Annotated in this window: 86 protein-coding genes (1 of these 86 only partly in view); 58 read left to right on the top strand and 28 right to left on the bottom strand. The window is 65.3% G+C overall.

Features of this window, described 5'->3' with window-relative positions:
* Positions 1–122: 122 nt before the first annotated feature.
* From QZ609_RS00640 to QZ609_RS00630, 3 genes are all read right to left on the bottom strand, one after another.
* Entirely contained in the window at positions 123–329 is a 207-nt protein-coding gene (locus QZ609_RS00640; protein WP_295489636.1) for a DUF2783 domain-containing protein, read from the bottom strand.
* 11 nt (positions 330–340) lie between these two features.
* Positions 341–2020, bottom strand: coding sequence for an FAD-dependent oxidoreductase (locus tag QZ609_RS00635; RefSeq protein ID WP_295489634.1), 1680 nt, complete (start codon positions 2018–2020; stop codon positions 341–343).
* Between the two features lie 75 nt (positions 2021–2095).
* Complete coding sequence (locus tag QZ609_RS00630; protein WP_295489631.1) at positions 2096–3055, bottom strand: MBL fold metallo-hydrolase; 960 nt, start codon at positions 3053–3055, stop codon at positions 2096–2098.
* A gap of 284 nt (positions 3056–3339) precedes the next feature.
* On the opposite strand from QZ609_RS00630, the gene QZ609_RS00625 reads away from it, so the two are divergent.
* From QZ609_RS00625 to QZ609_RS00610, 4 genes are all read left to right on the top strand, one after another.
* On the top strand, positions 3340–4230 hold the full coding sequence (locus QZ609_RS00625; protein WP_295489629.1) for an IclR family transcriptional regulator: 891 nt from the start codon (positions 3340–3342) through the stop codon (positions 4228–4230).
* Between the two features lie 108 nt (positions 4231–4338).
* Positions 4339–5391, top strand: coding sequence for a branched-chain amino acid ABC transporter permease (locus QZ609_RS00620; RefSeq protein ID WP_295489627.1), 1053 nt, complete (start codon positions 4339–4341; stop codon positions 5389–5391).
* A gap of 4 nt (positions 5392–5395) precedes the next feature.
* Positions 5396–7222 (top strand): ATP-binding cassette domain-containing protein, encoded by a 1827-nt coding sequence (locus QZ609_RS00615; RefSeq protein ID WP_295489625.1) that lies wholly within the window; start codon positions 5396–5398, stop codon positions 7220–7222.
* 11 nt (positions 7223–7233) lie between these two features.
* Positions 7234–7977, top strand: a complete 744-nt coding sequence (locus QZ609_RS00610; protein ID WP_295489621.1) for an ABC transporter ATP-binding protein — start codon at positions 7234–7236, stop codon at positions 7975–7977.
* Between the two features lie 27 nt (positions 7978–8004).
* On the opposite strand, the gene QZ609_RS00605 is transcribed toward QZ609_RS00610, so the two are convergent.
* Positions 8005–8316, bottom strand: coding sequence for a hypothetical protein (locus QZ609_RS00605; protein WP_295489618.1), 312 nt, complete (start codon positions 8314–8316; stop codon positions 8005–8007).
* A 106-nt stretch (positions 8317–8422) separates the two neighbouring features.
* On the bottom strand, positions 8423–8932 hold the full coding sequence (locus QZ609_RS00600; protein ID WP_295489615.1) for a GNAT family N-acetyltransferase: 510 nt from the start codon (positions 8930–8932) through the stop codon (positions 8423–8425).
* 163 nt (positions 8933–9095) lie between these two features.
* Here QZ609_RS00600 and QZ609_RS00595 point away from each other — a divergent pair, with 163 nt between their 5' ends.
* Both QZ609_RS00595 and QZ609_RS00590 read left to right on the top strand, forming a co-directional pair.
* Positions 9096–9968, top strand: coding sequence for a D-amino-acid transaminase (locus QZ609_RS00595; protein ID WP_295489612.1), 873 nt, complete (start codon positions 9096–9098; stop codon positions 9966–9968).
* A gap of 65 nt (positions 9969–10033) precedes the next feature.
* Entirely contained in the window at positions 10034–10576 is a 543-nt protein-coding gene (locus QZ609_RS00590) for a surface-adhesin E family protein (RefSeq protein WP_295489609.1), read from the top strand.
* Between the two features lie 27 nt (positions 10577–10603).
* Here QZ609_RS00590 and QZ609_RS00585 read toward each other — a convergent pair whose 3' ends face one another.
* Entirely contained in the window at positions 10604–10942 is a 339-nt protein-coding gene (locus QZ609_RS00585) for a hypothetical protein (protein WP_295489606.1), read from the bottom strand.
* Positions 10943–11163: 221 nt separating this feature from the next.
* On the opposite strand from QZ609_RS00585, the gene aspT reads away from it, so the two are divergent.
* Positions 11164–12849, top strand: coding sequence for an aspartate-alanine antiporter (gene aspT, locus QZ609_RS00580; protein ID WP_295489603.1), 1686 nt, complete (start codon positions 11164–11166; stop codon positions 12847–12849).
* 61 nt (positions 12850–12910) lie between these two features.
* Positions 12911–14539, top strand: coding sequence for a bifunctional aspartate transaminase/aspartate 4-decarboxylase (locus QZ609_RS00575; protein WP_295489600.1), 1629 nt, complete (start codon positions 12911–12913; stop codon positions 14537–14539).
* Positions 14540–14546: 7 nt separating this feature from the next.
* Here the strand turns inward: QZ609_RS00575 and QZ609_RS00570 are convergent, their stop codons facing one another.
* Positions 14547–15572 carry an alpha/beta fold hydrolase gene (locus tag QZ609_RS00570; RefSeq protein WP_295489597.1) on the bottom strand — a complete coding sequence of 342 codons (1026 nt, stop codon included), beginning with the start codon at positions 15570–15572 and terminating at the stop codon, positions 14547–14549.
* A 371-nt stretch (positions 15573–15943) separates the two neighbouring features.
* Here QZ609_RS00570 and QZ609_RS00565 point away from each other — a divergent pair, with 371 nt between their 5' ends.
* The 4 genes from QZ609_RS00565 to QZ609_RS00550 are packed head-to-tail and all read left to right on the top strand — an operon-like array spanning position 15944 to position 19724.
* Positions 15944–17185 (top strand): cytochrome-c peroxidase, encoded by a 1242-nt coding sequence (locus tag QZ609_RS00565; RefSeq protein ID WP_295489594.1) that lies wholly within the window; start codon positions 15944–15946, stop codon positions 17183–17185.
* Positions 17186–17216: 31 nt separating this feature from the next.
* Entirely contained in the window at positions 17217–18593 is a 1377-nt protein-coding gene (locus tag QZ609_RS00560) for a porin (protein ID WP_295489592.1), read from the top strand.
* 31 nt (positions 18594–18624) lie between these two features.
* Complete coding sequence (locus QZ609_RS00555) at positions 18625–19185, top strand: FMN-binding protein (RefSeq protein WP_295489590.1); 561 nt, start codon at positions 18625–18627, stop codon at positions 19183–19185.
* 59 nt (positions 19186–19244) lie between these two features.
* Positions 19245–19724, top strand: a complete 480-nt coding sequence (locus QZ609_RS00550; RefSeq protein ID WP_295489587.1) for a hypothetical protein — start codon at positions 19245–19247, stop codon at positions 19722–19724.
* 3 nt (positions 19725–19727) lie between these two features.
* Here the strand turns inward: QZ609_RS00550 and QZ609_RS00545 are convergent, their stop codons facing one another.
* The gene (locus QZ609_RS00545) at positions 19728–20627 is read right to left on the bottom strand and encodes a LysR family transcriptional regulator (protein ID WP_295489584.1); all 900 of its coding nucleotides are present in this window, start codon (positions 20625–20627) and stop codon (positions 19728–19730) included.
* Between the two features lie 106 nt (positions 20628–20733).
* Between QZ609_RS00545 and QZ609_RS00540 the strand changes: the two genes are divergently transcribed.
* Complete coding sequence (locus tag QZ609_RS00540) at positions 20734–20958, top strand: DUF2798 domain-containing protein (protein WP_295489582.1); 225 nt, start codon at positions 20734–20736, stop codon at positions 20956–20958.
* Positions 20959–20987: 29 nt separating this feature from the next.
* On the opposite strand, the gene QZ609_RS00535 is transcribed toward QZ609_RS00540, so the two are convergent.
* On the bottom strand, positions 20988–21911 hold the full coding sequence (locus tag QZ609_RS00535; protein WP_295489579.1) for a LysR family transcriptional regulator: 924 nt from the start codon (positions 21909–21911) through the stop codon (positions 20988–20990).
* Positions 21912–22035: 124 nt separating this feature from the next.
* Between QZ609_RS00535 and QZ609_RS00530 the strand changes: the two genes are divergently transcribed.
* Complete coding sequence (locus QZ609_RS00530; RefSeq protein ID WP_295489576.1) at positions 22036–22890, top strand: SDR family oxidoreductase; 855 nt, start codon at positions 22036–22038, stop codon at positions 22888–22890.
* A gap of 19 nt (positions 22891–22909) precedes the next feature.
* Here QZ609_RS00530 and QZ609_RS00525 read toward each other — a convergent pair whose 3' ends face one another.
* Positions 22910–23176 (bottom strand): hypothetical protein, encoded by a 267-nt coding sequence (locus QZ609_RS00525; RefSeq protein WP_295489573.1) that lies wholly within the window; start codon positions 23174–23176, stop codon positions 22910–22912.
* A 559-nt stretch (positions 23177–23735) separates the two neighbouring features.
* Between QZ609_RS00525 and QZ609_RS00520 the strand changes: the two genes are divergently transcribed.
* Entirely contained in the window at positions 23736–24203 is a 468-nt protein-coding gene (locus QZ609_RS00520; protein WP_295489569.1) for a GNAT family N-acetyltransferase, read from the top strand.
* 43 nt (positions 24204–24246) lie between these two features.
* Here QZ609_RS00520 and QZ609_RS00515 read toward each other — a convergent pair whose 3' ends face one another.
* The gene (locus tag QZ609_RS00515) at positions 24247–25785 is read right to left on the bottom strand and encodes a methyl-accepting chemotaxis protein (protein WP_295489566.1); all 1539 of its coding nucleotides are present in this window, start codon (positions 25783–25785) and stop codon (positions 24247–24249) included.
* A gap of 256 nt (positions 25786–26041) precedes the next feature.
* Between QZ609_RS00515 and QZ609_RS00510 the strand changes: the two genes are divergently transcribed.
* On the top strand, positions 26042–26518 hold the full coding sequence (locus QZ609_RS00510) for a nuclear transport factor 2 family protein (RefSeq protein WP_295489563.1): 477 nt from the start codon (positions 26042–26044) through the stop codon (positions 26516–26518).
* Positions 26519–26551: 33 nt separating this feature from the next.
* Here the strand turns inward: QZ609_RS00510 and QZ609_RS00505 are convergent, their stop codons facing one another.
* Positions 26552–26974: an AraC family transcriptional regulator gene (locus QZ609_RS00505; RefSeq protein WP_295489561.1), complete on the bottom strand. Its 423-nt coding sequence runs from the start codon at positions 26972–26974 to the stop codon at positions 26552–26554.
* A gap of 93 nt (positions 26975–27067) precedes the next feature.
* Between QZ609_RS00505 and QZ609_RS00500 the strand changes: the two genes are divergently transcribed.
* The 15 genes from QZ609_RS00500 to QZ609_RS00430 all read left to right on the top strand — a co-directional run bounded on the left by QZ609_RS00500 (position 27068) and on the right by QZ609_RS00430 (position 42084).
* Positions 27068–27634 carry a TetR/AcrR family transcriptional regulator gene (locus tag QZ609_RS00500; RefSeq protein ID WP_295489558.1) on the top strand — a complete coding sequence of 189 codons (567 nt, stop codon included), beginning with the start codon at positions 27068–27070 and terminating at the stop codon, positions 27632–27634.
* 193 nt (positions 27635–27827) lie between these two features.
* Positions 27828–28130: a recombinase-like helix-turn-helix domain-containing protein gene (locus QZ609_RS00495; protein WP_295489557.1), complete on the top strand. Its 303-nt coding sequence runs from the start codon at positions 27828–27830 to the stop codon at positions 28128–28130.
* Positions 28131–28198: 68 nt separating this feature from the next.
* The gene (locus QZ609_RS00490) at positions 28199–29266 is read left to right on the top strand and encodes an aromatic ring-hydroxylating dioxygenase subunit alpha (RefSeq protein WP_295489554.1); all 1068 of its coding nucleotides are present in this window, start codon (positions 28199–28201) and stop codon (positions 29264–29266) included.
* Positions 29259–30032 (top strand): SDR family oxidoreductase, encoded by a 774-nt coding sequence (locus tag QZ609_RS00485; protein ID WP_295489551.1) that lies wholly within the window; start codon positions 29259–29261, stop codon positions 30030–30032. Before QZ609_RS00490 ends, QZ609_RS00485 begins: the two co-directional genes overlap by 8 nt.
* A gap of 34 nt (positions 30033–30066) precedes the next feature.
* Entirely contained in the window at positions 30067–30603 is a 537-nt protein-coding gene (locus tag QZ609_RS00480) for a cupin domain-containing protein (protein WP_295489548.1), read from the top strand.
* Positions 30604–30607: 4 nt separating this feature from the next.
* A complete protein-coding gene (locus QZ609_RS00475; protein ID WP_295489545.1) occupies positions 30608–31543 on the top strand; it encodes an alpha/beta hydrolase in 936 nt (311 codons plus the stop codon).
* Between the two features lie 12 nt (positions 31544–31555).
* A complete protein-coding gene (locus tag QZ609_RS00470; RefSeq protein ID WP_295489542.1) occupies positions 31556–32383 on the top strand; it encodes an IclR family transcriptional regulator in 828 nt (275 codons plus the stop codon).
* A gap of 2 nt (positions 32384–32385) precedes the next feature.
* On the top strand, positions 32386–33189 hold the full coding sequence (locus QZ609_RS00465) for an SDR family oxidoreductase (RefSeq protein ID WP_295489539.1): 804 nt from the start codon (positions 32386–32388) through the stop codon (positions 33187–33189).
* Complete coding sequence (locus QZ609_RS00460; protein ID WP_295489535.1) at positions 33182–34909, top strand: thiamine pyrophosphate-binding protein; 1728 nt, start codon at positions 33182–33184, stop codon at positions 34907–34909. Before QZ609_RS00465 ends, QZ609_RS00460 begins: the two co-directional genes overlap by 8 nt.
* Positions 34910–34941: 32 nt before the next feature.
* Positions 34942–35745, top strand: coding sequence for an aspartate dehydrogenase (locus tag QZ609_RS00455; protein WP_295489533.1), 804 nt, complete (start codon positions 34942–34944; stop codon positions 35743–35745).
* A 19-nt stretch (positions 35746–35764) separates the two neighbouring features.
* On the top strand, positions 35765–37267 hold the full coding sequence (locus QZ609_RS00450; RefSeq protein ID WP_295489531.1) for an aldehyde dehydrogenase: 1503 nt from the start codon (positions 35765–35767) through the stop codon (positions 37265–37267).
* Between the two features lie 35 nt (positions 37268–37302).
* On the top strand, positions 37303–38265 hold the full coding sequence (locus QZ609_RS00445) for a VOC family protein (protein ID WP_295489528.1): 963 nt from the start codon (positions 37303–37305) through the stop codon (positions 38263–38265).
* A gap of 144 nt (positions 38266–38409) precedes the next feature.
* Complete coding sequence (locus tag QZ609_RS00440) at positions 38410–39366, top strand: PDR/VanB family oxidoreductase (protein WP_295489525.1); 957 nt, start codon at positions 38410–38412, stop codon at positions 39364–39366.
* Positions 39367–39515: 149 nt separating this feature from the next.
* On the top strand, positions 39516–40619 hold the full coding sequence (locus QZ609_RS00435; protein WP_295489524.1) for a porin: 1104 nt from the start codon (positions 39516–39518) through the stop codon (positions 40617–40619).
* A 73-nt stretch (positions 40620–40692) separates the two neighbouring features.
* Positions 40693–42084, top strand: a complete 1392-nt coding sequence (locus tag QZ609_RS00430) for an MFS transporter (RefSeq protein ID WP_295489521.1) — start codon at positions 40693–40695, stop codon at positions 42082–42084.
* Positions 42085–42086: 2 nt separating this feature from the next.
* On the opposite strand, the gene QZ609_RS00425 is transcribed toward QZ609_RS00430, so the two are convergent.
* From QZ609_RS00425 to QZ609_RS00415, 3 genes are all read right to left on the bottom strand, one after another.
* Positions 42087–43121, bottom strand: coding sequence for a LacI family DNA-binding transcriptional regulator (locus tag QZ609_RS00425; RefSeq protein ID WP_295489518.1), 1035 nt, complete (start codon positions 43119–43121; stop codon positions 42087–42089).
* A gap of 110 nt (positions 43122–43231) precedes the next feature.
* Complete coding sequence (locus QZ609_RS00420; protein ID WP_295489515.1) at positions 43232–44110, bottom strand: 2-hydroxy-3-oxopropionate reductase; 879 nt, start codon at positions 44108–44110, stop codon at positions 43232–43234.
* A gap of 49 nt (positions 44111–44159) precedes the next feature.
* Entirely contained in the window at positions 44160–45422 is a 1263-nt protein-coding gene (locus tag QZ609_RS00415; RefSeq protein WP_295489513.1) for a glucarate dehydratase family protein, read from the bottom strand.
* A 404-nt stretch (positions 45423–45826) separates the two neighbouring features.
* Between QZ609_RS00415 and QZ609_RS00410 the strand changes: the two genes are divergently transcribed.
* The 10 genes from QZ609_RS00410 (at position 45827) to QZ609_RS00365 (ending at position 56510) form a co-directional block, all read left to right on the top strand.
* Positions 45827–46582: an SDR family oxidoreductase gene (locus QZ609_RS00410; RefSeq protein ID WP_295489510.1), complete on the top strand. Its 756-nt coding sequence runs from the start codon at positions 45827–45829 to the stop codon at positions 46580–46582.
* Positions 46583–46681: 99 nt separating this feature from the next.
* Positions 46682–47998, top strand: a complete 1317-nt coding sequence (locus QZ609_RS00405; RefSeq protein WP_295489507.1) for a sugar ABC transporter substrate-binding protein — start codon at positions 46682–46684, stop codon at positions 47996–47998.
* Positions 47999–48008: 10 nt separating this feature from the next.
* Positions 48009–48917 (top strand): carbohydrate ABC transporter permease, encoded by a 909-nt coding sequence (locus tag QZ609_RS00400; RefSeq protein WP_295489505.1) that lies wholly within the window; start codon positions 48009–48011, stop codon positions 48915–48917.
* Positions 48907–49806, top strand: a complete 900-nt coding sequence (locus QZ609_RS00395; protein WP_295489502.1) for a carbohydrate ABC transporter permease — start codon at positions 48907–48909, stop codon at positions 49804–49806. Before QZ609_RS00400 ends, QZ609_RS00395 begins: the two co-directional genes overlap by 11 nt.
* A 28-nt stretch (positions 49807–49834) precedes the next feature.
* On the top strand, positions 49835–50929 hold the full coding sequence (ugpC, locus tag QZ609_RS00390) for a sn-glycerol-3-phosphate ABC transporter ATP-binding protein UgpC (RefSeq protein ID WP_295489498.1): 1095 nt from the start codon (positions 49835–49837) through the stop codon (positions 50927–50929).
* A gap of 93 nt (positions 50930–51022) precedes the next feature.
* On the top strand, positions 51023–52258 hold the full coding sequence (locus QZ609_RS00385; RefSeq protein WP_295489496.1) for a porin: 1236 nt from the start codon (positions 51023–51025) through the stop codon (positions 52256–52258).
* Positions 52259–52342: 84 nt separating this feature from the next.
* On the top strand, positions 52343–53113 hold the full coding sequence (locus QZ609_RS00380; RefSeq protein ID WP_295489494.1) for an HpcH/HpaI aldolase/citrate lyase family protein: 771 nt from the start codon (positions 52343–52345) through the stop codon (positions 53111–53113).
* 14 nt (positions 53114–53127) lie between these two features.
* A complete protein-coding gene (locus QZ609_RS00375; RefSeq protein WP_295489492.1) occupies positions 53128–53970 on the top strand; it encodes an NAD(P)-dependent oxidoreductase in 843 nt (280 codons plus the stop codon).
* Positions 53971–54067: 97 nt separating this feature from the next.
* Positions 54068–55180: an alginate lyase family protein gene (locus QZ609_RS00370; protein ID WP_295489489.1), complete on the top strand. Its 1113-nt coding sequence runs from the start codon at positions 54068–54070 to the stop codon at positions 55178–55180.
* 10 nt (positions 55181–55190) lie between these two features.
* Positions 55191–56510: an MFS transporter gene (locus QZ609_RS00365; RefSeq protein ID WP_295489486.1), complete on the top strand. Its 1320-nt coding sequence runs from the start codon at positions 55191–55193 to the stop codon at positions 56508–56510.
* Positions 56511–56556: 46 nt separating this feature from the next.
* Here QZ609_RS00365 and QZ609_RS00360 read toward each other — a convergent pair whose 3' ends face one another.
* Genes QZ609_RS00360 through QZ609_RS00350 form a run of 3 tightly spaced genes read right to left on the bottom strand, consistent with a single transcriptional unit; the run spans position 56557 to position 60201 of the window.
* Positions 56557–57606 carry a hypothetical protein gene (locus QZ609_RS00360; protein WP_295489483.1) on the bottom strand — a complete coding sequence of 350 codons (1050 nt, stop codon included), beginning with the start codon at positions 57604–57606 and terminating at the stop codon, positions 56557–56559.
* Positions 57603–59819 carry an FAD-binding protein gene (locus tag QZ609_RS00355; RefSeq protein ID WP_295489481.1) on the bottom strand — a complete coding sequence of 739 codons (2217 nt, stop codon included), beginning with the start codon at positions 59817–59819 and terminating at the stop codon, positions 57603–57605. The genes QZ609_RS00360 and QZ609_RS00355 overlap by 4 nt, the downstream gene beginning before the upstream one ends.
* 4 nt (positions 59820–59823) lie before the next feature.
* Positions 59824–60201 carry a DUF805 domain-containing protein gene (locus QZ609_RS00350; protein ID WP_295489479.1) on the bottom strand — a complete coding sequence of 126 codons (378 nt, stop codon included), beginning with the start codon at positions 60199–60201 and terminating at the stop codon, positions 59824–59826.
* A gap of 143 nt (positions 60202–60344) precedes the next feature.
* Between QZ609_RS00350 and QZ609_RS00345 the strand changes: the two genes are divergently transcribed.
* A complete protein-coding gene (locus tag QZ609_RS00345; RefSeq protein ID WP_295489477.1) occupies positions 60345–61082 on the top strand; it encodes a helix-turn-helix transcriptional regulator in 738 nt (245 codons plus the stop codon).
* 288 nt (positions 61083–61370) lie between these two features.
* Here QZ609_RS00345 and QZ609_RS00340 read toward each other — a convergent pair whose 3' ends face one another.
* Both QZ609_RS00340 and QZ609_RS00335 read right to left on the bottom strand, forming a co-directional pair.
* Positions 61371–61898 carry a cupin domain-containing protein gene (locus tag QZ609_RS00340; RefSeq protein ID WP_295489475.1) on the bottom strand — a complete coding sequence of 176 codons (528 nt, stop codon included), beginning with the start codon at positions 61896–61898 and terminating at the stop codon, positions 61371–61373.
* Between the two features lie 8 nt (positions 61899–61906).
* Entirely contained in the window at positions 61907–63112 is a 1206-nt protein-coding gene (locus QZ609_RS00335; protein WP_295489472.1) for a sterol desaturase family protein, read from the bottom strand.
* 311 nt (positions 63113–63423) lie between these two features.
* Between QZ609_RS00335 and QZ609_RS00330 the strand changes: the two genes are divergently transcribed.
* Positions 63424–64953, top strand: coding sequence for a DASS family sodium-coupled anion symporter (locus tag QZ609_RS00330; RefSeq protein ID WP_295489469.1), 1530 nt, complete (start codon positions 63424–63426; stop codon positions 64951–64953).
* A gap of 13 nt (positions 64954–64966) precedes the next feature.
* Positions 64967–67381: a hypothetical protein gene (locus QZ609_RS00325; RefSeq protein WP_295489467.1), complete on the top strand. Its 2415-nt coding sequence runs from the start codon at positions 64967–64969 to the stop codon at positions 67379–67381.
* Between the two features lie 82 nt (positions 67382–67463).
* Here the strand turns inward: QZ609_RS00325 and QZ609_RS00320 are convergent, their stop codons facing one another.
* The 8 genes from QZ609_RS00320 to tssJ all read right to left on the bottom strand — a co-directional run bounded on the left by QZ609_RS00320 (position 67464) and on the right by tssJ (position 77123).
* Positions 67464–68177: a hypothetical protein gene (locus QZ609_RS00320; protein ID WP_295489464.1), complete on the bottom strand. Its 714-nt coding sequence runs from the start codon at positions 68175–68177 to the stop codon at positions 67464–67466.
* Between the two features lie 77 nt (positions 68178–68254).
* On the bottom strand, positions 68255–68578 hold the full coding sequence (locus tag QZ609_RS00315) for a hypothetical protein (RefSeq protein WP_295489461.1): 324 nt from the start codon (positions 68576–68578) through the stop codon (positions 68255–68257).
* A 200-nt stretch (positions 68579–68778) separates the two neighbouring features.
* Positions 68779–69837, bottom strand: coding sequence for a hypothetical protein (locus QZ609_RS00310; protein WP_295489458.1), 1059 nt, complete (start codon positions 69835–69837; stop codon positions 68779–68781).
* A complete protein-coding gene (locus QZ609_RS00305; protein WP_295489456.1) occupies positions 69834–71408 on the bottom strand; it encodes a hypothetical protein in 1575 nt (524 codons plus the stop codon). Before QZ609_RS00305 ends, QZ609_RS00310 begins: the two co-directional genes overlap by 4 nt.
* Complete coding sequence (locus QZ609_RS00300) at positions 71405–74197, bottom strand: type VI secretion system Vgr family protein (protein ID WP_295489453.1); 2793 nt, start codon at positions 74195–74197, stop codon at positions 71405–71407. The genes QZ609_RS00305 and QZ609_RS00300 overlap by 4 nt, the downstream gene beginning before the upstream one ends.
* Before the next feature lie 81 nt (positions 74198–74278).
* Entirely contained in the window at positions 74279–75070 is a 792-nt protein-coding gene (gene icmH, locus QZ609_RS00295) for a type IVB secretion system protein IcmH/DotU (RefSeq protein ID WP_295489450.1), read from the bottom strand.
* On the bottom strand, positions 75067–76413 hold the full coding sequence (gene tssK, locus QZ609_RS00290; protein WP_295489447.1) for a type VI secretion system baseplate subunit TssK: 1347 nt from the start codon (positions 76411–76413) through the stop codon (positions 75067–75069). Before tssK ends, icmH begins: the two co-directional genes overlap by 4 nt.
* Positions 76414–76442: 29 nt before the next feature.
* Positions 76443–77123: a type VI secretion system lipoprotein TssJ gene (tssJ, locus tag QZ609_RS00285; RefSeq protein WP_295489445.1), complete on the bottom strand. Its 681-nt coding sequence runs from the start codon at positions 77121–77123 to the stop codon at positions 76443–76445.
* A gap of 295 nt (positions 77124–77418) precedes the next feature.
* Here tssJ and QZ609_RS00280 point away from each other — a divergent pair, with 295 nt between their 5' ends.
* The 14 genes from QZ609_RS00280 to QZ609_RS00215 form a co-directional block, all read left to right on the top strand.
* Complete coding sequence (locus QZ609_RS00280) at positions 77419–78069, top strand: hypothetical protein (protein ID WP_295489647.1); 651 nt, start codon at positions 77419–77421, stop codon at positions 78067–78069.
* Positions 78070–78105: 36 nt separating this feature from the next.
* Entirely contained in the window at positions 78106–78627 is a 522-nt protein-coding gene (gene tssB, locus QZ609_RS00275) for a type VI secretion system contractile sheath small subunit (RefSeq protein ID WP_295489442.1), read from the top strand.
* Positions 78620–80110, top strand: coding sequence for a type VI secretion system contractile sheath large subunit (tssC, locus tag QZ609_RS00270; protein WP_295489438.1), 1491 nt, complete (start codon positions 78620–78622; stop codon positions 80108–80110). Before tssB ends, tssC begins: the two co-directional genes overlap by 8 nt.
* A 95-nt stretch (positions 80111–80205) precedes the next feature.
* Entirely contained in the window at positions 80206–80709 is a 504-nt protein-coding gene (locus tag QZ609_RS00265) for an Hcp family type VI secretion system effector (protein WP_295489436.1), read from the top strand.
* An 86-nt stretch (positions 80710–80795) separates the two neighbouring features.
* Complete coding sequence (gene tssE / locus QZ609_RS00260; protein ID WP_295489433.1) at positions 80796–81269, top strand: type VI secretion system baseplate subunit TssE; 474 nt, start codon at positions 80796–80798, stop codon at positions 81267–81269.
* A gap of 61 nt (positions 81270–81330) precedes the next feature.
* Complete coding sequence (gene tssF, locus QZ609_RS00255) at positions 81331–83181, top strand: type VI secretion system baseplate subunit TssF (protein ID WP_295489431.1); 1851 nt, start codon at positions 81331–81333, stop codon at positions 83179–83181.
* Positions 83145–84248 (top strand): type VI secretion system baseplate subunit TssG, encoded by a 1104-nt coding sequence (gene tssG / locus QZ609_RS00250; protein ID WP_295489429.1) that lies wholly within the window; start codon positions 83145–83147, stop codon positions 84246–84248. Before tssF ends, tssG begins: the two co-directional genes overlap by 37 nt.
* Before the next feature lie 38 nt (positions 84249–84286).
* Positions 84287–86998, top strand: a complete 2712-nt coding sequence (gene tssH / locus QZ609_RS00245) for a type VI secretion system ATPase TssH (RefSeq protein ID WP_295489426.1) — start codon at positions 84287–84289, stop codon at positions 86996–86998.
* An 11-nt stretch (positions 86999–87009) separates the two neighbouring features.
* Entirely contained in the window at positions 87010–89769 is a 2760-nt protein-coding gene (locus tag QZ609_RS00240; protein WP_295489424.1) for a type VI secretion system Vgr family protein, read from the top strand.
* Between the two features lie 8 nt (positions 89770–89777).
* The gene (locus tag QZ609_RS00235; protein ID WP_295489421.1) at positions 89778–90725 is read left to right on the top strand and encodes a DUF4123 domain-containing protein; all 948 of its coding nucleotides are present in this window, start codon (positions 89778–89780) and stop codon (positions 90723–90725) included.
* Between the two features lie 4 nt (positions 90726–90729).
* Complete coding sequence (locus QZ609_RS00230; RefSeq protein ID WP_295489416.1) at positions 90730–93864, top strand: T6SS effector BTH_I2691 family protein; 3135 nt, start codon at positions 90730–90732, stop codon at positions 93862–93864.
* On the top strand, positions 93861–94805 hold the full coding sequence (locus QZ609_RS00225; RefSeq protein WP_295489414.1) for a DUF6708 domain-containing protein: 945 nt from the start codon (positions 93861–93863) through the stop codon (positions 94803–94805). The genes QZ609_RS00230 and QZ609_RS00225 overlap by 4 nt, the downstream gene beginning before the upstream one ends.
* 129 nt (positions 94806–94934) lie before the next feature.
* Positions 94935–95105, top strand: coding sequence for a hypothetical protein (locus QZ609_RS00220; RefSeq protein ID WP_295489412.1), 171 nt, complete (start codon positions 94935–94937; stop codon positions 95103–95105).
* 122 nt (positions 95106–95227) lie between these two features.
* On the top strand, positions 95228–96041 hold the 5' portion of the coding sequence (locus QZ609_RS00215; protein WP_295489409.1) for a rhomboid family intramembrane serine protease. It continues 710 nt past the right edge of the window; the window shows 814 of its 1524 coding nt (coding positions 1–814); it begins with the start codon at positions 95228–95230; the stop codon falls past the right edge of the window.

The following is a 96041-nucleotide window of genomic DNA, read 5'->3' as shown; positions in this document are numbered from 1 at the left end:
CGCACCCTCCAGTGGGTACGATATTACTTCCTAATTAAACGTTACGGTTCACTAGCACCGCACTTTGCGCGGTCGCAAGTGCGGCGAGGGTGGGGTGTTGGATTGTGGAAACGCGGAAGCGCTCAGGTGGCCGCCGCCGGCAATGCCAGTCGTGCTGCCGCCAGCGCTTCGCGCAGCACCGCCATGTCGCCGATATGGTTGGCGAGCAGCAAGATGAGCTGCGCGTTGAGCATCGCGCTTTGCTCGTCGCTCAGGTTGCGGTGCGCGTCGATCAGTGCCTCGTAAAAATCGTCGGGGCGCGGTAGGTTCGGTTGGGTGTTGAGCGGCATGGCGGTCTGAATCAGGCAGTGGCGGCGGCGCGCGGCGTGGTGGCCGGCACCGAGTGGCCGGTGGCGCGACGCACGGCGGCGGCGAGCTTGGCGGTGTCGACGCTGCGCCAGCGCGCGCACACGTGCTGGTCCGGGCGGATCAGGTAGAGCGTGCCCGGGCGCGCGTCGTAGCGTTGGGCGACAAGACCGTGGATATCTTCCAGCACGGCAACGTTGGCAGAGACCGTGCCTCTGCCGCCCGCGGGAAAAATGGCCAGCGTGGGCAACGGCAGCGCGTCGACATGCTCGCCGGCGCCGCAGAAGCACAGCACAACAAAGCCTTCGCCCAGGCGGGAAAGCAGCCAGCCGGCACCGCCATCGGCGCTGCGCACCGGCGCATCGAGCGCCACGGCACCCGGCACCAGCGGTCCGGCAAACGGCGTCTCGTCCGGCGTCAGCAGCGGCGAGTTGTCCAGCACCGTCGGCATCGACAGGCGCCCGCTGTTGACCAGCGTGCGTGCAAACGGATAGTGCTTGGCCAAGCGCAGCGTTGCATCGCGGAAGACGCGGCTGACGGCGCTCTTGGGCGTGATGAAATCGGTCGAGCGGGTCGAGTGGCGGATGTTGTCGTCGGCGGCGAATTCGCGTTCGCTGGCGTAGGTGTCGAGCAGGGTGTCGGGCGCATCGCCGTTCAGGACCGCGCGCAGCTTCCACGCGAGGTTTTCCGCGTCCTGCAGGCCGCTGTTGGCGCCGCGCGCCCCGAACGGCGACACGCGGTGAGCCGCATCGCCAATGAACAGCACGCGGCCGTGGCGGAAGCGGTCCATGCGTTCGCACGAGAAGGTGTAGACGCTGACCCACTCCAGCTCGAAGTCGACGCCTTCGCCGAGCAGCGCACGCACGCGCGGGATGACGCGCTCGGGCTGGCGCTCGGCCACCGGATCGGCATCCCAGCCGAGCTGGAAGTCGATGCGCCAGACGTTGTCGGGCTGGTGGTGCAGCAGCACCGATTGATTCGGGTGGAAAGGCGGGTCGAACCAGAACCACCGCTCGCTGGGGAAGGGCGCCTCCATGCGCACGTCGGCGATCAGGAAGCGGTCCTTGAAGGTCTGGCCGTGCGCTTCCAGGCCCATCATGTGGCGCACCGGGCTGCGCGAGCCGTCGGCGGCAACCACGTACTGGGCGCGCTGCGTGTAGGTGCCGTCGGGGGTCTCGATGGTGAGCGTGACACCGTCCGCGTCCTGCACGAGACCCGTCACCTTGTTCTGCCAGCGCAGTTCGATGTTCGGCAGCGCCTGCGCGCGCTCGACGAGGAAGCCCTCGACGTAGTACTGCTGCAGGTTGATGAAGGCCGGGCGGCGGTGGCCGGTCTCGGGCAGCAGGTCGAAGCTGTAGAGCAGCTCGTCCTTTAGGTAGACCTTGCCGACGTTCCAGCTCACGCCCTTGTCGACCATGCGCTGCCCGCAGCCGAGGCGATCGAAGATCTCCAGCGAGCGCTTGGAGAAGCAGATGGCGCGCGAGCCGGTGGACAGCGTGCAGTCGTCATCGACGACGACCACGGGCACGCCTTGCTGGGCCAGGTCGATGGCGGTGGCCAGGCCGACCGGCCCCGCGCCGACGATGACGACGGGGCGCAGCGCGGCCATGGCGCCGGGCTGCTGTTCAGCGCACGGCGCGTAGGAAAAGACGCGGGTCTGGAAATCGGGGTTCATGTCTCGCTCGCACCCGCGGCGGTCGTGGCCGCCGCTTTGTCGGTGGATGTCAGGTCGTGGGAGAGGTCGCGATGGTCAGTTCTGCAGCGCCTGCCACATCTCCTGGTCGCGCTGGGCTGTCCAGATGCGCGGATGCTTGATGCCGCTGGCCTCGTCAAAGGCACGGGTCACATCGAAGGGCAGGCAGTGCTCGTAGATGAAGACCTGGCCGAACTTCGGGTCCATTGCCGCGCGGGTGTGCGCCATGGCGGCCTTGAGGTCCATCTTTTGCGCCACGGCTTCCTTGCCACGTTGGAGCAGGGTGGAGACGAAATCGCGCGTGTAGGCGAGGCCCTTGTCGACTTCGGCCGGGTTCAGCAGCGCGGGGCCGCGACCGGGGACCAGCTTGTCGGCGCCGAGCGCGCGCAGCGCGTCCAGCGTGGCGGGCCATTCTTCGAGCTGGGCATCGCCGCAGTAGCAGGCGGCGTCGTACTCGACCAGATCGCCCGAGAACAGCACCTTCTGCGACGGAATCCACACCACCGTGTCGCCCTTGGTATGGCCCGGGCCCAGGTGCAGGATCTTCACTTCCAGCTTGCCGAGGAACAGCGTCAGTTCGCGCTCGAACACCAGCGTCGGCCAGGTCAGGCCGGGCACCGTTTCGACACCCGCGAACAGGCGCGGGAAGCGTTCGATTTCGGACTTCATATCGGCCTCGCCGCGCTCGACGATCATCTCGTACGTGCCGCGGCTGGCGATGACGTTCTGCGCGCCTTCGGCAAAGTAGGCCGACGCGCCCAGCACGCGCACCGCGTGATAGTGCGACAGCACCACGTGCTTGATCGGCTTGTCGGTGATGGCGCGGATGCGAGCGATCAGGTCTTGCGCCATCGCCGGTGTGGCGGTGGTGTCGACGATCAGCACCGAGTCGTCGCCGATGATGACGCCCGAGTTCGGGTCGCCCTCGGCGGTATAGGCGTAGGCGTTGGGGGAGAGCTGGGTGAAGGTGACTTGTTTGGCCTCGAGGTCGGCTTGCGAGGCGAAGGCTTTGGCCATTCTGTCACTCCTGGTGTAGTGAGTTACGGTTGGGGGAATTATTTCGGAGATGTCGGCTGACTTGAAAGCGCTGTTGGGGTCGCACAATGCCAGCCTGCACCGAACGCGATCATCATAGTTCGAGTGGCTTCCGGATACTTCTAGGGTATACGAGAATTATGATTAGAATCATTGCTTTTACAATGCATAAAAATAGCTAAACGTAGCCGACCCACCCCGGCGTGCTACGCTCGCGGCACTTGCCGGGCGCCGCCCGGCCCGCCAACCCCGCGCCCCAAGACGTGATGGAGACACCCGAAGTCGACGACCTGCAAGCCGCGGATGCGGCTGACGCTGAAGACGCGCGCGCCAGCCGCGACCGGGCGGGCATCCAGTCCATCGAGGTCGGCTCGCAACTGCTGGTTGCGCTCACCCGGGCCTCACGCGCGATGGCGCTGGGCGACCTGGCCCGCGCGGCGGGCATGCATCCGTCCAAGGCGCATCGGTATCTGGTGAGCCTGCAGCGCGTGGGCGCGGTCACGCAGGATCCGCTGACCGGCCGCTACGAGCTCGGCCCGTTTGCGCTGCGGCTGGGGCTCGCCAGCCTCAACCGTGTCGAGGCGGTCACGCGCACCCGCCCGTTGCTGGCCAGCCTGCGCGACCAGACCGGCCACACCATCGGCATCGCGGTCTGGAGTGAACGCGGCCCGACCGTCGTCCATTGGGAAAAAGCCGGCGGTGCACCCGGCGTGAACCTGCGCATCGGCGACGTGATGCCGATGCTCAATTCCGCCACCGGCCGCCTGTTTGGCGCCTATCAGCCGATCGAGCAGACCCTGCCGCTGGTCGAGCGCGAACTGCACGCGCGCGCGGGCGACGACCTGCCGGGCCTGCCGCGCTCGCTCACGGATTACTACCGGCTCTGCGAAGACATCCGCACCGAAGGTGCCTCGTGGGTATCGGGCAGCCTGCTGCCGGGCGTGAGCGCGCTGTCGCTGCCGGTGTTTGGCGCGCGTGGCGAATTGGCGCTGGTCTTGATCGCATTGAACCTGCAGCCACTGTTCCATGCGCAGCGCGGCGGCGAGCTTGAGCTGACGCTGCGCGCCTTTGTCGAGCAACTATCCATCCTGCTGCAAGGCCCGCCGCCGGAGCCTTCCACAACGACGGCCAAGCGCGGCAGCCGGACAGACCGTTAGGGTTGTCGCCAATTTCACCCTGACGTAAAAAATTTACCATCCCGTAACTCGTGGCGCCCCCTCGCGTCCCAACGCGCGACCACCACGACTCCAATAACGAGGAGACCCATGGATTTATCGATTGCCGCCATCCTGGCGCAGGACGGCGTGACCTCGGGCGCGATCTACGCGCTCCTGGCGTTGGCGCTCGTGCTGGTGTTTTCCGTCACGCGCGTGATCTTCATCCCGCAGGGCGAGTTCGTGGCGTACGGCGCGCTCACGCTGGCCGCCATCCAGGCCAACAAGGCGCCGCTCTCGGCGTCGATGCTTGTCGCCCTGGGCGTGCTGACCTTCCTCGTCGAGATGGGCCGCACGCTGCTGCAGCCCGAGTTGCGCCTGCACGCGCTGCGCACGGGTGCCATCTACGCGGGCAAGTACCTTCTGTTTCCGCTTGCTGTGTTTGCCGCCGCAAACGTTCTGGCGCCGATGACGCTGCCGCAGCCGGTGCAGGTGGCGCTGGCGCTGCTGATCGTCATCCCCATGGGGCCGATGATCTACCGCCTGGCCTATGAGCCGCTGGCCGAGGCGAGCACGCTGGTGCTGCTGATCGTTTCGGTGGGCGTGCACTTTGCGATGGTGGGGCTGGGTCTGGTCATGTTTGGCGCGGAAGGCTCGCGCACGGATGCTTTTTCCGATGCGCGCTTCGACCTGGGCGCGCTCACCGTGTCGGGCCAGAGCCTGTGGGTGGTGGCGGTGTCTGCGCTGATGATCATGGCGCTCTACTTCTACTTTGGCCGCACCGTGTCGGGCAAGGCGCTGCGTGCGACCGCCGTCAACCGCCTCGGCGCGCGGCTGGTCGGCATCGGGACCACGCAGGCGGGGCGGCTGGCCTTCACGCTGGCGGCAGCACTCGGCGCGCTGTGCGGCATCCTGATCGCGCCGCTCACCACGGTCTACTACGAGTCGGGCTTCCTGATCGGCCTGAAGGGCTTCGTTGGCGCCATCGTCGGCGGGCTGGTCAGCTATCCGGTGGCGGCGCTGGGCGCGCTGCTGGTGGGGCTGCTGGAGTCGTATGCATCGTTCTGGGCGTCGGCGTTCAAGGAGGTGATCGTGTTCACGCTCATCATCCCCGTGCTGCTGTGGCGATCGCTCACCACCAAGCACGTCGAGGAAGAGGAGTAAGCCGATGACCACGCTCACTAAACCTTCCGAGAACGCCGGCCAGCGCGGCTGGCTGTCGCGTAACCGTCTGCTGACGGCGGCGTTCGTGATCGTGCTGGCACTGTTGCCGGTGCTGCCGACGCCCGAGTTCTGGATCACGCTGCTCAACTACATCGGGCTCTACAGCCTCGTCGCGCTGGGCCTTGTGCTGCTGACCGGCGTGGGCGGGATGACCTCGTTCGGCCAGGCGGCGTTCGTCGGGCTCGGTGCATACAGCACGGCGTACCTGACCACGCAATATGGCCTGTCCCCGTGGATCGGCCTGCTGGCCGGGCTGGCGATTACGGTGGTGTGTGCCTATGTGATCGGCCTGATCACGATGCGCATGTCGGGCCATTACCTGCCGCTGGCGACGATTGCCTGGGGGCTGTCGCTGTTCTTCCTGTTCGGCAACCTGGAATTCCTGGGCAAGTACGACGGCCTGAACGGCATCCCGGTGTTGAACGTGCTCGGCAAATCGCTGCAGAGCGGGCGCGAGATGTTCTACCTGATCTGGGCCGTGGTGGTGGTGGCCGTGCTGGCGGTGCAGAACCTGCTGAACTCGCGCCCGGGCCGCGCCATCCGCGCGCTCAAGGGCGGCGGCACCATGGCCGAGGCGATGGGCGTGAACACGGCGTGGATGAAAGTGGTGATCTTCGTGTTTGCGGCGGTGCTGGCGTGCATCTCGGGCTTCCTGTACGCGCACCTGCAGCGCGCGGTGAACCCGACGCCGTTTGGCCTGAACTACGGCATCGAATACCTGTTCATGGCGGTGGTCGGCGGCGTGGGCCACGTGTGGGGGGCGGTGTTGGGCGCCGGCCTGCTGACGATCCTGAAGGACAGTCTGCAGAGCATTCTGCCGAAGCTGCTTGGCTCCAACGGTAACTTCGAGATCATCGTGTTCGGCGTGCTGCTGGTGCTGTTGCTGCAATACGCGCGCGATGGCGTGTGGCCGTTCATCCGCAAGCTGTTCCCGTCGGCGCCGACGGCCCGTGCACCGGAAGACGCGCCGGCGCTCAAGCAGCGTGAGAAGCCGCAGGCGGGCGAGCTGATCCTCGACGTGCGTGCCGTGCGCAAGGAGTTCGGCGGCCTGGTGGCGGTGAACGACGTTAGCTTCCAGGTCAAGGCCGGCGAGATCATCGGCCTGATCGGCCCGAACGGCGCAGGCAAGTCGACCACCTTCAACCTCATCACCGGCGTGCTGCCGGTCACGCGCGGCGAGGTGCTGTACCGTGCCGAGCGCATCAGCGGCCAGCCCTCGCGTCAGATCGTCAAGCGCGGGGTTGGGCGGACCTTCCAGCACGTGCAGCTGTTGTCGGGCATGACGGTGCTGGAGAACGTGGCGCTGGGCGCCCACCTGCGTGGCGACTTTGCGGCGCAGGGGGGCGTGCTGGCCAGCGTCGTGCGCATGAATCAGGCCGAAGAGCAGAAGCTGCTGTTCGAGGCGCGCCGCCAGCTGGAGCGCGTGGGTCTGGCGGATTGCATGTATCAGGAAGCCGGCAGCCTGGCACTCGGTCAGCAACGGATTCTGGAGATCGCCCGCGCGCTGTGTTGCGACCCGGCGCTGCTGCTGCTGGACGAACCCGCCGCCGGCCTGCGCTATAAGGAGAAGCAGGCGCTGGCCGCGCTGCTGACCAAGCTCAAGGCTGAAGGGATGAGCGTGCTGCTGGTCGAGCACGACATGGATTTCGTCATGAACCTGACCGACCGGCTGGTGGTGATGGAGTTCGGCACCAAGATCGCCGAGGGCGTGCCGCAGGAGGTGCAGCAGAACCCCGCGGTGCTGGAAGCCTACCTGGGCGGCGTGGAATAAGGAGAACGGGCATGTCGATCATTCTCGAAGTGAAGGACCTGCACGTCCGCTACGGCAAGGTGGAGGCGCTCCACGGCGCCAACCTGAAGGTGGGCGCGGGCCAGATCGTCACCGTCATCGGGCCGAACGGCGCGGGCAAGTCGACCATGCTGGGCGCCATCATGGGGGCGCTACCGACCACGGGTTCGGCCAATGGCGTGGTCTCGTACCTGGGTCACAACCTGACCGGGCTGCCGGTGGAGAAGCGCGTCGCGCGCGGCATGTGCCTGGTGCCGGAGAAGCGCGAGCTGTTCGCCACCATGAGCGTGGAAGACAACCTCGTGCTCGGCGCTTACCGGCGCAAGCGGGCAGGCGAGCGCAACTACCTGGACCAGATGGAGACGGTGTACGGCCTCTTCCCGCGCCTGAAGGAGCGTCGCACGCAGGAAGCCGGCACGCTCTCCGGTGGCGAGCGCCAGATGCTGGCCGTGGGTCGCGCGTTGATGGCCAAGCCGCAGCTGCTGATGCTGGACGAACCGAGCCTCGGCCTCGCCCCGCTGATCGTCAAGGAGATCTTCCACATCATCAGCGACCTGCGCAAAACCGGTGTGGCAACGCTGCTGATCGAGCAGAACGCGCGCGCCGCCCTGCAGGTGGCCGACTACGGCTACGTGCTGGAAACCGGCGACATGACGCTCGAAGGTCCGGCGCAGGAACTGGCCGGTAACCCGCGCGTGATCGAGACCTATCTGGGGCTGGCGAAGAAGGCGGCCTGAGCGGCCCGAGCGGCGTTAGCGCGGTGGTCAATCCTCATCGTCGTCGTCATGGCGGCGATGGTGCTTGCGCCATTCGCGCTCGCGCCAGCGCTGTTCGCGCCATTGCTGCTCCTGCCATTGGCGGGCCCGCCAGTCGTCGTAGTAACCGGGCGCGGGCGCAACAATGACCGGTTGCGGCTCGACATAGACGGGCTGCGGCGCATAGACCGGGGCGGGCGCGACATACACCGGCGCGGCCGGAATACCGATTCCAATGCCCACATCAACGTGGGCCTGCGCGGCCTGGGACGACAACGCCGCTGTGGCGGCCAGCGCGCACAGCGCGGCAATTCTTTGCATGGTGAGACTCCTGAGCACGGCTGCACTCTAGTCGAGTGGTGCGCCTGCGGTCTTACAGAAGATATACGGATGTTACAAGATGTAACGATGTGGCGCCGGCGCGGCGTCAGCGGAGCGTGCATTCCATCAACTGAGCATCGCTGCCGTAGACGGCGCGCAATGCCTGGAGAGGGCCCGTATCCAAGGGGGCGGGCAGATAGCCGACCCGGCGCCAGAAACCATCCGCGCCTTGCACCGCAACCAGTCGCGATTGCTGCAAGCCTTGCGCCTGGGCCGCAGCGCATGCCGTTGCGTACAGACGCTCGCCAAGACGCCGGCCACGGCCAGGCGGGGCAATGGCCATGTCATGCACGAACCAGAGCGTGTCGGGCCCATCGGCCGCGGGCAGCGGTACGTGCAGTTTGGGCGGTGCCCATGTGTGCCACGCATGCGAGAGCAGGTAGCCGACCACCTCGGCACCCTGCAGCGCGACCAGGCAGGTGGCCGGGCTGCGTGCCCAGCGGCTGGCGAGCGCGTCGCCCGGTTCGAGGAACCCATCGCCGTAGCACGCCCTCTGCACGGCCAGGATGCCGGGCAGGTCTGCGGCAGCGACGGGGCGGATGAGGCTTTCGGACATGGCAGGCGGTTGGCCGGAAAGCTGCGGAGTTTACCGGAAGCGTTGAGCTCGCCATGCCGTTTGCGCATAACCTGGGTGCAAATCGCTATTCGCGGTGCGGCCCACGTATCCTGTAGATTCGTTGGCAGGGCAGTCCCGCCCGGCTTGAATCCCTCTTCCCAGCATGTCCCGAATCGTCTTCCTGAACGGCCAATACGTGCCGGCCGCCGAGGCCACCATCTCCATCATGGATCGCGGCTTTACCTTTGCCGATGGCATCTATGAAGTGACCGCCGTCGCGCGCGGCAAACTCGTCGACAGCGATGCCCACCTCGCGCGCCTGACGCGCTCGCTGTCGGAGATCGGCATCGACAACCCGTACACCGAGGCGGAATGGGGGCGCGTGTGCGAAGAACTGGTTGCACGCAACGGCCTGGAAGAAGGCGTGGTCTACATGCAGGTCACGCGCGGCGTGGCCGAGCGCGACTTCGGCTTTCCCGCCACCATCACGCCGACAGCCGTGGCCTTCACGCAGGTCAAGACCATCGTCGACAGCCCGCTGGCGCGCAAGGGCGCAACCGTGGTGACGGTGCCCGACCTGCGCTGGAAGCGCTGCGACATCAAGAGCGTGGGCCTGCTGCCGCAGGTGATGGCCAAGCAGATGGCCGCCCGCGCCGGCGCCAACGAAGCCTGGATGACCGACGGCGACCACGTGACCGAGGGCGCGTCGTCCACCGCCTTCATCATCACCGCGGATAAGCGCCTGATCACGCGCCCGTTGTCGAACGCCGTGTTGCCGGGCATCACCCGCGTGTCGGTGCTGGCGCTGGCGCGCGAGCATGGCCTGACGCTGGAGGAGCGCACCTTCACCGTGCAGGAGGCGCAGCAGGCGGCGGAAGCGTTCTACACCAGTGCATCGACGTTCGTGATGCCGGTGATTTCCATCGATGGCGTGAGCGTGGGCAATGGCCAACCGGGGCCGCTCACGCAGGCATTGCGTGCGCTGTATCTGCGCTTCGCGGGCATCGAGGCGGTGGAGACCGCCATCGAATCTTGACAAGGCAGCCTGCGCCAGCACGGTAAAATCGCCTGCTTAAATTTGTAGCAAGGCGAGTCGATCACATGAAGACAGGAGGCTGGCGCCAACAAGGTGCCATCGCTGCCACGGTACTGGTGGCAGCGCAATGGATGGCGATGCCCGTGTTTGCGCAGGCGCCGCCGATGCAGGCAACCGCGCCCGCAATGGGCGAGGCATCTGCCAACGCCACCACGGCGCGCCCCGCCGAGCAAGGTGAGACCGATGCGCGCTGGCGCCGCTACGTTGGCGCCTCGGGCATCGTCTCGTACGTCGACCGGCAATCGGTCAAGCCGCAGCTCGAGGCGGGCGCATCCACCGTGCATTTCGCGCTGCTGCGCAACGTGCTGCCCGATTTCACCATCAAGACCCCCGACGGCGAACCGATCCGCTCGTCGGTCAAGCAGGTGGTGCTCGATTGCGCGCGCCGTTCCTACACGGTGATCACGCAGACGCTCTACCGTGCGCGCAACGCCAGCGGCAAGCCGCTGTACCAGATCCGGTATGGCGACAAAGCACAAAGCCGCGTACTGCACGAGGGCAGCGTGTTCGATTGGATTGCCGGGCGATTCTGCGTGGCGCCACGCTGATGCATTGGTGACGCCCGCACGGCGTCGCTAGACTTGCGCTTCTTCCTCTTCGCGGCCCCGTGCGTAGGGCTGTCGCTCATGCTCAAGCTCGGGGTACCGGCGCGATGCGAAGTCGATCGCGGCTTCGTACGACCCAAACTGGTTCGATTCTGCGGCCACGCCGTCATTGACCAGAATCGCATACCACTTCCCGTATAACGGTCCGTAGACCACGACCTTGCTTTTCATTGTCTTGTCCCTGAGCTTTTTTTGTTTGAAGCCGGGACAGGCGCGGTTGGCGCGAGTCCGGCTCGCAATATCAGGCCGTGCCAGATCGTGGCGCGGCCGTCGGGTGACCCGGCGGACGATGATTGCAGCGTGATGCATACACGTCAACGTTTGCGTTGGACGCAATGTTCTAAGACGAAATGTTGAAATAGTGCCTAGGCAATTAAATTTTGTGAAATTGACAGCGCGCTTGCGTGGCCCATAAGGTCCGCAGGCGCGTCGCTCACCACATCGGCGCATTCCGGCGCGTCGTCTGCTTGTCCGGTCAATCAGACATGTGCGCGTTGCTTCCAAGTTGCTTGCTTCGGAGATCGCCGCTGATGGATTTCATCCATGCCGTATTCAAGAGCGTGCCGGAGACGGCGCTCTTCCTGTCGCTCGCCATCGGCTATGCGGTCGGCAAGATCAACTTCGGCAAGTTCCAGATCGGTGGCGTGGGCGGCTCGCTCATCGCGGCGGTGCTGATCAGCCAGTTTGGCGTGCACATCGACTCGGGCGTGAAGAGCGTCATGTTCGCGCTCTTCATCTATGCGGTCGGCTACGAGAGCGGGCCGCAGTTCTTCAGCTCGCTCAACCGCAGCACGCTGCGCGAGATCGCCATGGCGGTGTTCCTGGCGGCCAGTGGCCTCGCCACCATCCTCATCTGCGGCAAGCTGTTCGGCTTCGATAAAGGGCTCACGGCGGGCATTGCGGCGGGTGGCATGACGCAGTCGGCGGTGATCGGCACGGCGGGCGATGCCCTGTCGCGCCTGGGTTTGCCGGCCGACGAGGTGGCGCGCCTGCAATCGAACGTGGCCATCGGCTATGCGGTGACGTACGTGTTCGGCAGCCTGGGCGCCATCATCATGTGCGTGAACATCCTGCCGCGCCTGATGGGCCGGGAGCTGCGCGACGACGCCAAGCGCGCCGAGCAGGAAATGGCCGGCGGCAAGCGCCCGCTGGAGCAGGGCGAGGTGGCGTCGCTGCCGGCGCTGGTCGGCCGCGTGTACGACGTGACGACCGGCGCGGGCAAGTCCGTGCAGGACGTGGAGACCGCACTGGACGACGGCATCACCATCGAGCGCATCCTGCGCAAGGGCAAGGAACTGAGCGTCGCGGAAGACCTGCAACTGCAGCGCGGCGACCGCGTGTTGCTGATCGGCCGCCGCGAGGCTGCGGCAAAGGCGTGGACCATGCTCGGCGACGAGTCGTCCGTGTCGAGCGACCTGGACCAGCCGCTGCAGGTGCGCGATGTCGTGTTCACGCGCAAGGGCGGCAACCGCAAGACGCTGGGCGAGCTGAAGGCGCAGGCCACGCGCGACATGAAGCACGGCGTTTACATCGCGCGCATCACGCGCATGGGCAAGGCCGTGCCGCTGCTGGACGGCACCATCCTGCTGCACGGTGATGTGGTGACGCTGCACGGAGCACCGTCCGATCTCAAGCGTGCCGCAAAGGAAGTCGGCTACGCGGTGCCGCCCGGCGATAAGACCGATTTCGTCTACCTCGGCCTGGGCGTGTTGATCGGTCTGCTGATCGGCATGATCGCCGTGAAGGTGGTCGGCATTCCGCTCACGCTGGGCAGTGGCGGCGGGGCGCTACTGTCGGGGCTGGTGTTCGGCTGGTTGCGCGGCAAGCATCCGACCTTCGGCCAGCTGCCGAACGCCGCCTCGCAGATCCTCAAGGACATGGGCCTGGCCGCCTTCGTCGCGTGCGTGGGCCTGGGCTCGGGCGCGCAGGCGTGGGCGACGCTGCAGAAGAGCGGCATGTCGATCTTCATTGCCGGCGTGATCGTCACCATGGTGCCGTTGATCTTGACCTACGCCTTCGGCCGTTACGTGCTCCGCTACGACAACGTTGCCGTGCTGGCCGGTGCACTGTCCGGCTCGCGTTCGGCCAACCCCGCGTTTGGCGGCGTGCTGGAGAAAGCCGAGAGCAGCGTGCCAACCATCCCCTTTGCCATCACCTACGCGCTGGCCAACGTGCTTCTGACCTTGCTCGGTCCGCTGGTGGTCGCCTTCGCCTGACGCCTTCAACGGCCTGCCGCGCGGCGGGCTGCCCTTCATGCTGTGCTCACGGGAATCCGCCATGACGACCAACCCGACGATGAAGTCCAAGGAACTCGAAGCCCTCGGCCAACTGAGCCCGTTCGAGCTGAAGGATGTGCTGATCCAGCTCGCCCAGAGCGACTCGCAGCGCATCATGCTCAATGCCGGTCGCGGCAATCCGAACTTCCTGGCGCTGGAGCCGCGCCACGGCTTCTTCCAGCTTGGCCTGTTCGCGCTGGAGGAGTCGGAGCGCTCGTTCTCGTACCTGGCCGAGAAGATCGGCGGCATCCCGAGCAAGGAAGGTTTCGAGGCGCGCTTCGAGAGTTTTGCGCGCCGCAATGCCGATGTGCCGGGCGTGAAGTTCCTGCACCACGCGGTGTCGTACGTGCGGGATCAGCTCGGCCTGTCGGCCGAAGACTTCCTGGCGGAAATGGTCAACGGCATCCTCGGCTGCAACTACCCGGTGCCGGACCGCATGCTGAAGATCACCGAGCAGATCGCCGCGCGCTATCTGAAGCAGGAGATGATCGGCAGCGCGCCCTTCGTCGGTCAGTTCGACCTGTTTGCGGTCGAGGGCGGCACGGCGGCGATGACGTATCTCTTCAACACGCTCAAGGAAAACTTCCTGCTGGGCGCCGGCGACAAGATCGCGCTGGGCATGCCGATCTTCACGCCGTACATCGAGATCCCGGAGCTGAACAGCTACCAGTTGGTCGAGGTCAAGCTCGATGCCGATCCGTTCCACGGCTGGCAATACAGCGATGCCGAGCTGGAGAAGCTGCTTGACCCGAGCGTCAAGGCGTTCTTCCTGGTCAACCCGAGCAACCCGCCGTCGGTCAAGATTTCCAGTGCAGGCCTGAAGAAGCTCAAGGCCATCGTCGATGCGCGGCACAAGGCCGGCAACGACCTGATCATCCTCACCGACGATGTGTACGGCACCTTTGCGGATGACTTCGTCTCGCTGTTTGCGGTGGCGCCGTACAACACCATCCTCGTGTATTCGTATTCCAAGTACTTTGGCGCGACGGGCTGGCGGCTGGGCACCATCGCCACGCACCAGAAGAACGTGCTGGACGACAAGCTGGCCGCGCTGCCCGAAGACAAGCGCCGGATCCTGCACCAGCGCTATGCGTCCATCACCACCAAGCCGGATCAGCTCAAGTTCATCGATCGTCTTGTCGCGGATAGCCGCACGGTAGCGCTGAATCACACGGCGGGGCTGTCCACGCCGCAGCAGGTGCAGATGGCGCTGTTCTCGCTGTACGCGCTGATGGATCAGCCGGATGCCTACAAGGCCGCCGTCAAACGCCTGGTGCGCGGGCGCAAGGCGGCGTTGTACCAGGCCATCGGCATCGAAGCCGACGCGGACGAGAACGACGTCGCCTACTACAACATCCTCGACGCCGAGGTCATCGGCAAGAAGACCTACGGCGACGCCTTCATCGACTGGTTCATGACCAAGACGAACCCGTCTGAGGTGCTGTTCCGGCTGGCGAAGGAGAGCGGGGTGGTGCTGCTGCCGGGGCGTGGCTTCGGCGCGCTGCATCCGTCGGTGCGGGTGTCGCTGGCGAACCTGAATGAGCCGGACTACGTGCGCATCGGCGCGACGCTGCAGCGCTTGCTGGAGGAATACCACCAGCGTTGGCTGCAGGAGACCGGCCAGGCTTGAGCGCGGGTCAGGCCAGGGCCGGTGCGGCCTCGGCTGGCACCGGCTGCAGCGTGCCGCTCACGCGGGCCCGCTTCAGCGCGGCGGGCTCGTCGCCGGATTCCACGTAGTCGGCAAAGCGGCGGATGCAATCCGCCACCCAGTCGGGCCGGCGCAACGGCAGCCAGTGCCCGGCATCCACCTCGTGTCGCCAGTAGTGCGGCACCCAGGCCTCCACCGCGCGCGTCACCGCGGGGCCGACATAGCGATCGCGCGTCGGCACGATCAGTTGCACCGGCGCATGGGGCGTGCGCGCCTGCGGATGCGCGAATCGCTCCCGCATGTTGGCGCGATACATCTGCAGGCCGTTGCAGGCGTCGCGCAGCAGCGTCGGGCGCGGGGCGATGCCACGGATGCCTTCCGTCTTGCGCAGCCACCACGGCCACGCGCGTGCCATCCACCGCCAGCCCAACTCCGGCACCAACGGCAGCTGGAAACCCCCCACGTACCACGATTGCAGCCGCTGTTGCCACACCCGGCGCCGCGCCGCCCAGGTGCCCTCGGCCAGTTGCGCCTGTACCCAGTGGCCGACGTGGTCCAGGCAGGGCCCCGAGATCGATGTGTAGGACGCGATGCAGCCGTGCAAGCGCTCGGTGGTCACCGCCTCCCAGCTATGGATCGAACCCCAGTCATGCCCGACCAAGTGGAAGCGCTCGCCCGGTAGCAGCGCTTGGGCAATGGCTGCCAGGTCCTCGGCGAAGTGTTCGATGCGATAGCCGGCAAGATCGGCCGGGGCATCGGACAGCCCCGCGCCGCGTACATCGAAGGTGACCACCCGACTATGGCGCACCAGCGCGTCGCGCACGCCGTCCCACACGCTGCTGTCGTCCGGATAACCGTGCACAAGCACGACCGCCGGACGCTGGCGGGCGACGGTGTGCTTGGGCTGGGCCACGCTGGCATGCAGGCGGATGCTGCCGGAGCGGACCACGTGCGTGGTCTGCAGGATGCCGGGCGGCAGGCGCTTGGGCGAAGCGGGTGAGGTGGGGGTGGGCATCGATCCATCTCCGGATGATCGAATTGTGACATCGTTCGATGGCATGGTATGGGGTGCGCGGGGCGTTTGACAATGGTCATGTTGGCCTCCTGCATCGCTTCACAATTCCCGTGATTTCTCCTGATAGTTCCCTTAGAATGCGAACGCGAATTGTTCCTATTACTATTATTTGGTGCGCTTTGGCGCACGTTTGCGACGCCGGCAACAGGGAAATGCAAGAAAAAGAACAGGGAGAACGCGGCGCGTTGATGCGTCGTGTGATGCGGGCGACATGGCTCGCCGCAGTTGCGATGGCTGTGACGGCGTGCGGTGGCGGCGGAGACAGCAGTTCTTCGAGCATCGCCACTACCGCGGGGAGCGCCCTGTCGCCGATGGCGCAGGTTGGCAAGGCGATCTTCTTCGACCAGACGCTGTCGGCCTCGGGCAAGCAGTCGTGCGCGTCGTGCCATGAGCCGTCGCGCGGGTTTACCGATCCGAACGGGCTGGCGGTGTCGATCGGCGGGCCGAACTCCGACCTGCCGGGCCTGCGCAACGCGCCGTCGCTCAACTACGCGTCGTATACGCCGACCTTCCAGACCGACAACACGGGCAAGACCTCCGGCGGCTTCTTCCGCGATGGCCGCTCGCCGTCGCTGATGGATCAGGCGCAGCAGCCGTTCACCAACCCGTTCGAGATGGCCAATGCCTCGGCGGATGATGTGCTCAAGACGCTGCTGACGCGCCCATACCTCGACCAGTTCACCGCGGTCTTCACCAAGGCCGGCATCCAGGACAGTACGACCGCGATGCAGAGCATCGGCCGGGCGCTGGCCGCCTATCAGTCCGAAGACCCGAGCTTCCACACCTTCGACAGCAAGTACGACGCTTATATCGCCGGCAAGGCGACGCTGACCGCTGCCGAGCTGCGCGGCCTGCTGCTGTTCAACAACCCGACCAAGGGCAACTGCAACGCCTGCCATCTCTCGACGGCCAAGGGCGGCACGCCGGCGCTGTTCACCGACTTCACCAACGACAACGTCGGCATCCCCCGCAACTGGAGCATCGCGGCCAACCAGGAAGGCACCACGCTGCCGTACGTGCCCAAGAACGGCATCGCGCTGGGCGATCCGAACTACAGCTACTACGACCTGGGCCTGTGCGGTCCGCTGCGGACGGATTTCCGCGTGGGTGGCTCGACCTGCGGCCGCTTCAAGGTGCCGACGCTGCGCAATATCGCGCTGACCGGCCCGTACTTCCACAACGGCGTGTTCCAGACGCTGGACCAGGTGGTGGCGTGGTACGTCACGCGCGATACCGATCCGGGCCGCTGGTACGTCAAGGCCGACGGCACGCCCGACGTGCCGTACAACGACCTGCCGGTCGCCTTCGACGGCAATGTCAACGTGGCGGAGGTGCCGTACAACCCGGCCGCCGCGCCGTCGCTGACGAACCAGGAGATGAGCGACGTCGTGCACTTCCTGTGCACGCTCACCGATGGGTTCGACCCGGCCAATCCGTCCGCCTACAACGTGCCTGCGCAGTGTCAGTCCACGGCTGCCAGCGTTGGGGCCGCACGCATCCAATCCGTCTCGGTATCTGGAGCCACAGGCGCCAAGACGAGCACCTCCAAATAAACCATTCAAGACACCAAGGGAGCGTCACAGCATGAAACGAACCGCCTTGTCGGCCGCCGCCGCCATCGCACTGATGGGGGCCGGCGCAGCGAATGCCGCCACGACCTCGCAACTGGAGCAGAAGCTCGATGCCATGGCCGCGCAGATCGACGCGCTCAAGGCCGAGCTGAAGGAAGTGAAGGCACAGAACGCCTCGCTCGCCACGCAGCAGCAGACGCAGGCCAAGGCTCAGGCGCAGCAGGGTGCCGACCTGCAGACCGTGCAGCAGACGGTGCAGACCGCGCAGCTCGCATCGTCCAAGCCGTCGCCGCTTGATAACCTCACCCTGTGGGGCTACGGCGAAGCCAACTACAGCCGCCCGACTCGCGCCTCCGAAAAAACCAAGGCCGACCTCGCGCGCGCCGTGTTTGGCATCGGCTATCGCTTTGACGACAAGACGCGCTTCAACTCGGAGTTCGAGATCGAGCACGGCGTCACCTCGTCGTCCGACGTGGGGGAATTCGAGGTCGAGCAGTTCTATATCGACCACAAGCTGACCGACAAGGTGGGCCTGAACGCGGGCCTGTTCCTGATCCCGACGGGCTTCATGAACCGCAACCACGAGCCGACCAACTACTACGGCGTGCATCGCAACTTTGTCGAGACGCTGATCATCCCGAGCACGTGGCGCGAGGGCGGCCTGTCGCTGTACGGCGATACCGATATCGGGCTGAACTGGAACGTGGGCCTGACCACCGGCCTGGACCTGGCCAAGTGGAACTTCAACCCGGAGAACCCGCTGTTCAGCTCCGCGCTGGAGATGCAGAACAACGCCATCGCTCCGATGCAGACGTCGCACCAGGAGCTGGGGCTGGCCAACGCCAAGAACCTGTCGCAGTACGTGGCGCTCAACTACACCGGCATCTCGGGCCTGACGCTGGGCGGCTCGGTCTTCACCGGCAAGAGCAGCCGTGCGAGCACCGAAGCTGCGCTGCCGGATCAGCGCGCCACGCTGTATGAGGCACACGCGCGCTGGACGCCGGGCAAGTGGGATCTGTCTGCCTTGTATGCACGCGGCACGTTCAGCAACACCGCCGCCGCCAACCAGCTGAACCCCGGCGCGGCCAACCCGATGCCGGCGGCGTTCTACGGCTGGTTCATGCAAGCGGCCTACAACGTGTGGCAGAAGGGCGATTACCGCCTGGCGCCGTTCGTGCGCTATGAGCGCTACAACATGGGGGCGAAGTACGAAGGCCTGGCGCCGGGCTTCACGTCGCCGGCCGGCTGGCCGTCGATGTCCGACACGGTCTACACCATCGGCGCGAACTTCTACCTGAACCCGAACGTGGTGTTCAAGATCGACTACCAGCGCTTCACGCAGAACCGCGATTTCTCGCGCGTGGATCTGGGCCTGGGCGTGTCGTTCTAAACTGCGTAGCGTTTGAAGGAGAGGAGGCGCCATGCGTTATCAACCGGTTCCCATCGTCCTGGTCTGTGCCGCCGCGGTTGGCGCGCCGGGGCTGGTCGTCACCAAGGCCTTTGCCGCGGACTACCTGAGCGTCGAGCAGGCCCAGAAGGCGATCTTTGCCGATGCGACCAGCTTCGAGCCGGTAGCGCTGGCGCTCTCCGCCGACCAGCTCAAGCAGCTGGCCGACCGCGCCGGCGGCCCGGCCCGCCCAGGCACGTGGCGTGTGTGGCGTGCCGTGCAAGGCGACAAGCCGCTCGGCTACGTCATCACCGACGCGGTGATCGGCAAGTTCGAGCTGATCAGCTACGCGGTTGGCCTCAACCCGGCCGGCGATATCGTCGATGTGGAGATCCTCTCCTACCGCGAGAGCCACGGCTACGAGGTGCGCAACAAGCCGTGGCGCGCGCAGTTCACGGGCAAATCGGCCAAGGCGCCGCTGCGCATCGGCGAGGACATCAACAACATCAGCGGCGCGACGCTGTCGTGCACGCACCTGACCGACGGCATCCGGCGCATCGCGGTGATGGCGCAGCTGGCGCTGGTGAAGGGCTGACGTCGCGGTGCGGGCCATCGGTATACTCGCGCGGTTAACTTGCTGACCTGTCCGCTGTCATGTCGTCTGCTCCCCGGTTTGCCCATCACGTGCGCGAAAGCGCCTTCCGCCTGACGCCGCGTCGCCGCTGGATGGTGTACGGCGGGTTTGCCGTGCTGCTGCTGACGGGGCTGGTCTGGCTGGCGGTGCATTTCATCGACGACGGCAGCGAAGGCGGCATGGCTGCGCTGGCGTGGAGCATGAAGTTGCACGCCGCCGCCGCCATGGCGAGCCTGTTCCTGTTCGGCATGCTGTGGGGCCCGCACATCCGCAATGCGTGGGTGCGGCGGCGCAATCGCGCGGCGGGGGCGGTGTTCGGCGCGTTGACGCTGACGCTGGTGGTGACGGGCTACGCGCTGTACTACGTCAACGGCGAGCTGCCGCGCCAGTGCGCGGAAGTCCTGCACTGGATTGCCGGAGTGATGGTGTGCGTGGCCCTGTGGGTGCACATCATCGTCGGCCGCAAGCGGCGCAAGGCCGCGGCGGCGTTTCAGATGTAAGGCTCAGTCGAGTTCGCCCTGCAGCAACGGCGTTGCGGCCGTGAATGCGGCGAGGTGTTCCAGCAGCGTGCGCACCTTGCGCGGCATCTGCTGCTGCGGCCACACGGCATAGATCGGCCGCTGCGGGTTGCGCCAGTCGGCCAGCACGCGCACCAGCCGGCCCGCCCTAATGGCTTCGTGGCAGAGCGTGTGCGGGCAATAGAGCAGGCCGAGTCCGGCTTCCGCCAGGGTCACGGCCAGTTCGATGTCGTTCAGGCCGCAGCGGCCGGACGGGGTGAGCTCGACCGTCTCGGCGCCATCCAGCGAAGTGAAGCGCCACGTAGACAGCGGCTTCGACACCAGCAGCGCGTGCGACTCCAGCTCGCTTGGATGCGTCGGCGCACCGTGCATAGCCACATACGCCGGCGCCGCCACCAGCGCCATCCCGATCATCCCCAGCCGGCGCTGCCGCAGCTTCGGATCGTCCTGCTGGCCGACGCGGATGGCGAGGTCTGCGCCATGTCGCCACACGTCTTCATTCTGGTTGCTCAAAGACAGTTCTAGCCGGATCTCCGGCCATGCCGTCAGGAAGCTCGCCCATGCCGGCGCCAGGATCCCGCGCGACAGGTTCAGCGGCGCCAGCACGCGCAACGTCCCTTTGACCTGGTTGAGATCGTCGTCGAGCGTGGCGGTGGTCTGCGCGAGCGCAGTCAGCAGCGGGCGGCATTGCTCGTAATAGAGCAGGCCCTCGGGCGTTGGCTTGAGGCTGCGCGCGCTGCGCAGCAGCAGCTGACAGCCGAGGGTGGTCTCCAGCTTCTGCAGCCGGCGCGTGAGCGTGGCCGGCGGCAGGCCGGCATGGCGCGCGGCCGCCTGCAGGCTGCCGTGATCCACGATCGACACGAACAAGGCCAGGTCATCCAGCATGATTCCGAGTTTGGAATTTAAGTTTGTGAAAACGTATATGGTTTCATAAATCGACGTTGACTAGCATAGCGTCATTCCCAATCGCTGTGTTGCCAGGAGCACTACCATGTCGACGCCCACTCGCCTTCGCATTACCTTCGCGCTGCTGATGTCCGGTCTGATGTCGCTGTTGATGACGGGCTGGATCGGCTGGATCAACGCCGGTTTCGCGGCGGATTTCTTTGCCCGTTGGGCGCACGCCTTCGTGCTGGCCTGGCCGGCGGCGTTCAGCATCGTGCTGGCGACCGGCCCGACCGTGCAGCGCTTCAGCCAGCGGCTGGTGACGGGTTGATTGCCCCGGCCCCTCGGTGCCGCGTGCAGTCAGCCCAGCGCTTCGATGCGCTTGAGCCACGCACTCTGCTCGAATGCGTCGGTCAGGTAGTCGATGAAGGCGCGCACCTTGGGCGGCGTGAGGCGGTAGTGCGCGTAGTAGATGTAAATGGTGCCGCCCGTGGCCGGATAGCCAGGCAGCACCTGCACGAGCCGCCCATCGTCGAGATAGGGCAGCACGTGGTGCGCACCCAGCCGCGCGAGCCCCATCCCCGCGACCGCCGCCTCGCAGATCGCATCCAGATCGGTCAGCACCAGCCGCCCGTCGACCGGCACGGTGACGGTGTCGCCGCCCACGTTGAATTCCCAATCGCGCAGCCGCCCCGTGGTGGCCGAGCGCAGGCGGATGCAATCGTGGTGGGCCAGGTCGGCCAGCGTGGCCGGGGTGCCGTGCGCGGCCAGATAGGCGGGCGAGGCCACCGTCAGCGGCCGGATCGGCGCCAGGCGGCGCGCCACCACATTGGCATCGGCCTCGATGCCGGCGCCGATGGCCGCATCGAACCCTTCTTCGACCAGATTGACCTGACGGTTCTCGAAGCTCCAGTCGAGCCGGATGGCCGGATAGCGCGCGAGAAACGCGGGCATGAGCGGCAGCACGTACTGGCGGCCGAAGCCGGGCGCGACGCTCACGCGCAGGGTGCCGGCGGGCTGGGTGTCACGCTCGGTCAGCGTGGCCATGGCCTGGGCCAGCGCGCGGGCGGCAGTGGCGGTTTCCGCGTAGAGGCGCTCGCCGGCTTCGGTTGGCGCCAGGCTGCGGGTGGTGCGCTGGAACAGGCGGGCGCCCAGCTCGCGCTCCAGCTTTGCCACGTGCTTGCTCACGGCGGCGGGTGTCAGGCCCAGGCGGCCCGCGGCGGCCGAGAAGCTGCCGGCTTCCACCGTTTTCAGAAAGCTCTCCAGGCTGCGCAGGTCGTCCACGGCAATTCGATCCAATTCGTTGAAATTGATTCGAATGATTATGGACTAATCGGCGTCAATCGAGCGGGCTACGATGGTGTGCATCGACCCCGTGTGGGTCACACCTATTGCAACGGAGCACAGCATGCCCAACCCCATCCTCGTCACCGGCGCCACCGGCAACATCGGCCGCGAACTCGTGAAGCAGCTCAAGGCGGCCGGTGCGCACGTGATCGCCGGCTCGCCCAGCGGCGAGAGCGTTGCGCGCCTCGTCGAAACCCGGCATGTCGACTTTGTCGATCCAGCCAGCCTGAAGCGCGCATTCCAGGGCATCGACACGCTGTTCCTGCTGTTCCCGCTGCAGGCCAACATGGTGGAGCTCGCGCGCAACGCCGTGGCCGCTGCCAAGGCCGCCGGCGTGAAGCACATCGTGCGCTCGTCCGGCGCCGGCGCCGATGCATCGAGCCCGGTCGCCATCGCCCGTGTGCAGGGGGAGATCGATCAACTGGTCATCGACTCGGGCATCGCCTACACGCTGCTGCGGCCGAACAGCTTCATGCAGAACTTCCTGAACTTCTATGCGGGCATGATCCGCGGCGGCGCGTTGTATCTGCCGCAGGGGCAGGGGAAGGTATCGTTTGTCGACACGCGCGACATCGCTGCCGTTGCAGCGGCGGTCCTGCAGCAGCCGGCCGACCACGCCGGCAAGGTCTACACGCTCACCGGCGGCGAAGCCCTCTCCAACGCGGATGTGGCGGCCTGCATCGGCGCGGCGCTGGGGCGCACGATCAGCTACGTGCCGGTATCGGACGAGGCGGCCATCACGTCGATGCGCCAAGCCGGCATGACTGCCTGGTCCATCGAGACGCTGATGAGCCTGAACCGCATCATCGCGGCCGGCTACACGGCCGAGGTCAGCCCCGACGTGCAGCGTGTGCTGGGGCGCGCGCCGATTCGCTTCGATCGTTTTGTAGCCGACAACCTGGCGGCCTGGCGCTGACCTGCATCAACGGGCACCGCTACATGTGGACATCGCTGTGCCCGGAGGCATCGAAGTCCGGAAACTCGTCGTCGAGGATCTCGTAGACGGCCCCGGCCTTGCCGGACAGCTCAATGGGCACGCGGCCCTGCAGGTGCTCGTCGGAACGCAGCCATTTGTAGGCGAGCTGCACGTCTTCGAGGCTGGGATCGAGGTCGAGAATCCGCGCGAGCACTTCCGCCTCGAACGGGCCGATGATCGCGCGGATCTCGCGTGCACTGGGGTGGCTTCGGGATGCGGTTTTCATGATGGTGGTCTCCCGTGGCAGAGCAAGCGGCCTGCTGGAACACGCATCGAACATGCCCAAGCGATGTCGGCAAATCGGGCAATGGGCAACGGCGCAAAAGAAAAGCCCGCCAGGCGGCGGGCTTAGAAGGTTGACAGCAGGAAAGACCGATCAACTCGGTTGAACAGGCTTGCGGGATACGGATTCCCCAATCGCAGCACCGCAAGCCTTACCGCGTATCGCAGCGGGAACACGGCAAACATCGGACCAGACGCGCGGCGCGGATTCCCCAATACACGCCAATCGCCTGTCCTTGCCGCGTCTGACTGCAGAAACGCGTCGACTACCTGACACCCGACCGATCCCATCCTGTCGCTGTTGCGGCGCACCGGCTGCAGATCGTCGCCAAGCAGTGGTTGCACTGTATTGCGCCGAGGCTTTCGTCAAACTTTCGCAGACGTGCCAAGAGCGTAGGTACTTTCCCGCCTTGGGGTTTGTCCGGCGCGGGAGATGTGCCGTGCAGGGCGCGCAAAGGCATGGGGTGCCACAATGCAGACCCGCTCAACGCACATCACGCCACATGACCGCAGCCACCGATCTGCTGATCCGTCCCGTACAACCGGACGATTTCGCGCAATGGAAGCCGCTCTGGGACGGCTACAACGCCTTCTACGGCCGGCACGGCGACACCGCGCTGCCCGATACCGTCACGCAGACCACGTGGCAGCGCTTCTTCGACGACCATGAGCCCATCTACGCCATCGTTGCCGAGCGTGATGGCCTGCTGCTCGGCATCGTGCACTTCCTGTTCCATCGGAGCACGACGCAGGTGCAGATGACCTGCTACCTGCAGGACCTCTTTACGGCCGAAGCCGCGCGCGGGCAGGGCGTGGGACGTGCGCTGATCGAAGCCGTCTATCTCCGGGCGGCCGAAGCCGGCTTGCCGCGCGTCTACTGGCACACGCACGAGACCAACGCGACCGCCATGAAGCTCTACGACACCGTGGCGGAAAAATCGGGCTTCGTGGTCTACCGCAAGTTTCTCTAGGCCAGGACGCCCGGGGCGGGTGAGGGCTGTGTGAGGGCGGCGGTTACCTCGCCACGCGGAATACGCTCACCGCGCGCGTCAGCTCCTGCGCCTGTTCTTCCAACGACTCGGCGGCAGCGGCTGCCTGCTCGACCAGCGCCGCATTCTGCTGCGTCACCTGGTCCATCTGCGTGACGGCCTGGTTGACCTGCTCGATGCCGCTGCTCTGTTCAGCCGAGGCGGCGCTGATCTCGTCCATGATCTGCGTGACGCGTGCGATGGCTCCGACGATGCGTTCCATCGTCGCGCCGGCTTCACCCACGAGCGTGGAGCCGGTCGCCACACGGTCCGCCGATTCGCTGATCAGCGACTTGATCTCCTTGGCCGCTGCGGCCGAGCGTTGCGCGAGCGTGCGCACCTCGCCCGCCACCACGGCAAAGCCGCGCCCTTGCTCACCCGCGCGCGCGGCCTCCACGGCGGCGTTGAGCGCGAGGATGTTGGTCTGGAACGCGATCCCTTCGATCACGCCGATGATGTCGACGATCTTGCGGCTGCTGTCGCTGATCGCGCCCATGGTGGAGACCACGCGCGCCACCACCTCGCCGCCCTGGCTGGCGGTGGTCGATGCGTCGCCGGCCAGGGTGCTGGCGTGGCGGGCGTTGTCGGCGTTCTGGCGCACGATGCCGGTGAGTTGCTCCATGCTCGACGCGGTTTCTTCCAATGAGGAGGCTTGCTCTTCCGTGCGCTGCGACAAATCCGCATTGCCCGCCGCAATCTGCCGCGAGGCCACGTTGATCTGCTCGATGCCGGTCTGGATGCGTGCGACGGTGCCGGTCAAGGTGCCTTGCATCGTATGCATGGCATGCAGCAGGCTCGAGCGGTCATCGGCGCGCAGTGCCACCGGCACCGACAGGTCACCCGCTGCAATCTGCGTGCAGACGGCGGCGGCATAACCGGGCTCGCCGCCCAGGCTGCGCTTGATGTTGCGGATCAGCGCCAGCATCAGCACCGTCAGCAGCAGGCCGATGACCAGCACGATGGCCGTGCCCTCGAGCGTGTGCTCGCGCAGTACCACGTCGATGTCGTCGATGTAGGCACCGGTGTAGACGTGCCAGTCCCAGTCGGGCAGGTATTGCGCGTAGGTGAGCTTGGGCACCGGGGTTTCCGAACCCGGGCGCGGGAATTCATATTGGACGAAGCCGGTGCCGACCCCGATGATGCGTTTGACCGCCAGCACGCCCTTGGGGTCGTTCAGCGTGTCGACGTGCTGGTTCTCGGACGTGGCCTTGACCGGCAGCAGGCGGATGATCAGCCCCGAATCGATCACGCCGATATAGCCGTTCTTGCCGAAGCGGATGGGGCGCAGCGCCTCCAGCGCGGCGCGCTTGGCGTCGTCCACCGGCATGGCTTGCTTGGCGGCACGGTCCTGGTACGACTTGATGACGGCAGTGGCGCTTTCGATCTGGTGCTGCAGGTCCAGGCGCTTCTCGTTCATCATGGTCGCGCGGTTGGCCAGCAGGCCGATCGCCAGCAGCACGATCAGGCTCGCCCACAGCAGCGCAAGCGTGGCGTACAGCTTGGCGTTCAAGGTCAGTCGTTTCATGTTGTCGTTGTGGTCTGGTGCGTGTCTCCGTCGCGTTCCGGCCAGCATGAACCCGGCCGCCCCCTGCGTGCGACAGCAAGACATACGGCAACCAGTTGCATATCTGAAGGGGCTTCCCCCGAAAGAGGGATGCGGTGCCCAATCGTGCGTTCTGGCAAAGCGCCGTGCGAACGCGATATCGGCATGTGGGGTGGATCGGCAGACTGTGTTTGAGCCGCCATGTCGGCGGGCCAACCCAGATGCACAGGAGTGTTCGATGTCTGCCAACGAAATCCGTCCGCCGGTTCCGCCGTTTACGCTGGAGTCCGCCACCCAGAAAGTCCGCTTGGCCGAAGATGGCTGGAACAGCCGCAACCCCGAGAAGGTCGCACTGGCCTACACGCCCGACAGCCAATGGCGCAACCGCGCGGAGTTCGTCACCGGCCGCGAGCAGATCGTCGGCTTTCTCACGCGCAAGTGGCAGAAGGAGCTGGACTACCGCCTGATCAAGGAGCTGTGGGCCTTCGGCGGCAACCGCATTGGCGTGCGCTTTGCCTACGAGTGGCACGACGATTCCGGCAACTGGTACCGCTCGTACGGCAACGAGAACTGGGAATTCGATGCGCACGGCGTGATGCAGCGTCGCTATGCGTGCATCAACGACGCGCCGATCAAGGAAGCCGAGCGCAAGTTCTTCTGGGCATTGGGCCGCCGCCCGGATGACCACCCCGGTCTGTCGGACCTGGGTTTGTGATGGCGTGATGCCCGGTCATTGGCCGGGCTTTTTTCATGCGCCGTGCAGCCGGTCGAGCGCGTGGTGCCGCCAGTTTGACGGGCTGTCGCCAACCAACCGCTTGAACACCGTTGAGAAATGCGCCTGGCTCTGGAAGCCGACCTCCAGCGCGATGTCGACCACGGTGGCCTCCACCCGCATCAGCAAGAGCTTGGCGCGCTCCACGCGCCGGTGAAGAAGGTAGTCGTGCGGACGCACGCCGGTGGCCGCACGGAACTGCGCCGCGAAATGCATGCGCGTCAGGCCGGCCGCGCGCGCCACGTCTTCCAGCCGCACCGGGCCGCCGAGGTTCGCTTCGATATAGGCCGTCGCCAGCTTCAGGCGCCACAGCGGCAATGGCGACAGCGCCGGCCGTGCGCGCGGCGGCTGCACGGCGGACCGGCAATTGACAGAGATGGCGGATACAGCGGTGGTCACGTGGATAGCATGAGACAAGTCTGTCTACATGATTGAGTAGACAGGTCTGTCTGTCAAGACCATACTGCGACCATCCCTCGCAAAGGCATCGACATGGCCAAGGCAGCCGAACCTCTCTCCGCCCGCGAACGCATCATGGAAACGGCCGAGCGCCTGTTCCTGCAGGAAGGCTTTCGTGCCACCGGCATTGACCGGATCATTGCCGAGTCGGGCGTGGCGAAGATGTCGCTGTACCGGCATTTCCCATCCAAGAGCGACTTGATAGCCGCCTTTCTGGAGGCGCGGCACGAAAGCTGGATGGCGTGGTTCCGGGATGAGACCGAAGCGCGCCTCGCCAAGCGCGCCGATCTGGACGTGCTGGCCGACGTGCTGGCGGCGTGGTTCCAGACCGAGACCTACCGCGGCTGCGCGTTCATCAACCTAGTGGCCGAATCCGGCACCGAAACCGGCGACGCACAACTGGTGGAAAAAGCCGTGGCGCACAAGGCCGACCTCGGCGCGTATCTTGCCGAGCTGGCGCGCCGTCTAGGCTACGCACGCCCAAAGGCCATCGCCGAAGAGGCGTTGCTGTGCGTGGAGGGGATGATCGTGCGCTACCAGATGACCGGCGACCGTGCTGTCATCGATGCCGGCCGGCGCCTGCTGGCCCGGTTGAAGTAAGCGCGGCGCCAAGACCGGCACCGGGCGCGCCATCCGGCCGATTGGCCGGTGTCAGGCGCCAGAATTTTCCGAGCGAATAGGGGTAATCCCGCATCTTCGTTTTCGAGGACGCGGTCTATAGTTACACCTGTGTTCCAGATATTAACAGACGTTTCATAGGTAAAACAAGCGAAACGTGATGGAGTCGACAGAAATGCAGCCGCAATTCAACCCCGAACTCGCTCCGTGGGAGCAGGCTTCCCCCAACAACGTCGCCGGCAAGGGCCGCATCGAGCGCCCCGGCCACGTCGGCAACATCGTGTGGCAGACCCGTGCCACCGAGCCGAGCGCGTACGAGAACCAACTGGCCGATGGGCTGGAAGCGGCGTTCTCGGGTGGGGCGCAGACGCCGGCGGACATCGTCGTCGTGCTCAACGCACGCGGCCTGCGCACGCAGGCGGGCGAGGCCTGGACCGAAGACGCCTTCCTGGCCGAGATGCGCCGCTTGGGCGCCTGATCCACAACCGATTCGACGCCGCGCCGCCCGCAGAGGCGGCCACGCAACCCCATCAAGTGAGGCAAGCAATGGAAGGCAACAAGGAAGCGCAGAAGGACGCGCGCATCAACACCGGTCTGCGCAACTACTGGTATCCGGTGGCCGCATCGTGGAGCGTGAAGAACGCGCCGGTGGGCATCACCCGCCTGAGCCAGAACATCGTGCTGTGGCGCGATGCCGATGGCCAGGTGCAGGCGCTGGAAGATCGCTGCCCGCACCGTGGCGCGCGCCTGTCGATGGGCTGGAACCTGGGCGACCGCGTGGCCTGCTGGTACCACGGCGTGGAGGTGGGCGGCGACGGCCAGGTCAAGAGCGTGCCGGCAGTCGACAGCTGCCCGATGGAAGGCAAGACCTGCGTGCGCAGCTACCCGGTGCAGGAACACGCCGGCGCCATCTTCCTGTGGTTCGGCGACAAGGCGCCGTCGTCGTTTGAAGACGCGGTCGGCACGCTGCGCCTGCCCGAGCAACTGACCGGCGACGAGCACAGCCACTTCCTCTGCGTCGCCCACTGGGACGTCAACTACCGCTACGCCATCGACAACGTGATGGACCCGATGCACGGCGCCTACCTGCACGCCGTGTCGCACTCCATGGCCAGCGGCGAGAAGAAGGCCGTGATGGAAGTGGTCGAGACCGAGACCGGCATCATGTTCCAGAAGACCGGCCAGCGCGGCGTGAACTTCGATTGGGTCGAGTTTGGCGAGACCGGCACGATGTGGCTGCGCCTGTCGATTCCGTACCAGCCGAAGGTCGGCCCGGGCGGCCCGTTCACCATCATCGGCATGGCCACGCCGGTGGATGAGGAGCACTGTATGGTGTTCTTCTGGCGCACGCGCCAGGTGCAGGGCTGGGAGCGCGACGTGTGGCGCTTCCTGTACCGCAACCGCCTGGAAGGCCTGCACTGGGATGTGCTGGAGCAGGACCGCGTGGTGCTCGAATCGATGGCGCCGCAGGCGCGCGAACACGAGACGCTGTACCAGCACGACATTGGCATCACGCGCATCCGCCGCGTGCTGTCGCGCCGCGCCGCCGCCGAACTGGCCGACGAGCCGGTCGCCATGCTCAAGCCGGTTGCCACGGAAGCCCACCATGCCTGAGCACAAGCAAGCCGCCGGACTGCTGGCCGGCCGCACGGTGCTCGTGACGGGCGCCGCGCGCGGGCTGGGGCTGGCCTTCGCCAAGTCCATCGCCGAGGCCGGCGGCGCCGTCGCCCTGGCCGACATCCTGGGCGAGCGCGTACAGGAAGAAGCCGCAACGCTGCGTGCGGCCGGCTTCAACGCGCACGGCTTTGCGGTGGATCTGGGCGATCCGGCTTCCATCCTGAGCTGCGCCGCTGCTGCAACCGAAGCGCTGGGCGGCCTGGACGGCCTCGTCAACAACGCGGCCATCACCAATTCGGGTGGGCGCGATGCATCGTCCATCGACATCGACACCTGGGACCGCGTGATGAGCGTCAACGTGCGCGGCACCTGGCTGATGACGACGGCCTGCCTGCCGGCGCTCAAGGCGTCAGGCCGTGGCGCCATCGTCAACCTGGCGTCCGACACGCCGCTGTGGGGCGCGCCCAACCTGCTGGCCTATGTGGCGAGCAAGAGCGCCATCCTCGGCATGACCAAGTCATTGGCGCGCGAGTGCGGCGCGGACGGCATCACCGTCAACGCCGTCGCCCCGGGCCTGACGCTGGTGGAGGCCACCGAATACGTGCCGGCGCACCGGCACGCGCTGTACCGCGACCAGCGCGCCATCTCGCGCGACCCGGTGCCCGATGACGTGTGCGGCGCCGTGCTGTTCGCGCTGTCCGATCTTTCCCGGTTCGTGACGGGCCAGACCCTGGCCGTCAACGGCGGTTTTGTCATGCAGTAACGCAGTAACGCACCAACACCCTACGAGGCAATCGATGAGCGATCTCTCCGAACAACAGCAAGTGCAGCGCACCTGGGACCGTCCCGAGGGCGCGTCGTTTGAAGACTGGATGAACGGCCGTGTGGCGCGCTTCTCCACCCGTCGCTACGACTGGGACGCCCTCAAGTTCCAGGCCGACTACGACCCGAAATACCGCCGCGCGCAGATGCGCTACCTCGGCACGGGTGGCACGGGTGTGGCGGCTGATACCAACACGGTGCCGTCGGAGCACTTCACGTTCTCGACCATGATCATCCCGGCCGGCCACGAAGGCCCGTCGCACATCCACACCGATGTGGAAGAGGTGTTCTTCGTCATGCGCGGCAAGATCAAGCTGATCCTGGAGAAGGACGGCGAGCGCTTTGAGACCATCCTGACCGACCGTGACCTCGTCTCGGTGCCGCCCGGCGTGTACCGCGAAGAGATCAACATCGGCGAGGAAGACGCGCTGATGTGCGTGATGCTCGGCGCGAAGAAGCCGATCACGCCGACGTATCCGCCCGAGCATCCGCTCAGCCAGATCAAGCGTTGATGCCATGAGTGCGCAGGCTGTCATGTCTTCCCACGTCTTCCGCGTTGCCGACGCCCTGGCGGTGCTCGGTGCGGCGTTTGCCGAACGCACGATCGCGATCAACGCGCAAGGCGATCGCATCGGCTATCGGCAGTGGGGTGAGCGCGGGCCGCTGGTGGTGCTGTTGCACGGCATCAGCTCCAGCGCCGCGTCATGGCTGCCGTGCGCGCGCGTGCTGTCGCAAACCATGCGCGTGCTGGCGTGGGATGCGCCGGGCTATGGCAATTCGACGCCGCTTGAACAGGCCGAGCCGCGCGCGGCTGACTACGCACTGCGCTTGCGTGCGTGGCTGTCGGCACTGCAGGTGAAGCCGGACGTGATCGTCGGGCATTCGCTGGGTGCGTTGATGGCGTCGGCGTATGTGGCCGAAGCGCCGGCCGCGATGCAGCCGAACAGCCTGCTGCTCCTGAACCCGGCGCAAGGCTATGGCCAGCCGGGGCAGGAGGAGAAGTCGCGCACCGTGCAGGCACAACGCCTGGCGACGCTCGACAAGCTTGGCATCGACGGCATGGCGGAGTCGCGCCATGCGCATCTGCTGCGCCCCGATGCCTCGGACGAAGAACGCGCCTGGGTGCGCTGGAACATGGCACGCCTGAACGCCAGCGGCTATCGCCAGGCGGTGGCGATGCTCAGCGGCGACGACATCGGCGCCTACCTGCGCAAGCGCCCGGCATCGACGCCGGCGCGCGTGGCCTGTGGCGATGTCGACGGCATCACGCCGCCGGCTGGTTGCGAAGCGCTGGCTGGGACATTCGGCTTGCCGTTCACGCTGGTGCCGGCAGCCGGGCACGCGTCCTATATCGACGCGCCCGAAGCCGTTGCAGGCTGGATCGAACAAGCCGTACAGCAGTACCGGACGGAGGGCCAGCAAGAGCCGTCCGCCGCCTCTCTCAATCCTTGAACGCCAAGACGTATGAGCAACGACCTCATCCCCGAAGACGCGCAGGAAAAGTACATCGTGCCGGGTCTCGAACGCGGCCTGCGCCTGCTGTGCGAGTTCAGCCACAAAGACCGCGTGCTGTCCGCGCCGGAACTCGCGCGTCGGCTGAAGGTGCCGCGCTCGACGGTGTTCCGCCTGCTGACCACGCTGGAAGTGATGGGCTTCATCGAGCGTGTGGACGGCGGCCGTGACTTCCGCCTTGGCATGGCCGTGCTGCGCCTGGGCTTCGAATATCTCGCCTCGCTGGAGCTGACCGAGCTGGGCCGCCCGCTGCTCGACCGCCTGCGCGACGACATCCATTACCCGTGCAACCTCGTCGTGCGCGATGGCCGTTCAATCGTCTACGTGGCGAAATCGGTGGCGCCGACGCCGTTCACCAGCTCCGTCAATGTCGGCACGCGCCTGCCCGCGCATGCCACGGTGCTGGGCCGCGTGCTGCTGGCCGATCTGTCGCTGGCCGAGCTGCGTCACCTGTATCCCGAGCCGCAACTGGAGTCGTTCTCGAAGAACACGCCGCGCACGGTGGAAGAGCTGTTCGAGATGGTCCAGCGTGACCGCGAACAGGGCTACGTGCTGGAAGAGGGCTTCTTCGAAGCCAATATCTCCACCATCGCCTCCCCGGTGCTGGACCGTGCGGGCAAGGTCGTGGCCGCACTCGGCACGACGGTCCCGTCGCCGCGCATCGAACCCTCGCAACTGGATTCGATGATTGACAAGGTGCGCGCCGCCGCCGGTGAGCTGTCGTACCTGCTCGACTACCGCCCGGTCAGCGGCAAGGTCGTCAACCTGTTCCGGGAATGACCATGCCGATGATCGACCTGACCGGCAAGGCGGCCGTGGTGACGGGGGGCTCCTCCGGCATTGGTCTCGCGACCGTCGAGCTGCTGCTGGAAGCCGGCGCCGCTGTGGCGCTGTGCGGCCGCAATGCGGAGCGCCTCGCCGCCGCTGAGCAAGGACTGCGCAGCCGCTTCCCTGGCGCCAAGCTGTTCGCCGCCACCTGCGACGTGCTCGACGCCGCGCAGATGGCCGCGTTTGCCGACGCGGTGGCGCAGGCGCTCGGCCCCATCGACATGCTGGTCAACAACGCCGGCCAGGGCCGCGTCTCGACCTTCGCCGATACCGAAGATGCCGCGTGGACGGAAGAGCTGCACCTGAAGTTCTTCTCCGTGATCCACCCGACGCGGGCCTTCCTGCCGCAACTGGAGCGGTCAGGGCAGGGCGCCATCGTCTGCGTGAATTCGTTGCTGGCGCAGCAGCCTGAGCCGCATATGGTGGCCACTTCGGCCGCGCGGGCCGGTGTGCTGAACCTCGTGCGCTCGATGGCGACCGAATTCGCGCCCAAGGGCGTGCGCGTGAACGGCATCCTGATCGGCCTGGTCGAGTCCGGCCAATGGCGCCGCCGCTTCGATGCGCGCCCGGAGGCTGATCGCCATCTGGACTGGGCCGCGTGGACGCGCCGCCTTGCTGTGCAGAAACATATTCCCCTCGGCCGCCTGGGCCTGCCTGAAGAGGCGGCCCGCGCCATTCTGTTCCTTGCCTCGCCGTTGTCTTCGTACACCACGGGCAGCCATCTCGATATCTCCGGAGGACACTCCCGTCATGCTTAATAGACAACAACAGGAACAACAACTGGTCACGGTCGGCGCCGCGATTGCCGCCTTCCTGGAAGCCTGCGAGGTGAAGGCCGCGTTCGGCGTCATCTCGATCCACAACATGCCCATCCTCGATGCGATGGGCGAGCGCGGCAAGATCCGCTTCATCATGGCGCGCGGTGAAGCGGGCGGCACCAACATGGCCGACGCCTATGCCCGCACCACGGGCGGCCTGGGCGTGTGCCTGACCAGCACCGGCACGGCCGCCGGCAACGCTGCCGGCGCCATGGTCGAAGCGTTGACCGCCGGCACGCCGCTGCTGCACATCACCGGCCAGATCGAAACCCCGTACCTGGACCAGAGCCTGGCCTACATCCACGAAGCGCCGGACCAGCTCACCATGCTCAAGGCCGTGTCCAAGGCCGCCTTCCGTGTGCGCAGTGCGGACACCGCCATCAGCACCATGAAGCTGGCCGTGCAGACCGCGCTGACCGCCCCGTCCGGCCCGGTGAGCGTGGAGATCCCGATCGACATCCAGGCCGCGCTGATCCCAATGCCGGACGACCTGCGCCCGCTGCTGGTGCCGCAGCATGTGCCGTCGGCCCACGCGCTGGATGAGCTGGCCGAGCGCCTGTCGCGTGCGCGCCGTCCGATGCTGTGGCTGGGCGGTGGTGCCCGCCATGCCGCCAAGCAGGTCAAGCGCCTGATGGACCTGGGCTTTGGCGTGGTCACCAGCACGCAGGGCCGCGGCATCGTGGCCGAAGATGATCCGCGCTCGCTGGGCGCGTTCAACCTGCACAAGCCGGTCGAGGCGTTCTACCAGACCTGCGATGCGATGCTCGTGGTCGGCTCTCGCCTGCGCGGCAACGAAACGCTCAAGTACGAACTGAAGCTGCCGCGCCCGCTGTACCGCATTGATGCGGACGCCTCGTCGGAAGGCCGCTGCTACGCCAGCGACTACTTCGTCTGTGGCGATTCGGCCCTGGCGTTGGACGCGCTGGCCGATCGGCTGGAGAAGAAGATGCAGATCGACGCCACGTTCGCGGGCGACCTGCGTGCCGCACATGAGAAGGCGGTCGGATCGCTGGTCGATGGCCTAGGCCCGTATTCGCAACTGGTGGAAGCACTGCAAGCCGCCGTCGGCCGCGAGTTCAACTGGGTGCGCGACGTGACCGTGTCGAACAGCACCTGGGGCAACCGCCAACTGCGCATCTTCGATTCGCGCGCCGGCGTGCACGCGCTGGGTGGCGGCATCGGCCAGGGCCTGGCGATGGGCATCGGCGCGGCCATCGGCTCGGCCGCCACCGCCTCGGGCAAGACCACCTTCTGCCTGGCCGGTGACGGCGGCTTCATCCTCAACCTGGGTGAGCTGGCCACCGCCGTGCAGGAGCGCGCCAACCTCGTCATCGTGCTGATGAACGACAAGGGCTACGGCGTCATCAAGAACATCCAGGACGCGCAATACGGCGGCCGCCGCCATTACGTCGAGCTGCACACGCCGGACTACGCCGCGCTGTCGCAGTCGCTGCAGCTGCGCCATCGTCGCGTGTCGGACCTGGGCGACGTCGGTAATGCGCTGAACGAAGCCCTCGGCGGCGAAGGCCCGTTCCTGCTGGAGATCGACATGCTCTCCATCGGCAGTTTCAAGACCGCCTTCGCGGGCCCGCCGGTCAACCAGCAGGCCAAGGAAGGCCAGGGTGAGCGCGCGGCCGAACGCACCACGGTGGTGGCGTGAGCCTGCAACAGCATCGAACCAAGGAGCCGGACATGCTGCATGTATCGATGGTCGGGTGCGGAGCGATCGGGCAGGGCGTGCTGGAGCTGCTCAAGAGCGATCCGGACGTCTGCTTTGACGCGGTGATCGTGCCCGAGCACGCGATGGACAAGGCGCGCGAGGCGATTGCCCCGCTGGCACCGAATGCCCGCGTGACGACGCACCTGCCAGCAGATGCACGCCCCGACCTGCTGGTCGAATGCGCCGGGCATGACGCGCTGGAAGAGCACGTGTTGCCCGCGCTGGAACAGGGCATCGACTGCCTGGTGGTGTCCGTGGGCGCGCTGTCCGAACCCGGCGTGGCCGAGCGGCTGGAAGCGGCGGCCCGGCGCGGCAATGCGCAGGTGCAGTTGCTGTCGGGCGCTATCGGTGCCATCGATGCGCTGGCGGCAGCGCGCGTCGGCGGGCTGGAATCGGTCGTCTACACCGGCCGCAAGCCGCCGCGCGCCTGGAAGGACACGCCGGCCGATGGCCAGTTCGATCTCGATGCGCTGCGCGAGCCGACCGTGATCTTCGAGGGCAACGCCCGCGAGGCCGCGCGCCTGTTCCCGAAGAACGCCAACGTGGCGGCCACGCTGTCGCTGGCGGGCCTGGGGCTGGAGCACACGCACGTGAAGCTGCTGGCCGACCCGACCGTCGACGAGAACATCCACCACGTCGAGGCGCGCGGCGCCTTTGGCGGCTTCGAGCTGACCATGCGCGGCAAGCCGCTGGCGGCCAATCCCAAGACTTCCGCGCTGACGGTGTTCAGCGTGGTGCGTGCGCTGGGCAACCGCGCGCACGCCGTTTCGATTTGATGAGCGAGGCCATCGCGCCATGACTGTCTCCACCCTGAACGCAACCGCAACCTCACTGCTGCCGATCTGCATCGCGGGCGAATGGCGCCTCGGCACCGGCGAGCGCTATGCCACGCGCTACCCCGCCACGGGCGAGGTCGTCGCTGAACTGAACGCCGCCAGCGTGGCCGACGTGGAAGAGGCCGTGGCCGGTGCCTACCGAGCCTTCCTCTCCAGCGGCTGGGCGCAGCGCAAGCCGCACGAGCGCGCAGCAGTGTTGTACCGCGTGGCTGAGTTGATCCGCTCGCGCAGCGAAGCCCTGGCCCAGCGCCAGCGCCTGGACAACGGCAAGCCAATCAGCGAGACGCGCGCCCTGGTGGCGAGCGCCGCCGCCACGTTCCAGTTCTTCGGCGCCGCGTGCGAGACGCTGGAAGAAAGCCTCACCCCCGCGCGTGGCGACTGCCTGACGATGAGCGTGCACGAGCCCATGGGTGTGGTGGCCGCCATCACGCCGTGGAACTCCCCCATTGCCAGCGAAGCGCAGAAGATGGCGCCCGCGCTGGCCGCCGGCAACGCCGTCGTCGTCAAGCCCGCCGAGGTGACGCCGCTGATGGCGCTGGAGTTGGCTGCGATCTGCGAAGAGGCGGGCGTGCCCAAGGGCATGATCAGCGTGCTGCCGGGCAAGGGCTCGATCATCGGCGATGCGATCACCAAGCACCCGCTGGTGCGCCGCGTGTCGTTCACGGGCGGCACGACCACCGGCCGCCATATCGCGCACATCGCGGCGGACAAGATGATGCCGGTGTCGCTGGAGCTGGGCGGCAAGTCGCCGACCATGGTGTTCGACGATGCGGACCTCGACCACGCCGTCAACGGCGTGCTGTACGGCATCTTCAGCTCGTCGGGTGAGTCGTGCATCGCAGGCTCGCGCCTGTTCGTGGCGCGCGCGCTGTACGAGCCGTTCATGGATCGGCTGGCTGCCGCCGCCGCGCACCTGCGCGTGGGCAATCCGGCCGATGAGCAGACGCAGATGGGCCCGCTGATCACCGACCGCCACCGCGAGACCATCGAATCGTACGTGGCGATGGGCGTGGAAGACGGCGGCCACCTGCGCACGGGCGGCCTGCGCCCGGAAATTGCCGGCTGCGAGTCGGGCTACTTCTACACACCCACCATCATCGAAGGCCTGACCAATCGCGATCGCATCTGCCAGGAAGAGATCTTCGGCCCGGTGCTGGTGGCGATGCCGTTCGAGGACGAAGACGAACTGATCGAGCAGGCCAACGACAGCGTCTACGCGCTGGCCGCCGGCATCTGGACGCGCGACTACAAGCGCGCCTGGCGCATCGCCCGCGCGGTGCAGGCCGGCAACGTGTGGATCAACACGTACAAGCAGTTCTCGATCTCGACGCCGTTCGGCGGCTGGCGCGACAGCGGCCTGGGCCGCGAGAAGGGCCGCCTGGGCATCCTCCAGTACATGGAGCAGAAGAGCCTCTACTGGGGCCTGAACGAACAACCGCTGGCCTGGGCCAACGTCAACTGAAGCACAAGCACACGCCCGGACCACAGGAGATGAAGATGAACACGATTCGAGGCATCGACGAGATCGTCTACGGTGCCGACGACCTTGCCGCCTGCAAGCAGTTTTTCCTCGATTGGGGCCTCGCGCTGCAATCGGAAGACGCCGGCGGCCTGCTGTTCGAAACGCTCAACGGCTGCCGCGTGCGCGTCAAGCGCAGCGACGATGCAACGCTGCCACCCGCCATGGAAGCCGGCCCGACGCTGCGCGAGGTGATCTGGGGCGCGGATTCGCAAGCCGTGCTGGATCGCCTGGCCGACAAGCTGGCCGACCAGCCCGGCTACATCAACGCCGATGGCCGCGTCGGCTGCACCGACCCGAACGGCCTGGCCGTGCGCGTGCAGCTCACCCGCAAGCGCGATATCGACGTGCAATGCGCCACGATGAACACGTGGACCGACAAGCCGCGCCGCAACCAGCCCAGCCCTATCTACGAGCGCGCCACGCCCATCGAAGTCGGCCACGTGGTGTTCTTCGTCAAGGACGTGGTGGCCACCGAGCGCTTCTACATCGACAAGCTCGGCTTCGTGCCGTCGGACCACTACCCGGGCCGCGGCGCGTTCCTGCGCTGCGAGCCGGAAGGCGGCCACCACGACCTGTTTCTGCTGCAACTGCCGCAGGCCAAGAGCGGGCTCAACCACGTCGCCTTCACGGTGCGCGACATCCACGAGGTGTTCGGCGGTGGCATGAATGTGTCGCGTTGCGGCTGGGATACGCAACTGGGCCCGGGTCGTCACCCGATCTCGTCGGCGTACTTCTGGTACTTCAAGAACCCCGCCGGTGGCCTGATCGAGTACTACGCCGACGAGGACCAGCTCGATGCCGAGTGGCAGCCGCGCGACTTCGAGCCCGGCCCCACGGTGTTTGCAGAGTGGGCCATCGAAGGCGGCATCGACGGCAACACGCGCCGCCAGAAGGATGCCGGCAAGGCTGAGGGCAAGTTCCTCACCGAAAAGCGATAAAGCGCCGTCAAAACGATTCTGGCGGCCCGACGGCGGCTTGCCGTACTGCCTGTACTGTCTGCGCCGCCGTCGAACCGCCAGAACCGCTTCGCTTCGTTTTGACGTCGCTTTGCAGTGGGAATAACCGAAGTTGAGAGACGTGCCATGAGTACCAATCCCCCCCTCACCCTGCGCGTGCACGCCATGCGCTTCGAAGCCCAGGGCATCGTGTGCGTGGAGCTGCGCGATGTGGAAGGCAACACGCTGCCCGCGTACGCCCCGGGCGCGCATATCGACCTGCATCTCGGCAACGGCCTGGTGCGCAGCTACTCGCTGTGCGGTGCGCCGGAAGTACGTGACCGTTACGTGGTCGGCGTGCTGCTCGACCGCAACAGCCGCGGTGGCTCGCGCTACGTGCACGAGCAACTGCGCGTGGGCTCGACGCTCAAGATCGGCGGCCCGCGCAACAACTTCGAACTGGATGAGGCCGCGCCGCGCACGGTGCTGGTGGCCGGCGGCATTGGCGTGACGCCCATGGTCTGCATGGCGCGCCGGCTGGCCGAGCAGGGCAAGACGTTCTCGATGCTGTACTGCGCGCGCTCGCCTGCCGAAGCGGCCTTCGCCGATGAACTGGCCGCACATGGCGATGCGGTGCGCTTCCATTTCGATGCAGAAGCCGGCGGCCCACCCGACCTGAAGACGCTGCTCGCAGGCCACCCGGCCGACACGCATTTCTACTGCTGCGGCCCCGGCCCGATGCTGCGCGCCTTCGAGGCCGCGTGCGAGGTGCTTGGCTACAGCAACGTCCACATCGAACGCTTTGCCGCCGATGCGGCCGTCGAGTCGGTGCAGGAGGGCGAGTACACGGTCAAGCTCGCGCGCACCGGCTCGGAGCTGTGCGTGCCGGCCGGCAAGTCGCTACTCGACGCGCTGCTGGAAGTGGGCGTGGAGGTGGAATACAGCTGCAAGGAAGGCGTGTGCGGCTCGTGCGAGACGCGCGTGCTGGAAGGTGAACCCGAACACCGCGACAGCGTGCTCTCCAAGAGCGAGCGTGCCTCGAACCAGACCATGATGGTCTGCGTGTCGGGCTGCAAAGGGAAGCGCCTGGTGATCGATCTTTAAGCGCCGGCCTGACCAGCCGCGCGCTCTTTTTTTACCCGTAGTTCTTTTGCTAAACACCGTTTCGTATACGAAACGAAAACAACAGCCCGCCTCGCAAGGCGGCGACAACCGGCGGGGCCTGACACCCCGGCCAGTGGAGGAAACACCAAATGAAGACAACTTGGATCGCCGTCGCGGCGATGGGCTTGGCTGGCACGGCCGCCGCGCAGAGCAACGGCGTGACGCTGTACGGCAGCATCGATCAGGGCGTGGCCTACATCAACAGCCTGAAAAGCGCCGCAGGCAGCGGCTCGGCGTTCCGCGTGGACCCTGGCACGATGCAGCCGGACCGCTTCGGCTTGCGCGGCACGGAGGACCTGGGCGGTGGCACGCAAGCCATCTTCCAGCTTGAATCCGGCTTCCTGGGCAACACTGGCAACAGCGTGGTGGCCGGCAAGCTGTTCAACCGCGCCGCGTGGGTCGGCCTGACCAACGAGCGTCTTGGCAATGTGCAGCTCGGCCACCAGGCGGACTTCATGTTCGATTACCTCGGGCGCCTGAGCAACGGCTTCCAGCTGACGAACTTCTACCTGTTCCACCCGGGCAACTTCGACAACCTGGCCAACCAGTTCCAGATCGACAACGCCGTGCGCTATGTGTCGCCGGTGTTCGGCGGGCTGCAGCTGGGCGGCATGGTCGGCTTTGGCGGCGTGCCGGGCTCGCCGTCCACCAACCGCAGCTACAGCCTGGGTGCGTATTACAGCAATGGCGGTTTCCGTGCAGCAGCGGCCTATACGGATTCGAACAATCGTCCGCTGGATGTGGCTGGCCGTCTGGGCATCACCAACACGCTGGGCACGACGCTGGTGCCGGGCGTGATGACGGCGATGAACACGGTCAAGTCGTTCGGCGCGGGCACGCTGTACCAGTTCACCGGTCTGCCGTTGCAGATCAACGCGCTGTACACGCAGACCCGCATCACGCTGGGCGGCGCCAACACCCGCATGCAGAACGTGGACCTCGGCACGGCCTGGCACTACAGCGGCGCCAACACGCTCAACGTGGGCTATACCTTCAGCAAGTACGAAGGCGCGCGCTGGAACCAGTTCAGCATCGGTAACGTGTATGGCTTCTCCAAGCGCACGCAGGTCTACCTGCAGGGCACGGTCCAGCGTGCGTCCGGCGATGCACAGCTGGCGGCCATCAACGGGGTTGGCGTGTCGGCCAAGCGCAGCCAGGCGGTGATCAGCGCCGGAGTGCACCACTCGTTCTGATGTTCTGACCCAACGCGGCGCCGCTGGGCAGACGTCCGGCGGCGCGGCAAGATCCCCCTGGAAGGAGCTTGGTATGAAGCCAGGTGTATTGATTGACAAGGATGTGCCCCTCGCCGGCATCAGCCTGGGCAACATCGTCGCCCGTATCGAGCGGTTGCCGGCCAACGCCATGCACGTCCGCGCACGCCTGTTGATCGGGCTGGCGACGTTCTTCGACGGCTTTGACGTGATCGTCATCGCCACCACGCTGCCGCTGCTGATCGCCAAGTGGGCGTTGACGCCGGCGCAGATTGCGTTCGTGATCGCGGCGCCTTCGGTGGGGCAATTGGTCGGGGCGCTGCTGTTTCCGTATCTGGCCGAGCGCTTTGGCCGCGTGCGCACCATCGGCTGGAGCGCCGGCATCATCGGCCTGATGAGCATGCTGTGCGGCCTGGCGCCGAGCTTTGCCGTGTTTGCGGCGCTGCGCATCGTGCAGGGCATCGGCCTGGGCGGTGAGCTGCCGGTGGCGGCCACGTATATCAACGAGGTGACGCGCGCCCATGGCCGCGGGCGCTTCGTGCTGTTCTACGAGGTGGTGTTCCCGATCGGGCTGCTCGCCTCCAACGCGCTCGGCGCATGGCTGGTGCCGCGCTTCGGCTGGGAGGTGATGTACTTCGTCGGGGGCGTGCCGCTGGTGCTGTTCTTCGTGCTGCGCAGTGCCGTGCCTGAGTCGCCGCGCTGGCTGGCGAGCAACGGCCGCCTGGCCGAGGCGGATGCCGCACAGGCCCGCTTCGAGCGGCGTGCGAAGGGCGCGCTGCCGCCGCTGGGCGATACCGAGGCCTTCGATCGCATGTCGCATCGCCACCCGAAGCGCGGCATGGCGGATCTGTTCGGCAAGGTCTACCTGCGCCGCACGCTGGCCGTGGCCATGTTGTGGGCCACCTGCGGTTTCATCCAGTACGGCCTGTCGACGTGGCTGCCGACGCTGTACAAGACGGTCTATCACGCGCCGCTGCAACTGGCGCTGAACCTGGCGGCGTTTGCCTCGGTGCTGGGCGTGATCGGCTCGCTGATCTGCGCGCTGGTGGTCGACAAGGTGGGCCGCAAGCCGGTGATGGTGGTGTCGTTCGTGCTGTGCGGCGTGTCGCTGGCGCTGGCCGGTGTGCTGCACGATGCGTCGATCTACGTGGTGGCGACGCTGTGCTCGCTGGCGCTGGGGTTGATGGCATGCGGGTTCATCACGGCCTATGTCTATACGCCGGAGCTGTACCCGACCAACATCCGCGCCATGGGCTGCGGGCTGGGTGGCGCGTGGCTGAAGATCGCGGCCATCTTCGCGCCCTCGCTCATCGGCGGCACCATCGGCACCGGTAATGTGAGCACCGCGTTCTTCCTGCTGGCGCTGGTGCCGTGCCTGGCGGCCGCCACCATCCACTTCCTCGGCATCGAGACCAAGGAGAAGGTGCTGGAGCAGCTGGAGCTGTAACGCTAGGCCTTGCGCCGCGGCTTGGGTGCGGCTTGCGCACCCGCTTCGCGGCGCTGGGTCGATTCACGTACGATCAGGCGGGGCTCAAGAAGGGAATACTCGCCGTCGCCGTCGTGGCCGGCCAGCAGGTCAAGCAGCTTCTGCATGGCGACCTCGCCCATGCGTTCGCTCTGCAGGTCCATGGTGGTGAGCGCGGGCGAGGCGTACTCCCCATAGGGCACGTTGTCGAAGCCCACCACCGATACGTCGTCCGGCAGCGTGAAACCGAGCGCGCGCGCTTCCTTCATGAAGCCGAGCGCGATCAGGTCGTTGTAGCAGATCACTGCCTGCGGGCGCTTGGGGCCAAGCAGGATGGCCGAGCAGGCGTGCTCGCCGGCCTGCGCCGAGGGCGCGTGCGCATCGTAGATGTCGACGCCAAGGCCCGCTTCCTGGAAGCACTCCGTCACCCCGCGGATGCGCTCCGCATTCCAGCGCGATTGTCCGAAGCCCAGGTACGCCACATGGCGATGACCTTCATTTAGCAGGTGCCGCGCCAGCATGTACGCCGCCAGGTGGCTGTCCGTGCCGACGCTGGGGATGGGCAGCTCGCGCGTACGCCCGAACAGCACCACGGGCTTGTTCAGCTCGACCATCCACTGGATGGCCTCTTCCGGCATGCGCGAGCTGACGATCATGCCGTCCACGCGCTGCGCCAGCGCTTCGATCAGCTGCCGCTCGCGCTCCTGGCTCTCTTCCGTGTCGACCAGCAGCAGCGTGTAGTCGTTCTGCAGGGCGATGCGGTTGGCGCCTTTCACGATGTTGGTGAAGTGCGGATTGCGGATGTCGAGGATGGCCAGGCCGATGGTGCGCGTCTTGCCCGTGATCATCGAGCGCGCGAGCGGGTTGGAGCGGTAGCCGAGCTGCTCGATGGCGGCCTTGAGCTTGGCTTCGACCGGCGCGGAAAAGCGCTGCGTGCCGTTCATGTACTTCGACACGGTGGCCACAGACACCTCGGCAGCGGCGGCAACGTCTCGGATGGTCGGAGCGTTCTTTTTCATCGGTGCGGCACGTGCAAGAAAGTGCCGAATTATAGGTGGAGAACGTTTTCCACGGGCACGGTGCCATACCGCGCCCGCTTCAGCACGTGACGCCCAGGCGGCCCGCTGGCTCAGGCGATGGTGTGGTCCGCCATCAGCTCCAGCGCGCGCACCATGGCCGAGTGGTCCCATGCCTTGCCGCCATTGGCCGCGCATACGCTGAAGAGCTGCTGCGCGCTGGCCGTGTTGGGCAGGGCGATGCCGAGCTTGCGCGCACCGTCCAGCGCCAGGTTCAGGTCTTTCTGGTGCAGCTCGATGCGAAAGCCCGGGTCGAAGGTGCGCTTGATCATGCGCTCGCCATGCACCTCAAGGATGCGTGACGCGGCAAAGCCGCCCATCAGCGCCTCGCGCACGCGAGCCGGGTCGGCGCCGGCCTTCGAGGCGAACAGCAGCGCCTCGCCCACCGCCTCGATGGTCAGCGCCACGATGATCTGGTTGGCCACCTTGCAGGTCTGGCCGGCGCCGCAGTCGCCCACGCGCGTGATGTTCTTGCCCATCAGCGCGAAAAGTGGCCTGGCGCGCTCGAACGCCGCCTCCTTGCCGCCCACCATGATGGTGAGCGTCGCATCGCGCGCGCCGACTTCGCCGCCCGAGACCGGCGCATCGAGGTAATCGGCCCCCAAGGCTTCGACGCGCTTGGCAAACGCCTGTGTCTCGATGGGCGAGATCGAGCTCATGTCGATAAACAGCTTGCCTGCGCTCAGGCCCTGGGCGACGCCGTCTTCGCCGAACAGCACGTTGGCCACGTCCGGCGTGTCCGGCACCATGGCGATGATGATGTCCGCCGCCTGCGCGACGGCCGCCGAGTTGGCGACGACAGTGGCACGCGCACGCAGGTCGTCGGGCACGGAGTGCTTGCCGCTCACGACGAGGGTGTGCTCGCCCTTGAGCAGGTTGCGGGCCATGTGGGCGCCCATGATGCCCAGGCCGATGAAGCCGATGGTTGCCATGATGTTTTTCCTGGTGGTTCGGTGGGTTCGGTTGGTCTGACGGTTCGGGTCAGTAGCGCGGTTTCTTGCGCGTCCAGTCGGGGCGGAACTTGCGCATCTGCGAGACATCGTCGCGGTTGGTGATGCCGCAGTGCAGGTATTGCGCGTGCAGGGCGGCCAGCGCGTCCTGGTCGATCTCGATGCCCAGGCCCGGCGCGTCCGTTACCGTCACGCAACCGCCGGTGATGGCGATCTTGCCGCCCTTGAGCACCTCGTCGTCCTGCCACGGGTAGTGCGTGTCACAAGCGTAGGTCAGATTGGGCACGGCGGCGGCCAGATGCGACATCGCCATCAGGCTGATGCCCAGGTGCGAGTTGGAATGCATCGACAGCCCGAGCCCGAAGGTCTCGCACATCGTCGCCAGTTGCTGCGTGGCACGCAGGCCGCCCCAGTAGTGGTGGTCGGACAGCACGATCTGCACGCCGTTCAGCGACACGTTGCGGCGGAACTCCTCCATGTCGGTCACGACCATGTTGGTGGCCAGCGGCAGGCCGGTGGCCTGGTGCAGGGCGGCCATGCCTTCCAGGCCCGGGGTCGGGTCTTCGTAATACTCCAGGTCGCCCTGCAGGTGCTCGGCCATGCGGATGGCGGTGTCGAGCGACCAGTTGGCGTTCGGGTCGATGCGCAGCGGGTGGTTGGGGAAGGCCCGCTTGAGCGCCTTCAGGCATTCGACCTCGTGCTCGGGCGCAAGCGCCCCAGCCTTAAGCTTGATGCTGCCGAAGCCGTACTGGTCGATCATCTGGCGGGCCTGCGCGACGAGCTGGTCAGCCTCCAGCGCCGGGCCCCACGGGTCGGGCTTGTACGACGGATCGACATCGCTGGCGAACTTGAAGAACAGGTAGGCGGAGAACGGCACTTGGCGGCGCACCGCGCCACCCAACAGCGCATGCACGGGAATGCCGAGCGAGCGCGCCTGCAGATCCACGAACGCGACCTCGAAGCCGCCGAACACTTTGCGTTCGCCCTTGTTTGTCGCCGATCCGGGCGCGACGTCCAGCTCGATGCCCTTCGCTGCCGGTGCCCCCGCCGCCGCCACGCGTTGCCACAGGCCATTCAGGTCGAACGGGCTCAGGCCGACGAGCGCATCCTTCACGCGCAGCAGGCCATCGAGCACCGGCTTGTCACCATAGGTCTCGCCCAGGCCGACCAGCCCGTTGTCGGCCTCCACCTCGATGATGGAGCGCAGCGCAAACGGCTCATGCACGCCGCTGGCGTTGAGCAGCGGCGGGTCGCTGATGGCAATGGGGGTGACGCGGACAGCGGTGATCTTCATGGGTGGGTTTCCTGTTGCTGGCGAGGGCGGCTTGACCGCTGCAGCGTGTATTGGGTAACGTTTTCCAATCCTAAACAATTTTCCTGGGGCCGTAAACCGAGGTGTGAGGCCGGGTGGTTGTAAAGCGGTGCGCCAGTATTTTTCAGTGAAAGGAAAGGTGGTCGTCGGGCTGTCGTTGGCTTTGTGGCGCCATGTTCTGTGGTTTTTTCAGGGAGGCATCGTGGTGTGACGCGTTCAATGCGTTTGTTGGCGTGCGACGTGCGCCGCTTTGCTCGGCATGCTGCGGAGCAACTTCGGGTTTTCACGTATGTAGCAATTTAGGAAAACGATTGACTTGCTTTGGGTCGGTCCCTATAGTCCGGAAATCGTTTTCCAAGGCGCATCCGCCCAACCGTTTCTACGACATGCAGACCCAGTTCGATTTCCACGGCAAGTTGGCCGTCGTGACCGGCGCCAGCGGCGCGATCGGCGCGGCCATCGCCCGCGAGTTCCACCGCGCCGGCGCGCACGTGGTGGCCACCGGCCGCAATCGCCATGCGCTCGATGCCTTGAGCAAGAGCCTGGGCGAGCGCTGCGACATCGTCATGGGTGACATGGCCGACGATGCGCATCGGCAGGCGATCGTGGCGCGTGCCAACCAGCTCGGCGGCATCGACGTGCTGGTCAACAACGCCGGCATGACCCAGACCAGGAAGCCCACCGACGAGACCAACCTCATGGACTTCGACGAGATCGTTTCGGTCAACCTGCGCGCCATGTACGCGCTGAGCCTGGACGTGATGCGCGGCTGGGTCGGCCGGGGCCATCCGGGGGTGGTGGTGAACGTGTCGTCGCCGGGGGCGCAGCGCGCGCACCGCAACAACGCCATCTACGACATCAGCAAGGGTGGGGTGGACGCGATGACGCGCTGCCTGGCGGTGGATTTCGGCCGCCACGGCATTCGCGTGAACGCCATCGCGCCCGCGCAGATCCCGCATTCGCATACGAAGAACGTCGACCCCGCCGCCGCGCGTGGCCTGCCGCTGCCACGTCATGGGCTGGCGGAAGAGGCCGCGCGGCCGGTGCTGTTCCTGGCGTCCAGCGCGGCGTCCTTCATCACCGGGCATGTGCTGCCGGTGGACGGCGGCTTGCTGGCGCAATTGCGGATGCCCGCAGCGTGAAGGTTGGCGCGGCTTGCCCGCGTCCGGCAGTGCACATGAATGAACGAGCGCGGCGCCACATGCATTGGACGCCGGCCGATAGAACAAGCAGGAGACAACATGAACCGCATGAAGGAACACGTGCGCCTGATCGCGCGGCTGACGGCATCCGGCGCCGCATGCATCGCACTGGCCGGCTTCGCATCGTCTGCGCAGGCCGAGACCACGCTGCGCGTCTGGACGCGCTCGAACCCGGATGCACGCGCCACGTACGACAACATCGCGGCCGCCTTCACCAAGAAGACCGGCATCAAGGTCGAGTACTTCAACGCGATGACGGACTACGAGCAGCGCCTGTCGCGCGCGATTGCCGGCAACGACCTGCCTGACGTGATCATCAACGACAGCGCGTCGCTGGGGCTGATGATGAAGACCGGCGTGGCCACCGAGATCGACCGCGCCGGCTTCCCCGGCAGCGCTGACATCCAGGAACGCGCCTGGCAGGGTGCTCAGGGTTACAACGGCAAGTACTACGCGGTGCCGGTGTCGGTGCAGTCATTCGTGTTCTTCATCCGCAAGGACTGGCGCGAGAAGCTGGGCCTGCCGCAGCCGAAGTCGTGGGATGACATTGCGGCGCTGGCCAAGGCCTTCACCACCAAGCAGCCGGCGGGGCCGGGCAAGCCAACCTACGGCTTCACGTTTCCGGCGTCGGCCACGCGTGGGTACACGACGTGGTTCCTGAGCAGCTTCCTGTGGCAGGCGGGCGGTGATTTCATCCGCCCGGACGGCAAGGGCAAGTTCCGCGGTGCGCTGGACGAGCCCGCCGCCGCCAAGACCGTCGCCTATTTCCGCCAGATGCTGTGCACCGACAAGGTCACGCAGCCGGGCGCCATCAACGCCACCACGGCAGACGCCATCGCCAGCTTCCGCTCCGGCCAGACCGGCATCTTCTTCAGCGGCCCGTACCACATGGCCGTGGTCGACCAGGAGCCGGGGCGCGCCAAGGTGGAAGTCATTGCGCCGCCGCCGGGCCCGGCCGGCAAGGCCGACAGCCTGGGTGAGGGCGAACTTGCCTACGTCACGCGCTCGGCCAACAAGGCGGCCGCGCTGTCCTACATCGCGTTCCTCACGTCGCCCGAAGGGCAGAAGCTGGGTATGCATCCGGGCGGCTTCCCGGTGGTGCGCTTGCCGGTCAACAAGACTGTCGATGCGGGCAAGGTCTACAACGACCCGCGCTGGCAGACGGTGGAAGCCGTCTACGAGAAGGACGCGCACTACGCGCCGGCCATCCCCGACTGGATGAGCCTGCGCCAGCTCACGGCGGATGGCCTGAACCGCATCCTTGCCAACTGCGGCAGCGACATCGACGCCGGCCTGAAAGACCTGAACAAGAAGGTCAATCAGGAACTCGCGCGCCAGCGCGTGGCCGCCAACTGAGCTCACGGCGATGAAGCTTTCGATCAAACGCAACGCACACGGCCTGGCTACGCGCCATCCGCTCGTGCCGTGGCTCTTCCTGCTGCCGGCCATCGTGCTGTTCGTCACGTTCAAGTTCGTGCCGATGCTGCGCGGGCTGGAGATGAGCTTCTACCAGGTGCAGTTCGGCTCGGACTGGCAATGGGTGGGGCTGGAGAACTTCGAACGCGCTTTCGCTGACAGCGATCTGCATGCGGCCGTGGTGCAGACGGCGCTGTATGTGGCGGTGTCGGTCATCGCGTCGGCGGTGATCGCCTTCTTCCTGGCGCTCGCGCTGGAAGGCCCGGCGCGGCATCTGCGCATTGTCCGCACAGCCATGTTTCTGCCGGCCGTGACGAGCGCCGCCGTAGTCGCGCAGATCTGGCAGATCCTGCTGGCGCCCACGCCAGAGGGCATCGGCAACACCGTGCTGGGCTGGTTTGGCGTGGCGCCCGCGGGCTTCTTCGCCGACCCCGATCTCGCGCTCGGCTCGCTGATCGCCATGCAGATCTGGAAGACCGTGCCCTACGACATGATGATCTTCATTGCCGGCCTGACGGGCGTGAACCGCGAGCTGTACGACGCAGCCTCCGTCGACGGCGCGCGCTGGCACCACCGCCTCTGGTACGTGACGCTGCCCGCCATGCGCCACACCTTTGTGATCGTGGGCGTGCTGGGCTTCATCCGTGGCGTGCGCGTGTTCACCGAGGTGTATTCGAGCACCGGCGGCGGCCCGGGCGGCGCCACCGAGGTCGTCATGACCTACGTCTACAAAGCAGGCTTCGTGCAGTTCGACTACGGCTATGCGTCAGCGGTGTCGTGCCTGCTTTTCGTGTTCACGGCGGTGACCACTGTCACCTACCTGGCACTGCGGCAGCGGAGCAAACGCCATGAACGCTAAGCCGATCGTCTCCGGGCAACCCGTTGCCGTGGCCCCCGCACAAGCTCACCTCCGCTTGTCCGTGCTGGTCGGCACGGCAATCCGCTGGCTGTTCTACGCGGCGGTCGTTGCCGTGTTTGCCGGCCCGTACTGGGGCATGATCGCCACCGCCTTCAACGCCGAGACCGCGCAGCCCGGCCAGCTCCAACTGTGGCCGTCGCATCCGTCGCTGAAGCACCTGGTCTATGCGTGGAGCGAAGCTGGCGCATGGCGCCACCTGCTGAATTCGTGCGTGGTGGTGGTCGTGGGGTTGGCGCTGCAGATCACCGTCAGCGCGCTGGCCGCCTATGCGCTGGCGCGCAAGAAGTTTGCCGGTGCGGGCGTGGTCAGCCTGCTGTTCCTGTCGACCATGATGCTGCCGGAAGAGGTCATCGCCATTCCGCTCTACCTCGTGCTCGGCAAGCTGCCCGTGGTGCACGTGAGCCTGCTGAACTCGTATCTCGGCATGATCCTGCCGGTGGCCGGCTGGGCGTTCTCGATCTTCGTGCTGACCGAGTTCATGAAGGCGGTGCCGATGGAGCTGGAAGAGGCCGCGCGCATCGACGGCGCCAGCGAGTGGCAGATCTTCTTCAACGTGGTGCTGCCGCTGGTCAAGCCGGCGCTCGGCACCACCGCCATCTTCGGCTTCCTGATGATCTGGGACCAGTACCTGCTGCCGCTCATCGTGGTCAACCGCGAGACGCTGTACACGATCCCCGTCGTGCTGGCCGCGCTGCGCACCGACGAGCACATCTCGCCCAACGTGTTCATCGCCGTGACGCTGTTGGCCATGATCCCCAGCGTGGCGCTGTACCTCGGCCTCCAGAAGCACTTCCAGCGCGGGCTTACGTCCGGCGCACTGAAGGGCTGAACCCACCCAACGAGAAGAGGAGCGAACCATGGCTTCCGTGACCCTGGACGCAATCGACAAGCGCTTCGGCGACCAGCACATCATCAAGAGCGTCTCGGTCGATATTCGCGACGGCGAGTTCTGCGTGCTCGTGGGCCCGAGCGGCTCGGGAAAATCGACCCTGCTGCGCATCATCGCGGGGCTGGAGGACGTGTCCGGCGGCGCCGTGCGCATCGGCGGGCGCGACGTCACGCACCTGCATCCGAAGGACCGCGATATCGCAATGGTCTTTCAGAGCTACGCGCTCTATCCGCAGCTGACCGTGCGCGAGAACATGGGCTTCAGCCTCAAGCTCGCCAAGCGGCCGAAGGCGGAGATCGACCGCATTGTGGGTGAGATCGCCCATTCGCTGGCGCTCGACACGCTGCTCGACCGCTATCCGCGCCAGCTCTCGGGCGGGCAGCGCCAGCGCGTGGCGATGGGCCGCGCGATCGTGCGCAAGCCGTCGGTGTTCCTGTTCGACGAGCCATTGTCCAACCTGGACGCCGCGCTGCGCCACCACGTGCGTGCCGAGATCCGCGAACTGTACGAGCGCATGCGCACCACTTGCGTGTACGTGACGCACGACCAGGTCGAGGCCATGACGCTGGCCGATCGCATCGTGGTGCTGCGCGATGGGCGCGTCGAGCAGGTTGGCACGCCGGTCGAGCTGTATGACCGGCCGCTGAACCGCTTCGTGGCGCAGTTCATCGGCTCGCCATCGATCAACTTCTTCGACGGGGTGGCACAGGTCCGCGGCGATCAGGCGGCCATCCACTGCGCCGACGGCATCGAGATTGCGCTGCCGGGCCGTCCCGCCGTGCGCGATGGCCAGCCGATCGTCTGCGGCGTCCGCCCCGAGCACATCCGCATTGGCACGGCAGAAGGCGCGCAGGGCGACATCCGCGTCAACGCCCGCGTGAAGAGCGGCGAGTTCTACGGCGCCGAGACGCTGCTCGTGTGCGATACGCCGGTCGGCGCCCTGGCGGCAACGGGGCGCGATCGCCAAGCCTACGGGCTGCAGCACGGCGCGCAAGCCAGCCTGAGCATTCCGCCGGCGCATCTGCATCTGTTCGATCGCACGACCGAGCTGCGATTGAACTGAAAGACCGGTTTACCGCAGTGGATCTGCCACGGGTGAAAACCACAACGCAAGTCAGAACGACAACAGAGATCCACTAGGAGGAAGGACATGGGCTTGAAAACGAAACTCTCCTGCATCGCCGCTGTGGCGTGTGCATCCGTCAACGCGCATGCGCAGAGTTCGGTGACGCTGTATGGGGTGATCGACGGCACGGTGGAGGCGGTGCGCACCACCGGTGCCAACAAGACCGGTGCCAACGTGCCGATGACGGTGCGCGAAGACAGCAACAGCTCGCTGTGGGGCATGCGCGGCAAGGAAGCGCTGGGCAATGGCCTGAACGCGATCTTCCAGATCGAATACGGCTTCAACGTCAACAACGGCTCGGGCCCGAGCGCGCGCGACCAGTTTGTCGGCCTGCAGAGCAACCAGCTCGGCACGCTGCAGCTGGGCTACCTGACTTCGCCCATGCGTGCGCTGGGCGGCAAGCTCAACTTCATTCCCGGCAGCACGTCGATCGCCAACAACATTGGCATCATGACGACGCTCAACGGCACGCAGACCAACCTGAACGCGCGGCTGGCCAACTCCATCCTGTACACGTCGCCCGACATGCTGCAGGGCCTGACGGGGCAGCTGGTGTATTCGCCGGGTGGCGGCAACACGTCGCCTACCAACAGCAGCGTGAGCGGTTCTGCCGGCACCGCACTCACTGGCATGTATGCCTGGGGCACGGGAGCGCAGTTTGCGCGCGGCCCGATCTATGCCGCGTATGCGTATGAAACGCGGCGCGGCCAGGCGCTGCTGGGCGCCGGCGCGGGCTTGTCCGGCGCGGGCAGCGCCGGCATGGGTGTGGCGGGGGCCGGCTACTCGAACGACTACGAGCACCGCATCGCCGTCCGGTACGAGGCGAACTGGCTATCGGCCGGGTCGACCAGTTTCTCGCTCGGTTGGGACCGCCTCGGCTCCAAGGGCACCTTCGGCGCAGGCGCTGCGGCCGGCGGCGGGCAGACCTACCGTGATGCCTACAGCCTTTCCGTCATGCAGAAGGTGGGCGTGCAGGACTTCATCGTCAGCTATTCGGTGGCGCGTGCGCTCAACTGCTCGGGGGCGGCAGTGGCGGGGCAGTGCTCGGCGGCGCAGCAGCCGCATACCGGGGCACAGCAGATGGTGTTTGCGTACCACTACTGGTTGTCGCAGCGCACCATGCTGGAGGGCTACGTCAGCCGGATTCACAACAGCTCATTTGCGACCTATGACTATGACGTCAACCCGGTCGTGACCTCCGTGGCAAGCCGTGCGCCGGGCGGGTCCCCGATCGGTGTCGGTCTGGGTATGCGGCACTCGTTCTAAGTCCTACGATCAAGGCGATGCCGGCAGCCCGGCATCGCGGCATGTCAGCTTGATCACGCATCGCATTCTTGAAGGGGCACCCTCATGCAGCGCAACCGGTTCAAGGCACAGTTGCTGGCCCGCAAGCAGCAGCTCGGCATCTGGAGCATGCTCGCCGCGAGCAACGTCGCCGAGGTCCTGACGCAGAGCGACTACGACTGGATCCTGCTCGACACCGAGCACGCCCCCAACGAGGTGCCGATGGTGCTGGAGCAGTTGCGCACCGTTGCCCAGACGGCCATGTCGGCGGTGGTGCGGCCGGCCACCAACGACCCGGTGCCGATCAAGCGGTTGCTCGACATCGGCGCGCAGACGCTGCTGGTGCCAATGGTCGATACGGCGGACGACGCACGCCGTGCCGTTGCCGCCGTGCGCTACCCGCCGCTGGGTATGCGCGGCGTTTCTTTGGCCACGCGTGCCAACCGTTACGGGCGCGATGCCGACTACGGCCAGAACGCCAATGACGAAGTCTGCCTGCTCGTGCAGCTCGAAACCCCCAAGGCACTGGCCAACCTGGAGCAGATTGCCGCCGTGGAGGGCATCGACGCGCTCTTCATTGGCCCAGCCGACCTGGCGGCCACCCTGGGGCACCTGGGCAACGCCCGCCACCCGGATGTGCAGGGCGCCATCCACAATGCGCGTGCACGTGCGCATGCATGCGGCAAGCCGATCGGCATCCTGATGGCCGACCCTGAGCTTTCCGCCCAGTACATCCGCGACGGTTTCGACTATGTTGCCGTCGCCACCGATATCAGCCTGCTGCGTGCGGGTGCCGAGGCGGCACTCAAGCAGGCACGAACACATCAACGTTCATGACCGAGTCCAATCCCATGGGAATCAATGACGCAAGCGGCGGCGCCGCACAAACGAAACCGTTCCGGCGGCTCTTGCTGACCGGCGCCGCCGGCAACCTCGGGCGGCAGCTGCGCGGCGCGCTCGCCGCGTGGGCCGATATCGTTCGCGTGAGCGATATCGCGCCACTGGGCGAGCTGGCCGCGCATGAGGAAGGCAGGGTGGTCGACCTGGCAGATCGCGCCGCGGTGCACAGCCTGCTCGAAGGCGTGGATGCCGTCGTCCACCTGGGTGGCATCTCTGTCGAAGCGCCGTTCGACGATCTGCTGCAGGCCAACATCCTCGGCCTGTACAACCTCTACGCGGCCGCGCAGAAGCAGGGCGTCAAGCGCATCGTCTACGCCAGCTCGAACCATGCAGTCGGTTTCCATCCCGTCACGTCGGTGCTCGACATCGACGCGCCGCTGCGGCCCGATTGCCTGTACGGCGTGACCAAGTGTTTTGGCGAAGCGCTGTCGCGTTACTACTTCGACCGCTTCGGGCTGGAGACGGTCTGCCTGCGGATTGGCTCGTCGTTCGAGGCGCCAAAGAACCCGCGCATGCTGGTCACCTACCTGAGCTATCGCGATTTCATCGAGCTGGTGCGCTGCGCGCTGTTCACCAACCGTGTCGGTCACGCCATCGTCTACGGCGTGTCGGACAACCGCATCAAGTGGGTGGACAACACCAAGGCAAGCTTCCTGGGCTTCGGTCCGCAGGACAGCGCGGCGCAGTTCGAGCACCTGTTTCCGGCCAACGCGCCGACCTGCGATCTGGATGACCCGACGCAGCGGTTCCAGGGCGGGTCGTTCGTGCTGGCCGGCCCGATGGAGCCGAAGTGATGGCCATGCCTTCCAACACGTGCGTGAAGCGCATCGGCATGTGGCTTGCCCCAGCGTCGGCGGGGGCGTGGCTGCCATGACCTGCGCCGAAGCTGAGATGACGAACTCGCCAGGCCGTCGCCTGCTGCTGCGCAGCGCGTTCGCGGTGCCGTTGACCGTGGCGGCGAGTGCCTACCGTGGCGCCTGGGCCGATGCCCTGGCCAAGCGGCCGTCCGCCACCAAGACGGCTGGCTACGCGCTGACGTCGCCGCAGCGCGCGCAGACGCTGGCGGCATCGCTGCCGGCCGACGTGGCATCGCAATTGACCGTGCTGGCCGATGGCGGGCTTGGGCGCGATCTGCATGTGCGTGCGGTGGTGCACACGCAGGGCCTGCTGCCCCACGAGGATGACCACGACGCGAGTGTCCAGGCGCAGCAGGATTGGCGGCAGACACTGGTGCAGGCGCTGGCGTTTCGCGTGACCGGCAAGGCAGCCTATGCCGACAAGGCCGTTGCCTACATCGCCGGCTGGCTGCCGGGCTATCAATCGTCGGCCAACCCGGTCGACGAGGCGGAGCTCATCCAATTCCTGTTCGGGCTCGATCTCGTGAGGGACCGCCTGCCCCGTGACGTGGCCGAGCGCATTCCCGCATTCGGCACGCAGTTGGCACAGGCCTACCTGACCCCCGCGCGGCGCGTAGGCGATGACAGTACGCTGCTCAACAACTGGCAGAGCCATCGCGTGAAGCTCGCGACCGCTGGCGCCTACCTGAGCGGCGACGCCAGGTGGATCGATGCCGCTCGCGCCGCGTTCGTCGCCCACGTGCGGCAGAACGTGCACCACGACGGCAGCACCTATGACTTTGCCCAGCGAGACGCCATGCACTACGTCGTCTACGACCTGGAGCCGCTGCTGATGGCCGCCTCCATGGCCGCCGCGCATGGCGACGACTGGTACGGCGCGACAGAGATCCGCGGCCGGCTTGCATCGGCCCTGGAATGGCTCGCACCGTATGCGCGCGGCGAGCGGCAGCACGAGGAGTTCGTGCGCAGCACCGTCAAGTTCGACGCGCGTCGCGCCGCCGCGCATGTGCCGGGATACGCCGGCCTGTGGCAGCGCAACGAGGCCGCCGATCTCTACCGGATCGGCACTGGGCTCGATCCGCAATTCCGCGCCGTATCGGTTGGGCTGGACGCCACGCCGGTCACGCGCGCTTTGTTCTCCGCCTAGGGAGGCCGCGATGACAATGAAAATCAAGGGACTGCGCTGGTGGATGATCGGGCTGCTCACGCTCGGTACGGTCATGAACTACCTGGCGCGCAGCTCGCTGGGCGTAGCTGCGCCAACGGTCATGCAGAGCCTGCACATCACGACGCAGCACTATGGGTGGATCACCGGTGCGTTCCTGGTCATGTACCCGATCGGTGCGCCGTTGACCGGCTACCTGATGGACCGCATCGGCCTGCGCTTCGGCTTCCTGCTGTGCGGCGTGGCGTGGTCGCTGATCTGCATGGCGCACGGGTTCGTGAACGGCTGGATCGGCCTGTTCATCCTGCGCGGCTTGCTGGGGCTGGTGGAGGGGGCGTTTATTCCCGCCGGCATGCGCGCGACTGCGTACTGGTTTCCCGCACGCGAGCGCGGCTTTGCCGCCGGCACGTTCAACCTGGGTGCGTCAGTGGGCGCCATCATGGCGCCGCCGCTGATCGCGTGGTCGATCCTCAAGTACGACTGGGAGACCGCCTTCATCATCGCCGGCGCCATGAGTCTGGCGTGGGCCGGGTTGTGGCTGATCTTCTATCGCCATCCGGACGCGCATCCCGCGCTCACGAAGGCGGAGGCCGACTACATCGCGGCAGGGCAGGCGGACGACCAGGAGATCGCGGGCAGTGAGCGTACGGAGCGCACCAAGGAGAGCGGCCGGCCGCCCATCCGCCAGATCCTCTCGCAACGCAATTTCTGGGGCATCGCGCTGCCGCGGTTCTTTGCCGATCCGGTGTGGGGCACGCTGGTCTATTGGATGCCGCTGTACCTCTACCAGGCACGTGGCTTCGACCTCAAGACCATCGCCCTGACGGCGTGGCTGCCGTTCGTAGCGGCGGATTTCGGCTGCATGATGGGCGGCACCATCTCGGCTTACCTGAACAAGCGTTTCGGCATCGTGATCGTCGACGGCAAGCGTGTGGCGTTCTCGCTGGGCGCGGTCCTGATGATCGGCATGGCGGGGGTTGGCTTCGTGAAGGACCCGGCCGTGGCCATCCTCCTGCTGTGCCTGGGCGGGTTCGCGCACCAGACTTTGTCGATCTCGGTGATCTCGCTGTCGGCGGATCTGTTCCCCAAGCACGAGGTAGCGACTGTCACCGGCATGGCCAGTTTCGTGGCCGGCATCGGCAACCTCGGCTTCACGCTAATGATCGGCTGGTTGGTCAGCAGCATCGGCTACGCGCCGTTCTTCGTCGCGCTCGGTTGCGGAGACCTGATTGGCATGGTCTTGCTGTGGACGCTGGTCAAGCCGCGTGGGCAGGTACAGGGTCGCGACCTGCCGTCCACGGCCAACGCTTGATCGACGCCTCGCATTGGCCGCCGGATCCTGGCAGGGCGTGCATGCCTCAGTCGTCATAGACGTGCTCGACCTGCCAGCCACGCTGCTTGGCCGCCAGCAGCGCGGCCGACAGCTTCCCCACGGGCATGAGCACGGCCACCCGCCGCTGGTTGGCCGGCACCGACAGGGACTGCTCGAACAGCACGCGGCCCATCGATGGGTCGAACGGCGCGCCGCGCGCCAGCCATAGGGTGACCAGCACCTCCGATGTGTTGCCCGCAATATCGGTGATGTGGATGCCGTCCTCGGCCAGCGCAGTTGCCGCGATGCGGAAGTCGAAGTAGCGCGGCAGCGACAGCACGGCGCGCCCATCGGCTTCGCGTGCCAGGATGCTCACCCGTGCGGGCGGCGACCACGCCGGCGGCAGGTGGTCGACCACGACAGCGGTCGTCATGCGCGCGGGGGTGTAGATCACGCCGGTGGCCCACGCGATCAACTTGCCGTAGACCGCCTTGACGGCGTATTCGGTGGTCAGTGCGTACCGACGCTCCCACTTGCGCAGCATGCCGGGGCCGGTGGCCGGCACGTCGGTCCACAGGTGCTTGAGCCGTGCGGTGAAGTCGTACCGGTACCAGGGCTCCTGGCGGATGAAGTCGACATAGTCCTGCGCGGCCATGGCGGCGTAGCGGTCTTCAGCGCTGGGCCGGCTGCCGGAGAGCGCCCAGCTCAGCCGGCCGACGGTGTTTTCATAGGCGGAGCGCAGGGTGTACTCGACCGTGGTGCTGGCCGAGAGCACGTTGATCATCAGGTGATAGCCCGGGTTGGCGGGATACCCGTCGCGCCACTGTTCGGCCGTCACGGCGGCGTAGCTCGACCACAGTTGCCCGATGTGGCGCAGGAATGGAAAGTCTTGCGGCACACCGCTCTGCACGGTGCGGGCATATTCCGCCGGGCTGTGGACGAGAAACCATTCCGGATAGGTCAGCAGCGTCTGCTCGGCGCCGCGCCGCTCGGGCAGCGGGACGAGGCTGTTCGCCGTCTGCTGCGCACGCGCCGGTGCCGCCACGGCGGCGCTCAAGGCGAGTGCGGCCAATGCCAGTTTGAAGCCGTGGATCATGACGTTGCTCCTTCCTTGACGAAGGCCATCAGCAGGTTGTCGGTGGGGTCGCCTTCCTGGCGCAGCTGCACGCCGGTGGAGCGCAGGCCGCAGCGCTCGATGCGGCGGACCCAGGCGTCGGCGCTGGCGAAGTGGTGCAGTTCGGCAGCGTTGGTCGCCCAGCTTTCACCAAGCCCGGCATTGAAGACCGTATGCGCCAGCGCCACGAAGTGATGCATGGCGGAGGCGGCCACGTCGTGCTCGCGCACCACGAACATGCCGCCAGGCCGCAGCACGGCCGCGATCGAGGCCAGGAACGGCTGTAGCTTCTCGGGCGCCATGTGGTGCAAGCCGATGAAGCAGCTCACCAGGTCGGCGCTAGCGGGCGGCAGGGTGAGCGGCGCGTAGTCGTCCATGCGGACAGCCTTGCCGATGGGCGTGAGTTGTCCACGCTCGACGATATCGACCGGCGAGAACCCCGGCGCGGTATCCGTCACCAGCGTCACGCTGCCCGTGATGCTGGCGTGCTTGCGCAACGCGCGCACGTAGCGGCCGGTGGTGCCGATCTCGACGTAGTCGCGCAGGCGTGCATTGCCGATCAGTTGGGCAGTTTGCCGGCCGATCTCGCGTTTTTGCGTGGCGAGCGCGGGCAGGGCGTGGCTGAGCATGGCCAGGCGCGGCGTGATACCGGGCAACGCGGCCTGCAGGCTGCGGTAGATCGCTTCATCGTCGCCGCCCGCAGCCAGGCATTGCTTGATCAGGGTATGGAAGCGGTCTTCCGGCACCAGGTTGAAGATGTTCTGCAGGAAGGTGTAGAAGCGGTCGGCGGAATCGACGTTGCCGTAGACGGCGGCGAACAGCGACCGGTCGGCCGTCGTCGTGCCGCCCGTGTCCACTTCGGTCGACTGCGCGGGGGCGTAGTAGCGATCCCATAGCGCACCGCGCAGCCGATAGTGCGGGTCCAGCCGTGCCTTGAGCGCAAAAAGCTCGCGCGCCCGCGGGTAGGCGCAATGGAACTGCTCGGGCGTCGCATGCACCTGGTACGGCAGGTAATACGTGCCGCCGGCATCCAGCGCTGCGTCGATCAGCTCGCGCGTCCACACAGCCACCTTCTCCAGGGCATTGGGGCGCGTGCGCTGCTTGTAGTAGAGGACGAAGGCGAAGGTCTCGCCGCGCGCCCATGACATCACGGTCTGCGTGTCGGCATCGGCATGGCGCACGGAGACGTTGACGGCATTGACCTTGTAGCGCCGCAGCGTGGCGGCAAGTGCCTTGGTGAAGCGCGTCATCTGCGCGGCAGGCACGAAGTACTCCTGCAGCACGTAGGTGCGATGCTGCCGGTCGGTTGGCTCCAGCTCGGCCACGTCGTAGCCGGCTTCGTAGTTGCGCCAGTGCACCTTGCCACGCAGCGTGAGCAGCGGGTCGTAGAGGTACTCGCGGCGGAACTTGCCCAGCGGCGTTTCGGTGATGGACCACAGCAGGTACTTTTCCAGCAGGCGCGCGCGCCGTGGCGTTTGCAAGCGCGGCGCGGTGGCGGGCTTGTCGGTCACCGTCCAGCTGACGGCGCGGCCGGCGGCGTAGTGCGGCGGGTAGAGATCGAAGTTGTGGAACACCACATCACGGTGGCCGCGCACGTTGGCGTCGAACCAGGCCGGGTAGTCGGCCACGTCCAGCTTGATGGCGCTGCGTTCGACGCGAGCGTTCGGCACCAGCCCCAGTTCAGCTTCGGTGATGACGCCGACGGCACCATACCCGCCGATGGCCGCGTTGAAGAGCTCGGCGTGGATGGCCGGCGTTGCCTCCACCACCTCGCCATTGGTCAGCACCAGCGTAATGGCCCGCACGGACGAGGCCACCGGCCCGGCCGTATAGCGGCCATGCGCATTGACCGACAGCGTGCCGCCCACGGTGAAGTTGGCATAGGTCTGCATGATCTTGACCGCCAGGTCATGCGGATCGATGAAGCGCTGGATGTCGCACCAGCGCGTGCCGGCCTGCACGCGGATCGTGCTGGCCTCGGGGTCGAAGCGCAGGATGCGATTCATCTCGCGCAGATCCAGATGCAGCGTTCCCGGGCTGGCGGTCTGCCCGCCCATGCTGAAGTGCCCGCCGCCCACCGATACCGGGAAGACGGTGCCGGTCAGCGCGTCGACCACGTCCTGGGTCGAGTGGGGTGTCGCCACCGAGAACACCGGCATGCGATTGAGCTGTGTGACGTCGTTGATGGTGGTCATGGCGTCACCCCGCGATGTTGACCTGGAGGTAATCGCCACGCGGTGCCGGGCGGGCGTCGAAGCGGCTGTCGAAACGGTTGGGCCCGTCAGCGCCTCGCCGCAGCAGCGCCACCAGCAACCACAGCGGCCCGAGTACCGGGAGCATCACCCACAGCAGCTGGCGCCCGCTGAACCCGGCATCGTGCAGACGCCGCACCGACGCGGCACCGGCCGCCCACAGGAACAGCGCGCTGAAGATGGCCGCCGCCGCGTCACCCCAGGCCGTCGCGGCGAGCGTGCCGAGCAACGCGCAGGCCAGCGCCATCCCAGCCAGGCGAAGCGCCCACGCGCGGCGTGACAGCCGCCCCCGTGCGCAAAAGAGAGAGATCAGGATCGGTTTCAAAGCGGGCTCCAGTTCGAAGGTCAGGTGCGTCGGGTGCGCCGGATTGGCGTGAGGCGCAGCATGGCCAGTGGGACTGGAATTCGCACGGTTTATCTGGAAAAATTGCCGAACCGACACTTGAAGTATCAAAGAACGATACCGATATGACCGAAATTGCACAGCTCATCGCCACCATCAAGCTGCAGCTGAAGGCGGCGGGAATGACCTATCGCGACGTTGCGCAGGCGCTGGACTTGTCGGAGCCCAGCGTGAAGCGGCTGCTTTCCAGCGGGCGGCTGACAGTCGACCGCCTTGCGCAGTTCAGCGAGCTGCTCGGCATGACCATGGCGGAGCTGCTGCGTGAATCGGAAGCGTCACAAGCGCGCATCCATACGCTCACGCACGCGCAGGAGGCGCAGCTCGTGTCGAACGACAAGCTGCTGCTCGTCGCCGTCTGCGCGTTGAATCACTGGACGCTGGCGGACATCGTTGCGACCTATCGCCTGTCGGAGGCGGAGTGCATCAAACAGCTGTTGGTGCTCGATCGCATGGGGGTGGTGAACCTCAAGCCGGGCAACCGCATCCAGCTGCTCGTCGCCCGCGATTTCGACTGGCTGCGTGATGGCCCGATCCGGCAGTTCTTCCTGCAGCAGGGCATGCCCGATTTCATGGAAAGCCGCTTCGACGGCGCGGACGAGACCATGGACTTCAGCCACGGCATGTTGACCAAGGCCGGCTACGCGCAACTGCAGGTCGAGTTGCGCAAGCTGCGCGCCAAGCTCGCCACCTTGCACGACGAAGCCGCCAACGCGCCGCGCGCAGAGAAGCACGGCACCGCGTTGCTGCTGGCGATGCGGGTGTGGGAGCCGGCCGCGTTCCGCGCGTTGCGGCGGGCGGTGTAGGGCGTGTCAATCGCGCTTCACATGCCCATGAAGTGACGCAAAAAAGCCCCCCGAGAATTGGACCCAAGAAGCGTTATTGCTCGCGCAATGGCTTGGCGCACCCCTTATCTAGACTGAATCCGTGCCGATAACACACCTATCGGAGCACTGCAGGGATGGGAGGGAATCATGACCACCGCAGCCACCTGGATCGTCATTCTGAGTTGCGCCTACATGGAATACAGCACGTGGCGCGGCATGAGCGTCTACCGTCGCACGGTCGACTATGACAACGTGGTCTGGTGCTGATCAGCGCACCGGTGGCTTGGGTAGCAACCTTCGGATCAGCCCATCATGTGCAGCGTAACCTTCCAGCAGCGCGCGGCCTTCCGCCAGCTCAAATTCGCTGAATTCAAAACCCGGTGCGACGGTGCAGCCCACCAGCGTGTAGCCGTGCGCCCCGGCAATGCGCTCCGCCGCAAACCAGTGGCCTGCCGGCACCACCGCCTGGTACACCGCCATCTCGTCCTCGGCGGCGTGGCCCAGGCGATGCGTGCGCACCGCACCGTGGTCTTCCAGCACATGCACGTCTAGCACGTCACCCGCATGGAAGTGCCAGAGCTCATCCGATTGGATGCGGTGCCAGGCGGAATAGGCGTCATCCGCCAACAGGTAGTAGATGGCGGTGGCGGCCGCACGTTCGACGGGCGGGCCATCGATCATGCCACGCTGGATGCGCTCCTCGCTGCGATAGGTCTCGCGGTAGAAGCCGCCTTCCGGATGCGGCGCGAGGCCGAGGCGGGTGATGAGGCGCTGGGCTGCGGGCGCGATCGGCATGGCGAGGGTCAGTCCGGCTGACGGCGGAACGGAAAGCGCTGCTGGTTGATGAAGCCATCGGGCATGTAGTCGCCCACCACGCCGTACTTTTCCGGGAAGGCCTTCTTCGATTTCACCGCCGTGCCGAACAGGTGGTCGATGAAGGCGAAGTGCGCCGCGTAGTTTTTGTCGATCGCCTCGTCTTCCGACGAGTGGTGCCAATGGTGGAAATCGGGCGTGACGAAGATGTACTTCAGCGGCCCCCATGGCAGGTGCACGTTGGCGTGATTGAACACCGCCTGGAAGCCCACGATGATGATGTAGACATCCACCACGGACTTGTCGAAACCCAGCACGAACAGCGGCCCCAGCACCGCCACGCGCGTGACGATCAACTCCAGGATGTGCTGGCGCGAGCCGGCCAGCCAGTCCATCGTCTTGACGCTGTGGTGCACGGCGTGGAAGCGCCACAGAAATGGCACCTCGTGATACGCACGGTGCGTGACGTACTCCATCAGGTCGGCCACCAGCATGCACAGCAGCAGCTGCGGAATGAACCAGATGTGCTGCACCATCTGCTGGAACTCGGCATGCACCATCCACCCGAACACGCGGTGGATCAGGAAGTTCACCACCAGCAGCACCAGCCCCACGATGAAGTGGTTGACCGCGAAGTGCGCCATGTCGGTCTGCCATTCGGCGCGGAAGACCGGCTGCTTCTTATAGAGCGGGAACAGCTTTTCGAGCAGCACGAAAATCAGGGTCGAGCCGAGCAGGTCGAGAATGAACCAGTCGAGCCCGATATACGGCGTGTGATCGGGGAAATCACCGACAGGCACGCGCGAGCCGCCCAGCGCCACCGCCGCCAGCACCAATGCAAAGGCCAGGCAATTCAGGCGCCGGCGGTTATCCAGCACGATATTGGCCAGCGCAAGACCGCCGGACGCCAGCAGCGAGACAAACAGGATCTTGCGCAGTACGTCCACGGAATAGGCGTGGCGCAATTCGGGCGTGGTCAGATACTGCGGAAAATGGAAGGCCAGCACGCCCAGCAGGCAGAGGAAGCCAAGCACGAGAGCAACGATGGTGCCGAGCAGGCCATTGCCCAATTTCAGGCCGCCGCTGCTGTGGAGGAGGTCGTTGGCTTCGCGCACCGTGGCGTCGGCCGCGCGCACGATGGCGGGCTGGTGGTCGCGCTCGGCATCTGCCGACGCGGGTTTGTTGGATTGATCCATGGGGCTGACCCTTTCGCGTTGTTCTGATTTTTTATACATCGCGCGATGCGATTGGCTTTGCCGGAAACATTACCGATTCTTCATCGATCCCCGTTCGCACGGCTGCGCGATTATAGGTCTGTCCGGCGCATTTTTTGAAACGCATTTGACGCGATTGATGGCGTCAGCCACCTCCGGCTTGGCCGCAAACGTCATAACCATATGCCAACCCATTCGTTGGCATTTTGAGGTGAATCCGTAGCATTGCCCCAAGGGGGCCGGACTGACCAGTGTGGCGTCTTTGTTATCTGACAAACCGCCATGGGGCCATCGTGAGCAGTCCAGTCCATCCGTCATCGCTGTCGTCGCAAACCGGCTGGCAGGCCGAGCTGCCGCGCGCGGGCGCACAGTTTCGGCCGAGCCCGCTGCTCAAAGCGCGTCTCGGTTTCCTTGCCGCGTGGGCGGCGTTCTTCCTCGTCCTGTTCGTGCTGCCGCAGCCGGCTGGGCTGTCGCTGGCCGGACGCGCCACCTTGGCGGTCGTCGCCTGGGCCGCGATGATCTGGATGACCGAGGCCGTGCCGGTGGGCGTGAGCGGCATCCTCATCCCAGCCCTGTTGGTGCTCGCGCACGCCATCACGCCGTTCAGCAAGGCGGCCAGCGGTTTTGCCTCGCCGGTGGTGTTCCTGTGCCTGGCGGCCTTCCTGTTTTCGTCGATCATGCAGGCGGCTGGGCTGGACCGGCGTATTGCGCTATGGCTGCTCGACAAGCTCAAGACCAGCACCGCCAACGGCGTGATCTGGGCGATGTTCGTGGTCAACTTCGTGCTGAGCTTCCTGGTGCCGGCGGCCAACGCGCGCGCGGCGGCGCTGCTGCCGGTGGTCAACGGCATTGCCGACCTGTTTGGCGACACCCCGCGCGAGCGCAGCGCCAAGAAGGCCATCGTGATCCAGTCGCTGGTGTATGGCTCGATGATCAGCGGCATGTGCATCCTGACCGCGCACCTGCCCAACCTGGTGATTGCCGGTCTGTTGCAGAAGCAGCTCGGCCTGCATCTGTCGTATCTCGACTGGTTCACGCTGCAGTGGCCGTACCTGGGCATGTTCGTGCTGACGCAACTGTGGGTGCAGTTCTACTTCAAGTCGCGCGCCGTGCGGCTGCCGGGCGGGCCGACGGCGATTGCCGAGCAACGCGCCGCGCTGCCGCCGGCCGGCGCCCAATCCAAGGCGATCCTGCTGGTGTTTGCGACCGTGTCGGTGCTGTGGGCCACCGAGGCGTGGCATGGGCTGCCATCAGAGATCGTAGCGTTGCTGGGGCTGGCGGCGCTGTTCGTGCCGGGGCTGACCGGCATCGGCTGGAAGGATGTCCAGAGCCGCACCATCTGGGGCACGTTCTTCCTGCTGGCGGGGGCACTGAGCCTGTCGGCGGCCATCAGCGAGACCGGCCTCGCGCCGTGGGTGGCTGACTGGCTGTATCGCTTCGCGCAAGGCCATCCGTGGTGGCTCGCACTGCTGATCGTGATGATCGGCACGCATGCGGCGCGGCTGGCGATGCTCTCCAACGTGGCCGCCGTCACGATGATCGCGCCCATCATGCTGGCGCTCGCACCCAAGCTCGGGCTGCATCCGGCCGCCTTCACGCTGCTGGTGTGCGACAGCGACAGCTTCGCCTACATCCTCCCCACGCAGATCACCGCGGCGGTGGTCGCCTACAGCAGCGGCACGTTCTCTACGGCGGACTACGCCAAGGTCGGCGTCGTCTCCGTGCTGATCGGCATCGCCTATGGCGTCTTCGTGATGGCGCCGTGGTACGCGCACCTCGGCATTCCCGTGTGGGACGCCAGCGCGCCGTGGCCTTTCCATTGATCGGAGCCTTTGCATGAATGACCGAGCATCCCTGGCGGTGGGCTATACCGCCCTGCGCGAGCGGCTGCGCGAGCGGCTGGGCGAGCACCACGCGCCCGCCGGCTTGTATGAAAAGAACAAGGCCTTGCCCTTCGCCGGCCGCGCGACTTGCTCCGTGAGCCGGCTGGAAGCGGGCGAGTGGGCCGAGATCCTGATCGACTACGAAGTCGGCGCATCGGGCATTGCGGATGGCGCGTGGCTCAAGGCCACCTTCAAGTTCTATTCCGACTGGGCTCTGTTCCAGACCACCGACCCGTCTGGCGCCAACTACCTCACCGCTGAATACCAGGCCGGCCCGCTGGTGCCCGGCCAGAGCCCGGCGACGGTCCAGGCGCTGAACGTGCGCTTCGAGCAGAAGGGCCACGAGCGGCCGTTCCAGAAGGCGATCATCGTCGACGTGGTCGACGGCTACCTGAACGCGGGCGACCACATCCTGATCCGCCTGGGCGACCGGCGGCGCGGCGGGCCCGGCACGCGCGTGCAGACCTTCATCGAAGACAACTTCCGCTTCCGCCTGTACGTGGACCCGCTCGGCACCTCGCGCTTCGTGGCGGTGCCGGGCGATGTGGTGATCGACATCCATGCGGGCCAGCCGGCACACGTGCAGTTGCAGGGGCCGCGCTTCGCCCGGCCAGGCACGCCGGTGGCGGTACGTGCATCGCTGCTCGATCGGTGGGGCAACATCAGTTCGGATGTGGGCGGCGCAATTCGCTTGACTGCTTGGGACGGCAACACGCGCGTACACCAGCGCGACTACTCCGTGCCCGAAGCCGGCTGGGCAACGCTCGGCATCGACGACTTGCCGACCGGCACCGGCACGCTGCGGCTGGAAGCGTCGTTGCTGAACGCGCCGCGCGTGAGCACGGGCACGGCATGGCTGTCGATCTTTGACGCGCCCAATGCGCCGCGCGCGTTCTATGCGGACCTGCACGTGCACGCCCACGACACCGTCGGCACCAACAGCCCAGCCTACAACGCGGCATATGCGCGCGACATTGGCGGCATCGACGTGTTCGGCTACACCGTCAACGATTTCCAGATCACCGACGCCAACTGGAAGCTCGGGCTGGAGGCGGTGAACACCATCAACGAGCCCGGCCGCTTTGTCGCATTTCCGGTGCAGGAGTGGTGCGGCAGCTCCACCGCCGGCGGCGATCACAACGTCGTCTTCCTCGGCGACGAGGCGCCTGGCTTCCCCTACAACGCGCGCGGCGAGCACAACCGCACGCTGGTGTGGAACGAAGACATGAAGGGCGCCGCCGCCGAACTCGGGCGCTGGCCGATTGAAGAGCTGTGGGACGCCTACATCGACGCGCCTGAGCTGCACCTGATCATGCCGCACGTGGGTGGGCGTCGCTACATCCCGGACTGGCACCACCCGCAACTGGAGCGCTTGGTCGAGATCGCCTCCAGCTGGGGCCACTTCGATTGGCTGTACCGTGATGTGATCGCACGCGGCTACCAGCTCGGCGTGGCGGCCAGCGGTGACGAGCATCGCGGCCGGCCCGGCGGCGGTGCGCCTGGCGTGCAGGTGTTCGGCGTGCGCGGCGGCCTGACCGGCGTGCTGGCGGAGCGGCTCGATCGTCAATCGATCGGCCGTGCCCTGCGCGCGCGCCACACGTGGGCCAGCACGGGTGAACACACCGCGCTGCTGGTGCGCAGCGGCAACCATATCCAGGGCGACGCGTTCACGCACCACGGCCCCGCGCGCCTCGACTACCGCTTTCTCGGCCAGACCGGCTGGGAATACCTCGCCGCCTACGACCACACCGGCCTGATCTGGGAGCGCAATCTGCACAAGGAGGCGGGCTTCTCCGACCGCCTGATCCGCGTGCGCTGGGGTGGTGCACGCATCCGTGACCGTTACCGCTGGGCCGCGTGGCAGGGGCGCATCCGCATCCTCAACGGCACCATCCACCGCTTCGGCGGCCACGGCTTCGAGCACCTGGAGGAATCCTGCTGGCGCGAAGGCACCACCGACATCGGCTTCCGCAGCGATACCTATGGCGATGCCGACTGCGTGGAGATCGACATCGGCAACCTAGCGGCCGCGCGCATCGTGATCGACGGGCACATCGACAGCTACATCAAGGTGGGCGACCCGCTGCAGCGCAATCCGTTTGCACACGCGCCGGATTTCCACTGGGAGATCAGCGGAGCGGAGCTGCTGGCCAAGGATGGGCTGCGGCTGGAGCTGGGCGGTACCGAGCTGTTCATCGCGGTGGAGCGGCTGACGGAGCAGGCGCTGCCGGTGGATGTGGGCGGAAATATCGAAGTCGATCCGGTCAACGGGCCGTTTGGCTTCCGGCCGGTGTACTTCCATGGGCGCGAGCGGGATGACGGGAAGGTGTGGTCGTCGGCGCAGTTTGTGGAGTTTGTGGAGGGGTGATTGCCACGGGCGTATTCGCGGGCGAGGCAGTACGCATCCGTCGGATGCCCTTGCCCTTCACTAGCGAGCGCTGGCGGGCAACCTAATCCCCAGCCTTGACCGTCAGCGACTGCAACCACTGCGCGAGCTGCGCTTCGCCTTGTTCGTCCAATTGCCCTGAAAGCGCGCCATACCATTCGACAATGGCCTCGTCCGGCATGTTTGCCCGGAGGACGGGCAGGGTGACCTCCAGAAAGCTGGAGAAGAAGGGAATGCCTCGCATGTAGAGGAGATGCGAGTCGGTGATGCGGACATGGGCGTAGACATCGCGCACCCAAGCCACATACGGCAGCGCTTCCGCCATGTGCCCGCTTTGCTTGAGCGAGGAGATGAATTGGGTGCGGCCGGTGACGCTGGACAGCTCGTGCGTCTGCTCGTTGATCTGATCGAATTTCTGCAGCCACGCCTCGCCGCGATCGACTTCGCCGCACATGACCGAAGTGGTCGCCAATTGCAGCGCGTTGTGTGCGCTGGGCTCCTGATTGAACAGCGCAAGCCAGTAGGGGAAGGCTTCGGGATAGCGGTGCATGCCCGAGTAGGACAGGGCGCATAGGCGGTTGGCGTCGGCGAGGCGATCAACGTAGGGGGCTGCGGCGCGGATGGCTGCTTCGTGCCGGCCTTGTTGATAGGCTTTTAGGGCGGAGGCCAGTTCTGGGACGATGTCGTCGGAGGCGTCGCCATCGTCTTTTGGCGATGGCGAAGGATCGGCTACCGCGTCTTTGGTGTTTCTTCCGAACAGTTTTTTTAGCAAGCCCATGGTGGTTTTCTTCTGAATCTTAAAGTGCGGTGGCCTAGACTAGACCTGACAGTGGTTGGTGATTCATGCCACCACCCCTAAGAAGCGCTGCGCTCCACGCTGATCGATTCGCAGACAGCCTCCTTCCCCCAGGCGACAATGCGCAATGTCCCCACCTCCCACTCCAACATAAATTGACCGAAGTCGAGTCCGCCATAGGTGTAGTTGCTGCCAAATGCCTGCACCAGGTTTTCGATTGGCTGGCCGGTGAACCTGCCATGGTCCGTCAGCAACGCCAAAACCTTTGTCTCCTGTTTCGCCTGTTCGCGCCGTCTGCGCAAACTCGCACGCTTACGCCAGCTCAGCAAGAGCAACCAAAGCACGAGGCCGACAATAAGCGAGGGTATCGATATCGAGATCAAGATTTATCCACCTTCTTCTGCGTTAGCACGTCGAGCCATCCTCAACACGCAGCGTCTGGGTCGCACCCTTGTACGCGATGGCCGGTGTTCCTGTGAGTTCGGTGCTGTCCGCCGACTTATTTCGCACGCCAAACACGAGTGTCGCGATGATGCGAGTGGTCCGCGGCGGCGAATAGTACGACCAGCGTGGCAAGGTGGTGCTACAGCTTCGGATCAGACTGATCGATGTCCCATTGCCAAATGGTAGAGCCGTAGTCAGACGCCACTTCTGGCATGGTGTCTCCTGACTTGAAGAACCGGCGCGATCCGCTCTTGGCAGGGGTCATCCAGTAGCCAGCTTTCGGGCATGCTTGCCCTGCCTCACAGCGCAGACGCAAGCCCTCCGAGAGCGCGATCTGACCAGTAGTTTGCGAGACGAAATACCAAGTCGTATCCACAGCTTTCGTTTCTGTCAGCGTGATCGATCGTTCTTCCACATCGTCATCGTCAGGCATTGGGAAGTCTGCCCAAACGTCGATCGGCCTTCCCCAATACACCTGATATGCAGGTTGCATTGGGTGCCCTTGGACGCAGAATGCGAGGCTAAAGTCGTTTGCACCGTCTAGCCATTGCTTGGGTACCCATACCCCGGTGCGAGGGCATGAGGTGCCTGGACTGACGTGCTCGCCAAAATCAATAGGATGTCTTGGGTATGGTGTTGGCGGCGACATGATTCCGTACTCTTCTGCATACTGGATAGCTCTTGCTGTATCACCTACGTGACTGTCGTCCCGATCGACGTAGATTTGATCGCTTCCAGCTGAGCCACGGTTTAACCAAAGCCTTCCGCCTGCTTCGTTGTTACGTAGTGTTTCGCTTCCAGTGCCACAGGCATAACTTAGGCGGTGGAAGGCTTGATCCCATTGCTTGCGTTGCTCGTCATTCATCCATCCCAGGGGTTGCTCGACGAGCCCCCGGTAGTCTGCTGACGGAGCCCGCAAGAAATCAATCATCGGCATGTAGTCGCCGCCGTTTTTGATGAACCCGATACCGCGACGAATGTTTTCAGCGTGCGTCAGGTAGCGCGAGACCCAATAGTCCAGCCGAGCAGCGCCATGCAGTGCATGCCCAGTAATGAATGTGTTGTAGATGTCCGCGAACTCTTCGCACAGGCGCGCGCACAGCTCGTAGTACGCAATGGATGTGGTTTGATATAGAAACCATGCATCCTGATCGAGGTTGCGTGGTGTGTCGTAGGGTTTCAGGCTTGTTGCACTCATTGAATATCGTCGGGTAAGGAAACAATGACGCCCTTCGCTTCTTGTTGATTCCAGTCTGCGAAACCCCATCCCGTTTCGTAGGGTCCCTTCACGTGGGGGTCCGTGGCCGTATCACGCAGGGGCGCGGCCACTTTCCTGCCCGTCACGTCTTCCCACTCGACCCGAGTATCCGGTTGGCCGTTACGCCCAGGCAACTGCTGCCCACTCTCATGGTCGATGCGTGGGTGTGTCGCCGCAAACTTGTCTTGCGAAGGGTAAAACACGATCTGGTCTGTGCCGCCGGTCAGATGATACGGGGTACCTTCAAGTTTCTGTGAGGCGGCAGGTCCTCTCCAGGCAGCCAGCGTTTCTCCGGCCGGAATTTCATACACAACGTACTGACCGTTTTGATTCCACTCCGGCTTGACGGCTAGTTTTTCTCGCCACTCCGCACGGCTCTTCAGGCTGTTAAATGTTTTCTCGTCAACCCAAAAGATACCTCCGGCGGCGTTGGTTGGATCAACCACACGGTAGAGCTTGGCAGGACCTTTGATTTGGGTTGGCGCGAGCTTGCCTCGTTCGAAGGTTTGAATCACGCCGGCATCGAGTGCTGGCGGAGTGGGTTGACCTGCTTTGCGCAGTTTCTCAATTTTTGCATCGAATTCCGCCCGGGTCACCTCAGCTTCTTTCAGCGTAGGTGCTGGGTGCGGAAGTTTGTCGCCCAACCGCACCCAGCTGGGCGGATGCTTATTCATCAACTGCGCTGCGCCTTGTTCACTCATCGGCGCAATCCACCCTTTGTTATGCGTCCGCGTATACGCGATCCACGCATGATCATCCAAGCGCTTGGCTGTCACACGGAGGATAGTGTGGATTGGCGCAGTGAATTGCTCCAACTGCGAAGCGATGCGCTGTTTGTTCTTGCCAAGGAAATCCAGGAAATCATTCAGCTTCTCGCGCGTTGAGCTCGGCACGATCAGCTTCATACGGCCGAGAAGCTTCTCGATCTTGTCAGCAGCCTCCAGAAACTGCGAGCGTAGCCTCGACCCGTTGACCTTCTCCGCCAGTTCCGTGATTTTCTTTGAGCAGAATTTGAAGATGTCTGGCACACCTTCCTTCGTCGCCCACTTCACAACCTTCGAGTTGCTGAGGAATTCCGCAATCTTGGGCAGCGCCGCATCGAGCGCTCGGTTCGTGGCCTGCCCTAGTTTGGTTGCATCCAACAGGTCTTCGGCGCGCCTGAGGTACTTCCGGATATAGACGAAGGCGATCTTGACAACGCCCTTGATCACGGAGCCGATTTCCGGGAAGAAGCCAATGATGGTCAATGCGATAAAGAACAGCACCAGCTTGTTGCTGGGGTCCTTCCGATACGCGCGAATATTGGCGCAAAGGTCACGGATATCGCAAATCGTATCGACGATGGGGATCAGCGAGATCACCATATCGGCTGCGATCTGACCGGCAGAGCGATCTTCCTGGAAGTCCCCCTGAATAGCCTCCCAGAGCCACAGTCCGACACCCTTGTCTTCTGGTTTGGCCTCGCCATGAACGAGTGCCAGCGCTTCTTCTGTTTGTTGTTGGCTGCTCATGCGACCGTGTCCGCTTTGTCCGAATTCAGTTTGGCTTCTTCCCCACGAATGAGGGGTTCAGTAGCGGCCAAGAGGTCGTCCAGCGTGGGGCGAACAACATCCTTCGCGGACGGATTGTTTTTATACGTCAGTGTGGCCCCTCCCCAGGGAACCCCTTCTTCTCGCTGCTCTGCAGCGCCATTCAATTTTCCTGTTCGTTTGGTTCCATCGGTGAACGCTAGTTCGTACTCGATGTTGCGCATGGGCTGTCCTTCGTAGCCAAGCAGACTCATTTCGATCCAGTTTGGCTGGTTGGTAGAGGTCGGCAACGCCGGCAGCGCAGCCGCCTGCCCGCCCGGCCCAATCAACGGATGCCCCGCCCCCTTGACCGACAACGTCCCCGACGTCTCAAACGTGATGGCGTTGCCCTCCAGCCGAATCATCGAATCCCCGCCATGCAGCACGATGTTCTGCTGCGCCAGGATCTCGACCGAATCCGCAGAGGACGTGACGGTGACGGCCTTGTCGGCCAACACCGCCAGTGCATCGGTATGGGCCTGGATCGACACCGGCCCACCTTCGGCGACGGCGCGGATGCCGTTGCGCTGGGCGAACAGGCTCACGCCCTTGGCGGCGGCCGCGGCTACCACGTTGCCGGTGGCCAGATGCCAGTCCGCCTGCGCGGTGCCATGCAGGTGCCGGCCCGCGTAGACGGTCGTGGTGGCCTGCGAGGTGAGCGCAATGCTCGATGGCGATTCCGCTACCAGCAGCGGCTGGCCGAAGCGTTCCACCGGAGCCTTGCTCGGCTGGGTCGCGTCCTGCCCGTTGACGTTGCCTTTGTAGTGGCCGTCCTGTGCCGGGTCCAGCGCCTGCGTGATCGGCTCGAACGCCTCGGTGGCCGCCAGCGGCAGCGCTTGCTGGCTGGAGGCGGCATCGGACAGGCGCTGTGCGGTACGTTGCGCCGCGGTGAGCTGCCCACGCGCCTCATGCGCATCGAGCACCGTGCCCGCCGCCTGCGCCCGCGCCGTGGTCGAGAGCAGCAGCCCCGCGCCCGCGCGCACCACGGCCCAGGCATCGGTGCGCAGCTCCGCCCCGGTGCCGCGCCAGCTACCGCGCTCGCCGCCGGTGGCGCCGTGCGAGGTCACGTAGCCGAGGTTGAGCTGGCTGTTGGCGGACGAACTGGCCAGGCGCGTGCGCAGCTGGCCAGGATGATCGTCGACCACCCATTGGTTGTAGCCGTCGCCGGAGAGGCCCTGCGAATGCCAGCCGGACAGCGCTTGCCCGAGCGGCGCATCGGCGGGGGCCCAAGGCAGGGCGTCCTGCGTGTTGTGCAGCTGCATGGCGACCATCGGCCGGTCGATGTCGCCGTCGAGGAAGGTGAGCAGCACCTGGGTGCCGGCGCGCGGCAGGTGGTTGCCGCCCCAGTTGGGGCCGGCGCTGGCGGTGGCCACGCGCACCCAGGCGGTGACCTGCGTGCGGTCGCTGCTGCCCGGGTCGGAGAAGGCGTTGACAGCAGGCGCACGCAGCCACGGGAAGCGGATGCGCACGCGGTGGTCGCGGTCGGTGGTGAGCGGCGCGCCGCCATCGGCGATGACCACGGCGGCCTGGCCCTCGGGCGCGGTCGGGCGGCGACAGTACGCCGGCACGATCGGCGCATCGGCCGGCACGGCGACGAAGCGGTTGCGGTAGCTGCCGGATTCGATGGCGGTGGTGCTCAGAAAACGCGCGAGGTCGGTGCCCAGGTTGTTGGCCGCCTCGTGCTCGACCTGCAGCGTGACGAACTCGCTGTGCTTGCTGTCGAAATGCTGCGTGAGCTTGAAGCGCTGCCCGGCCCCGAGCTGGCGCACGCCGCCCTGGCCCTGGTAGCGCAGGTAGGCACCTTCGTGGGCCTGCATGCGCAGGCGTGCGGCGCGGCTGGCGCCCTGGGCATCGGCAAAGCGGTAGGGGCCGGAAGCTTCGAAGGATTCCAGCGTCGGCAGCTCGCCGCCCGGGTCGCTGGCGGTGGCTTGGCCCGAGGTGGCGGCCAGCGCCTTGTAGTCCCACGCTGCGACAGTCACGGCGTTGGTGCCGACGGAGCGCGTCTGCGAGAACCGCTCGATGGCGTCTGTGCTTTCCGTGGCATCGACGCGATGGAAGCGGATGCTGGGTTGCGCGCAGGCCGGCCGCTCGGCGTCGTTGTCGAAGATGACCACGGTGTGCTTCGACTGCGCGTTGTCCTGCCGCTTCTCGTCGCTCTGCTGGTGCTCGATGCGGAACGACAGGCCTTCTTCGGCCAGCAGGCGCATCACAAAGGCGTAGTCGGTCTCGCGGTACTGGCAGCAGATCGAGCGCTTGGCGCACGGCTGGCGGGTGGAGATCTTGTAGTGCGCGACCGGATATTCAGAGAACACCTCTTCGATGATCTCCAGCGCGGTCTTGTTCTGGTAGACGAAGCAGTCGCTGCGCGTGCGCAGGCGATCGAGCCACGGCACGATGCGCAATCGATAGCGCGCCAGGCCGCCGTCGCCGCCCAGGGCTGCGCAATCGGCCACATAGCCGTGCCACGCGCGCCAGCGGCCGTCGGCCAGCATCAGGCGCAGCGTGGCTTCCTGCGAGGCCAGCTTGGCCGTATCCAGGTGGGCCGACGGGCTCAGGCAATCGACCTGCAGCACGAACGACGCCGATACCGCCTCGGTGGCGGTAAAGCGCTCCACGACCAAATTGTCGGTGGTGAGCGCCGTCTCGATGGCGATCTGGCGGGTCTGCTGCCCGAGCAGTGCGCCCAGGACGGCTTGCGGCACGGCGGCCGGCAGGGGTGACAAAGCGTTCATCGGAGCGGCGTCGCGCGATGGTTCTTGTTCTTGATGGGCGGTTCAGCGGGGGGCTGGCCGGTGGGCGGCGTCAGGCCGTCATCAGGGTAGCGAGATCGTCAGGTGCGAAAAGCGCGGCCCGAGCTTGATGACCTGCGAGTAGCCTTCCAGCGTCTCGTTGGTCTTGGTGCGCAGCGTGTGCGACAGCGCGATGTACCCCAGCAGCGCGATCAGCGCGAACACGGCGCCGAAGATCCACAGCGGCGTTTCGCGCTTGAGCGTGTGCGCCACCTTGTCCGGCAGCGGCCACTGCGGCGCGAAGGCGGCGCGCTTGCCCTTGATGGCGGAAATCTCGTCGCCCAGGCGCGCGGTCAGGTAGGCGAGCTTCTCCGGCCCTTCGATGATGTATTTGCCGCGGAAACCCAGCAGCAGGCACATGTGGAACACCTCCAGAGCCTGCAGGCGCGGCGCACCGTGCGCGCGCAACTCTTCCAGCTTGACGAAGAAGGTCTCGCCGGCCAGTTGCTCGCCAAACAGCACGAGCTGCAGCGGGCGGCGCTCCCACGCGGTGCGGATGGCGAAGTTGGACGAGAGGATGGTCTCATCCACGGCGGCGCAGAAGGCGTACTTGGCGTCGAACACGTCTTCGGCCGAGACGTTCAGGCGCTTGGCGCCGCGGTCGAAGTCTTCCAGGAAGGCGCGCATGCGGGCGAGGAAGTCTTCGGCGCTGGCCGGCTGCTGGCCGTTGCGCAGCTGGAACAGCATGAAGAAGCCGTCGTACAGCAGGTCCAGCAGCGTGCGTGCATGGGTGTTGGCTTCGCGCGTATCGGCCTGCGCGTTGCCGGCCGGGGCCGCGGAGTTGCCAAACAGGGAAGGCGTGGTGGTAGCGCTCATGAAGTCACCGCGATCAGTTCAAGTTTGAGTTCCCGGATACCGGCCGGGGCGTAGATGGTGATGGTCTGGGCCTGCAGCATGCGTTCGTACAGCATGCCGCGCGCCTCGACGGTGAAATAGCACGCACCCGGTCGCACCGGAATGGCGGGCGGCACCTGCGGCGTGTACGTGATCGGCACGCCGGGCATGGACGAGAGCACGAGCTTTTCCACGTCGTCCGGGGCACCGACTTTGAAGCGGGCGGGAATCGCTTCCACCAGCTCGGCCACCGGCATGTCGGCCGAGACCGACAGGTAGAAGCTGGTCTTGTCGTCGATCTTGCCGGAGTCGATGCGGCCGAGATGGAACGACGGGCGCGTCTCTTCCAGCGCAATCGCAAAGTAGCGCGTCGAGATGACGGTATCGAGCAGCTCGCGCACGATGGTGTCCAGCTTGGCAAACGCCGGGCCGGGGTTGTCGTGGTCGTAGCCGGGCAGGTCGGTGAGCGTGTAGCTCTTGGTGAAGGTCATCAGCGCGCCAGCCAGGCGCAGCATCTCCTGGAACAGCCGCTCGGGGTGCAGGTCGGGGTGGTGATACAGGTGCGACAGCGCTGCATAGGCCGCGTTGGCCGTGTGCAGCAGCCAGAACGAGGCGATGTCGCCGGAGCGGAACTCGATGATGTTCTTGGTCGGCTCGCGGTGGAAGCCATACAGCGCATTGACCTTGGCCTGCAGCGCATCGAGCAGCCGGCGCAGCCGCTGGTACAGCACCGACGACGCGTTGATCGACAGGCTCGGCGCGACAAAGGCCTCATCCAGCTCGAACCCGCCGGTGCCGGTGCGGCGCACGCGCACGATGGGCAGCGAGATGAACTGGTCGCGCGGCTCGGTCTCCGCCACCAGCTTGACCGACTTCTTCAGGTAGGTGATGGCGGCGGGTTCGGCTTCGGTATAGAGGTCGGCGGTGTCTTGCTCCGCGCCCACGAAGCGCGAGACCGATGCCCCTTCCAACTGCTCGCGATAGTTGCCGCCGGCATCCTGCAGCGGATAGAGCGCGATGTGGAAGGTCAGCTCGGACACGCCGGCCGGAATCGCATCCAGCACCAGCGGGGGCGGCAGTGTGTCGGCCTGCGGCGCGAAGTAGAGCTCGCCGTCAGGAAAGAACAGCTGCAGCTCAGTCACGCGCAGCACGCCGCTGGCAAGCGCATCGGTATCGAAGCGCGCATGGCGCACGCCCCAGCCGTAGGGCTGGATCATCTGCGCGGTCGCATGCAGGCGCGACTCGTGATACGCGTCCTGCCGTTGAAAGTGCTGCGGACGCAGGAACAGCCCCTCGCCCCAGAGAATCTTTGCGGAATAACTCACGTTGGCCCTTGTCGTCGGATGGCGCTGGGTCAGCTGCCGCAGCTGGCGGGGGAGAGCAGGTTGAGGTCGGTCAGCGGTACGCTGCCGGCAGGCGTGGTCGGGGTGCCGGTCGTGAGCGTCATGGCGCAAGCATGCAGACCAATCATGATGCCCGCCTTTTCATTCTTTTCTGCATTGAACGCGAATTTCCAGCGCTGGGAAGCGGGGCTGCGGAACAGGGCAACGATGCCAAGCGCACTGGCTTCACGCGAGACCTTCTCGGTAAAGTCGTAGCGCTGGCCTGGGATCAATGTCATTTCCCGCACTTGCACCAGATCGGCGCCCAGTGTTTGCTTCTCGCGCGCCGGATCGATAAAGGTGTCATAGGGCGCCTGCAGGAAGCTGGTCGGATCCTTGAGGGAATATAAACGCACCACCAGCGCGACCGGGCGCTTGTCGGTGGCGGCATTCAGGTTGGTGCCGGCGGTCAGCTTGAGCGGCACTTCGCGCGGCGGCTTTTGCGACTCGGGCACGCTCGACGACTTCAGCCCGATGGCCTCCAGCGCACCATTGGCGGCGCCTGCCAGCACGCTGGCGCCAGTCGAGCAGGCCGCCAGCGCCGCCACGCTCGCGCCAGCCAGCGCCAGTTTGAGCACCGTCGCGACGCGGTGCCCGGAGCGGCGGCCGCAGCCCGACAGCCCCCCTGCAGCATCGAATTTAGTCATCTTCATGCCTGATTTTTGGAATATTTAATTCTATTGAATTGGCGCTTCGCATTGGCTTCTGCCTAAATTAAGAAATGGAAATATTTCTATTTCTTAATAATCCTAGATTGCCTGTGCGCACGCCGAAAAGCATAAAATGGATCGTGAATGTTTCGATTTCTTAATAATCCATTAATGGTTGTCAACTGCAATGAGCGGAGTGTACTATTTCGCGCCAGTCGAGACCAACATTTAACTCGCTAATTCCAGTGAAATGGATTGGTTTTCGACGACCCGCTTTGAACTTCTGATGAGTCTCGTCGTGGCCAATTCCATGTCTACTTCCCGCATTCTCCGTTCCCTCGTCATCCTGGCCGGCGCTGCCGTGCTATTCACCGGTTGTGCAACAAGCAATCCCGGGCCGCAAACCGACGAGGCATTCGCCAAGAGCATGTCGGAGGCGGAAGCCGCCGCCAAGGGCGGCCAGCAGGACAAGGCCATCGATCTCTATCAGCAGATCGCCAAGGCCAACCCCACGCGCGACGACCCGTGGGTGCGCATCGCACAGATCCAGTTCGGCTCGGAAAAATATCCGCAAGCCATCCTGGCGGCCGAAGAGGCGCTGCAGCGTGACAGCAGCGACCGTCAGGCCAAGAGCATCCTGGCGGTGAGCGGCCTGCGCGTGGCGCGCCGCTCGCTGCAGGAGCTGCGTGCCGACAGCGCACTGGCTGGCGACGTGCGCACCGATGCCCAGGTGCTGGCCAAGATGCTGCGCGACACGCTCGGCGAGCAAGCCCTGTTCCCGGCCGAGCAGCAACCGGCCAAGCCGCAGCCCAAGCGCCGCATCGTCAAGCGCGGTGCTCCGGCAACCGCTGAAACCGCCACCCACAGTGCCGCCGGCGCATCGGCCGCCCCGGCGCCGGCTGCCGGCAACGGTGGTGGCAGCGCAGACCCGTTCGGCGCGCTGCGTTGATCGGCCCCTTCCGTTGCGCATGAGTGGAGGCACGTGATGGCCAAGAAAGAAAGTGTGCAGAAGCGTCTGCAGAAGGTGCGCCCGCCGCGCGTGCAGCTGACGTATGACGTGGAGAAGGGCGACGCGATCGAGCAGAAGGAACTGCCGTTCGTGGTGGGCGTGGTGGCCGATCTGTCCGGCCAGTCGGAGGTGCCGCAGCCCAAGCTGCGCGATCGCAAGTTCGTCAACATCGACCGCGACAACTTCGACGACGTGATGGGTGCGGTGGAGCCGCGCGCGGCGTTCCAGGTGCCCAACACGCTGACGGAGGAGGGCGGCCGCTTTGGCGTCGACCTCAAGTTCCGCTCCATCGACGATTTCAGCCCCGAGGCCGTGGTGCAGCAGATCGAGCCGCTGCGCCAGCTGCTGGAGGCACGTTCCAAGCTGGCCGACCTGCGCAACAAGCTGGCCGGCAACGACAAGCTGGAAGACCTGCTGTCCGACGTGCTGAAGAACACCGAAGCACTGGAGAAACTCGGCGCCAAGAACAACGGGGAGAACGGAGGTGGGGATGCTTGACAACCAATCTGCCGCGCTCGCGCAGGGCGTAGCAACCGCTGACGCCGTCAACCTGCTCGACCAGATCGTCGACCAGAGCCGCGTGGCCAAGTCCGATTCCGAACACGCGCGCGCCAAGGACATCATCGGCGAGCTGGTCAACCAGGTGCTGAGCGGCACCGTGGTGGTGTCCGACAACCTGTCGGCGACGATCGACGCCCGTGTGGCGGAGCTCGACCGCCTGATCTCGTCGCAGCTGAGCTCGGTCATGCATGCGCCGGAGTTCCAGAAGCTGGAATCCACCTGGCGCGGCCTGTCGTACCTGGTCAAGGAAACCCAGACCGGCACGATGATCAAGATCAAGGCGCTCAACGCGACCAAGCGCGACCTGGTGCGCGACTTCAAGACCGCCATCGATTTCGACCAGAGCGCGCTGTTCAAGAAGGTGTACGAAGAAGAGTTCGGCACCTTCGGCGGCGCACCGTTCGGCACGCTGATCGGCGACTTTGAAGTCACGCGCCAGCCGGAAGACATGTACTTCATCGAGCAGATGTCGCACGTGGCCGCGGCCGCGCATGCGCCGTTCATCACGTCGTCGTCGCCCGAGCTGATGGGCCTGGAAACCTTTGCCGACCTGGGCAAGCCGCGTGACCTGGCCAAGGTGTTCGATACGGTTGAATACGCCAAGTGGAAGTCGTTCCGCGAGTCGGAGGATTCGCGCTACGTGGGCCTGACCATGCCGCGCTTCCTGGGCCGGCTGCCGTACAACCCGAAGGACGGCACCACGGTCGAGGGCTTCAATTTTGTCGAAGACGTGGACGGCACCGACCACAGCAAGTACCTGTGGTGCAACGCCGCCTGGGCCTTCGGCGCGCGCCTGACGGCCGCGTTTGACGACTTCGGCTGGTGCGCGGCGATCCGCGGCGTGGAAGGCGGCGGCCTGGTCGAAGACCTGCCGACCCACACCTTCAAGACCGACGACGGCGAGATCGCGCTCAAGTGCCCGACCGAAATCGCCATCACCGACCGCCGCGAGAAGGAGCTGAGCGACCTCGGCTTCATCCCGCTCGTGCACTGCAAGAACTCGGACTATGCGGCGTTCTTCGCGGCGCAGTCGGTGCAGCGGCCGAAGAAGTACGACACCGACAGCGCGAATGCCAACGCGGTGCTCTCGGCGCAGCTGCAATACATCTTCTCGGTCTCGCGCGTGGCGCACTACCTGAAGGCGATGATGCGCGACAAGATCGGCAGCTTCGCCTCGGCCAAGAACGTCGAGACCTTCCTCAACCGCTGGATCTCGCAATACGTGCTGCTGGACGACAACGCCACGCAGGAGCAGAAGGCGCAGTTCCCGCTGCGCGAGGCGTCGATCCAGGTGTCGGAGGTGCCCGGCAAGCCTGGCACGTACCGCTCGGTGGCGTTTCTGCGGCCGCACTTCCAGCTCGATGAACTGTCGATTTCGCTGCGTCTGGTGGCGGATCTGCCCAAGCCGACCAATTCGTAATTCCTGACCGGACTCTCCCCGGGGGGAATGTTCGGGCCTAACCGCTCGTCACCTATTGCAGTACCAACAACCTATCTATTGAAGAGGGTCTCTGTATGAAGGATATCTACGTCAAGTTCGACAGCCCGGCAATCAAGGGGGAGTCGCAGGACAAGGACCACAAGGACTGGATCGAAGTCAGCAGCTGGCTGCAGTCGATCACCCAGCCGCGTTCGGCTACGGCTTCCACGGCGGGCGGCCACACCGCCGAACGCTGCGAGCACGCCGACATGGTGTTCACCAAGGACATGGACGTGGTCAGCCCGCTGCTGTACCAGCACGCGTCGGGTGGCACGACCTTCGGTGAGGTGACCATCGAGTTCTTCCGCGCAGACGGCGAAGGCAATCGCGTGAAGTATCAGGAAGTCAAGCTGAAGAACGCGATCCTGAGCAACGTCAGCTCGCAAGCCGTGGACACGGGCATCCCCAACGACTCCTTCTCGTTGCGCTATGCCGCGGTGCAGTGGAAGTACACGCAGCAGAAGAGCGCGGGCGGCCAGGGCGGTAACTCGCAAGGCGCCTGGAGCCTCACCAAGAACGATAAGACGTACTCGGTCTAACGAGGCGGTTTAACGTTTGGTGTTGTGACCGGACCAGCCGCAGCCTCGTGCTGCGGCGTCTTGCTTTATAGGCACGCTTTGCACGTATGAAAGGCTTCGAACCCAGCCTGCTCGACAAGCTCTTCGACGATGAGCCGCACGCGCCCTTGCCCACGGCGCTGCGCCAGCTCTCGCTTGAAGAACTCAAGAGCACGGTGGCACGCGATATCGAATCGCTGCTCAATACGCGCATCGTGTTCGAAGAGGAAGACCTGCATGGCCTGCCTGAGTGCAAGCGGTCGTTGCTGACGTATGGGCTGAACGATTTCGCCGGCCTGAGCCTTGCCAGCTTCTACGACCGCAACTACATCTGCCAGTCGCTGACCAAGGCGATCGAGCGGCATGAACCGCGCCTGCAGCACGTCAACGTGTCGCTGGAGATCAACGAGCGCGCGACCAATGCGCTGTGCTTTGGCATCAGTGCCGTGCTGCTGGTCGGGCCCGCGCGCGAACCGGTGACCTTCGACGCCACGCTGCAACCGTCCACGCTGCGCTATTCCGTCTCGCGCGGGCGCGGCTGAGATGGCCGCCGCGTGAGCGCATCGCGCTGCCATCGACACCGACACCGGACCGCCAGGAACCATGGAAGAGTTGCTGCCCTACTACGAACGAGAACTGGCCTTCCTGCGCCGGTACTCGCGCGACTTTGCCGAGCGCTATCCGAAGATCGCGGGCCGGCTCGCCATGTCGGGCGACGGCTGCGACGATCCGCACGTCGAGCGGATGATCGAATCGTTCGCCTTCCTGACCGCGCGCGTCAGCAAGAAGCTCGACGACGACTACCCCGAATTTACCGAAGCGCTGCTGGAGGTGTTGTACCCGCACTACCTGCGGCCGTTTCCATCGTGCTCCGTGGCGCATTTCGATGTGCGCGGTGTGGCGGCGCAGCTGAGCGCGCCCGTCACCATTGCGCGCGGCACGTTTCTGACCACCCGCGCGGTGCGCAAGGTGGAATGCCGCTTCCGCACCGCCTATGACGTGACCTTTGCACCCGTGCGGGTGGCCGCGGCGGCATTCGAGCGTGCCGTCTCCGCGCCGTCGGCGGTGCAGTTGCCCAAGGGCGCCACCGGGGCGATTGCGGTGACGCTGGAGTTCGTCGGCGAGCGCGGCGGCTTCGAATCGCTGCCGCTGGACCGCCTGCGCGTCTATATGGATGGCGAGCCGTCGTTCGTGGCGGCGTTGGGCGATGCGCTGTTCCTGAATACGGCGGCGGCCTATGTGGAAGGCGAGCGCACCGGCGTATGGACGCGGCTGACCCGCGTGCCCCTGCACGAGGTCGGCTTTGCCGAAAACGAGGCGCTGATCGATTGCCCGGCACGCTCGCACCCGGCCTATCGGTTGCTGACCGAGCACCTCAGCTTTGCCGAGAAATTCAATTTCTTCGACATCGACCTCGCCGCGCTGCGCCGTGGCCTGACGCCCGGCGTGCCGGTGCGCCGGCTGACACTGCACCTGGTCTTGAAGGACCTGCGCAGCGACTCGCACGCCGCGCGCCTGCTCGAGAGCCTGCAGGCCGAGCACCTGCGCCTGCACTGCACGCCGGTGGTCAACCTGTTCCAGCAGAAGGCCGATCCGATCCGCATCGAGCATACGGCCAGCGCTTACCCGGTGGTGGCCGACAGCCGTCGCGCGCACGGCTTCGATATTTATTCGATCGACCACGTGCAGCTCGTGCGCGAGACCGCCGCACATGAGCAGGTGACCGAGTTCCGCCCGTTCTACTCGCTGCACCATGGCGAGGAGCCTGGCCGCGCGGGCCACTACTGGCTCGCGCGCCGCAATGAGCTGGTCGCGCAGCGCAGCCCCGGCTTCGAGACCGAAATCTCCATCGTCGATACGCACTTCGATCCGGCCAGCCCGCAGACCGATACGCTGAGCCTCTCCGTCTCCTGCACCAACCGCGATCTGCCATCCACGCTGGCGTTCGGCCAGCCCGATGGCGACCTGTCGATGGAAGGCAATTCGATCGCGCGCAACATCACCTTCCTGCGCAAGCCGACGCCGTCGATGCGGTTTGGCGGGGGGCGCTCGGCGCAGTGGCGGCTGATCTCATTGCTGGCGCTCAACCACCTGTCGCTGGTGCAGAACGGGCTGCCGACGCTCAAGGAGATGCTGCGCCTGCACGACCTGCCGCGCAGCGCGATCTCGGCCCGGCAGATTGAAGGCATTGTCGGCCTCGATTACCAGCCGGCCACGCAATGGCTGGCCGGCAAGCCGTTCGCCACCTTCGTGCGCGGGCTGGAGGTGCGCCTCACGCTGGATGAGGACGCCTTCGTGGGCACCGGCCTGCATCGCTTCATCCGCGTGCTGGACCACTTCTTCGGCCTGTACGTCCACATGAACAGCTTTGTACAGCTGATTGCGGTGTCGCGCCGCAGCGGCAAGGAACTGGTCAAATGCGCACCCCGCAGCGGCGAATCGATCCTGGTGTGATCCGCCGGCTGCTGCGGCAGCCGCACCGGTATGAATTTTTCCAGGCCGTGCGGCTGCTGGAGCAGCTGTTTGCGCGCGAGAGTAGCACCGCGCCCGAGCAGACGCTGGCCACGCGGGTGAGCTTTCGCAACACGCTGGCGCTGTCGTTTCCGCCCAGCGAGCTGCAGGGTATCGAGGCCGAGCGCGTCACCGCCGAGATGCTGGAAACCGACACCGCCTTCATCGCCGCGCTCGAAGACGGCGCGCTGGACAGCGTGGCCATCACGCCGACGTTCTTCGGCATGCTGGGCGGGCAGGGCGCGTTGCCGCTGCGCTATACCGAGATCGTCGCCGAGCGCGAGAGCGTCTGGCGTGACCGCGCCGCACGGGCCTTCTTCGACATCTTCTCGAACCGGGCGACGGCGCTGTTCTATCTCGCCTGGAAGAAGTACCGCCTGCCGTTCCAGTACGAGGTCGACAACAGCAGGCATTACCTGCCGATGCTGCTGTCGCTGGCGGGCGCCGCCGACGACACGCTGCGCCGCGATCTGTCGCTGACCCCCGGGGCGATCCACGACGAGGCGCTGGCCGGCTATGCCACGGCGATCCGGCATCGGCCGGTGTCCGCCACCTATCTGCAGCAGGTGCTGGGCGATTACTTCCAGGCGCCGGTGCGGGTGGAGCAGTTCGTGGGCGGTTGGTATCGCGTGCCCCCTTCGCAATACACGCGACTCGGCGGTACCAGCAACGTGCTGGGCGCCACCGCGCTGGCCGGCGCGCGCGTGTGGCAACGCGACCTGCGCGTGCGCCTGTGGATGGGGCCGCTCAAGCGCGCGCAATACCGCAACTTCCTGCCGGGCGCGCCCGGCGCGCTGGCGCTGCGCAAGATGCTGACCATCCTGTGCGGCACCACGCTCGAATTCGAGGTCAAGCTGATTCTGCGCCAACAGGACGTGACCGGCTGCAGGCTCGGTGCGCGCGACAGCGGCCCGGATGATGGCCGGTTGGGCTGGGACACCTTCCTCTGTTCGCGCCCCGCCCAGCAGGACCGCAGCGATGCGCAATATACGCTCGCGCCGCTGCACTGATACAGACACCTTCATCGACTTCTTGGAGCCCTGCTGTCATGGCCACCCCACTCAAGACCCTGATCGCCAAGCTGAACGCGACCAGCCGGCAGGCCGCCGAGCGCGCCGCCTCGCTGTGCATGGCGCGCGGCAACTATGAAGTCGACCTGGAGCACCTGTTCCTGGCGCTGCTGGAAAACCGCCGCAGCGATTTCGCCGTGGCCGCACGCGCCAGCGGCATCGACCTGGCGGCGCTGCAGCGCGACCTGGAAGCCGAGATAGCGCGCTTCCAGACCGGCAACACGCGCACGCCGGCGTTCTCGCCGTACCTGCCCAAGCTGTTCGAGCACGGCTGGCTGATCGCCTCGCTCGATTCGCAGATCACCCGCATCCGCTCGGGCCACCTGCTGCTCGCGCTGTTGACCGAGCCGAGCCTGTCGGCACTGGCCGAGCGCGGCTCGCGCCTGTTTGGCAAGTTCGAGGCGGACCGCCTCAAGCACGATTTCGAACGGATGACCGCCGGCTCGGAAGAGCAGGAGCAGGCCGTCGATATTGCTGACGATGCGACCGCGCAAGTCGAAGGCGGCGGCAAGCCTGCTGCCGCGCTCACGGCCACGCCCGCGCTCGACCAGTTCACCGTGGATCTGACGCAGGCCGCGCGCGAAGGCCGCATCGACCCGGTCATCGGTCGTGACGCCGAGATCCGCCAGGTGATCGACATCCTGATGCGCCGCCGCCAGAACAACCCGATCCTGACCGGCGAGGCCGGCGTGGGCAAGACCGCCGTGGTGGAAGGGCTGGCGCTGCGCGTGGCCGTGGGCGACGTGCCGCCGCCGCTGCAAGGCGTGACGCTGCGCACGCTTGACATGGGCCTGCTGCAGGCCGGCGCCAGCGTCAAGGGCGAGTTCGAGAACCGCCTGAAAAACGTGATCGACGAGGTCAAGAAGAGCCCCAAGCCGATCATCCTGTTCATCGACGAGGCGCACACCATCATCGGTGCGGGCGGTCAGGCCGGGCAGAACGATGCGGCCAACCTGCTCAAGCCGGCGCTGGCGCGCGGCGAGCTGCGCACCATCGCCGCCACCACGTGGAGCGAGTACAAGAAGTACTTCGAGAAGGACGCCGCGCTCGCCCGCCGCTTCCAGGTCGTCAAGGTGGAAGAACCGAGCGAGCCGCTGGCCGCCGCCATGCTGCGCGGCATGGCCCCGCTGATGGAGCGCCACTTTGGCGTGCGCGTGCTGGATGAGGCGATCACCGAGGCGGTGCGCCTGTCGCATCGCTATATCAGCGGACGTCAGCTGCCGGACAAGGCCGTGAGCGTGCTGGACACCGCCTGCGCCAAGGTGGCCCTGGGCCAGAGCGCCACGCCCGGCGCCATCGAAGACGACCAGAAGACGCTGGAGCGCCTGCAGGGCGAGATCAACGCGCTGGAGCGCGAGCAGAGCGCAGGTGCCGCACACGATGCGCGCCTGGAAGCGCTGCAAGCCAAACGCGTTGAGCTGGAACAGCGCGTGGCGCAGAACACCGAGCGCCTGGCGCAGGAGCGCGCGCTGGTCGCCCGCATCCAGGCCTTGCGCGAAGCCCGCGAGGGCGGCGCGGCCCAGGCCGGCGAGGAAGATGCCCTGCCGGTGGCCGCCAACAGTGACGTGGTCTCGATGCCCAAGCGCACCCGCACGACCGATGGACCGGACGAACTGGCAGCGCTGCTGGCCGAGCTGCGCGCGCTGCAAGGCGACACGCCGATGGTGCCGCTGCAGGTGGACGGCCACGTGGTGTCGGAAATCGTCTCCGCCTGGACGGGCATCCCGCTCGGCCGCATGGTCAAGGACGAGCTGCGCACCGTGCTCAACCTCAAGCCGTTGCTGGCCGCCCGCGTGATCGGCCAGAACCATGCGCTCGACGCCATCGCCCAGCGCGTGCGCACCGCCACCGCCAACCTGGAAGACCCGAACAAGCCGCGCGGCGTGTTCCTCTTTGCCGGGCCGTCGGGCGTGGGCAAGACCGAGACCGCGCTGGCCCTGGCCGACATCCTCTACGGCGGCGAGCGCAAGCTCGTCACCATCAACATGAGCGAGTACCAGGAAGCGCACAGCGTGTCGGGCCTCAAGGGCTCGCCGCCGGGCTACGTTGGCTACGGCGAGGGCGGCGTGCTGACCGAGGCCGTGCGCCGCAACCCCTACAGCGTGGTGCTGCTGGACGAAGTCGAGAAGGCCCACCCGGATGTGCTGGAGATGTTCTTCCAGGTGTTCGACAAGGGCGAGATGGACGACGCCGAAGGCCGCCCGATCGACTTCCGCAACACCATCATCATCCTGACCTCGAACGTCGGCTCGTCGGCCATCATGCAGGCCTGCATCAACAAGCCGGCCGAAGAGCTGCCCGACGCCGATTCGTTGGCCGAGATGCTGCGCCCGGTGCTCTACAAGACGTTCAAGCCGGCCTTCCTGGGGCGGACCAAGGTGGTGCCGTACTACCCGATCCCCGACGACGTGCTGGCCGAGATCATCACGCTCAAGCTGGGCCGCATCCGCGACCGCGTGGCCGCGAACCACAAGGCCACGTTCCAGTGGGACACCGCGCTGGTGGAATCGGTGCTCGCCCGCTGCACCGAGGTCGATGCCGGCGCCCGCGCGGTCGACCACATCCTCAACGGCACGCTGCTGCCGGAGATTGCCGAATCCGTCCTGACGCGCATGGCCGAGGGTGGCAGCGTGGAGAAGATCAAAGTCGGCGTCGGCAAGAGCGGCGAGTTCAAGTACCGCATCAACTAAGCGAGCACACCATGGTCTCTCCGACCGAGCTGGCAAACCTGTTGCGTGCGGCCTTCACCCAGGCCAATCGCCTGCTGCGGCTGGAAACGCCGCTGGGGCCGAACGTGCTGCTGCCCGAGCAGCTGGACGCTGCCGAGCATATCGATGACGGCGGCTTCCGTCTGGAGCTGACGGCGCTGTCCGACAACGCCGATATCGATTCGGCGAAGCTGCTCGGGCAGCCCGTGCGCTTGGATCTGCTCACGCAGCAAAGCCGCAGCACGCTGCGCCCGTTCCACGGGCACGTCACGCGCTTCGAACAGATCGGCGCCAACGGCGGGCTGGTGCGTTACCGGCTGGTGATCGAGCCGTGGCTGGCCTTCCTGCGCCACCGCCGCGACAGCTTCCTGTTCCAGGACATGTCCGTCATCGAGGTGATCGACAGCCTGTTTGGCGATTACAACGGCCAGGGCCGCCTGGTGCCGGCGTGGCGCTGGTCACTGCGCGATGCGTCCGTGTACACGCGCCGCAGCGTCATCACGCAATATGAAGAGAGCGACTTCGACTTCGTCACGCGCCTGCTGGCCGAGGAAGGGCTGTTCTACTGCTTCGAGCACGAAACCAAGGACGGCGACGCGCTGGGCGTGCACCGCATGGTGATCGCCGATGCCAACGATGTCTTCATCGACAACGCGCAGGCTAGCATCCGCTTCGGCCGCGCCGATGCTACCGCCACCGAAGACGTGATCGACCGCTGGCAGGGCACGCGCCGCTGGCAGACCAACGCGGTGTCGATCGCCAGCTGGGATTACCGCGCCAACGCGAAACGCAGCGCGCAGCTGGGCGCGCAGCAGCAAGGCGACGGCGGCCCGCAACTGACGCTGCAGGACACCGATTACCCCGGCCAGTATTGGTTCGAAGACAACAATCAGGCGCAGCGCGTCGCACGCCTGATGATGGAAGCGCTGGAACTGCGCGACAAGCAGTTCGACGGCGAAGGCAGCGTCCGCACGCTGGCCCCGGGCACGCGCTTCAAGCTGACCGACCATTTCGATCACGACGATGATGGCGGCGACCAGCGCTTTGCGTTGCTCGCCGTCGTGCACGAGGCGCGCAACAACTTCAACGATCGCTTCGGCCAGGTGCTGGCGGAAACCTTGGGCGCGCTGCCCGGCGGCGACGTTCTGGGCGCCGCGAACAACGCCGGCACCGGCGATGACGCCACGTTCTACCGCAACCACTTCACCGTGGTGCGCGATACCGTACCGGTGCGCCCGCAGCAGAGCGACGCGCAGGGGCGGGTGCTGCATCCGCGGCCGACCGTCAACGGTAGCCAGACGGCGCTGGTGATCGGTGCGAGCGGGCCGGTGCATACCGACCGCGATCATCGGATCAAGGTGCAGTTCCACTGGCAGCGCGGCGCGCGTTCGGCCAGCCGCCAGTCGCATCCGGCGGGCGACGATAACGCACGCGCGAGTGCTGGCCTGGGCAGCTGGGTACGGGTGGCCGCGCCGGTGGCAGGCCCCAACTGGGGCGGCGTGGCGTTGCCGCGGGTGGGGCAGGAAGTGCTGGTGGAATTCCTGCACGGCGACATCGACCGCCCGGTGGTGGTGGGCGCCACCTACAACGGCACCGGCCAGACCGATGCGCAATACAACCAGAACCAGGCCGGCGCCGCCGGTTCCACCGGCAACGCCCCTGCGTGGTTTGCCGGGGACGCCAAGAGTCAGGGCGCCTACGCGCACAACGCCGTGCTCTCGGGCATCAAGACCCAGGCGCTGGCGGGCAGCCAGGCGGGCACGTCGGGCTACAACCAGCTCGTGTTTGACGACACCGATGGCCAGAACCGGACCCAGTTGAGCACCACGCAGGCCGCCACCGGCCTGATCCTGGGCCACCAGAAAGAGCAGATCGACAGTGCGCGCCAAGCCGATCTCGGCCACGGCGCCGCACTCGCCACCGATGACAGCGGTAGCTTGCGCGCGGGCGCTGGCCTGCTGCTCACCGCGCACAGCGCCGGCACCGGCGCAGCGCTGCAAGACAGCGAAGATGCCGCCAGCCAGATCGAAGCGATGGGCGAACTGGCTGAGTCCTTGGCCGACGTGGCACAGAAGCAGAAAGCCGGCCTGCAGGACGAGCCGTCAGCGAAGGAGCTGCCTGCGCTCAAGCAGCTGCGGCACACCACCGAAGTACTGCGGCATGCCGAGAGCGCGGGCGAGGGTGCCTCGGCCGTCGCTTACAGCGAGCCGCATCTGCAGGTGTCGGCGCCCAAGGGCATCCTGACCACGACCCCGGCCGATGCCGTGCTGGTGGCTGGTACGCAGGTGATGCTCGCTGCCAGGCAGGACGCGAACGTGGCGGCGGGGGGCAACCTGTCCATCGCCGTGGCCGAGGGTGTGAGCCTGTTTGCGCATGGCAAGGCGGTGGGGCAATCGTCGGATGCGACGCCCGGCATCGCGCTGCACGCGGCGAGCGGCAAGGTGGGCTTGAGCAGCCTCAAGGGCGAGAGCCATCTGGTGGCGGAGAAGGCCGTGACCGTGGCGTCCACGCAGGCCAACGTGACGGTGGAGGCCAAGCAGTACGTGCTGGTCAACGCTGCTGGTGCGCAGATCAAGGTGACCAACGGCACGATTGAGCTGCATGCACCGGGGATGGTGACGTTCAAGGGCGCGGGGCATCAGTTTGTGGGGCCAGGAGGTGGGGCGGTGAACAATTCGATGGCCAAGGGTGAGTTGAAAGCGTGCCCCGAGAATGATCAACGCGCCGCGGCAGGCGGTGCGGCAACTCTCTGAGCGAACGTATGTCTTTCGATAGTCTGCTGCGAACACTTGGAGAGTCTCTACACGCGAACGACGAGGAGCGTGCCTATCTTCTGCTCGATCCAATGTTGCGGGAACCCTTGGAGCGGGATTTCATTCTTGCCGCGGGTTGCGAAGTGTTTCCGATAGTGATCGAGTCTGCGCGGTTGTCGGCTCATCAGCTTCCTTGTTTGGTCCGACTCAGACCTGCATCTGTGCAGGTGCTCAGAGCAAGCCTTATGGCCGCCTTGGAAGAGCAGGGAGACGCAGATATAGAGAATGACGAGGGCTTCGCTGTTGGAGGATGGCTGCGCTCCGCTGCGGCCCCTGAGGCAATAGTCAAGCATCTCGCACGTTGCATGACCCCAGTTGGAATGCCCGCCGGTACTCGCTATCTTCGATTGGCTGATCGTCGTGTATTTGAGCTGGTGTGGTCTGTCTTGGACGAAGCACAGCGTCGGGAGTGGTTTGGGCCAATCAGTCAGTGGTGGACCCTGGATCGACGCAACGAGCTTGTAGCTCATGCTGTGCCGCAGCCCGCAGATTGGCAGCTCAACTACAAGAAATTGCCACCCGAGCAATGGGCGCGTCTGCGTAACTGCGAGCTTGTTCAGCAGTTGCTGCGGGGCTGGCAACGTTTTCAGCCGATGCTGCCTCCTGACTACTTGCGGCAGGCAATGGATGCGGTTGCGGCGGCTCAATCGCTCGAGTTAGTTCAGGCTGCAGACATCGTGGTCCTGGCAGCCTACATCCTGCAGATTCATCCGCGTCTTTGCGAGCATCCGCGTGTGATGGAGGTGGTCAAGTCAGCGTTACGAGAATCATCCAATCTCGGGTTGCGGTTGAGCGAGCTATCCGATGAGTCTTGGGATGCAATTCGGCAGGAATTGATGGACACATCTGCGCCTCACAATCTTTCGACCCCACAACTTGGCGCGAACGCGGAGTGAAGTCATGGCAGGCGAAGTCACAGGAAAGTACGCACAGAACGCCAACCAAGCTGCGGTGGGTGTCCCACAATGTGGATCAGGAGGCTGCGCCTCGTGTATCAAGTCAGGGCTGCCCATGCTGCTGGTGCGGCCTGGTCTCGCCGAGAAGCAGTACGCTGACAGTAAGCACGGGGCCATCGAAAAGCTGTTGCCCGGAGTTGCCGATCCTAAGCTCAGCTACTCCGGCTATGTCATGCGAACGCTACGCGGTGGATACGTCTATGCGTACTACGAGCATGCACACACCCCCGAAATAAAAGCCCAGAAGGGCTGGCAAGCATTCCAGGTCGATACGCTGGGCTATTTGACGCCAATGCCAATCGCACAGTTGCCCGTGCCTGGCGAAGCAAAGGAGTTCAGCTGTAAGCGAGTCGACGGGTACGCCGCTGCAATGCTGTTTGTTATTCCTGATGCGATGAACACGCAGCGTGTTTGGATCGGTTTTAGCGATACTCCCTGGAGTGACAAGGTACGCGAGCGGTATGCCGGAAACGAGAAACTCCGGAATCAGCGTATGGCTTGTGTCAATGCTCCAAAGGCGAGTTGCACGCGTGCGGTTCCGTTGTCAGAAGCGAGCTTGTCTGCTGTCTTGCCCGAGTACGACGTGAACAAGCAGAACGCATCAGCAGCGCTTTTGGGTAACCCTTACCCCGGTGTGCCGTTCGATAAGGATGGCAAACCCCTGCCTCGCAAGGAGGGGGCAAAGGACGTCTACAGCCAGGCGTCCGTGATTGTTACGCGCGGTAAACAGTTCGACGTCAGCAAAGCCATGCTTGTCAGCGTGCCGGATGCGGTTGGGGTGACACATGAAGCCGCTCAACTTCGACTTGAGCTGCCACAAATGGCCAGGAAAATGCTGGCCGAAAAAAACGGCTACTGGAAGTTGCAGTCGGCAATGAGCATCAAGGCGCTGGTGGAGCTTTTTGACGCACAGTACCGCAATCTCGGTAACACACCGGGGCTGTATGGTGAGTCCTACATGCCTCGTGCGCAGTTCGACGATATGAAAAGTCGGGGCGCATTGCCCCCAGGTGCAACGTTCATACCTCAGACCTATACCGTTCAAGGGGGGGGTATGTTCCCCGGGGGGGCATACACCAACCCTTCACTCGGCACGGTCAGCATTCCAAATGACGAGTTGCCAGCAGTGAGGGTGCAGAAGAAGGCGGGTGACGGTTATAAGACGTACCTTGAAAAGTACGACCGAGCATGCCTTAAAGACAGCCAGTTGCTGGCGCGCATTGAGGTCGACTACGGTACTTGGCTCACTAGTCCTGCGCGCAAGCTCGTCACAGAGCATGATTTCGATGAAACCACGCGGCAAGACGGTGTCTACTACGCTCTTGTTGTCAGCAAGGTGACGTATGGCGGCCCAATTACCGATGTCGGTGCGGGGTGGTATGCCGATTTCATAAAAAGCGATCCGCTCGACAAGAACAACGTGTTGGTGCGCGCGATGTTGGGCAACCAGAAGGATTTCTTCGACTGGTTCAAGGAGTCCGATCAACGATCAAAGACCGTTGATGAGGCCAAGGCGTTGTTCGACGTGATTGAGGAGCTGGAGAAAGACGCGAAAGGCGGGAAACTGGTTGGGACACTGGCCCACAGCTTGCCGTATCTGCGAATGCTTGCGTCTGCGGCGGGTTTCGGGCTGATGCCTCTGGCGGGGGCTGCTGGCGTGATGCTGTCCAAGCTCAAGAAAGTGTCGCCCGACCTTCTCAAAAAGATGGAGCGGTTGATCGTTCGAGTCAGCGTGACAAGCGTGACCACAAGCAAGATACGAGCGACACGGGTTCAAGTGAGCGAAGAGCAGGCCAAAATCTATTGGCGTGAAGTCGCTAAAGCGAGTCGAGCGGACGTGGGCAAGTCCACGCGCAAGGTAGGCGAATCCGAGGTCACGAACGTCACGAGAAGCGGCGCGTTGGCGATGGACTTGTCCGGGGCCAAAGGCAATGCGCGCATTGACGTCTATGTCTTTGAGAGCGTGACAGCTACGACGACGACACTTGCTGAGTTGCCGAAAGGTGGGGAGCAACTTAAAGAGGTCGCGCGCAGAGTTGGCAGTGTCCTCAAGCAAGGAGGTGCTGTGCTCTCGGCGGGTGGTGCGGTTATCCAGTTGTTGTGTTTGAGTGAGAATCTCGAGAAGCTGCGTAGCGGGAATGATGAGGTCCGGGTTGAGGCCTATCTGGGGTTGGCTTCCGCTGCGCTGGGTTCGTCAGCGGCCTTGGCGGAGGTTTCGGCAGCGTTTGCTAAGCAGTGGGAAAAGCTCGCTCTTAGTACTGGACTCAAGGTGGTTGCTGGCTTTGCTTCAGCGCTTTCAAGCGCGCTTGATGGCGTGACTGCGCTGACCAAGATGTTTTCACGGAACCGCAATAGTGACTCGGCTGCCGCAGCAGCCTATGGTGCACAAGCATTCTTCTTCTTCAGTGCGGCATTGGCTGGTGGCGCTGCGGTTGCGAATGCCATGGGGGTACTCACCGTTACAGGTTTCGGTCTTTCATGGACTGGGTGGGGTTTGCTGCTCGTCGCTCTCGGTGTGGCAGCTGGCTATATCGCCATGATGATTCAGAATACGCCTGCGGAAGATTGGGTGGCGGGCACGGTATGGGGTAGCAAGGCGTGGGGGAGTCTTGCCAAGGAGCAGGACGAGATGAACAAACTGCTGCTTGGCATCAGTGTAGATTTCAGCTACAGGAATGGTGTCGGCGACAGTCTCATGCGCTCCATGGCAGTGGTAGGGATGGGAGGTTTGCCATCTCCGCAAATGTCAAGCTACGCAGTGTCTAGGGAGGCCTGGCTCAGTTTCTCGTTGAACAAGGCATTGCGTGAGAAATTGACTTGGTCTGTTCAGATCTATGGAAATTGCCGCGACGGACGTACCGTTCTGTTGACGCAGCGTGGAAGCAGTTTGCAGGCTTTCCCGGGCACGGCAGCCGCAGCATTGGACGGCGTCGAAGGGGGGCGGCCAGATGTGAAGGATGATGGGAACACGCTCATCGTATCTGCGGATCTGAATACCATGACTTTCAAGGGCGCATCTGCCAAAGTGCGAGTTGAATCCCCGGAAGGTGACGTGCTGGTTGAAGAACAGCTGCCTTGAACTCAGCACTGCCAGCTATTTTTTGGAAAAATATTGCGAGGTTTCCCGAGATGTCCCAGGGCAATCCTGATTTTCGTGTATTGCTGTCGGAGTGGAATGCGCCGGAGCCATACTTCGAATTCCCCAAAGCGAAGAAGCGCACGTTGCAAGCACAGCGAAAGCCGTGGCGTGTTGCTTCCGACAACAAGTATCAGCCCGTGCATCTGGTTGCAAGCACGTGTGAATCGCTATTGAACGTCTATCCGGACGCCATAGAAATCGGGTCCCCGTTGGGCTCAGAAGGAAAGACAATTTTTGGAACATTGTTCCTGGTCATCATGACAGTCTTCATGATCATGTTCGCATACGCGGGGGTTGCGGTATGGAACCCGGACCAACCAATTCTCGTGGGGACATCTATATTGATGTTCTTTGCCTCTGCGATCGCATTTCTCGCTGCGGTGGTTTGTTTCAAGCTCGTACTCTTTTCGCCGCGTGATTTGCCAGTGCTCTTCAACAGAAAAACGCGACAGGTCAGCTTCATCCAACTTCGACCATTCATCTTCTTCCGATTCTGGAAGAAGCAAGGCGTTGCCGAGCCTCGCACTTACTCATGGGATGACGTCAAGGCGCGCAGCTACAAGATGACCCAATTCACCGGGGCGGCAGCTAGAGAGACGTATTTCCTGACCCTGCTCTGGGGTGAGCCGAACAAGCCCAATCTGTGCAAAGAGATCGTGAATATCGGCTACGCAGGGTGGTGGGAAGACGCGGTGTTGTGGCGGCTCTATGAACACATTCGCCGCTACATGGAAGAAGGCGGAGCGCCGATTCAGCCGGGGGAGAAGTTGCGTCGCTCGGGGGTTGGCAAGGTGCCGGCGTTTTCGCCAGAGATCATTGCAGCAGCAGGCGGTGCGGCGCTGAGCGATCAGAAAGTCTACAACCTGGCGCATGGCGGCTAGTGGTTTCTTTATGGAACGCGAATAGCCGCGTCGATCATTTTGTATGTGCTGTGCATTCAATTGATCAATGCTGTTCGTCAAGCGATCTGATTGATATAGCGCTGCGGCATTTACGCCTTCTTCGGCCTCATGACCATCATCCTCGCCCGTAAGTGGATGCCCTTCGTGCGCCTGACAGAAAAAGTCTGCCGCACCCTGGGCATCCCCGACCCCGGCAACGTCGATCTGGTCAAGTCTTCCAAGGCCCAACGCAAGCCCGATGGCCCCGGTGAGTACGGCACCTTCTACATCCGCTATTGATCAGATTCGAGAAACGACTCGTCTTCGACTCTGATCCCAATCTTGGCCTGCAGGTCTCAAAGATCGCTCGGCCGGGTGAACAGCATGGCCCCTGATGGCCACATCGCATATTTCAGGCAACCATGCCAGGCTCTCCAACTCTCAGCATCTCAAATCTCGCAGGACTGCGCGTCACACCGCTGCTGATCGGCATCACGTCGCTGATGTTTCTGATCACCGTATCGGCAGGGCATGGGCTGATCGACATCCCAGCCAGAACGTTGTACCAGCTGGGAGGCAACTTGACGACATTCACCCTCACGGGTGACGGCTGGCGGCTCTTGAGCAGCGTGTTCTTGCACGTGGGGCTGGTGCACCTGCTGCTCAATATGTACATGTTGTTGCTCGTAGGCCGACTGGCCGAACGCTGGTTTGGTCAGGCCGGCACGCTCGCGATCTACCTGCTCGGCGGTGTGTGGGCCAGCTATGCCAGCGCATGTTGGCTGGGCTGGAAGGTTGTCTCCGATGACCACGTTGGAATGGTCGTGAGCGTTGGGGCTTCCGGCGCAATCATGGCGCTTTGTGGTGCGGTGGTGGTCGCGGCCTGGCTGCATGACGACACACCACCCCTGCTGGCAAAGGAAGGGGGCACGCTGTCGGGTACGAGCAAAGTGCTGGTGCAGACGGTCGTCATCAACGTTGTGATGGGCTTTGTCATCAAAGGCGTGGATCAGGCGGCCCATCTGGGCGGGTTAGTCGCGGGCGCCTTGCTTGGGCTGGCCGTGAGTGCCATGGCCGACGCGGCCCGTGCCGGTTGGTTGCTGCATCGTCGCATCGTCGTCACTGCGCTGGTGGCCGTGACGGCGCTCTACGGGTGCCTGTGGCTTGCACCCTGGTCCGCATTGCGCGAGTGGCGCGTCTTGTGGGACAAAGACGCTGCGGAGCAAGCGACGATCG

Origin of the sequence: uncultured Ralstonia sp., assembly GCA_913056305.1 — a bacterium.
Classification (GTDB): Bacteria; Pseudomonadota; Gammaproteobacteria; order Burkholderiales; family Burkholderiaceae; genus Ralstonia.
Note: the sequence above shows the minus strand (reverse complement) of the source record. Positions and strands in the feature narration are given on the sequence as shown.

Excerpts from the sequence above, each read along its gene's own strand:
- QZ609_RS00640 (WP_295489636.1), bottom strand. The coding sequence starts at position 329 with ATGCCGCTCAACACCCAACCGAACCTACCGCGCCCCGACGATTTTTAC.
- QZ609_RS00635 (WP_295489634.1), bottom strand. The coding sequence starts at position 2,020 with ATGAACCCCGATTTCCAGACCCGCGTCTTTTCCTACGCGCCGTGCGCT.
- QZ609_RS00630 (WP_295489631.1), bottom strand. The coding sequence starts at position 3,055 with ATGGCCAAAGCCTTCGCCTCGCAAGCCGACCTCGAGGCCAAACAAGTC.
- QZ609_RS00625 (WP_295489629.1), top strand. The coding sequence starts at position 3,340 with ATGGAGACACCCGAAGTCGACGACCTGCAAGCCGCGGATGCGGCTGAC.
- QZ609_RS00620 (WP_295489627.1), top strand. The coding sequence starts at position 4,339 with ATGGATTTATCGATTGCCGCCATCCTGGCGCAGGACGGCGTGACCTCG.
- QZ609_RS00615 (WP_295489625.1), top strand. The coding sequence starts at position 5,396 with ATGACCACGCTCACTAAACCTTCCGAGAACGCCGGCCAGCGCGGCTGG.
- QZ609_RS00610 (WP_295489621.1), top strand. The coding sequence starts at position 7,234 with ATGTCGATCATTCTCGAAGTGAAGGACCTGCACGTCCGCTACGGCAAG.
- QZ609_RS00605 (WP_295489618.1), bottom strand. The coding sequence starts at position 8,316 with ATGCAAAGAATTGCCGCGCTGTGCGCGCTGGCCGCCACAGCGGCGTTG.
- QZ609_RS00600 (WP_295489615.1), bottom strand. The coding sequence starts at position 8,932 with ATGTCCGAAAGCCTCATCCGCCCCGTCGCTGCCGCAGACCTGCCCGGC.
- QZ609_RS00595 (WP_295489612.1), top strand. The coding sequence starts at position 9,096 with ATGTCCCGAATCGTCTTCCTGAACGGCCAATACGTGCCGGCCGCCGAG.
- QZ609_RS00590 (WP_295489609.1), top strand. The coding sequence starts at position 10,034 with ATGAAGACAGGAGGCTGGCGCCAACAAGGTGCCATCGCTGCCACGGTA.
- QZ609_RS00585 (WP_295489606.1), bottom strand. The coding sequence starts at position 10,942 with ATGCATCACGCTGCAATCATCGTCCGCCGGGTCACCCGACGGCCGCGC.
- aspT (WP_295489603.1), top strand. The coding sequence starts at position 11,164 with ATGGATTTCATCCATGCCGTATTCAAGAGCGTGCCGGAGACGGCGCTC.
- QZ609_RS00575 (WP_295489600.1), top strand. The coding sequence starts at position 12,911 with ATGACGACCAACCCGACGATGAAGTCCAAGGAACTCGAAGCCCTCGGC.
- QZ609_RS00570 (WP_295489597.1), bottom strand. The coding sequence starts at position 15,572 with ATGCCCACCCCCACCTCACCCGCTTCGCCCAAGCGCCTGCCGCCCGGC.
- QZ609_RS00565 (WP_295489594.1), top strand. The coding sequence starts at position 15,944 with ATGGCGCAGGTTGGCAAGGCGATCTTCTTCGACCAGACGCTGTCGGCC.
- QZ609_RS00560 (WP_295489592.1), top strand. The coding sequence starts at position 17,217 with ATGAAACGAACCGCCTTGTCGGCCGCCGCCGCCATCGCACTGATGGGG.
- QZ609_RS00555 (WP_295489590.1), top strand. The coding sequence starts at position 18,625 with ATGCGTTATCAACCGGTTCCCATCGTCCTGGTCTGTGCCGCCGCGGTT.
- QZ609_RS00550 (WP_295489587.1), top strand. The coding sequence starts at position 19,245 with ATGTCGTCTGCTCCCCGGTTTGCCCATCACGTGCGCGAAAGCGCCTTC.
- QZ609_RS00545 (WP_295489584.1), bottom strand. The coding sequence starts at position 20,627 with ATGCTGGATGACCTGGCCTTGTTCGTGTCGATCGTGGATCACGGCAGC.
- QZ609_RS00540 (WP_295489582.1), top strand. The coding sequence starts at position 20,734 with ATGTCGACGCCCACTCGCCTTCGCATTACCTTCGCGCTGCTGATGTCC.
- QZ609_RS00530 (WP_295489576.1), top strand. The coding sequence starts at position 22,036 with ATGCCCAACCCCATCCTCGTCACCGGCGCCACCGGCAACATCGGCCGC.
- QZ609_RS00525 (WP_295489573.1), bottom strand. The coding sequence starts at position 23,176 with ATGAAAACCGCATCCCGAAGCCACCCCAGTGCACGCGAGATCCGCGCG.
- QZ609_RS00520 (WP_295489569.1), top strand. The coding sequence starts at position 23,736 with ATGACCGCAGCCACCGATCTGCTGATCCGTCCCGTACAACCGGACGAT.
- QZ609_RS00515 (WP_295489566.1), bottom strand. The coding sequence starts at position 25,785 with ATGAAACGACTGACCTTGAACGCCAAGCTGTACGCCACGCTTGCGCTG.
- QZ609_RS00510 (WP_295489563.1), top strand. The coding sequence starts at position 26,042 with ATGTCTGCCAACGAAATCCGTCCGCCGGTTCCGCCGTTTACGCTGGAG.
- QZ609_RS00500 (WP_295489558.1), top strand. The coding sequence starts at position 27,068 with ATGGCCAAGGCAGCCGAACCTCTCTCCGCCCGCGAACGCATCATGGAA.
- QZ609_RS00495 (WP_295489557.1), top strand. The coding sequence starts at position 27,828 with ATGCAGCCGCAATTCAACCCCGAACTCGCTCCGTGGGAGCAGGCTTCC.
- QZ609_RS00490 (WP_295489554.1), top strand. The coding sequence starts at position 28,199 with ATGGAAGGCAACAAGGAAGCGCAGAAGGACGCGCGCATCAACACCGGT.
- QZ609_RS00485 (WP_295489551.1), top strand. The coding sequence starts at position 29,259 with ATGCCTGAGCACAAGCAAGCCGCCGGACTGCTGGCCGGCCGCACGGTG.
- QZ609_RS00480 (WP_295489548.1), top strand. The coding sequence starts at position 30,067 with ATGAGCGATCTCTCCGAACAACAGCAAGTGCAGCGCACCTGGGACCGT.
- QZ609_RS00475 (WP_295489545.1), top strand. The coding sequence starts at position 30,608 with ATGAGTGCGCAGGCTGTCATGTCTTCCCACGTCTTCCGCGTTGCCGAC.
- QZ609_RS00470 (WP_295489542.1), top strand. The coding sequence starts at position 31,556 with ATGAGCAACGACCTCATCCCCGAAGACGCGCAGGAAAAGTACATCGTG.
- QZ609_RS00465 (WP_295489539.1), top strand. The coding sequence starts at position 32,386 with ATGCCGATGATCGACCTGACCGGCAAGGCGGCCGTGGTGACGGGGGGC.
- QZ609_RS00460 (WP_295489535.1), top strand. The coding sequence starts at position 33,182 with ATGCTTAATAGACAACAACAGGAACAACAACTGGTCACGGTCGGCGCC.
- QZ609_RS00455 (WP_295489533.1), top strand. The coding sequence starts at position 34,942 with ATGCTGCATGTATCGATGGTCGGGTGCGGAGCGATCGGGCAGGGCGTG.
- QZ609_RS00450 (WP_295489531.1), top strand. The coding sequence starts at position 35,765 with ATGACTGTCTCCACCCTGAACGCAACCGCAACCTCACTGCTGCCGATC.
- QZ609_RS00445 (WP_295489528.1), top strand. The coding sequence starts at position 37,303 with ATGAACACGATTCGAGGCATCGACGAGATCGTCTACGGTGCCGACGAC.
- QZ609_RS00440 (WP_295489525.1), top strand. The coding sequence starts at position 38,410 with ATGAGTACCAATCCCCCCCTCACCCTGCGCGTGCACGCCATGCGCTTC.
- QZ609_RS00435 (WP_295489524.1), top strand. The coding sequence starts at position 39,516 with ATGAAGACAACTTGGATCGCCGTCGCGGCGATGGGCTTGGCTGGCACG.
- QZ609_RS00430 (WP_295489521.1), top strand. The coding sequence starts at position 40,693 with ATGAAGCCAGGTGTATTGATTGACAAGGATGTGCCCCTCGCCGGCATC.
- QZ609_RS00425 (WP_295489518.1), bottom strand. The coding sequence starts at position 43,121 with ATGAAAAAGAACGCTCCGACCATCCGAGACGTTGCCGCCGCTGCCGAG.
- QZ609_RS00420 (WP_295489515.1), bottom strand. The coding sequence starts at position 44,110 with ATGGCAACCATCGGCTTCATCGGCCTGGGCATCATGGGCGCCCACATG.
- QZ609_RS00415 (WP_295489513.1), bottom strand. The coding sequence starts at position 45,422 with ATGAAGATCACCGCTGTCCGCGTCACCCCCATTGCCATCAGCGACCCG.
- QZ609_RS00410 (WP_295489510.1), top strand. The coding sequence starts at position 45,827 with ATGCAGACCCAGTTCGATTTCCACGGCAAGTTGGCCGTCGTGACCGGC.
- QZ609_RS00405 (WP_295489507.1), top strand. The coding sequence starts at position 46,682 with ATGAACCGCATGAAGGAACACGTGCGCCTGATCGCGCGGCTGACGGCA.
- QZ609_RS00400 (WP_295489505.1), top strand. The coding sequence starts at position 48,009 with ATGAAGCTTTCGATCAAACGCAACGCACACGGCCTGGCTACGCGCCAT.
- QZ609_RS00395 (WP_295489502.1), top strand. The coding sequence starts at position 48,907 with ATGAACGCTAAGCCGATCGTCTCCGGGCAACCCGTTGCCGTGGCCCCC.
- ugpC (WP_295489498.1), top strand. The coding sequence starts at position 49,835 with ATGGCTTCCGTGACCCTGGACGCAATCGACAAGCGCTTCGGCGACCAG.
- QZ609_RS00380 (WP_295489494.1), top strand. The coding sequence starts at position 52,343 with ATGCAGCGCAACCGGTTCAAGGCACAGTTGCTGGCCCGCAAGCAGCAG.
- QZ609_RS00375 (WP_295489492.1), top strand. The coding sequence starts at position 53,128 with ATGGGAATCAATGACGCAAGCGGCGGCGCCGCACAAACGAAACCGTTC.
- QZ609_RS00370 (WP_295489489.1), top strand. The coding sequence starts at position 54,068 with ATGACGAACTCGCCAGGCCGTCGCCTGCTGCTGCGCAGCGCGTTCGCG.
- QZ609_RS00365 (WP_295489486.1), top strand. The coding sequence starts at position 55,191 with ATGACAATGAAAATCAAGGGACTGCGCTGGTGGATGATCGGGCTGCTC.
- QZ609_RS00360 (WP_295489483.1), bottom strand. The coding sequence starts at position 57,606 with ATGATCCACGGCTTCAAACTGGCATTGGCCGCACTCGCCTTGAGCGCC.
- QZ609_RS00355 (WP_295489481.1), bottom strand. The coding sequence starts at position 59,819 with ATGACCACCATCAACGACGTCACACAGCTCAATCGCATGCCGGTGTTC.
- QZ609_RS00345 (WP_295489477.1), top strand. The coding sequence starts at position 60,345 with ATGACCGAAATTGCACAGCTCATCGCCACCATCAAGCTGCAGCTGAAG.
- QZ609_RS00340 (WP_295489475.1), bottom strand. The coding sequence starts at position 61,898 with ATGCCGATCGCGCCCGCAGCCCAGCGCCTCATCACCCGCCTCGGCCTC.
- QZ609_RS00335 (WP_295489472.1), bottom strand. The coding sequence starts at position 63,112 with ATGGATCAATCCAACAAACCCGCGTCGGCAGATGCCGAGCGCGACCAC.
- QZ609_RS00325 (WP_295489467.1), top strand. The coding sequence starts at position 64,967 with ATGAATGACCGAGCATCCCTGGCGGTGGGCTATACCGCCCTGCGCGAG.
- QZ609_RS00320 (WP_295489464.1), bottom strand. The coding sequence starts at position 68,177 with ATGGGCTTGCTAAAAAAACTGTTCGGAAGAAACACCAAAGACGCGGTA.
- QZ609_RS00310 (WP_295489458.1), bottom strand. The coding sequence starts at position 69,837 with ATGAGTGCAACAAGCCTGAAACCCTACGACACACCACGCAACCTCGAT.
- QZ609_RS00305 (WP_295489456.1), bottom strand. The coding sequence starts at position 71,408 with ATGAGCAGCCAACAACAAACAGAAGAAGCGCTGGCACTCGTTCATGGC.
- QZ609_RS00300 (WP_295489453.1), bottom strand. The coding sequence starts at position 74,197 with ATGAACGCTTTGTCACCCCTGCCGGCCGCCGTGCCGCAAGCCGTCCTG.
- icmH (WP_295489450.1), bottom strand. The coding sequence starts at position 75,070 with ATGAGCGCTACCACCACGCCTTCCCTGTTTGGCAACTCCGCGGCCCCG.
- tssJ (WP_295489445.1), bottom strand. The coding sequence starts at position 77,123 with ATGAAGATGACTAAATTCGATGCTGCAGGGGGGCTGTCGGGCTGCGGC.
- tssB (WP_295489442.1), top strand. The coding sequence starts at position 78,106 with ATGGCCAAGAAAGAAAGTGTGCAGAAGCGTCTGCAGAAGGTGCGCCCG.
- tssC (WP_295489438.1), top strand. The coding sequence starts at position 78,620 with ATGCTTGACAACCAATCTGCCGCGCTCGCGCAGGGCGTAGCAACCGCT.
- QZ609_RS00265 (WP_295489436.1), top strand. The coding sequence starts at position 80,206 with ATGAAGGATATCTACGTCAAGTTCGACAGCCCGGCAATCAAGGGGGAG.
- tssE (WP_295489433.1), top strand. The coding sequence starts at position 80,796 with ATGAAAGGCTTCGAACCCAGCCTGCTCGACAAGCTCTTCGACGATGAG.
- tssF (WP_295489431.1), top strand. The coding sequence starts at position 81,331 with ATGGAAGAGTTGCTGCCCTACTACGAACGAGAACTGGCCTTCCTGCGC.
- tssG (WP_295489429.1), top strand. The coding sequence starts at position 83,145 with ATGCGCACCCCGCAGCGGCGAATCGATCCTGGTGTGATCCGCCGGCTG.
- tssH (WP_295489426.1), top strand. The coding sequence starts at position 84,287 with ATGGCCACCCCACTCAAGACCCTGATCGCCAAGCTGAACGCGACCAGC.
- QZ609_RS00240 (WP_295489424.1), top strand. The coding sequence starts at position 87,010 with ATGGTCTCTCCGACCGAGCTGGCAAACCTGTTGCGTGCGGCCTTCACC.
- QZ609_RS00235 (WP_295489421.1), top strand. The coding sequence starts at position 89,778 with ATGTCTTTCGATAGTCTGCTGCGAACACTTGGAGAGTCTCTACACGCG.
- QZ609_RS00230 (WP_295489416.1), top strand. The coding sequence starts at position 90,730 with ATGGCAGGCGAAGTCACAGGAAAGTACGCACAGAACGCCAACCAAGCT.
- QZ609_RS00220 (WP_295489412.1), top strand. The coding sequence starts at position 94,935 with ATGACCATCATCCTCGCCCGTAAGTGGATGCCCTTCGTGCGCCTGACA.